General features: G+C 43.9%; 97 protein-coding genes and 8 pseudogenes. 52 read left to right on the top strand and 53 right to left on the bottom strand.

Annotated elements, in window-relative coordinates; translation table 11 throughout:
- Window positions 1-194: 194 nt before the first annotated feature.
- The 11 genes from AB4623_RS01610 to AB4623_RS01560 form a co-directional block, all read right to left on the bottom strand.
- Window positions 195-1,661, bottom strand: a complete 1,467-nt coding sequence (locus AB4623_RS01610; RefSeq protein ID WP_372145628.1) for a lytic polysaccharide monooxygenase — start codon at window positions 1,659-1,661, stop codon at window positions 195-197.
- A 487-nt stretch (window positions 1,662-2,148) separates the two neighbouring features.
- Window positions 2,149-2,508: a DUF6559 family protein gene (locus AB4623_RS01605; protein WP_102320089.1), complete on the bottom strand. Its 360-nt coding sequence runs from the start codon at window positions 2,506-2,508 to the stop codon at window positions 2,149-2,151.
- Between the two features lie 29 nt (window positions 2,509-2,537).
- Window positions 2,538-3,296, bottom strand: coding sequence for a vitamin B12 ABC transporter ATP-binding protein BtuD (gene btuD / locus AB4623_RS01600; RefSeq protein ID WP_102427812.1), 759 nt, complete (start codon window positions 3,294-3,296; stop codon window positions 2,538-2,540).
- Window positions 3,283-4,278, bottom strand: a complete 996-nt coding sequence (gene btuC, locus AB4623_RS01595) for a vitamin B12 ABC transporter permease BtuC (protein ID WP_065112385.1) — start codon at window positions 4,276-4,278, stop codon at window positions 3,283-3,285. The genes btuD and btuC overlap by 14 nt, the downstream gene beginning before the upstream one ends.
- Window positions 4,279-4,411: 133 nt before the next feature.
- Entirely contained in the window at window positions 4,412-5,440 is a 1,029-nt protein-coding gene (locus AB4623_RS01590) for a succinylglutamate desuccinylase (RefSeq protein WP_372145612.1), read from the bottom strand.
- A gap of 278 nt (window positions 5,441-5,718) precedes the next feature.
- Window positions 5,719-7,515, bottom strand: a complete 1,797-nt coding sequence (locus tag AB4623_RS01585) for a M3 family oligoendopeptidase (protein ID WP_017066161.1) — start codon at window positions 7,513-7,515, stop codon at window positions 5,719-5,721.
- A 139-nt stretch (window positions 7,516-7,654) separates the two neighbouring features.
- The gene (gene cobC, locus AB4623_RS01580) at window positions 7,655-8,272 is read right to left on the bottom strand and encodes an alpha-ribazole phosphatase family protein (RefSeq protein ID WP_017059155.1); all 618 of its coding nucleotides are present in this window, start codon (window positions 8,270-8,272) and stop codon (window positions 7,655-7,657) included.
- Between the two features lie 9 nt (window positions 8,273-8,281).
- Window positions 8,282-8,902, bottom strand: a complete 621-nt coding sequence (gene cobU / locus AB4623_RS01575; protein WP_372145610.1) for a bifunctional adenosylcobinamide kinase/adenosylcobinamide-phosphate guanylyltransferase — start codon at window positions 8,900-8,902, stop codon at window positions 8,282-8,284.
- Between the two features lie 9 nt (window positions 8,903-8,911).
- Window positions 8,912-9,718 carry an adenosylcobinamide-GDP ribazoletransferase gene (locus tag AB4623_RS01570; RefSeq protein ID WP_372145608.1) on the bottom strand — a complete coding sequence of 269 codons (807 nt, stop codon included), beginning with the start codon at window positions 9,716-9,718 and terminating at the stop codon, window positions 8,912-8,914.
- Entirely contained in the window at window positions 9,718-10,746 is a 1,029-nt protein-coding gene (gene cobT / locus AB4623_RS01565; RefSeq protein ID WP_372145606.1) for a nicotinate-nucleotide--dimethylbenzimidazole phosphoribosyltransferase, read from the bottom strand. Before cobT ends, AB4623_RS01570 begins: the two co-directional genes overlap by 1 nt.
- Window positions 10,747-10,803: 57 nt before the next feature.
- On the bottom strand, window positions 10,804-11,415 hold the full coding sequence (locus AB4623_RS01560) for a flavin reductase family protein (protein WP_372058460.1): 612 nt from the start codon (window positions 11,413-11,415) through the stop codon (window positions 10,804-10,806).
- A gap of 718 nt (window positions 11,416-12,133) precedes the next feature.
- Here AB4623_RS01560 and AB4623_RS01555 point away from each other — a divergent pair.
- Together AB4623_RS01555 and AB4623_RS01550 are read left to right on the top strand one after the other, a co-directional pair.
- Window positions 12,134-12,829 (top strand): NAD-dependent epimerase/dehydratase family protein, encoded by a 696-nt coding sequence (locus AB4623_RS01555; RefSeq protein ID WP_372145604.1) that lies wholly within the window; start codon window positions 12,134-12,136, stop codon window positions 12,827-12,829.
- 185 nt (window positions 12,830-13,014) lie between these two features.
- Window positions 13,015-14,388, top strand: coding sequence for an L-cystine transporter (locus tag AB4623_RS01550; protein ID WP_372145602.1), 1,374 nt, complete (start codon window positions 13,015-13,017; stop codon window positions 14,386-14,388).
- A gap of 111 nt (window positions 14,389-14,499) precedes the next feature.
- Here AB4623_RS01550 and AB4623_RS01545 read toward each other — a convergent pair whose 3' ends face one another.
- Together AB4623_RS01545 and AB4623_RS01540 are read right to left on the bottom strand one after the other, a co-directional pair.
- Complete coding sequence (locus tag AB4623_RS01545) at window positions 14,500-14,892, bottom strand: heme-binding protein (protein WP_017066157.1); 393 nt, start codon at window positions 14,890-14,892, stop codon at window positions 14,500-14,502.
- 9 nt (window positions 14,893-14,901) lie between these two features.
- Window positions 14,902-15,912, bottom strand: coding sequence for an aldo/keto reductase family oxidoreductase (locus AB4623_RS01540; RefSeq protein WP_372145600.1), 1,011 nt, complete (start codon window positions 15,910-15,912; stop codon window positions 14,902-14,904).
- A 131-nt stretch (window positions 15,913-16,043) separates the two neighbouring features.
- Here AB4623_RS01540 and AB4623_RS01535 point away from each other — a divergent pair, with 131 nt between their 5' ends.
- Both AB4623_RS01535 and AB4623_RS01530 read left to right on the top strand, forming a co-directional pair.
- Complete coding sequence (locus tag AB4623_RS01535) at window positions 16,044-16,928, top strand: LysR family transcriptional regulator (RefSeq protein ID WP_065584229.1); 885 nt, start codon at window positions 16,044-16,046, stop codon at window positions 16,926-16,928.
- Window positions 16,929-17,235: 307 nt separating this feature from the next.
- Complete coding sequence (locus tag AB4623_RS01530; protein ID WP_372145598.1) at window positions 17,236-17,457, top strand: hypothetical protein; 222 nt, start codon at window positions 17,236-17,238, stop codon at window positions 17,455-17,457.
- A 128-nt stretch (window positions 17,458-17,585) separates the two neighbouring features.
- Here the strand turns inward: AB4623_RS01530 and AB4623_RS01525 are convergent, their stop codons facing one another.
- Complete coding sequence (locus AB4623_RS01525) at window positions 17,586-18,107, bottom strand: DUF2058 domain-containing protein (protein ID WP_010441213.1); 522 nt, start codon at window positions 18,105-18,107, stop codon at window positions 17,586-17,588.
- A 415-nt stretch (window positions 18,108-18,522) separates the two neighbouring features.
- Here AB4623_RS01525 and AB4623_RS01520 point away from each other — a divergent pair, with 415 nt between their 5' ends.
- Together AB4623_RS01520 and AB4623_RS01515 are read left to right on the top strand one after the other, a co-directional pair.
- A complete protein-coding gene (locus tag AB4623_RS01520) occupies window positions 18,523-19,857 on the top strand; it encodes a sphingomyelin phosphodiesterase (RefSeq protein WP_372145596.1) in 1,335 nt (444 codons plus the stop codon).
- Between the two features lie 39 nt (window positions 19,858-19,896).
- Complete coding sequence (locus AB4623_RS01515; protein WP_372145626.1) at window positions 19,897-20,847, top strand: chromosome partitioning protein ParA; 951 nt, start codon at window positions 19,897-19,899, stop codon at window positions 20,845-20,847.
- A gap of 4 nt (window positions 20,848-20,851) precedes the next feature.
- Here the strand turns inward: AB4623_RS01515 and AB4623_RS01510 are convergent, their stop codons facing one another.
- Window positions 20,852-21,886 (bottom strand): AraC family transcriptional regulator, encoded by a 1,035-nt coding sequence (locus AB4623_RS01510; RefSeq protein ID WP_372145594.1) that lies wholly within the window; start codon window positions 21,884-21,886, stop codon window positions 20,852-20,854.
- A gap of 169 nt (window positions 21,887-22,055) precedes the next feature.
- Here AB4623_RS01510 and AB4623_RS01505 point away from each other — a divergent pair, with 169 nt between their 5' ends.
- The 7 genes from AB4623_RS01505 to purT all read left to right on the top strand — a co-directional run bounded on the left by AB4623_RS01505 (window position 22,056) and on the right by purT (window position 29,229).
- Window positions 22,056-23,069: a DUF2804 domain-containing protein gene (locus AB4623_RS01505; RefSeq protein ID WP_372145592.1), complete on the top strand. Its 1,014-nt coding sequence runs from the start codon at window positions 22,056-22,058 to the stop codon at window positions 23,067-23,069.
- 87 nt (window positions 23,070-23,156) lie between these two features.
- The gene (locus AB4623_RS01500; RefSeq protein WP_372145590.1) at window positions 23,157-24,005 is read left to right on the top strand and encodes a sterol desaturase family protein; all 849 of its coding nucleotides are present in this window, start codon (window positions 23,157-23,159) and stop codon (window positions 24,003-24,005) included.
- Between the two features lie 206 nt (window positions 24,006-24,211).
- Entirely contained in the window at window positions 24,212-25,636 is a 1,425-nt protein-coding gene (gene sbcB, locus AB4623_RS01495; protein WP_248337798.1) for an exodeoxyribonuclease I, read from the top strand.
- A 25-nt stretch (window positions 25,637-25,661) separates the two neighbouring features.
- Window positions 25,662-26,033, top strand: a complete 372-nt coding sequence (locus AB4623_RS01490) for a CidA/LrgA family protein (RefSeq protein WP_004734867.1) — start codon at window positions 25,662-25,664, stop codon at window positions 26,031-26,033.
- Between the two features lie 2 nt (window positions 26,034-26,035).
- Window positions 26,036-26,713, top strand: coding sequence for an LrgB family protein (locus AB4623_RS01485; protein ID WP_372102221.1), 678 nt, complete (start codon window positions 26,036-26,038; stop codon window positions 26,711-26,713).
- Between the two features lie 286 nt (window positions 26,714-26,999).
- Window positions 27,000-27,887, top strand: coding sequence for a cytidine deaminase (gene cdd / locus AB4623_RS01480; protein WP_372145588.1), 888 nt, complete (start codon window positions 27,000-27,002; stop codon window positions 27,885-27,887).
- A 166-nt stretch (window positions 27,888-28,053) separates the two neighbouring features.
- A complete protein-coding gene (gene purT / locus AB4623_RS01475) occupies window positions 28,054-29,229 on the top strand; it encodes a formate-dependent phosphoribosylglycinamide formyltransferase (RefSeq protein ID WP_372145586.1) in 1,176 nt (391 codons plus the stop codon).
- A 177-nt stretch (window positions 29,230-29,406) separates the two neighbouring features.
- On the opposite strand, the gene AB4623_RS01470 is transcribed toward purT, so the two are convergent.
- On the bottom strand, window positions 29,407-30,060 hold the full coding sequence (locus AB4623_RS01470) for a thiopurine S-methyltransferase (RefSeq protein ID WP_372145584.1): 654 nt from the start codon (window positions 30,058-30,060) through the stop codon (window positions 29,407-29,409).
- A 324-nt stretch (window positions 30,061-30,384) separates the two neighbouring features.
- Between AB4623_RS01470 and AB4623_RS01465 the strand changes: the two genes are divergently transcribed.
- Entirely contained in the window at window positions 30,385-31,161 is a 777-nt protein-coding gene (locus tag AB4623_RS01465) for a RelA/SpoT domain-containing protein (RefSeq protein ID WP_017059130.1), read from the top strand.
- Between the two features lie 193 nt (window positions 31,162-31,354).
- Window positions 31,355-32,349: pseudogene (locus tag AB4623_RS01460) on the top strand (ABC transporter substrate-binding protein).
- A gap of 172 nt (window positions 32,350-32,521) precedes the next feature.
- On the opposite strand, the gene ihfA reads toward AB4623_RS01460, so the two are convergent.
- A complete protein-coding gene (ihfA, locus tag AB4623_RS01455; protein WP_004734853.1) occupies window positions 32,522-32,818 on the bottom strand; it encodes an integration host factor subunit alpha in 297 nt (98 codons plus the stop codon).
- A gap of 449 nt (window positions 32,819-33,267) precedes the next feature.
- Here ihfA and AB4623_RS01450 point away from each other — a divergent pair.
- A pseudogene (locus tag AB4623_RS01450) lies at window positions 33,268-33,405 on the top strand (GTP-binding protein); the annotation flags it as partial.
- A gap of 117 nt (window positions 33,406-33,522) precedes the next feature.
- On the opposite strand, the pseudogene AB4623_RS01445 reads toward AB4623_RS01450, so the two are convergent.
- Window positions 33,523-34,245 (bottom strand): annotated as a pseudogene (locus tag AB4623_RS01445) (DMT family transporter); the annotation flags it as partial.
- Between AB4623_RS01445 and AB4623_RS01440 the strand changes: the two are divergent.
- Window positions 34,236-35,522: pseudogene (locus AB4623_RS01440) on the top strand (PLP-dependent aminotransferase family protein); the annotation flags it as partial. The pseudogenes AB4623_RS01445 and AB4623_RS01440 sit on opposite strands and share 10 nt — an antisense overlap.
- A gap of 282 nt (window positions 35,523-35,804) precedes the next feature.
- Complete coding sequence (gene cqsA, locus AB4623_RS01435; RefSeq protein ID WP_372145582.1) at window positions 35,805-36,986, top strand: alpha-hydroxyketone-type quorum-sensing autoinducer synthase; 1,182 nt, start codon at window positions 35,805-35,807, stop codon at window positions 36,984-36,986.
- Between the two features lie 150 nt (window positions 36,987-37,136).
- On the opposite strand, the gene AB4623_RS01430 is transcribed toward cqsA, so the two are convergent.
- The 3 genes from AB4623_RS01430 to AB4623_RS01420 all read right to left on the bottom strand — a co-directional run bounded on the left by AB4623_RS01430 (window position 37,137) and on the right by AB4623_RS01420 (window position 41,467).
- Window positions 37,137-39,185: a response regulator gene (locus tag AB4623_RS01430; RefSeq protein ID WP_372145580.1), complete on the bottom strand. Its 2,049-nt coding sequence runs from the start codon at window positions 39,183-39,185 to the stop codon at window positions 37,137-37,139.
- Window positions 39,186-39,441: 256 nt separating this feature from the next.
- A complete protein-coding gene (locus AB4623_RS01425) occupies window positions 39,442-40,257 on the bottom strand; it encodes a TauD/TfdA dioxygenase family protein (protein ID WP_372145579.1) in 816 nt (271 codons plus the stop codon).
- Window positions 40,258-40,567: 310 nt separating this feature from the next.
- Window positions 40,568-41,467 carry a Vmh family MBL fold metallo-hydrolase gene (locus AB4623_RS01420; protein WP_372133245.1) on the bottom strand — a complete coding sequence of 300 codons (900 nt, stop codon included), beginning with the start codon at window positions 41,465-41,467 and terminating at the stop codon, window positions 40,568-40,570.
- A gap of 160 nt (window positions 41,468-41,627) precedes the next feature.
- Here AB4623_RS01420 and AB4623_RS01415 point away from each other — a divergent pair, with 160 nt between their 5' ends.
- Window positions 41,628-42,521: a LysR family transcriptional regulator gene (locus AB4623_RS01415; protein WP_017059121.1), complete on the top strand. Its 894-nt coding sequence runs from the start codon at window positions 41,628-41,630 to the stop codon at window positions 42,519-42,521.
- A gap of 145 nt (window positions 42,522-42,666) precedes the next feature.
- Complete coding sequence (locus AB4623_RS01410) at window positions 42,667-43,068, top strand: ACT domain-containing protein (RefSeq protein WP_017069835.1); 402 nt, start codon at window positions 42,667-42,669, stop codon at window positions 43,066-43,068.
- A 106-nt stretch (window positions 43,069-43,174) separates the two neighbouring features.
- Here AB4623_RS01410 and AB4623_RS01405 read toward each other — a convergent pair whose 3' ends face one another.
- Both AB4623_RS01405 and AB4623_RS01400 read right to left on the bottom strand, forming a co-directional pair.
- Window positions 43,175-45,061: a methyl-accepting chemotaxis protein gene (locus AB4623_RS01405; RefSeq protein WP_372145577.1), complete on the bottom strand. Its 1,887-nt coding sequence runs from the start codon at window positions 45,059-45,061 to the stop codon at window positions 43,175-43,177.
- 343 nt (window positions 45,062-45,404) lie between these two features.
- On the bottom strand, window positions 45,405-46,121 hold the full coding sequence (locus AB4623_RS01400) for a DUF1826 domain-containing protein (protein ID WP_102427793.1): 717 nt from the start codon (window positions 46,119-46,121) through the stop codon (window positions 45,405-45,407).
- Between the two features lie 276 nt (window positions 46,122-46,397).
- Between AB4623_RS01400 and AB4623_RS01395 the strand changes: the two genes are divergently transcribed.
- The 6 genes from AB4623_RS01395 to AB4623_RS01370 all read left to right on the top strand — a co-directional run bounded on the left by AB4623_RS01395 (window position 46,398) and on the right by AB4623_RS01370 (window position 51,995).
- Window positions 46,398-46,970, top strand: a complete 573-nt coding sequence (locus AB4623_RS01395; protein WP_229647247.1) for a YceI family protein — start codon at window positions 46,398-46,400, stop codon at window positions 46,968-46,970.
- A 321-nt stretch (window positions 46,971-47,291) separates the two neighbouring features.
- Complete coding sequence (locus AB4623_RS01390; RefSeq protein ID WP_017059114.1) at window positions 47,292-47,987, top strand: VC0807 family protein; 696 nt, start codon at window positions 47,292-47,294, stop codon at window positions 47,985-47,987.
- A 356-nt stretch (window positions 47,988-48,343) separates the two neighbouring features.
- On the top strand, window positions 48,344-48,619 hold the full coding sequence (locus AB4623_RS01385; protein ID WP_065584244.1) for an HU family DNA-binding protein: 276 nt from the start codon (window positions 48,344-48,346) through the stop codon (window positions 48,617-48,619).
- Between the two features lie 25 nt (window positions 48,620-48,644).
- Complete coding sequence (locus AB4623_RS01380; protein WP_372145575.1) at window positions 48,645-48,788, top strand: hypothetical protein; 144 nt, start codon at window positions 48,645-48,647, stop codon at window positions 48,786-48,788.
- Between the two features lie 332 nt (window positions 48,789-49,120).
- On the top strand, window positions 49,121-50,023 hold the full coding sequence (locus AB4623_RS01375; protein ID WP_133151375.1) for a VirK/YbjX family protein: 903 nt from the start codon (window positions 49,121-49,123) through the stop codon (window positions 50,021-50,023).
- A 268-nt stretch (window positions 50,024-50,291) separates the two neighbouring features.
- Complete coding sequence (locus AB4623_RS01370; protein ID WP_102427791.1) at window positions 50,292-51,995, top strand: FAD-dependent oxidoreductase; 1,704 nt, start codon at window positions 50,292-50,294, stop codon at window positions 51,993-51,995.
- A 145-nt stretch (window positions 51,996-52,140) separates the two neighbouring features.
- Here the strand turns inward: AB4623_RS01370 and AB4623_RS01365 are convergent, their stop codons facing one another.
- The 3 genes from AB4623_RS01365 to pnuC form a co-directional block, all read right to left on the bottom strand.
- The gene (locus AB4623_RS01365; protein WP_372145573.1) at window positions 52,141-52,821 is read right to left on the bottom strand and encodes a Crp/Fnr family transcriptional regulator; all 681 of its coding nucleotides are present in this window, start codon (window positions 52,819-52,821) and stop codon (window positions 52,141-52,143) included.
- A 125-nt stretch (window positions 52,822-52,946) separates the two neighbouring features.
- A complete protein-coding gene (locus AB4623_RS01360) occupies window positions 52,947-53,675 on the bottom strand; it encodes a nucleoside phosphorylase (protein ID WP_372145571.1) in 729 nt (242 codons plus the stop codon).
- Window positions 53,676-53,683: 8 nt separating this feature from the next.
- Entirely contained in the window at window positions 53,684-54,418 is a 735-nt protein-coding gene (gene pnuC, locus AB4623_RS01355; RefSeq protein ID WP_372145569.1) for a nicotinamide riboside transporter PnuC, read from the bottom strand.
- 364 nt (window positions 54,419-54,782) lie between these two features.
- Between pnuC and AB4623_RS01350 the strand changes: the two genes are divergently transcribed.
- A complete protein-coding gene (locus tag AB4623_RS01350) occupies window positions 54,783-54,986 on the top strand; it encodes a hypothetical protein (RefSeq protein ID WP_017059106.1) in 204 nt (67 codons plus the stop codon).
- A 42-nt stretch (window positions 54,987-55,028) separates the two neighbouring features.
- Here the strand turns inward: AB4623_RS01350 and AB4623_RS01345 are convergent.
- A pseudogene (locus tag AB4623_RS01345) lies at window positions 55,029-55,157 on the bottom strand (ABC transporter substrate-binding protein); the annotation flags it as partial.
- Window positions 55,158-55,191: 34 nt separating this feature from the next.
- Window positions 55,192-55,641 carry a PaaI family thioesterase gene (locus AB4623_RS01340; protein WP_102320058.1) on the bottom strand — a complete coding sequence of 150 codons (450 nt, stop codon included), beginning with the start codon at window positions 55,639-55,641 and terminating at the stop codon, window positions 55,192-55,194.
- A gap of 34 nt (window positions 55,642-55,675) precedes the next feature.
- On the opposite strand from AB4623_RS01340, the gene AB4623_RS01335 reads away from it, so the two are divergent.
- Window positions 55,676-55,954, top strand: a complete 279-nt coding sequence (locus AB4623_RS01335) for a DUF134 domain-containing protein (RefSeq protein WP_029235478.1) — start codon at window positions 55,676-55,678, stop codon at window positions 55,952-55,954.
- A 63-nt stretch (window positions 55,955-56,017) separates the two neighbouring features.
- Here AB4623_RS01335 and nqrM read toward each other — a convergent pair whose 3' ends face one another.
- Both nqrM and AB4623_RS01325 read right to left on the bottom strand, forming a co-directional pair.
- A complete protein-coding gene (nqrM, locus tag AB4623_RS01330) occupies window positions 56,018-56,215 on the bottom strand; it encodes a (Na+)-NQR maturation NqrM (RefSeq protein WP_017059103.1) in 198 nt (65 codons plus the stop codon).
- Complete coding sequence (locus AB4623_RS01325) at window positions 56,212-56,658, bottom strand: NifB/NifX family molybdenum-iron cluster-binding protein (protein ID WP_017059102.1); 447 nt, start codon at window positions 56,656-56,658, stop codon at window positions 56,212-56,214. The genes nqrM and AB4623_RS01325 overlap by 4 nt, the downstream gene beginning before the upstream one ends.
- A 475-nt stretch (window positions 56,659-57,133) precedes the next feature.
- Between AB4623_RS01325 and AB4623_RS01320 the strand changes: the two genes are divergently transcribed.
- The 11 genes from AB4623_RS01320 to AB4623_RS01270 all read left to right on the top strand — a co-directional run bounded on the left by AB4623_RS01320 (window position 57,134) and on the right by AB4623_RS01270 (window position 69,423).
- Window positions 57,134-57,856 carry a DUF1007 family protein gene (locus AB4623_RS01320; RefSeq protein WP_372145567.1) on the top strand — a complete coding sequence of 241 codons (723 nt, stop codon included), beginning with the start codon at window positions 57,134-57,136 and terminating at the stop codon, window positions 57,854-57,856.
- A 94-nt stretch (window positions 57,857-57,950) separates the two neighbouring features.
- Window positions 57,951-59,048 carry a nickel/cobalt transporter gene (locus tag AB4623_RS01315; protein ID WP_017069651.1) on the top strand — a complete coding sequence of 366 codons (1,098 nt, stop codon included), beginning with the start codon at window positions 57,951-57,953 and terminating at the stop codon, window positions 59,046-59,048.
- A gap of 489 nt (window positions 59,049-59,537) precedes the next feature.
- Complete coding sequence (locus AB4623_RS01310) at window positions 59,538-61,055, top strand: esterase/lipase family protein (RefSeq protein ID WP_372145565.1); 1,518 nt, start codon at window positions 59,538-59,540, stop codon at window positions 61,053-61,055.
- A gap of 12 nt (window positions 61,056-61,067) precedes the next feature.
- Window positions 61,068-63,062, top strand: coding sequence for a choice-of-anchor X domain-containing protein (locus AB4623_RS01305; protein WP_017059098.1), 1,995 nt, complete (start codon window positions 61,068-61,070; stop codon window positions 63,060-63,062).
- Between the two features lie 455 nt (window positions 63,063-63,517).
- Complete coding sequence (locus tag AB4623_RS01300; RefSeq protein WP_065676948.1) at window positions 63,518-64,012, top strand: YcxB family protein; 495 nt, start codon at window positions 63,518-63,520, stop codon at window positions 64,010-64,012.
- A 79-nt stretch (window positions 64,013-64,091) separates the two neighbouring features.
- Window positions 64,092-64,817 (top strand): metallophosphoesterase, encoded by a 726-nt coding sequence (locus tag AB4623_RS01295; RefSeq protein WP_029235480.1) that lies wholly within the window; start codon window positions 64,092-64,094, stop codon window positions 64,815-64,817.
- A gap of 63 nt (window positions 64,818-64,880) precedes the next feature.
- A complete protein-coding gene (locus AB4623_RS01290) occupies window positions 64,881-65,060 on the top strand; it encodes a hypothetical protein (protein ID WP_017059095.1) in 180 nt (59 codons plus the stop codon).
- 200 nt (window positions 65,061-65,260) lie between these two features.
- On the top strand, window positions 65,261-66,169 hold the full coding sequence (locus AB4623_RS01285; RefSeq protein WP_102333226.1) for a LysR family transcriptional regulator: 909 nt from the start codon (window positions 65,261-65,263) through the stop codon (window positions 66,167-66,169).
- 128 nt (window positions 66,170-66,297) lie between these two features.
- Window positions 66,298-67,467 carry an MFS transporter gene (locus AB4623_RS01280; RefSeq protein WP_372145562.1) on the top strand — a complete coding sequence of 390 codons (1,170 nt, stop codon included), beginning with the start codon at window positions 66,298-66,300 and terminating at the stop codon, window positions 67,465-67,467.
- A 249-nt stretch (window positions 67,468-67,716) separates the two neighbouring features.
- Window positions 67,717-68,094: a hypothetical protein gene (locus AB4623_RS01275; RefSeq protein ID WP_231625616.1), complete on the top strand. Its 378-nt coding sequence runs from the start codon at window positions 67,717-67,719 to the stop codon at window positions 68,092-68,094.
- A 186-nt stretch (window positions 68,095-68,280) separates the two neighbouring features.
- Window positions 68,281-69,423, top strand: a complete 1,143-nt coding sequence (locus AB4623_RS01270; protein WP_372145560.1) for a diguanylate cyclase — start codon at window positions 68,281-68,283, stop codon at window positions 69,421-69,423.
- 156 nt (window positions 69,424-69,579) lie between these two features.
- Here the strand turns inward: AB4623_RS01270 and AB4623_RS01265 are convergent, their stop codons facing one another.
- The gene (locus tag AB4623_RS01265) at window positions 69,580-70,326 is read right to left on the bottom strand and encodes a nuclear transport factor 2 family protein (protein ID WP_017059089.1); all 747 of its coding nucleotides are present in this window, start codon (window positions 70,324-70,326) and stop codon (window positions 69,580-69,582) included.
- A gap of 197 nt (window positions 70,327-70,523) precedes the next feature.
- On the bottom strand, window positions 70,524-71,024 hold the full coding sequence (locus tag AB4623_RS01260) for a nuclear transport factor 2 family protein (RefSeq protein ID WP_017059088.1): 501 nt from the start codon (window positions 71,022-71,024) through the stop codon (window positions 70,524-70,526).
- A 164-nt stretch (window positions 71,025-71,188) separates the two neighbouring features.
- Between AB4623_RS01260 and AB4623_RS01255 the strand changes: the two genes are divergently transcribed.
- Entirely contained in the window at window positions 71,189-72,073 is an 885-nt protein-coding gene (locus AB4623_RS01255; protein ID WP_017059087.1) for a LysR family transcriptional regulator, read from the top strand.
- On the opposite strand, the gene AB4623_RS01250 is transcribed toward AB4623_RS01255, so the two are convergent.
- Window positions 72,070-73,092, bottom strand: coding sequence for a DUF2955 domain-containing protein (locus AB4623_RS01250; protein WP_102428605.1), 1,023 nt, complete (start codon window positions 73,090-73,092; stop codon window positions 72,070-72,072). The genes AB4623_RS01255 and AB4623_RS01250 overlap by 4 nt on opposite strands.
- A 12-nt stretch (window positions 73,093-73,104) precedes the next feature.
- Window positions 73,105-74,154 carry an HlyD family secretion protein gene (locus AB4623_RS01245; protein ID WP_102428604.1) on the bottom strand — a complete coding sequence of 350 codons (1,050 nt, stop codon included), beginning with the start codon at window positions 74,152-74,154 and terminating at the stop codon, window positions 73,105-73,107.
- A 406-nt stretch (window positions 74,155-74,560) separates the two neighbouring features.
- On the opposite strand from AB4623_RS01245, the gene AB4623_RS01240 reads away from it, so the two are divergent.
- On the top strand, window positions 74,561-74,803 hold the full coding sequence (locus AB4623_RS01240; protein WP_017059085.1) for a hypothetical protein: 243 nt from the start codon (window positions 74,561-74,563) through the stop codon (window positions 74,801-74,803).
- Window positions 74,804-74,919: 116 nt separating this feature from the next.
- On the opposite strand, the gene AB4623_RS01235 is transcribed toward AB4623_RS01240, so the two are convergent.
- Window positions 74,920-76,731, bottom strand: coding sequence for a PLP-dependent transferase (locus AB4623_RS01235; protein ID WP_372145558.1), 1,812 nt, complete (start codon window positions 76,729-76,731; stop codon window positions 74,920-74,922).
- A 142-nt stretch (window positions 76,732-76,873) separates the two neighbouring features.
- Here AB4623_RS01235 and AB4623_RS01230 point away from each other — a divergent pair, with 142 nt between their 5' ends.
- The gene (locus tag AB4623_RS01230; protein ID WP_017059083.1) at window positions 76,874-77,329 is read left to right on the top strand and encodes an Lrp/AsnC family transcriptional regulator; all 456 of its coding nucleotides are present in this window, start codon (window positions 76,874-76,876) and stop codon (window positions 77,327-77,329) included.
- 11 nt (window positions 77,330-77,340) lie between these two features.
- Here the strand turns inward: AB4623_RS01230 and AB4623_RS01225 are convergent, their stop codons facing one another.
- Window positions 77,341-77,967 (bottom strand): type II secretion system protein, encoded by a 627-nt coding sequence (locus AB4623_RS01225; RefSeq protein WP_372145556.1) that lies wholly within the window; start codon window positions 77,965-77,967, stop codon window positions 77,341-77,343.
- 411 nt (window positions 77,968-78,378) lie between these two features.
- Between AB4623_RS01225 and AB4623_RS01220 the strand changes: the two genes are divergently transcribed.
- The 3 genes from AB4623_RS01220 to AB4623_RS01210 all read left to right on the top strand — a co-directional run bounded on the left by AB4623_RS01220 (window position 78,379) and on the right by AB4623_RS01210 (window position 81,300).
- Window positions 78,379-79,287: a dienelactone hydrolase family protein gene (locus AB4623_RS01220; RefSeq protein WP_017059076.1), complete on the top strand. Its 909-nt coding sequence runs from the start codon at window positions 78,379-78,381 to the stop codon at window positions 79,285-79,287.
- A 331-nt stretch (window positions 79,288-79,618) separates the two neighbouring features.
- Window positions 79,619-80,422: a MetQ/NlpA family ABC transporter substrate-binding protein gene (locus AB4623_RS01215; RefSeq protein WP_017059075.1), complete on the top strand. Its 804-nt coding sequence runs from the start codon at window positions 79,619-79,621 to the stop codon at window positions 80,420-80,422.
- Between the two features lie 197 nt (window positions 80,423-80,619).
- The gene (locus AB4623_RS01210) at window positions 80,620-81,300 is read left to right on the top strand and encodes a haloacid dehalogenase type II (protein WP_372106233.1); all 681 of its coding nucleotides are present in this window, start codon (window positions 80,620-80,622) and stop codon (window positions 81,298-81,300) included.
- A 184-nt stretch (window positions 81,301-81,484) separates the two neighbouring features.
- Here AB4623_RS01210 and AB4623_RS01205 read toward each other — a convergent pair whose 3' ends face one another.
- The 3 genes from AB4623_RS01205 to AB4623_RS01195 form a co-directional block, all read right to left on the bottom strand.
- Window positions 81,485-81,853, bottom strand: coding sequence for a hypothetical protein (locus AB4623_RS01205; protein WP_372145554.1), 369 nt, complete (start codon window positions 81,851-81,853; stop codon window positions 81,485-81,487).
- Window positions 81,854-81,868: 15 nt separating this feature from the next.
- The gene (locus AB4623_RS01200) at window positions 81,869-82,741 is read right to left on the bottom strand and encodes a patatin-like phospholipase family protein (protein ID WP_017070388.1); all 873 of its coding nucleotides are present in this window, start codon (window positions 82,739-82,741) and stop codon (window positions 81,869-81,871) included.
- 83 nt (window positions 82,742-82,824) lie between these two features.
- A complete protein-coding gene (locus AB4623_RS01195; protein WP_017074550.1) occupies window positions 82,825-83,163 on the bottom strand; it encodes a hypothetical protein in 339 nt (112 codons plus the stop codon).
- Window positions 83,164-83,671: 508 nt separating this feature from the next.
- Here AB4623_RS01195 and AB4623_RS01190 point away from each other — a divergent pair.
- Window positions 83,672-85,180, top strand: a complete 1,509-nt coding sequence (locus tag AB4623_RS01190) for a DUF3360 domain-containing protein (RefSeq protein WP_372145552.1) — start codon at window positions 83,672-83,674, stop codon at window positions 85,178-85,180.
- Window positions 85,181-85,276: 96 nt separating this feature from the next.
- On the opposite strand, the gene AB4623_RS01185 is transcribed toward AB4623_RS01190, so the two are convergent.
- The 3 genes from AB4623_RS01185 to AB4623_RS01175 all read right to left on the bottom strand — a co-directional run bounded on the left by AB4623_RS01185 (window position 85,277) and on the right by AB4623_RS01175 (window position 87,415).
- Window positions 85,277-86,419 carry an MFS transporter gene (locus tag AB4623_RS01185; RefSeq protein WP_229647238.1) on the bottom strand — a complete coding sequence of 381 codons (1,143 nt, stop codon included), beginning with the start codon at window positions 86,417-86,419 and terminating at the stop codon, window positions 85,277-85,279.
- Window positions 86,420-86,464: 45 nt separating this feature from the next.
- The gene (locus AB4623_RS01180; RefSeq protein ID WP_065583531.1) at window positions 86,465-87,196 is read right to left on the bottom strand and encodes a GTPase; all 732 of its coding nucleotides are present in this window, start codon (window positions 87,194-87,196) and stop codon (window positions 86,465-86,467) included.
- A 75-nt stretch (window positions 87,197-87,271) separates the two neighbouring features.
- A complete protein-coding gene (locus AB4623_RS01175; protein WP_157938615.1) occupies window positions 87,272-87,415 on the bottom strand; it encodes a hypothetical protein in 144 nt (47 codons plus the stop codon).
- Between the two features lie 607 nt (window positions 87,416-88,022).
- On the opposite strand from AB4623_RS01175, the gene AB4623_RS01170 reads away from it, so the two are divergent.
- Window positions 88,023-88,403, top strand: a complete 381-nt coding sequence (locus AB4623_RS01170; protein WP_171732117.1) for a hypothetical protein — start codon at window positions 88,023-88,025, stop codon at window positions 88,401-88,403.
- A 122-nt stretch (window positions 88,404-88,525) separates the two neighbouring features.
- On the opposite strand, the gene AB4623_RS01165 is transcribed toward AB4623_RS01170, so the two are convergent.
- From AB4623_RS01165 to AB4623_RS01150, 4 genes and pseudogenes are all read right to left on the bottom strand, one after another.
- Window positions 88,526-89,452, bottom strand: coding sequence for a hypothetical protein (locus AB4623_RS01165; RefSeq protein ID WP_229647237.1), 927 nt, complete (start codon window positions 89,450-89,452; stop codon window positions 88,526-88,528).
- Window positions 89,453-89,699: 247 nt separating this feature from the next.
- Window positions 89,700-89,792: pseudogene (locus tag AB4623_RS01160) on the bottom strand (alpha/beta hydrolase); the annotation flags it as partial.
- A gap of 700 nt (window positions 89,793-90,492) precedes the next feature.
- Window positions 90,493-91,902: a hypothetical protein gene (locus AB4623_RS01155; protein ID WP_372145550.1), complete on the bottom strand. Its 1,410-nt coding sequence runs from the start codon at window positions 91,900-91,902 to the stop codon at window positions 90,493-90,495.
- Between the two features lie 419 nt (window positions 91,903-92,321).
- Window positions 92,322-92,648 (bottom strand): annotated as a pseudogene (locus AB4623_RS01150) (alpha/beta fold hydrolase); the annotation flags it as partial.
- 412 nt (window positions 92,649-93,060) lie between these two features.
- Between AB4623_RS01150 and AB4623_RS01145 the strand changes: the two are divergent.
- The 4 genes from AB4623_RS01145 (at window position 93,061) to AB4623_RS01130 (ending at window position 96,904) form a co-directional block, all read left to right on the top strand.
- Window positions 93,061-94,239 carry an SIR2 family protein gene (locus AB4623_RS01145; RefSeq protein ID WP_372145548.1) on the top strand — a complete coding sequence of 393 codons (1,179 nt, stop codon included), beginning with the start codon at window positions 93,061-93,063 and terminating at the stop codon, window positions 94,237-94,239.
- Complete coding sequence (locus tag AB4623_RS01140) at window positions 94,229-96,112, top strand: ATP-binding protein (protein ID WP_372145546.1); 1,884 nt, start codon at window positions 94,229-94,231, stop codon at window positions 96,110-96,112. The genes AB4623_RS01145 and AB4623_RS01140 overlap by 11 nt, the downstream gene beginning before the upstream one ends.
- Window positions 96,113-96,120: 8 nt before the next feature.
- Window positions 96,121-96,324 carry a KTSC domain-containing protein gene (locus tag AB4623_RS01135; protein ID WP_372145544.1) on the top strand — a complete coding sequence of 68 codons (204 nt, stop codon included), beginning with the start codon at window positions 96,121-96,123 and terminating at the stop codon, window positions 96,322-96,324.
- Between the two features lie 70 nt (window positions 96,325-96,394).
- Complete coding sequence (locus AB4623_RS01130; protein ID WP_372145542.1) at window positions 96,395-96,904, top strand: SLATT domain-containing protein; 510 nt, start codon at window positions 96,395-96,397, stop codon at window positions 96,902-96,904.
- Between the two features lie 188 nt (window positions 96,905-97,092).
- On the opposite strand, the gene pheT is transcribed toward AB4623_RS01130, so the two are convergent.
- From pheT to AB4623_RS01095, 7 genes are all read right to left on the bottom strand, one after another.
- Window positions 97,093-99,480, bottom strand: coding sequence for a phenylalanine--tRNA ligase subunit beta (gene pheT / locus AB4623_RS01125; RefSeq protein WP_372145540.1), 2,388 nt, complete (start codon window positions 99,478-99,480; stop codon window positions 97,093-97,095).
- An 18-nt stretch (window positions 99,481-99,498) separates the two neighbouring features.
- Window positions 99,499-100,482, bottom strand: a complete 984-nt coding sequence (gene pheS, locus AB4623_RS01120) for a phenylalanine--tRNA ligase subunit alpha (protein WP_004734764.1) — start codon at window positions 100,480-100,482, stop codon at window positions 99,499-99,501.
- A gap of 218 nt (window positions 100,483-100,700) precedes the next feature.
- Window positions 100,701-101,810: a GGDEF domain-containing protein gene (locus AB4623_RS01115; protein ID WP_372145538.1), complete on the bottom strand. Its 1,110-nt coding sequence runs from the start codon at window positions 101,808-101,810 to the stop codon at window positions 100,701-100,703.
- Between the two features lie 202 nt (window positions 101,811-102,012).
- A complete protein-coding gene (locus tag AB4623_RS01110; RefSeq protein WP_372145536.1) occupies window positions 102,013-103,221 on the bottom strand; it encodes a hypothetical protein in 1,209 nt (402 codons plus the stop codon).
- A 9-nt stretch (window positions 103,222-103,230) separates the two neighbouring features.
- Window positions 103,231-104,037, bottom strand: a complete 807-nt coding sequence (locus AB4623_RS01105) for an outer membrane lipoprotein-sorting protein (RefSeq protein ID WP_017060448.1) — start codon at window positions 104,035-104,037, stop codon at window positions 103,231-103,233.
- 44 nt (window positions 104,038-104,081) lie between these two features.
- On the bottom strand, window positions 104,082-106,547 hold the full coding sequence (locus AB4623_RS01100; protein WP_372145534.1) for an RND family transporter: 2,466 nt from the start codon (window positions 106,545-106,547) through the stop codon (window positions 104,082-104,084).
- Window positions 106,548-106,718: 171 nt separating this feature from the next.
- Window positions 106,719-107,504, bottom strand: coding sequence for a TetR/AcrR family transcriptional regulator (locus tag AB4623_RS01095; RefSeq protein WP_004741595.1), 786 nt, complete (start codon window positions 107,502-107,504; stop codon window positions 106,719-106,721).
- A gap of 545 nt (window positions 107,505-108,049) precedes the next feature.
- Between AB4623_RS01095 and AB4623_RS01090 the strand changes: the two are divergent.
- Window positions 108,050-108,395, top strand: a pseudogene (locus AB4623_RS01090) (hypothetical protein); the annotation flags it as partial.

Genomic DNA, 108,395 nt, shown 5'->3' with positions numbered 1-108,395 from the left:
CTCTTGTTTTCTATATAACTCTCATCTTCTTATAGAGCCGTGCTGAGTGATTAAGACTCCGTTCCTGAATCACTTTTTCTAGGCTGATGACATTCAAAACCGCAAATGCAGACGCTAAAAAAGACACCACACTCGTCAAAAAGTGTGGTGTCTTGGTTATTATTGCAAGGCTAATTAACTAACAATAGTTAAGATTAGTTGGCTGGACGCCAAACGCCCCATTTGTCATTTTCGTAAGTCGCTTTAGGGTTAGTACCACCTTGAACCCACCATTGTGCTTTCCATGACTGGTTCGAGTAAGTCACGACTTCGCCACCAAGGTAAGTCGCTGATGAGTCCCACGTACCTGGATCTGGCGTAGGGTCTGGGTCAGGAGTCGGATCTGGATCCGGCGTTGGATCTGGGTCTGGTGTTACGCCACCGTCATCAGCAATTACTTCAAAAGTGAAAGTTTCAACACTTTCGCTTTCAATCGAGCTAGCCATAAACGATAGAGTTTCGTTTGCAGTGATGCCAGTGGTATCAACTACGATAGAAGCCGTGCCGTTATTTTGAATGCTTACTGAAGAGCCTTGAGTTTGAGTCAATGTCGCCGCTTCACTTGTTGCAATCACAACTTTGTCACCAGCATTCACTACGTTGTCACTCTTCACTAGCTCGTAGATGTCGCCTTTTAATGGTTCAACACCACCGTCGCCACCATCAATCAGCGTTAACTGACCAGAAGCACGGCTATCTTTTGAGTTAAAGAAGTTACGTGAAGGATCGTTTTGGAAGTACATGTAGTGCTGCATTTCAGTGTGCCAATCACCAATGAAGATCGCGCCATCTTTAAACTCTTCGTGCCAGCCGTTAATCTCTGAAGCCAACAAGCGAGCCCAATCGTTAACGTTTGAAGCGTCGATAACGATGTCGAAGCTACGCGCGACTTCACCGTACTTGTTGATGATGTCGTACTTAACCGTATCACCAATTTCTGGCGTACCAAACTGGTCAGAAACAAACAGGTCGCCACGGACTAGATCAGGTTGAGGTGTAGGATCTGGTGGTGGAGTTGCTCCCCCCGTGATAGTGATGTCTGAACAGTTGTAGAAACCTTCACCTGCAGCATCGTCACGTTGCCAACGTACGTATAAGATTGCATCGCCAGAGCGGTCTGAAGGAATCGTTACGTTGATACGGTATTTGCCACCACTTACAGGAACATTCCCAACTTCTTGGAGAAGGTCTAAATCTCCCCACGCTAGGCCTTGGCTCAGGTCGGCGTTTGGTTTGGTTAGGTAGAACTCCCAGAAAGAAGGGTTGTGTGGCGCTGTCGCATTGAATACATATTCAAATGTACCAGTGCTTAACTCGGTGCGAGTCCAACCTGTATGAGGTGCACCCATGCCACGTTTTTGCGAATCATTGGCGTAACATAACGTGCCGTCTGGAATCGCCGCTTTCACTGCATTGATGTTGTTGAAGTCTTGAATGTTTTTCGCATACTCGTTGCGTTGAACGAACGGATATGACCCTGAAATCTCTTTTGCTTGAGCACATGCTGCATTTGGTGGTGTACCCGACCAAACCCCGCCTTGTTCATAGCACGTATTCTGACGTGCACTTGGAAATTCAGACCAGCCATGAGCGTTTGCTACTGATGGTACGCTGGATAGCATAGCCATCCCCACTGCTATTTTTAGAATATTATTATTTGCTGTTTTCACTTTCCCACTCTCTATTATTTTACCCCCATATGAAATATTGATTGGACATTTACTAATCAATATTGCAGTTCGAGGGTTTATAGTTTCTGACTTAAAGAACACGGAAAATATATACGTCATAACTATCAATAAAAGTGGGATTTATTTTGAAAGGAATCAGAATCACACAACTCAAAGAAATGCGTTAGAGATAGATGATATTGGTTCGAATTATCAATTTTTACCGACAAAAATTACGCATTCCCTAAGAAAATAGATCGCTAGGAAGGTATTTTTTCATTGAATTAATTGGAGTGGAACGCTCGCATAAATAATGATATTGAGTGCTTTTTATCATCATTATTATTACGTTGTTGAGACTGCTGTAAAGTCGCTAAGCTATTGAGCGTATACGTTTATAAATGGATAAATCATTAAACGTTAATTTGAACGAGCTAAACTAATAGCGGCTATTCATGCCAAATCGATTCGACATATCATCGTCCATACGACCGCCCTTCCAACCGCCACCGCCCAACAAATTAAGTACATCACGCGCGTTATATTCCTCACCACCGAAGAAGTCATTAGACACATTATTACGCAGCAATTGAATGGCTGGAGCAATTTCAGCAGCAAGGTCTTGTGGATCAGCAAACAATGCTAAGGCAACCAGTTGTTGGCGCTTACTTAATTCACATGAACTCGTTTCTACTTGCCCAATAGAGAAAAAGTCACTGCTTCCGTACGCTTTCACCAACTTTGCAGAAAGTGATTTGATTACTTTCTTGATTCGTCGTCGTTGAATATATCTAAACATATAGATTGCCTTGTATTGATGAGCTTAAGTTAACCAAACAGCAGATAAGTTTGATTGTCGACCGAGATGCTTTTTACTTGCGTGTTAAATACGGATTCTAGCTGTTCAGGCACAAGCACTTGCTCTGCACTGCCAGATGCTTGTAGTACGCCCTTTTCGAGCAGCAGTACTTGGTCGGCATGCCTCAAGGTTCGGTTCAGGTCGTGGTTAGCCATAATAACCGCAATGCCCTTCTCAGCCACTCGTTCAATGAGCTTATACAGCAACGCTTCTTGAGCAATATCCAACGGCGCTGCAGGTTCGTCTAGGATCAGGAGCTTTGCGTAAGGATTGAGCGTCGGCCAAATTTGCAGGCACATTCCCGCCAAACGAACGCGTTGCCATTCACCACCAGACAGTGTCTGAATTGAACGATGAAGTTTGTCTGTGATGTCCAACATCTGGCTTATCTCTTCCAAAGCCGTGTTGATTTCAGTATCAAGGCCATGTGATGAACTTGGCAGTGATAACGCAAGGTATTGGAAGACTTCCAAGTTGAAGGCGGGCCTTGCACTTTGACAAAGATAAGCGCGATGCAATGATAAATCTTGTAGTGATAATACTGACAAGTCTTGTCCGTCGAACTTTATATCACCTTTGTAGCCATCACCAACGCCAGATATCGCTTCTAATAAGGTACTTTTCCCACTGCCATTAGGACCGATGACATGAGTCACCTGCCCTTGCTTGAGCTCAAATGATAGTGGTAATAAACGAGCGCCGACGCTCAGGCTCTTAATTTGAATCATGATTTTTAATTAACATCCAAATGAAGATTGGTGCACCGATACTGGTTGTCATCACACCCAAGGGTAATTCCGCAGAATCGAGTAATGTACGTGCGCAAATATCAGCAAACACCAGTAACGCGGCACCGGCAACGGCAGACAAAGGAAGAAGGTATCGGTTGTCGGTACCAATCGCTAAACGGAGTAAGTGTGGCACAACCAAACCCACAAAGCTGATCACGCCACCTAACGCTACTGCGCAGCCGACTAAAATAGACACAGCGAAGATTAAACGCCAACGTAATCTCGGAACGTTCACGCCTAACTGCGCAGCATGGGTCTCGCCAATCATGAGTTTGTCTAGCTTGCTACCTTGCAGGCACAGCCAGATAATAACGGGGATCATGACTAACGTGAGCGAGTGTTGGTACCAAGTTACACCACCCAAGCTACCCATTAGCCAATACATCAATAAGCGTAAGCTAAGATCATCACTAAAATAGAATGCCCACGTCACCATCGCACCAGAAAGAATACCTAACGCCACGCCCACCAGCAAAAGTTTCGCGGTAGTGAGTCGCATCGTTTTTACCATGCTCACCAGTATCACGGTGAAACAAAGCGAGCCTAAAACGGCGGCAATCATAAATAATTCAGGCGTAGGAGCAAACGGCAAGAAGAACAGCACGATCACCATCGCCAAGCTTGCGCCACCAGAAATGCCGAGCACACCTGGCTCTGCTAATACGTTACCCAATAAGACTTGTAAGCTTGCGCCAGATACAGCTAACCCAGCCCCGATCGCAATAGCCGCCAATAGTCGAGGTAAGCGTAAATCAATCAGTAGTTTTTGTTCTAACGTGGACATGGTGCCCAGAGGGGAAATGAAGAGATCGCCAACCATTAGATAAATCGCACTCAGCGTGACAAGCAGTGCAGCCATCAGATAAATGGCTCGGGTCCATTTTCGCTGTTTTTGGTGAAGAAGTTGTTGGAAATCCATATCAAGCTACTTTGAAATTGTTCGCGTAACCTTACCTGTATCCCTAAATAAACTCAAGGCTCACACCGTAATGTGAACCTTGATATTTCAACCAGTTGAGCGGTTATTTTGCTCGCTTTAACCCGGCTCGGTATTAATCGTACACAAGCTGACCGTGGTCGAATCGTGTTTCAACTTCGCACACCATTAAGGCCGCTCGCTGACCGATAGCAACGTTACGATTTGGAAATACCACCGCTTCGTTTTCATTCTTCGCCATCAATGGCTTATCACCATCATGACCAAACACTTCACCGTGCTTGAACGCCGTAAAGTTTTCAACGGCATCAGAGAACATAAAGTCAAAGTCATCATGCAAACGAACAATGGTTCGGCTTACGCGATAAGTAATGGTTTTCTTTGGTAAATGCTCTGGTTCTATTTCAGCAATCAAATTGCGCATTGCCAAATCGAAAGCAGTTAACTTATCAAGCTGGTTCTCACCAATTCTTGCTACCTGCCCTAGCTCCATTGTCAGTGCTTGCGCTTCAAAGTTTTCAGCACTGTACCAACTGAATGTACTGGTTGGCGCATTTGACAACAACACTGCTTCCACGTGCGCACTGTTAATGAAATCAAACAGCTCTTTACTGCGTACTTCGTGGCGAACTTTAGGGCTCACTGCAAACGAGTAATGCTTAGATAAACGGATTGCACAGTGCAAATCTAGATGCCAACGAGTGGCAGGTTCCGTTTCTTTGTAAAACTCAGTCACCAAGAACTTCAAGTTCTTCGCGATATCCACTTCTCGATTGCTCTCGTACTGCTTTTCATCAAACAGACGATTCATGTTCACATCAAGAAAACGAGTATGCGCGTTAGTGGCTTCTGGGTGAGCTATGATAAACAAGCATCTCGCGTTTACTACTTGGAAACCTGTTTCAATATCCTCAATGAGCTTATCGATCAGCTCCATTGGTGAAGTTTCGTCGCCATGAACACCGGTTGAAAAAATGATGTTCTTGGTTTCAGAATTAAAATCCGCGGGAATCACTTCCAAGACACCGCGTTGATGAAGCTTAATTTGAACACCGTTACTCAGTACGGTCTGTCCTGCAAACACTTCTTGCTCAAGATCTAGGCTGTCAAAAAGAAATGATTGGCGAAAGAGGGTCTTCGTCATGCGCTACTCCTTAATTGCACGGCCGTATGTTAATAAATTGTACATAGAAATTGTGTTGCTAGGATCGCACTTATCAACAGAAACTCCGTTATCACTCACAAATACTACCCATATATTTTTATATTACCTGCTGACTTTACTAACCGACATCTGTTCCAAATAACTTTCTCTATTTAAAGAGACTTTTGGTTGTTTCGGCTTATCTCAGGTTATGCCAGCAAGATAAGAGCCACGTAAGCTAACACAGCTCTTACCTGCTATGAACAGATTGAGATCAATTAATCTTCCTGATCGAGCAATCTTTCAAATTCATCGATTTGAACTTTGACCATGTCGATGCTTTGTTGCCAAAAATCAGCTTGAGTCAGGTCCATTCCTAAGTGCTTTTGAACGACTTCTTCCGCCATCATGCTGCCCGTATCACGAAGCAACGAAACGTAATCGCCGTAGAATTGCTCACCTTTCGCATCGCGCTGAGCGTAAACACCTTTACTGAACAGGTAACCGAACAAGTATGGGTAGTTGTAGAAGCTTACTTGAGAGATGCTGAAATGCAGTTTGCTCGCCCAGAAGTAAGGGTCAGCTTCTGTCATTGCATCGCCATACCACTCTTTCCAAGTCGTTTCCATCAAGTCACACAGCTGCTGAGCCGTTAGCTCGCCTTTTTCACGCTGCTCGTAGAAGGCTTTTTCAAACTCAAAACGAACGGGAATGTTCACCATTAATGCCAAAGAAGAAGAAAGCTCTTCCCACAGCATTTCAAGTTTCTCATTACGTGTTTGTGCTTGTTTTAACAAATGGTCTCGAACGATATTTTCAGCAAAGATCGAAGCGGTTTCTGCCAGCGTCATTGGGTAGCGTGTTTGACACAACGGCATGTCTTTCATCACCCAGTTGTGGAACGCGTGGCCTAACTCGTGTGCCAATGTCATTAAATCTGAGCGGCTACCGCTCCATGTCATGAACACAAGCGGAGTGCGTGTAGCAGCAAACTTGGTGCAGTAAGCGCCTAAACGTTTGTTGGCTGCTGGTGCGGCATCAATCCAACCATTATCAACCATCAAAGCGACAAAATCAGCCATCTCTGGATTTACTTCAGCGAACGCAGTTTTGATCACGTCGATCGCCTCATCAAATGGGTAAACCTTAGATTCAGCGTCACCCAGCGGCGGCATCGCAGCTAAGTGATTCCAAGGCTTCATTTCATCTAGCCCGTGAACTCTTGCCATTAACAAACCTGCTTTCTGACCAACAGCTCGATTAGCTTTCGCTACCGACATCATGGTGTCTAGCGTTTCTGGCACAATGCGGCTGCCGTGTAGGCTTGGATCTAGGAAATGCACATCGCTAATCTTCGAACGCTTTTTGTTTTCAGTCAGTCGCCAACCCGCCAATGCATTTAGAATCGAAGCAAAAGACTCTTGGTGCGTTTTCATCGCACCTTGAACCGCGCGCCATGCTGGTTCTTGTTTGTCGAATTCGCTGCCGTACAACAGGCTCGCGGCTTGTGAAAAGCCTAGGGCTTCCTCTTCACCGTCCAGCTTTAGCGACAGTTTTAAAGATCCGGTTAGGTTATCGTATAAACGACCCCATCCGTCACGACCATCAACCTTCATCGCTGCTAATAACTGCTCTTCAGCAACACTGAGTCGGCTGCTTGATAACTTACGAGAGCTTTCAATCGCAAAGCGCTGCCCTGCTACGTCCGCACTATCATGCTCTAATACTGCATCAATAAATTCTGGTTCTGCGTGAATTAGCGTATCTTCGTAAGGGCTGAACGCTTGAGACATTTCAGAGTTCAGCTTCGCTACACGACCAAGCAATGCTTTCGCTTCTGTGTGTGTCGCGTCGACCGATGCGTGGCAATTAGCGAAGGTGTTGATTGTACTCAGTAACGTGCCTGCCGCTTCTGAAGTCTGAATCGCGTTTTGCATCGCTAGAATGATATGACGCTTTTCAACGTGTAGGTTCAACAGCTCAATGCACTGCTGAATGAGTTCAATGTCCTGTTCGATTTTTGCATCATTAAGATCGCTATAAGCAATGCTTAGATCCCAACTTGGTGTTGTCATGACTAAATTCCTTTCACGTAGGTAGTAATACCAATCAGGTATAGCGGCTGTGAACGCCGCTTTATACTTCTATTTATATTTCTGTTTCTATTTACAGATCTAAAAGATTGTTAATTCTTAAACTGTGTTTTTTGAACACTCAGAGAACAGGTATCCCTATCGATTTAACGCTGATAAAGCTCTGCGCAAACTGAGTGATTTGAATATGCGTTATCGATGCGTTTTCTATCGATAACTTCGAGTACAAACTCGGGTTTTTCCAATCAATATTAAGGCAGTGCGCTAGCAGTATGCGAATCACACCACCATGAGTAACCAACAATATGTTGTCACTTGAATCATTCAAAAGTTGCGACCAAGCTTGAGTTACTCTGTCGTGGAAGCTCTGTAAACTTTCTGCGCCAGTTAATTGATGATTAGCAGGGTCTTTCCAAAAGGTTTCTAACATTCCCCACTTGTCTTCAAGTTCATCAAATGGGACACCATCTACTTCACCGAAGTTCATTTCCTGAAAACCCGATGCAACTGATAAAGGCACAGACATACGCTCTGCAAACAAGCTCGCGAGATCACCACATCGTCTTAGTGGAGAGCTAACCACGCTATCAAAGGTAATGTCTTGTGTAGTTAGTGCCTCACATATCTGTTCTTGAAGATCAGAGTTGACCAGCACATCAGATAAACCATTGAGCGCAGCTTTTCCTTCGACTTTGCCATGTCTTAACAAATAGATGTTTTTGGTTGTTCCATTGACCATGTGTGCGACCTAGCCTTGAATATCAAGCAAGTGATTAGATGGTTTTAAGTGCAGCGGCAATCCGGCAGCAACCAGCGTGACGCGCTCAACGACGCGAGCTAGCGCTTGGTTCATTCGTCCTGCATTGTCCACAAACAAGCGAGACACTTTACCCAGCGGCACCACACCTAAACCGACTTCGTTAGAGACCATGATAATTTGCGCCGGACTTTGCTCGACGCTTTTGACCAATACTTCAACCACGGCTTCAACCTGTTCATTAGTTGCGTCATCACCCAGTTCAAAGATGATGTTGTTCAACCACAAGGTTAGGCAATCAATCAATACCACATCTTCTTTCTCAAAAGACTGCAGTTTTTCGGCTAATTCGACGGGTACTTCATGCTCAATCCACTGCTCGCCACGACGTTGTTGATGGTGCGCGATTCGTTTTCGCATTTCATCATCAAGATATGTCGCTGTCGCAATATAATTGAGGCGTCCATTTGAACATGCTTCAAGCGCACATAATGCTTGTTGCTCTGCAAAACTAGACTTACCAGAACGAGCCCCACCCAATACCAAATGGCTGTTTCGCTGACTTGCTTGATTAATTTGATTAGCTTGAATAGTTTCATTCGTGTTGGTCATAGGAAGCCGTTATAGAAAGCCATTGTAAAATGCAGTAATGAATACAAGGTAAGTCAGCAACTCCATTAACTGTTGAGCCGCACCCAAGCAGTCCCCAGTAAAGCCGCCAATTCGAGCCGTTAACCACGTTTTAAAACCTGTTCTGAACAGATAGGCGACGACAGATAAAACCAAAGCGAATTCAAGACCAAACCACAGGCTAGGCAGCACGCCTACCAGCAACAAGAAGACAAGTTCGCCTTTGGTTTGCTTGTTGGCCAATGGTTTACTTTTACTGGTATCTAAATCACTGACATAAGGCATGTCGTAAATTAGCGATGCAGCAATCGCGCGGCTAAAGGTATAACTGGTCACGATTACCATAAACAGTCTCGTCATGCTTATGAGTTCATTCAACAGCACCCACTTGCCAAGCAGAGCCATAATCAGAGCAGACGCACCATAAGTACCGATTCGACTGTCTTTCATGATGGTCAAACGGCGTTCTAGGGTCATGCCGCCACCAATACCATCCGCCATGTCAGTTAAGCCGTCTTCATGGAAAGCACCGGTCAGCATCAAACTAAAACTCATCATCAAAAAGATGGCAATCGAGCTTGGTAACACAGTATCAAGCAACAGGAACAAACCGCCGCACAAGGCGCCAAGCAACAAGCCGACTGTTGAGAAGTAACGACCAGAACGGTTCATACGCTCTTCTGAATAGGGCGTATTCTTTGGCATTGGCAAACGAGAAAAGAAGCCCATAGCCAACGAAAACAGCTCCCACTGATAAGCAGCGCGATCTTTCAAAGATCTGTTCGGCGTATCACTCATTAAACTGTGACTCCGGCGCTCTCGAAGCTCGCCATGTTGTTATAGAACTCAGCGGCCGCTCGGATGATTGGCATGGCTAGTGCAGCGCCCGTGCCCTCGCCTAGTCTCAAGCCAAGATCAAGCAACGGCTCAGCGTCTAGAAGTTCTAATAGAATTTTGTGTCCTGACTCTTCTGAGCGATGCGCGAAGATCATGTAGTCACGGCAATTCGGTTCAATTAAGGTCGCAACATACGCAGCGACTGACACGATAAAACCATCGACCAGTACAGGAGTTCTGTTTTGATAAGCGCCAAGGAAAGCACCGACCATTTGCACTATTTCGTAACCACCGACTTGAGCTAAAATCGATTTAGGATCGAGTCCTGTGCAGCGTGCAACACCTTGCTCAACCACCTCGACTTTTCGTGATAACTGTTCGTTGTTGATACCAGTGCCTAAGCCTACACACTCTGCAGCAGTTCGGTTTGCTACCGCACTTAAAATCGCTGACGCGCTACTGGTATTGCCGATGCCCATCTCACCAAACATAATGATATTGGTGCCATTCGAAATAGTTCTAGATACAAGCTCTGAACCTAGTTCAATCCCACGTTCGACTGTTTCTAAACTCATTGCAGCTTCGTTGGCAAAGTTATTGGTTCGTGTACCCAAGCGCTGAGAGATCAACATGTCACTGTCTGATTCCACAGGCAACAATATCCCCGTGTCGACTACCGTGATATCGATATTATTCACCGCACAGAAGCAATTGATCGCCGCGCCATCGCTTAAGAAGTTCAACACCATCTGTTGTGTTACCGCGCTTGGAGCAATACTCACGCCTTCGTCAGCAATGCCATGGTCGCCAGCAAAAATGATGATACTTGGCTTATTCAATTCGATGTGTTCAACCGCAGCTTCTTTGCCTTGGCTCTGAATCAAAGCCAGTTGATGTGCGACTTTTTCTAGTAAGCCAAGTGCGCCAAGTGGCTTGGTTTTTTGGTCAATTCGGTGTTGGATGTACTGCGAGTATTGGGTATCTAACATAGTTTTTAAAAACGCTTATTCTGGGTACGTTGATATAGGGCTGCTACTTAGGTACTGCTACTTAGGGCGTGCGACAGAAAACACATTGGAAAGCGTCGCGTATTCACCGCCACCAAGGCGAGACAAAGGGTCCAATGCCAACGCATCAATCTTAAGACGTTCACTCTCTTTATCGATCACGTCTTCGGAAATGTACACGGTTTCGACTTGAGCAAAGATGAGGCTTTGTGGCACCTCTCCAACCTCTTTTACTTCGTATAAGGTGCAGCCAAAAGCGACCGCGCACTCTTTCACTCTCGGTAAAGAGAAGCCTTCAAATTCAACCAACTCGATATTATTCGCGGTTACTTCAGACTCACCATGGTCGAGCGTGGCTGCTGTCGCCGTCATTACTTCTGCAGAACTTGCTGACGCGATATGAATGACCAACTTACCCGTTTCAAGGGCATTACGAGTGGTGTCTTTGATTTCGCCCGATGGCTTTTTCCCGACCGATAGCATCAGTAGCGGCGGATTGCTGGAAACAGGCGTGAAATAAGAGAAAGGCGCTAGGTTGTACTCTTGGTCAGAAGATTCCGTCAATGCCCACGCAATCGGGCGAGGAACAACGGTTTGTGTCATCAGGTGATAAATCTGAGTGGGAGCAAGAGTATCAAGCTTGAGGTTCATAGCACGTCCTTGGTCTATGTGAATTACGACTCAGTTTACGTGTTAAGCAAGGCTGTATCTATGGCTATGTGGCAGAAACCGCAGAGAGTGTTCTTAATTTAAACAGATCACACTGGTTTTTTCTCAGATTGACAGTCAAATTGACGAACCCTAAAACACAAATAATACTGATAATAGATTTATCAATAACTTACATTTTGGCATCGTTTATGCCTTATCTAAATTACTTATTAATCTCTCCATTGATAAGTACCCATACAGTGAATGCCCACAACACTGACGCTACACGAAGAAAGACAATCGATTGAAAGACAAAACAGAACAACGATTTAGGAGGTGTAATGATTCCAAATTCAAGTAAAAGAAAACCAAATAAATCAAGTAAGAAAGCTAGCAAAAAGGTAAGGAAAATCCCACTGTCCTTTACCTAGTAAGAAGCAAGAAAAGTAACAAAGCCCGTCGCCCAGCGGGCTTTGTTATGTTTAACGCCTAACTTAAGTTTCAAACCGCATTTATCTTTCCCACCGCCATTATGTTTCATATCGTACTTATGCTTCAGACCGTACTTATGCGTCGAGCCAAACTAAATCATCTCTTTTTCCATAAACAGGCGACTCCCCACATACTACTGACCACTCGTTTAACAAACTTTTATTCGCTTAAAATTCAAACACTGTCTATATTAAACAAGCACTTGTGGAGTGAAGAAGGGATTAAAATGAGCATTTCTGGAGACAAAACATCGGTCGTGGTGGCTGGTGCAACCGGGTTAATTGGTCATCATGTGATGAAGTTGCTCATCGATGAACCCGCCGCTGATCATATCTATGCCCTATCTCGCCGAGCGTTAGATTCACAGTTTGATTCCAACAAGCTCCACACACTCATTCACAGCGACCTGCAAGTTACCAGTTGGGATGACACGAATGCGACGCCTAATCTTGGCGTTATCTGCTTAGGTACGACTAAGAAAAAGGCAGGATCAAAAGAAGCGCTTCGCAAAATCGATGTGGAACTGGTTAGCCAAGTCGCACAGTCGATGAAGTTTCTTGGGGTTCAACGCGTAGCGGTCGTTTCTAGCTATGGCGCTTCACCAGATTCCTATTCGCACTACCTTCGCTGTAAAGGACAAATGGAACAAAATTTAAAACGTATTGGCTTCAAGCAGCTTTTCATCGCACGCCCTGGGCCTCTGGTGGGTGAGCGTGATGAACCTAGAGCTGATGAAAAACTCCTGCAAAGTGTCTTTCCTCTGCTGTCTCCATTTATGCTTGGTAAGTTCACAAACCTACGCCCTATTCAGTCGGAAGACGTAGCCAAAGCAATGTTGTTCCGGTTATTCGAAAATAATTTCCAAAATATCGAAATTTACTCGTCAAGTGACATGCTCAATTTATTGGCAAAATATCGCTAAAAAGCTCACCTATTCATCACAATGTTGAATATCCACCCATCCTATTGAGTGGATATTACTAATCGTTCTAATAAATTACTTTTCCTTATTTTACGTTTTGTTACAGGTCGCTACTGTAGCTAACAGTATTTGCGCCCATATATCTAAGCGCCCTATCGATTTAAAGAAATTCATAAGGAAAACAAATGTCATTTTCAGCTATCGCTGCCTTAGCGGTATTCACTGGTATCCTCTTTTTTCTCTACGGACAGCAGAAAAAAGAAAACACACTTTCTCGCCTCGTTTTACTCGGTTTAGTATTTGGTAGCGCATTTGGTCTTGGTCTACAGCTGTTATTTGGTGAAGGCAATCCGGTCATCAACGAAACACTAGACTGGGTAAATATTGTTGGCCGTGGTTATGTTGGCCTACTAAAAATGGTGATCATGCCATTAGTCTTGGTTTCAATGATTGCAGCCGTGGTGAAGCTTGAGAAAGGCGGTTCACTGGGCAAGATTTCTGGTATCACTATTTCAGTATTACTGGCAACAACGGCGATCTCTGCGATTGTGGGTATTGCAGTGGCTCAAGCATTCGGTCTTTCGGCTGAAGGCTTAACAGAGGGCGCTCGTGAAACAGCTCGTATTGCAACACTAGAAAGCCGCATGGGAAGTGTTTCAGACCTAACCATTCCACAAATGCTGGTTAGTTTCATTCCGACTAACCCGTTTGCTGATCTAACCGGTGCTCGCTCTACGTCTATCATCGCTGTGGTTATCTTCGGCGTGCTAACAGGTATTGCTGCTCGTAAAGTAATGGCTGAGAAAGAAGAGCTAGAATCACCGATCCGTACTTTCGTTGACGCTGCGCAATCTATCGTTATGCGCTTAGTTAAGATGATCATGGCACTCACGCCATACGGCATCGCTGCGTTAATGGCGAAAGTAGTCGCAACATCGAGTGCTTCAGACATCCTAAGCCTACTCGGTTTCATCGTTGCTTCTTACGTAGCAATCATCCTGATGTTTGTTGTCCACGGTGTGTTGGTTTCTTTTGTTGGTGTAAACCCAAAAGAGTACTTCCAAAAAATCTGGCCGGTCCTAACGTTCGCTTTCACTTCGCGTAGTTCTGCTGCAACGATTCCACTGAACGTTGAAGCTCAAATCACTAAGCTAAATGTGCCACCAGCGATTGCTAACCTGTCTGCCTCTTTCGGTGCGACGATTGGTCAAAACGGTTGTGCGGGTATCTACCCTGCAATGCTAGCAGTCATGGTTGCGCCTACAGTTGGCATCGACCCAATGGACATCAACTTCATTCTGTCTCTGATTGCTATTATCACAGTGAGCTCATTCGGTATTGCTGGCGTAGGTGGCGGTGCAACGTTCGCGGCGCTTATCGTACTTCCAGCTATGGGTCTTCCTGTAACTATCGCAGCACTGCTTATCTCTATCGAGCCACTTATCGATATGGCACGTACGGCGCTTAACGTATCTGGTGCAATGACAGCCGGTACGATCACAAGCCGCCTATTGGGTAAGAAAGACAAGCAACAAAATCTGGAACAAGCGAACGCTTAATGGGTTCGATTGATTCAATCACTTGGGTCTCGTTAAGCAAAAAACCGATGCACATGCATCGGTTTTTTATTATCTGTTACTTCTAACTTCCATTACTTCACGAGCAACAGCTTAGAACACAAGTTGAATGACTTTTTCGGCAAGTGCTTCATCGTCGTCTTCACTTAATCCGCTGACACCAATAGCGCCAATCACCTGCCCATTTAATTCAATGGGAACACCGCCTTTAAAGCCAGTGATCTTTGGGTCAGTCCAGTAACTTAAGTCTTTACCAGTTTCTCTCGCCCAAGCACCTAAGTTACCACTTGGCTGTCTATCTCTTGCAGATGTATAAGCTTTGTTCTGTGCTAACAATCCGGCTTGAACACTCACATTATCCATGCGAATAAACGCCAGTAACTCACCGTGCGTATCACACACGCTCACCGCGATTGCTTGTTGATTACGCTCAGCAATGTCTAGAGCGTTAGACACCAGTTGTTGCGCGATCTTTTGATTCAACATATTCATTCCTTATGGCAGTGCTTGACCACGTGAGTACACGTATAGGTTGTACCACTCTTCACGAGACAGGTTTATCTGAGTCGCGACTGCCGAAGCTTTGATTCGCTCTAGATTTGTGGTGCCAATTACAGGTTGGATACGAGCAGGGTGACGAAGCAAAAATGCCAACACAATCGCTTCACTTTCTACGCCATATTGGTTCGCTAACTGAGCCACGTAGTGCGCTGTCTTTTTCACGTTTTCATGTTCTGAATACAAACCTTGCTCAGCAAATCGGCCTTGTGCCAAACAGCCCCAAGCTTGCAGTTGGATGTTATTCAATTGGCAATGTTCAAGAGTGCCTGCGGCGAAGTCTGATTGATGGTGCCCTTGCGAGTTAATCATCACCCCATCATTCAACCAATCCAATTTGGCTAAGCTCATCTCAACTTGATTCGCGACGATGGGTTGCCCAAGCGCAGATTGCAGGTACTGAATTTGATGGCTGTTCATGTTCGACACACCAAAATAATCGACCTTACCTTGCGCTTTTAAGTTCTCTAACGTTCTTGCTAGCTCATCGAGTTCCATCAAAGGGTCAGGGCGGTGCAATAACAGCACATCAAGCTTTTCAGTATTCAATCGATTGAGAATACCGTCTACCGATTGGCCTACCCAATCAGCCGAGAAATCATAACGACCAACATTGCCCTCGCCTTCAAAACGAATCCCACACTTAGATTGAATGAACATCTGTTCACGCAGATCAGGCGCTTGTTGTAATGCTTGACCAAAGGCTTGCTCAGCTTTGCTGAAGGTATAGATATCCGCATGGTCGAATAAGTTAATGCCCGATTCTAGTGCGGTGCCGATTACGCTTCGTGTTTGAGTAACATCCGCACTCGTCACTGGATTATCATTCCAGCCACCACCTAACCCCATGCAGCCATAGGCAATTTGCCCAACATTCGGTAGATAATTTGATAATGGGATACGTTTTTTGTCATTCGTTTTGTTTGTAGATTCAGTGCTGTTCGTCATATCGATTCTCGCTTAGAAGATTTGCTGACCAGAAATATGCCTCTATCATATTGTTCTTTTTAAAAACAGAATATGCTAGTTACGAAATGATTGTTTGATATGACGAACAATAGATTGGTAGGAACGCGCGAATGAACGAACACAAAAGAATAGAACGACTGATCCTGTTTGTAGAACTTGCTCAGCAACTCAACTTTACCAAGGCAGCCGAAAAGCTCGGTATCTCTAAGAGCTACCTTTCTGAGCAGATCAAACGTTTAGAGAACGATTTACAGTGCCCGCTTTTGGTCAGAACCACGCGCAGTGTTCGTTTAACCCAAGAAGGAGAACGCGCCTTACAGCAAGGCTTAACGATTCGCTCGCAAGTTTTACAGCTTGAACGCAGTGTTTCTGAGCAACACGACATCGTCAAAGGCCTATTACGCCTCACTGCGCCAAAGATGTTTACTGAGGTATATCTATTCGATATCTGCCAACAGTTTAGGCAGCAATACCCTGAGATTCGTTTCGAGATAAACAGTAGCTACACCAACTTTAATCTCAATCAAGATGATATCGATATCGCGTTTCGTGCCACCAATACGCCACCTGACAACATGGTGGCGAAACACTTGATTAGCTATCAACATGATTTAGTCGCGACTCCCGGTTATCTTAACCAATTTGGTCGCCCTACCAATGTGAGTGACTTAAGTGATCATCAATGCTTAGCAACTCTGCACCAAACCGAGTGGCCTTTAAAATCGGTAAATATTGATGTGTCCGGCTGGCTTTCAAGTAATGACAACCACCTGCTTAAGCAACAAGCTATGGCAGGCAGTGGCATCATCCGTATTGCAAGTTACTACGTTGCGAAAGAGATCGAGCTTGGAGAGTTAGAGCGAGTGCTGCCTGATGAATGTCTGCAACAAGGCAACAGTATTTATCTGTTCTATCCGCAAGTTATTTATCCGGCAAAGAAACACCAAGTGTTCGTTAAATTTGTTCAGCATTACTTTGAAAGCTTAAGTCGATAAAATGATGCACAGCTCACTAGGGCTTGTTGGTTTCATCTGGCCAACATATTCGTCGTAGCGAGCTCTACTTCAACCTCTTCGGCTGAATGTGATACCAGTGAAAGTCGACTATATGGCCGATCTACTTTCAAGCCTACTCGTCCTAGTTCTTTTATTTTTTCTTGCTCTTACATTTACATTAATACCTAAACATTCACTCTACGAATCGTTTTTTATTGACTTAAAAATGAAATCATAACGACACACTAATTTGCGTAACTTAGGGTGCAAATAGGCAATCATATTACAGTGCCTATCAGGAGGATGTATGAAACCAAATCGATCTACGGGACTCACTGGACATATAAGACATTGCCCATGTTGTTCTACCGAACTGGTCATCAAAGACCACATTCACGTTTGCCCGCGCAATGAAATTGGCGACTGTTACTTCGATGGCTATGACCAACACGAACAGCGCGCTAATGCTGATTTTATCGATCATGCAAGTGCCAATGATAGCCTTGTTTACGGCATGTCAGAACACTAAGCGTTATTAAAGATTTGTTGAAGTCATTTCGCGCCAAAAAAAATGCAGCGCCAATCGAGTGATTGTTCGCTGCATTCTTAGATCCTGTAAACTTAGCTAACCATTAAAATGGAGCTAGGTAAAACGGATTACCACATTAGATCATCTGGGATCACGAAGTCTTTGTACGGGTCATCTTCGTCTACTTCGTCTGTGCTACCTGCCTGCGTATCAACGATAGATTCTTCGTCGCGCATAGCAATCTTGTTCGCTACTGCTGTTGGAATAACAACATAGCTCTCGCCTTGACGAGCAATACTTAGAATGCCTTTACTTAGTTGCTTTTGAGTCAGCTCTTCTACGTAAAGATATTTAACTAGCGTACCGTCGGTGAAGTTGTATTTGATCTCACCGTTCTTCTGTTCGATCTTGTTCATCTCAATCAGTTGCTTCACTTGAGCTTTAATTTCTTTGCTCAACTGTTGTTCTTTCAACTGTTGGTTTAGCTCTTTGTCTTTCGCTTGCTGCGCCAGTTTAGTTTCTTCAGCTGCCGCTTTTGCTTCACGAGACTGAACGCGAGACTTTTTAGAGCCTTTCTTCGCCTTCTTTAATTTTTTCTCATTTACCAAGCCAGCTTTAAGCATCTGCTCTTGGAGTGTTAACTTTGCCATGACTTTCCCAGTTCAGGATTAAAAACGGCACTATCATACCTGTTTTTGAGGTTTCTGTTTACTGAACAAGAGTAAATTACAGAACAATCGCAAAATTTATGCTGATAGCTCTAAGCTGTGTCCATATTCCCTTCTTGTTGCTCACAACCTCCACTTTACCGCGACACACAGTTTTCACTTAAGCACGCCAATATTGGCTGTTCCACCGACTCGAAAGCATTAACTGACCCTATTATTCGCGCGCGTACCACTTATCATTCCGATAAGACAATATGTTAATTTTCAATGGTTAATCAATTTTATAAAACCTTGGCATATATCTCATATTTGAATAAATGCCATAGAGTTATAACTCCAATGTCATAACTCTTGACTACGTTATTCTAGACATCAATCAATAAGGATAACGTAAACGATGAAAACTCAATGGACTTGGTTAGCTGCACTTGTGGCATCCACATCAATCGCTTCGACCTCTGCCATAGCAGACACTGACGTGTATCTCACCAATAACACCAATCAAGTGATGACCATTCAAGCCAACCACACTGGTACCGACCTGCTTCAACTCGGTGATGAGTGGCAACAGCATGTTGAACAGATTGGTCCTTGGGAGACGAAGAAGCTGATAAGTTTCAACCGCTGGACTGGTGTGAAATCTGGGAAGACCTATGAGTTTGACACTGTGGTATCAAACGCTGTGGGCGAAAGTGTCACGCTCAACCAAACCATGAAGGGACATTGGTATAACTCGACACTGCAACATGGTTTGAGTGCCGCAGACGTCAACCTAACATTGCATGACGATCGTAATATTCATCGCAGCACAACCGATGCGTTCGGGGTCAATGCAGAGCTAGCCCTCAAAGCCGATTCTACAGCGCGCTATGATGATATTTATTACACCATCACCCCTCCAAAAGTGGATGAGCAACCAGAGCCGGATGCCAATACACTCAAGGTCATGACTTACAACATCTGGGCGCTGCCTGCCATCGCTTCACATATTGGTGACCGCTATGACCTACTCCCTCAATATGTAAAGGGCTATGACGTGTTGGCGCTTCAAGAGGTGTTTGCTAACGGCAGAGATGAGTTCTTGCGTGAGCTTGCGAAAGAGTATCCTTATCAAACTAAAATGCTCGATAAAGATGGGATTAACATATACGACGGTGGTGTGATCATTGTCAGCCGCTATCCTATCGTTAATGAAGCGCAGTATGTTTTCCCTGATTGCACGGGCACAGATTGCTTTGCTGATAAAGGTGTTAACTACGCGGAAGTTATCAAGAATGGTCAGGCTTACCATGTTTTCGCTACCCACACGGCATCATTCGATACGGACACCACTCGTGATTACCGACAACGTCAATTCAAGCAGATGCGTGCACTGGCGCAGTCTCTGAATATCCCGGCATCAGAAACTGTGGTTTACAGCGGTGACTTCAACGTGAACAAGCTCAAGTTCCCAAGCGACTATCAACAGATGTTTGCTAACCTGCAGGCTGATGAACCAACATACTCAGGTTACACCGCTTCTACCTTTGACCCACGCATCAACAACTTTGCGGGAGAGCCTATGTCGGGTGGCGAGAACGTTGAGTATCTCGATTATGTGGTAGTGAGCTCAGAGTATGCCGCTAAAGCGCATAACTACAATCGCGTGGATGTCCCAAGATCAACAAGCAGTGAGTTATGGAAGCACTACAACCTTTCAGACCACTTCCCTGTTAGCGCCGTGATCAAGTAACTCGGTGAACCAATAATGCATCGAGTTATATTAATCCTAATGCTCGTCTTAACGGCGAGCATTATTTGCTATTCGTGGTCATCAAAAACGAACGAAACAGCGCTATCTTCTGCTCAACACACAGAACCTAAGCCGCGTGTTTCTACGACAACTAATGCCGATAATTCCACGCCTACTGCAACCGCTAGTTCGGAAAACTCCGCATCGCACAGCAATCAAGCCCAAGCCGGAGCACTGGACGGTAAAATTCTTGCTGAAAACTTGAGTGAGCTTGAAGGCAAGGCTTTGTTCGATGAACTCGATGGGTTCTGGAAGCTTTGCCAACAACGCGATGACTGCGCAGAGCAACTCGCACGATTGAAATCAGAATTGCCGGGCATATGGTTTGAGTTACTGAGCGACTATCCGCAGCTATCGGCTGACTGGCAATTAACACAAAGCACTATCCCACTTGAATCCATAGAGACTCTTGAAGATCGTGTTGCCTTATTCAAGCAATCTGCACAACAAGTATGGGGAGAGTTGGCCCACCAGCTATTCGCTGACCAGTTTGCTCATCTGGATTTTACGCTTGACGCTAACACCCTTGAAAAGAACGAAGCGAGCCAGTTTTTGGCCAACTATCAAGATTTGCTTAGTGAATGGCAAAACAATACGGGCACGTTAAACGCCGAAACACAGCTTCAAAAATATGAACTGGCATTATCTTTGATACCCAGCAGCTATAGCCCTGCTGAAGTAGCATCAGTCAAAGCCGACCTTCAAGATGCCTACTTAGATGAAGCGCAGGCCAGCAACATTGCCGCGCGAGAACAACAAGTCGCACAACAGCAACAAACCGTGATGAGTTATCACGAGCAACTGGATCAGCTCAAAGCGACCTTAGACTCTCAGCGCTCATCAAGTTATGCCACTTGGATTCAACAAGATTGGGACAGTTATTATCAACAGCAAGTCACCGATTTCAGGGAGCAGTTCTTTAGCAAGTAACGCCTTAACTTAAACCATCACGAAACTGAGCGGGCGTTTTATTGAGCCAACCTTTAAACGCCCTTCTGAAATTTGCAGGGTCGCTATAACCGAGCCTTTCACCGATGTCATCAATGCTCATGGTTGTGCCGAGTAATAGCTCTTTGGCCAGCTCCACTCGAACTTCGGTAAGCAATATTTGGTAACTGGATTCATGGGTCACTAGCTCTCGCCTGAGTGTACGAAAGCTACAACCAAACTCATCCGCGAGTTGTTCAATATTCGGGAAACTGCCTGCGGTTTGATAAAAGATCGTTTTGATTTGGTTAGTCAGCAGATGCTCAGAGTCCAGCGTTTCCACTATCGACTGGCAAGACGCAAGATAGCGCTTCAGTGTTGCGGCATCATGAGTCAATAAGGTTTGTGATAAAACCGAGGCATCAAAACGCAGTTCACAATGGTTTTGTTCAAAAATCACCGGGCACTGGAAACGCTCGTCATAAAGCTTGGTGTAATTAGGGCGAGCATAAGGCAAAGCCAAAGTATGAATATCCAACTCATGACCAGTCAGTTCTTTGAACAAAGAGACGATTGAACTCAAGAAATACTCACTGCAGAAAGGTAGGAGATCGCCCACTTCCAAGGTGTTCTCAATCTGAATCACTGCTTGCTCGGAATCTAGAAATAATTTAACCGAGAAAATAGGACCATTCAGGCGCAGATATTTAAAGCCCAACTTGATGGCCTCCCCGACATTTTGACTGGTCGATAGCGCATAACCCAACACACCAAAGTGGCTCAAGCTAGCGTGTTCCCCCAGCCAAAGCCCTAAGCCATCGTGAGGAAAGCTCTGATTCGCCGCGCTAAATAACGCAAGTTTATCAGCGTAAGTCAGCTTTCCATTCGGGTCTCGCCAATCCATGTTCGGCAAACCCACATCATTGAGTAGCCTTTCAATATCGATACCTCGTTGCTCTAACGTATTCAACAGCAGCGCGATATCTAATGTACCCAACTGATGCCGATGTCCGGTCGGCTTATACTCCGCAATAATCTCCAATCGTCTCTCCTTATATCGAGCCCATTCCCATAAACATGACTACTCAGCTTCAACAACACTACTAACAAAATCGTGATTGGTAACGCGCTCTTGTCCGAATATGACCTCCCAATTCTACGCTACTCATCGCACAATGGCTTTAGTTGTTAAATTAATGTGAACCATCGCAATGATAAAAACGAACCCAGCCCCACACAGTTTGATTGATTCTAATGGTCAGCCGATCATTGGACATTTCGATGGCATCCCCAAACACCTAAACATCGAGAGCTTTGACTACCGAAACTCGATGGATGCAAAAGCAAATCTTTGGCAGAAGCACTTCCACTACAAACAATTTCAATTTGTCAGCATCGTCACCGACACGCACATTATTGGTGTCGCTATCGCGGATATTCGCTACTTGGGCTCGGCATTTTGTTATCTGTACGATATTGAAAACAACCATCTAGAAGAGTCATCTTGGTTGAGGCCATTAGGGTTTGATAAACAAGTTACCGCTTCGCCATTTGAAGGCAAGACAAGCATTGCAGGCCAAAGCATTGCTTTCGATATCGAAGGCGGGCAATGGCAAGTTCGATTGAATACCAAACTCATCAAGGCCGATATCGCTTTAGAGCCTAAAGCCGACAGCTTGCCCTTGGCGATGTGCAGCCCAACGGGTTATTCAGGTTGGACTTACACTCAAAAGCACAATGCTTTGCGCATCAGCGGTGAAATCCAAATCAAAGGAGAATCACTCGTTCTCGAACAAGCTCGTGCTGGTTATGACTTTTCAGCGGGTTACATGAGACGTGAAACCAGTTGGCGCTGGGCAAGTATCAACACGCAATCCCATGGCACAGATATTGGCTTAAACCTCGCGGCGGGCGTGAATGAAACCGGAGGCTGCGAGAACGTTTTATGGATCAATGGAACTCGGCACTTACTTAACCCGGTACAGTTTGCGTTTAGTCGCCAAGACACCAATTTACCTTGGCAGATAACATCACAAGATGGACGTATAAACCTGACCTTTACGCCCTTAAATAATCGCAGCGAAAAGCTCAATTTATGGCTGTTAAAAAGTAACTTTCGTCAGTTCATTGGTCACTTTTCTGGCTCGATTGAAGACAACAATGGAGTGACACATCAACTCGATGGTGTTCTTGGCCTAACAGAAGATCACTTTGCTCGCTGGTAGCGAAATTTTGCTAACTGAATTTCAGGCGAGCAAGTCTAAGTAAACTTGATACTAAGAACGCGTATGGCGTCTCAACAAGGATAAAACATGAATATCGACGCATTAATCAATTACCCAGAATGGCTACTGCTGGTATTAGCGCCCTTGTTCGTGGTGTGCATGTTGGCTGAGTATTTTATCGGTCAGAAGCAAGGTCGACTGCCTGATAACTCCAGCTATAAGCTTTCAGAAGTGATGTGTAATTTCACGCTGGCGGGAATGCATCAACTCTCCGATTTGCTCACCGGGTTATTGGTCGTGCAGCTGTATCTCTGGATGTTTGGTTGGCGCTTAATGGACATTGAAATGGGCGTGCTGAGTTTTGTTGTATTGATGGTGTTGCAAGACTTTTGCTATTACTGGTTCCACAGAGTAAGCCATCGTGTTCGCTGGATGTGGGCAGCACACGTGGCACACCACAGTTCAGAAAGCATGAACTTCAGTACGGCTTTCCGTCAAAGCTTAATGTATCCACTTGCTGGGATGTGGCTTTTCTGGATACCGTTGGTCATCATAGGTTTTGCCCCTAAGTGGGTCATCTTTGTGGTGCTTCTCAATCTAGGTTTGCAGTTCTTCGTCCATACACAATGGATACGAAGCTTGGGGCCACTTGAATACATCTTTAATACCCCTTCGCATCATCGAGTACATCACGGCAAAAACCCGCAATACATTGATAAGAACTACGCCGGCGTTCTTATTATCTGGGATAAGTTATTTGGTACATTCGAACCTGAAGTTGAAACTGTACGTTATGGCGTCACCAAACCCGTGAACAGTTTTAATCCGATAGTGGTCACCTTTCAAGAATGGAAGGCCATATTCAAAGATTTGAAGAACCGAGAGTTAACCATGAAGCAGAAAGTCCAGTTGATACTCTCGCCTCCATCGGATTAAACGGACGATAGACAGATTGTATTAACTAAGAAACCGCCTCAATTGGTTTCAAAACCTTCCCCACTGACTCGATTGAATAGTAAAGCACCGTTTTCCGGCAATTTATTTGTGATCTGGGTTGCACGCGTACCGCATACTATCAGATACTGAACAAAACTAACCTTCAGCCACAGTAAACGTTCCGCGCTTGCTGTTCAGGAAATTCAATGAGTTCAGATAATCAGCCAACCTACTTCTTTTTCGATTACGAAACATGGGGCGTTAGCCCAGCAAAAGACCGTCCGAGTCAGTTTGCGGGTGTTCGTACCGACCAAGATTTCAATGTTATTGGAGAGCCTCTGGTTATCTATTGCCAACCTCCCGCTGATTACCTCCCTGCACCTGAAGCTGCACTGATCACCCGTATCACACCACAAAAAGCGGCTTCACAAGGTCTCCCTGAGCCAGAGTTTATCGCTAAGATCCATGCTGAGTTAGCGAAACCTAACACCACAAGCCTTGGCTACAACAGTATTCGATTTGATGATGAAGTAACGCGTTACACCTGTTACCGAAACTTCATCGACCCATATGCGTGGAGCTGGCAGAATGGCAACTCTCGTTGGGATTTATTAGATGTAATGCGCGCTGTTCACGCACTGCGTCCTGAAGGCATTGTTTGGCCAGAGAACGAAGAAGGTTACCCAAGCTTCAAACTGGAACACCTATCTGTGGCAAACGGCATTGAACACGAGAACGCGCACGATGCGATGGCCGATGTTATTGCGACCATCGAGTTAGCGAAGAAGCTGAAAGCTGCGCAACCTAAGATGTTCGATTACCTTTACAACATGCGTCATAAGCGTAAGCTGAATGATCTGGTTGATATCGTAAACATGACACCATTGATGCACGTTTCGGGCATGTTTGGCCGTGACTGCAACTACACAAGCTGGATTGTGCCTATGGCTTGGCACCCAACCAATCAAAATGCGGTTATCGTGGTTGATTTAGCCAAAGATCCAAGCCCACTGTTAGAACTGGACGCTGATGAACTCAGAGACAGACTCTACACCAAACGCAGTGAACTGGGTGAAGACGAGCTACCAGTACCAATCAAATTGGTTCAACTGAACAAGTGCCCTATTCTTGCTCCAGCCAAAACGCTGACGGCTGAAAATGCCGAAACCATCGGTATTGATCGCCAACAATGCTTGAAGAACTTGGCACTGCTGCGCGAACACCCAGAGATCCGCGAAAAACTGATCGGCCTGTACTCACAAGAGCGAGAGTACGAAAAGAGTGATGATGTTGATACACACCTTTATGACGGTTTCTTCTCACCTGCTGATAAAACAGCGATGAACATCATTCGCGAAACTGACCCAAATAACTTGGCAGCTTTAGATATCACCTTCGGTGATGAACGTATTAAACCGTTACTGTTCCGTTACCGTGCGCGTAACTTCCCATGGACGCTCGACGAAGCTGAGCAATTGAAATGGGCGAACCATTGTCGTGAGTTTTATGAGTGCCGTTTAGAAGAGTACATGCTCAACCTTGAAAACCTCGCGCACGAACATGAAAGTGACGAGAAGAAAATGGCTATCTTGAAGGCGGTTTATCAATACGTAGAAAAGTTAGCTAGCTAATTCCATTATCAAGAGACGTAACACTTTGAAAGAAAGATTGATCCAACTGGTTTACTGCTTAATCTCCTTCACCTTAATCATAGGTGCACTTACAGCAGGTAACGCGTTACAGCACTTTTTGGATACCTCAATCCCTGGCAGTATTTTTGGCATGTTGATTCTGTTTGCCGCCATGGTGATTGGTATTGTTCCTTCGCACTGGGTACAACCCGGCGCAAGCTTGATTATCCGCCTAATGATCTTACTGTTTGTTCCGATCAGTGTTGGGTTGATGGATCACTTCGACATGCTCATCGCGAACGCATTGCCAATTATGGCGAGCGCCGTTGGTGGCACATTATTGGTGTTAGTATCCTTATCATGGTTCTTAGACCGCTTGCTTTCGAGAGGTAACTGATCATGTGGATTCTACTCACCATAGTGGTATTCCTATTTGCTCGCTGGGTAAGTCAAAAAGTAAACTCGCCGCTGTGTAACCCCCTGCTTATCAGCATTGGTATCATCATTCCGATGCTCACGTTCTTTAGAGTACCGTTTGAGACTTACTATGCTGACAACACTTGGATTACCTACATGCTGCAGCCTGCGGTTGTTGCACTTGCTTACCCACTTTATGAGCAGCTACCTCAAATCAGAGCCAACTGGCGCATCATTACCTTTGCGTGCACGCTAGGCAGTGTGATGTCGATGACAACAACGGCATTAATAGCAGTGGCTTTTAAAGCGGACTTAACTTTGATTGCGAGTTTATTAGGTAAGTCAGTCACCACACCAATTGCGATGGAAGTATCGAGCCATTTAGGTGGTGAAGCAGCGATTGCGGCAATACTGGTATTGATTGTTGGTCTATTTGGGGCAATTTTTGCTTACCCAATCTACAATCTCATTGGTATTAAGAGCCCGATCGCGCGTGGTTTAACCATGGGTACCGTGTCTCACGCTTTAGGTACTGCGACCTGTGCTGAAAAGAATCAGGAAGATGCTGCATTCAGTTCTTTGGCTCTTGTGCTTTGTGGCGTCATTACCTCAATCATCGCACCGAGTATATTTTCGCTCGTGGTTTGGTTCTACTCTTAACCTAAACGATCACTACGCGATTCAGCCCAACCAGAATGCTGTTTATTACAGTGTCTGTTTGGGCTTTTTATTCGCATTTATTTAGCAATAGCAGTCAAGTCACGGTCTTTTACGAGCAATAAGTGCGATATCAGCTGTATAAATGGCTCTTGTAATCGATTTCAAGTGTGACCTCACTCTAATTATGCAAGCCAATGTAACAACAACAATTCAATAGTGATATTTATCACAGAAAATTCCTGAGCAATGCATAAACTTAAAGCCTAAGGTCAATTAAGGATTCAACATGAACAGTCGTATTACCCTGGCGCTGGAAAGTGCTCCATCATCAATGAAAGCGCTTTTGAGTGACATCGTATTAGCAGACAACTTTGACGCGACATTGTCTCCAGAACAATTTGCTAGCCTACTGCAAGCAAGTGGTCTAGCGGATGACGAACTACGCATTGCGCTACTTCCTTTTGCCGCAGCGTATTCTTACGCTCCGTTATCTGAATTTTATGTTGGTGCAATCGTGCGTGGTTTGTCTGGTACTCTGTATTTTGGTGCAAACCTTGAAATCGCTGGTGCTCAACTTGGTCAAACCGTTCACGCTGAGCAATCTGCAATCAGCCACGCTTGGATGAAAGGCGAACTAGGTATCTCAGATATCACCATCAACTTCAGTCCTTGTGGTCACTGTCGTCAATTCATGAACGAACTGACAACAGCAAAAGAACTTAAAGTTCAGCTTCCACAACGTGATGAAATGTCTCTGCAAGAGTACCTGCCAGACTCGTTCGGCCCTGCTGATTTAGGTGTGACAACGGGTTTAATGACAAAGCTTGATCATAAATACACGACCGAAGAAACAACGCCTATTGTTGTAGAAGCGCTAGCAGCACTAAACCGCAGCCATGCTCCTTACACCAAAAACCTAAGTGGTGTTTCACTACAACTGACGTCGGGTGAGGTTTTCACCGGTGCTTACGCTGAAAACGCAGCGTTCAACCCAAGCTTACCTCCTCTACAAGTGGCGTTGATTCAACTTAAACTGGCTGGCTTCGATTTCGAACAAATTGAAAGTGCTGCTTTGGTTGAAATCGCGGAAGGTAGCATCAGTCACCTGGCGGATACGCAATCTACATTAGAAGCGATTAATCCCGACATTCCAGTGACTTACTTAGCAATCTAAGTACATCTAATTAACAAAATTTTAAATAAGCAGCCCTATTTAACGGGGCTGCTTTTTTATACCTGTAATTAACGCAACAACTTGCGCAAACGTTTGCTTTTATCATTGAAATAAGTATGATCACCCCGTTTTCAATCAATCGTTCAAAAGATCGGAAGGAATTTCTATGTTTGGTACTGCTACTCGTGAAAATGCTACTCGTGTACTTCTATTAGGTTCAGGTGAACTCGGCAAAGAAGTTGCTATCGAGTGCCAACGTTTAGGCTTGGAAGTTATTGCATGTGACCGTTACGCAGACGCACCCGCAATGCAAGTTGCACATCGTAGCCATGTATTAGACATGTTAGACGGCGATGCACTGCAAGCAGTCATTGAACTTGAAAAACCAGATTATGTGGTTCCTGAAATTGAAGCTATTGCCACCAGCAAGTTGGTAGAGCTAGAAGCGCAAGGCTTAAATGTCGTTCCAACTGCGAATGCGACCAAGCTAACGATGAACCGCGAAGGTATCCGTCGTCTAGCGGCAGAAGAGCTAAAGCTGAGCACTTCTCCTTACCGCTTTGCAGACACCTTTGAAGACTTTGCTGCCGCTGTTGAATTCGTGGGCATGCCTTGCGTTGTTAAGCCAGTAATGAGCTCTTCAGGTAAAGGCCAAAGCGTTATCAAAACGGAGGAAGACATTCAAAAGTCTTGGGACTACGCACAAGAAGGCGGTCGTACTGGCGCGGGTCGTGTAATCGTTGAAGGCTTCATCGACTTCGATTACGAAATTACGCTACTTACCGTTCGCGCAGTCGACGGTGTTCACTTCTGTGCGCCTATCGGTCACCGCCAAGAAGACGGTGATTACCGCGAATCATGGCAGCCACAAGTGATGTCAGACAACGCACTTAAAGCCGCGCAATACACGGCTGAACAAGTGGTTAATGCACTAGGTGGCCACGGTATCTTTGGTGTCGAGCTGTTTGTTAAAGGCGATCACGTTATCTTCAACGAAGTATCCCCTCGCCCACACGATACAGGCCTAGTAACATTGATGTCTCAAGACTCATCGGAATTCGCACTGCACGTACGAGCCTTTACGGGTATGCCGATCAAATCCATCACGCAATGCGGCCCTTGTGCATCAGCGGTTATTCTAGGCCAAGGCACTTCAACTAACATTCGTTTTGAAGGTCTTACAGAGGCGCTAGACGCACCACAAACACAAGTTCGCCTGTTTGGTAAGCCTGATATCGATGGTCGCCGTCGTTTAGGTGTGGCGCTTACTCGTCGTAACAGCACTGAGACAGCGATTGAAGATGCAATTGAGAGCGCGTCAAAAGTAAAAGTGATTTACTAGCTGCTAATTACTATTTTCTAGCTAATGACTACTAATTGGTAACGACTAACTCAGATCTGAACCATTACGTTCTCGCATCTGAACAATCACGACTTCAAATCTGAGCAATAAAAAAGACGGGCTATCGAGCCCGTCTTTTTTATTGAAGCGGTCTTTTCGCTAGAGAGCTCACTGCGCTTAAGCGTCTGACTCAATCAAGTACACTTCTTCACTAAATCGAGACAAGCCTTTTTTGGCAATCTTCGGATGTTCATCGTTCGCTATATCTTGATTCAACAATGTAATTTTGTATCCTGCAAACAATTGAGCAATCTCTAACTTAGGTACGCTAAACGGAGGCCCCGCCATCTCGCTTTGATCATAATCCAGAGTCACCAGAAGGATCTTACCGCCCGGTTTCAGCAGTTGTTTTAAGCGCTCTACGTACTGCACTCGCATCTCTTCAGGCAATGCGACTAAAGACGCGCGATCATAAATGGTATCGACAGGTTGGATTGGCGCTGAAAAGTAATCGCCCGTGTAGATGTTCAGTTCATCGAATTGGTAGAGCTCGTGCTGACCGCTAATTTGAGTCACAGTCGGGGTATAAAGGTGCTCTGCAAAAAATGCGCGAACCGCAATCTGGCTTAACTCGACACCTTGAACATCTTCATGCTTTGAAGCTAGCCAAATCAGATCTTCACTTTTGCCACAAAGTGGAACAAACACACTCTTCTCGTAGCTAGGCTCAGTATTTTCCCAAAATTTAATCAGAAGTGGGTTTACATCTTCGAGGTGGAAACCAATTTGGTTGGCTGCCCATTTATTGTGCCAAAATTCAGGATTATTCATCTTTCGTTCATGTTAAACAGTCATAATGCAAGGGTACAGTATAGAGAGGTAAGAGCAACCTTAGCTTGGTTTAAAGTACTAAATTGATTTCGATAAAATCAGAAACTGGCTAAGTTCAAAGTTCTGATAATTGCGGAACTAACGGTTGGATTATTTGTCTATATCTTCACATTTTAAAGCAATATTAAACGTTAGAGTTGGTTTCTGTCTTAGCTAGCCCCATTAAATATGTAGTGAGTTTAGTTAAGCTGTTTTTACTCTTGTGCGTTACTGGTTACCCCTTTTGACTACCCGTTTTTTGTAACCTTGTATTTTGGAGTTTGAATGAGTGTATTTCTCCGTACGACGGCCCTAATGCTTTTGGTATTGAGCCGAGCGCCTGCATTCGCAGCAGCACCTGTTTCAACAAGTTCAACAGATCAAACGCGCACTCCTGCGCAAAACCAAGTATCTTCAAACGTATTCCGTCATAGTTTGAGCGGCCTTTACGGCATCAAAGCCTTCGACTCACGCCCGACTCAGCCTTACACCGACTTCGATATTTTGTACAGCAAAGCGCATCAAGGCCAAGCTGAACTAGAAACTATCTGTAAAAGTACTGCCCTACTCACCAATTCTGAAGCGCTATTTGCTGGCGTTAAATCTCAAGCTCGCGCAGAAGAAAAAATCGCCCTTGAGCTTGATGGTGATGTGACAAAAATTACCGACTTAGCCCGTGCAACTATCATCGCGAACGATGTAGAGAGCTTGGTTGAAGTTTACGAAGCGCTAAGCCGTGAAGCAGACGTTGTTAAGCTGAAAAATAAGTTTAAATCGCCGGCTGACTCTGGTTACCGTGACCTTAACTTGTTGGTTCGTTTGCCTAAAACCAACATCATTGCAGAGGTTCAACTTCACTTAAAAGCGATTGCTGATGTGAAAAGTGGTCCTGAGCACGAGCTGTACGAAATTATCCAAGGTATTGAGCGTCACGCAATTGCAGAACATCGCCCAATCAACGATATCGAAGCGGCACAAATCAATAGCCTACGACGCCAATCTTTAGAGCTTTACCAACAAGCATGGCAACCGTACATTACAACGCACATTAAAGCGGCTTAACACATAGATAGGCTATTCCAATAAACATCACAAGGGCTGCACTCGCAGCCCTTTTTAGTACTTGTTGAGTAGCCTCTCCACTTCCTATCCCAAATAATCAGATCGTTTAAATTTAGATCTCAGTCTCTTTTCTCCGTCGAACATTTCTGTTTCTATAGCGAATAAGCTTCTGACAAGAAAAGGAATTACGTCAATGCAGAATAACAAATCCATGCTTTCCATCGCGCTACTTGCTGCGTTTTCTGTACACGCTAGTGCTGACGAATGCGGAAAGATCACCATTGCAGACATGAACTGGAACTCGGCGAGCCTATTGCTCATGTCGACCAATTCATTTTGAATAACGGCTACGGCTGTGAAGCGGACTTAATCCCCGGTGATAGCGTCCCTACGGGCACGTCAATGATTGAAAAAGGTCAACCTGATGTTGCGCCAGAGCTTTGGACTAATGGCATCAAAGAAGCGTTGGATAAGGGTGTTGCGGATAAGCGTCTACGTTACGCGGGCAAGTCTTTGGTCAACGGCGGTGAAGAAGGTTTCTGGGTACCAAACTACCTTGTTGAACAGTACCCAGAGCTTACAACCATTGAAGGTGTGATTAAAAACGCAAAGCTGTTTGAACACCCAGAAGATGATGAGAAGTTTGCGTTTTATAGCTGCCCTGCGGGTTGGACTTGTCAGATTACCTCCGGTCACCTGTTCGATGCGCTTAAGTTAGAAGATCACAATTTTGAAATGGTTGATTCCGGCTCAGGCGCCGCTTTAGCAGGTACGATAGCGAAAGCTTACGAACGCAAAAAAGCATGGTTTGGATATTACTGGTCGCCTACGCCTGTGCTAGGTAAGTATGAAATGGTGAAGGTTGATTTCGGAAGTGGTACTGACATTGAGGAATTCCGTAACTGTACGACACAACCTGATTGTGAATCTCCTAAAGTGACCATGTATCCACCAGCACCGGTTCACACAATCACCACAGAAGCCTTTGCTAATAACGAACCTCTTGCCTACCAATACTTTGAAAAGCGTGGTTTTACCAATAAACAAATGAGTGAGTTGCTGGCCTGGATGGAAGACAACCAAGCCGACGCCGAAGAAGCCATGTATTACTTTCTAGAAAGCTCACCACAGGTATGGAAGCCTTGGGTGTCTGAAGACATCGCAAGTAAGGTTCAACAAGCCCTTTAGAGTGAAGATTCAAAGTCAGAGGCCTAGCCTCTGTTTTCGCATCTAAAGCAAGTTCTTACCGGACAGTAAATAGATGGAGTTTGAGAAAGGTTACTAAAAATTAAAGAAATGCGTTTAGCTTAAACTCTATGCAGATACAAAAAGACCACGCTAGGCGTGGTCTATTGCTTGGCTACTTCTCGATTTTAATATTTTCGACACGGGCCTTTAGTTTTTGTCCCGGTCTAAAAGTAACAACACGTCGAGCAGAAATTGGAATGTCTTCACCAGTTTTCGGGTTACGACCAGGTCGCTCGTTTTTCTCGCGAAGATCAAAATTACCAAAACCAGACAGTTTTACCTGTTCGCCATTTTCGAGCGCTTTACGAACTTCTTCGAAAAACACTTCCACCGTTTCCTTGGCATCCCGCTTGCTGTATCCGAGTGTCTCAAACAGGTTCTCAGCCAAATCGGCCTTCGTGAGTGCCATAAAACTTTCCTCAAAGCTATGTTAAACATTGCTACCATCGCCAGTAGCGCCAAAGCATTTACCCTATTCAATCAATGAGATAAGGTCATTTACAAGGAAAGTGTATGCCAAGCTTCTGATTTTCGCCAACTTTTTTATCTTAACTATTTAATTATTCTTTCAAATCAGAAAGATAACTCGCTTCAAATTTCACATATATAGCTAAAAACCATCTACTCAACAGTAACGAAATGGAGTTATATTCCATACAAATAACCATTAATAGAATTTAAAACTTTAGCGAACTAAATAATAATTTTTGAGACTTTTCTCCGATACCCAATAAAATCAGCCACTTGATTTGATATGGGACTCAACAAAGGTTACTAAATAAGCGTTATTAAATATAAGATTTGTATCATTTCAGAATTTAATTCGAATTCACTTATAAAGGCCTATGTTCTTTTGAGGTTTTCGGTTACAACTTAACAGAGGATGGCTTGACGGAATCAGAACTCGATGAGTGTATCGAAATCAGAATAGAAATGATCGGTCTAGAAATAGACGATGATCTTGAGAGCCAGTTACTTGCGTGTATGGTTAGTTGATTGCTTAGTAAGTTGGTTATTTAAATAACTTCACTTCTTCGACATAGAATAAGACCTCACAAGTGCGAGGTCTTATTTGTCATTCAAAGCTGCTCATGCAATATCAGCTTTCTTAAATCATTTTTGTTCAGCAAGTGTTTGTGTCGCTTTGGTATTCGTTGTATTCGCAGGTTTCACAATCAAACCAATCCCGACAAGAAACAGTATTGATGCAACAACCTGAGCCACAGACAGCACCTCATCATACATAAAGTAACCGCTAATCAATGCGAAGATAGGCACTAACAAGGTTAACGACGCGGTCGTGCTTAAAGGGTATTGGATTAGCAGCTTATTCCATACCCAATAACCAAATAGCGTGGTTGGGTAAGCTTGAAACAGCACCGCAATCGTCGTGTTCCAATCCCATTGTTCGATGCCCTGCCAGATTATTTGGTCACCGTGTAACATCACGGCAAATGGCACTGGAGCAAACAGCATCCCCCAGACATTGAACGCAAAAGCTTGAGTGGTTTTCGAGGCCTTAACAATCACGCCCATCAAGGTCCAACTGCACGCCGCAATCATAATCAAGATCACGCCATTAACGGTGACATTACCCGTAGCTGCAGATACCAATACCGCCAATGCCCACATAGCTAGCATCGCACCCAATAATTTACGAATAGAAGCACTCTCCTTGAACAACCACACGCCAACCGCCATGCCGATTAATACGTTGGTTGAAAGCAAGACCGATGAAAGCCCAGACGATAAACCAGCAGTGATCGACCATGAAGCCATACCCCAGATACCCACACCGAACACAAAGCCATAACTGACTAAGTAGCGCCAAGCAACAGGCGATCAGCATGTCGACCGTGGTGAGCTGCTACCAAAAACTGGAATCACAAGGTTGGATTCATTCTCGACCGCAAGCGGGATATTTTGTTTCTCCTCATAAACCTGCTCACTCAACCCCAGAGTGGGCACAGTTTGAGAGTAAGGTGTCCAGCGTTAGGCAAACCTCATCGACTCACAACTCAATCAATGGGCCTTTAGGGGTTTCGAGCACCACTAATGATGAGCAGTCGATCGTTGAACTGGAACGAAGTTTTCGTCGCGCTATTAGGCGTATGAGCAACAGGCTTAACCATTACCCAGATACACAAGGTGAGCCGATTTTACGACAGGCATTATCCACTCATTTTGCCAAGCTCGATGTGCACTTTTCACCTGAAGAGATGGTGATTACGGCTGGCTGTATGTCTGCGATTAAGGCCGCACTTGAATCTTGCACTAAAGAAGGCGACACCATCGCTATTAGCTCGCCATGTTTCAACGGTATTCTGGAATTGCTCGGACAAATGTCGCGAAAAATCATCGAGATCCCGTCTCTAGATGATGGTGTCGACTTGCAACAACTGGAAGCGCATTTGAAAAATAAACAAGTCGATGCCGCGATCTTTTGTACCTCTCATATGAACCCTCAAGGGATCAACATGTCAGCCACTCAAAAGCAGAAACTGGCTGAATTAGCGAATCACTATCGAGTGCCGATCATTGAAGATGATGTGTATCTGGAACTGTCCTACTCCTCACACACGCCGCTCCCCGCGAAATACTACGACAAAGGCGGTTTTGTCTTATGGTGTGGATCAGTATCGAAAAGTTTGTCACCGAGTTACCGTTTGGGATGGTGCTTGCCGGGCAGGTTTATCAACGAATACAAGGCTCAGTTCTCAGCTGCGAGCTACAGCGTTGCCCTGCCCACTCAGCTTGCGGTTGCTGACTTTATTGGATCTGGCCAATACGCTAAGCACGTGAGGAGAAGATGCACTCAGATCTTGTCTTTGCGCCAACAATACCTAAGTTATTTGGCTCAGCACCTTCCTCAAGATGTGAAGATAAGTAATCCACTAGGTGGCATGGTGCTTTGGCTGCAAATCCCAAGCTTGAACCAGTCAGCCTTTGCTCAGGGCATTACCGAGAAGAACATTGATATTAGGCTTGGACACCTGTTCAGCACTCTCGACCTTTACAGCAATTGCTTACGCATCAATATTGGGTATTCGTTAGAGGGTGGAGCCAAGCAGCAATTGGATGCCTTAATCGAGCTTATCCATATTCACAGCTAATAGCACGTAGCACGTAGCACGTAGCCTTTCAAAATCCGCTTTTTTAAATGCCTTCGAATGCCGAATTCTAATAGCCTTTTGTCATAAAAAAGAAGGCTATTATTCCTATCTTAATTCGGGTAAAGCCCCGAACCGTAAGGAAACCCACTCGCCTCAAAACCCTTAAATGCTGAGTTTGCAAGCACCCACAAAATTATGCAACTTGGCTAATGACACATCACTTTTTATCGTCAATATACAGCCGTCAGCGCTGGCGTTTTCCTGTATTTGAAGAGAACTATTATGAGTGATAAAACAAAAAACAAACCACTACCTTCCTTTATCGAAGAACGCTTGAACTTCTATATTCAAGACCTGATTACCCAGAACCAAAGCCAGAAGCATTTAGTATTGGGTAAACGCCCCCAGCGTAATTCCGTTGTGATGCAGAGCAATGATTACTTAGCGCTGTCACATAACAAACCGATCCAAGAGGCCCATCAAGCGGCGATTGTCGAACAAGATGACAACGTAGTGATGTCTGCAATTTTCTTACAAGATGAGCAGTCTAAACCTGCGTTTGAAACTGAGCTCGCGAACTATGTCGGAATGGAGAGCTGTTTGCTTTCTCAGTCTGGCTGGGCTGCTAATATTGGGCTATTGCAAACCATCTGCCCACCGGGCACACCTGTGTACATTGACTTCTTTGCACACATGTCGCTATGGGAAGGCATTCGCGCTGCAGGCGCCCTCGCCCACCCGTTTATGCATAACAATATGAATCACCTGCGCAAACAGCTAGAGCGCCACGGCTCCGGCGTTATTGTGGTCGATTCGATTTACAGCACAATCGGCACCATCGCCCCACTACGCGACATCTACGAAATGGCGCAAGAGTTTGATTGTGCGGTCGTCGTTGATGAATCCCATTCACTGGGTACACATGGAGAGAATGGTGCAGGCTTAGTGCAAGCATTGGGGCTCACCAACCAAGTCGACTTCATCACCGTTAGCTTGGCAAAAACCTTTGCTTATCGCGCTGGGGCAATCCTTGGCCCTAAACAACTGTCTAAAACCTTGCCGTTTGTGGCGTACCCTGCGATTTTTAGCTCAACAGTGTTACCACAAGAAGTGGTTCGTTTAGAGAAAACGTTGGAGGTGATCAAAGGTGCGGAAGACAAACGAGAAGCCTTATTCAATCGGGCTAAGTCGCTGACTACGGGGCTAAAGCGAATTGGCTTTAATATCCGCAGTGAGTCTCAAATTGTAGCGCTAGAGTGCGGCAATGAAAGAAACACGGAGCGTGTGCGAGACTTCTTAGAAGAACGTGATGTGTTCGGTGCGGTATTCTGCCGCCCCGCGACGGGCAAGAACAAAAACATCATCCGTTTTTCAGTGAATGCCGATATGACACCAAGAGACATTGACCATGTGCTCACGGTTTGTCACGAAGCGTACCATCACCCCGAGTTAGAGTTCGTGTAACCTTTTTCGAACCATATTTATAACCAACACCAACGGCAGGACTGAATGGATGCTATCATGTCGCGATACAAAAAGAGCCCAGCAATTCGCTGAGCTCTTTCTTGAATCTATGTCTACCCAATGGCCGTGAACTTCAGACTATTACACCCGCTAAATCCAGTGAGCAATTTTATCAAACAGTCGGTTTTTATCGGCAGGTTTAACAATAAAGTCCGACATGCCTGATGATTCCATCTTTTCCAAGGTAACGGGAGAACTGTCACCCGTGTGAGCAATAATCGGCACCGAAGAGTATTCTTTGTCGGCACTGCGAATTCGGCGAGAAGCTTCAACACCGTCCATGATTGGCATTTCAATATCCATTAGGATCAAGTCGATTTCGTCGGTATCAAGCGCATCTAAGGCTTGTTGTCCGTCTTCTTTTTGCACAACATCAAAGCCCTGTTTTTCCAATAACATTGCCGTAAATCGGCGTAGAGATTCATTGTCATCGACCACCATAATCGTACGTTTAGTGGTGGCCTCTAGCGGTTTTACAGCAACCGATGGCATCACGCAGTTGGAGTCAAACAGTAAACGGTCAATGGTCGCTTTAGTATTCAGTAGCCAGACTTGTGTTTCCACCCAAATAGGCTCGAAAGAAATGTTACGTACACGCTTGATAAGATGACGCTCATACAAGTAAATGATTCGCGCCTCAGTAAACGAAAGTAACGATTCAATCCTATCGAGGCAATTGGCTCTTAAATCCAAGCTCTCCATATCAACGAAAATCAAGTCGAACTCAAACTGATATTCCTTATTCTGTAGCGCTGACGCCACATCCAAAATCTGGAGGTCAAAACCCATAAAGCGAGAGATTTCAGTCATTTTATTGGAAGGCACTGTCTGATCACTGATCATCAGCACCGTCTTGAGCTTAGTCAGTTCGCTCTTGATTTCCTCTACCGAATTGGAAGTCAAAGATGGGAAAATCATCGTGAACTGTGTCCATTGATCCACTTCAGACTGGCATTTAATCTCACCACCAAACGAGCGCATGACCTTCTGACAAAATGGCAAACCTAAACCGTAATTACCCGACTGGCCTGTGGTGTAAAAGTCTTGGAAAATACGACGAATGATATCGCTCGAAATACCAGAGCCGTTATCCGTCACCATTATCTGGTTCGTCACTTCATCACTGAACATGGTGACATGAATATGAAAATCTTCAGGGCTACGATGATGGAACGCATTCTTGAACAGATTATACATGACGTATTTCAACAAGGTGTCGCTACCCAAGAACTCAAAGTTACTCTGCACATCCAAGGAGATTGCTGACTTATCAGCAGAGCGCTTGTAATTGAAACTGTCTATCGCATCCTCAACCACCGCTTGCGCTGAATGCTTCTTAAACGTAGATCGAGAGACTCGGTTTTCATCAATTGAAGTCAGTAACAGATCTATCGTTTCGTTACCGGAATGAATGATCTCCATCGCTTCATCGCCCACTTCACGCAACTGAATCACTTCTTCATTGCTTAACGCATATTGCCCTTTTTGATCGCCACTTTTAGGGTTCGGCAATATGGACTGCATGACATCAATAGAGGTAAGTAATCCGCTTAGAGGGTTTCGCATCTCATGGGCAATACCCGCACCAAAAGACTTCGCCAATGACACCTTGTTTTCATGTTCCACCTGATTGCGGAAGTAGAACAAGTTGCCGAATAAGTAGATAAACAAAAAGATTGGCACATGCGTCCAATCCATTGTGAGTTCGAGGTAGAAGCCTTGTGCAATCCAAGCGCACAAGGTAGCAATCCCAATACCGGCAAAGGTTTGTGCAAACATCACTCTCGTCACGTGCACCAATAAAATATGGAGGAAAATAGCCGACATGAATGACATAACCCAAACGTTGGACCAATTATTCATTAGCAGCATGTAGAAGAAGAAACCTGGCAAACAGATAGTTACGGCAACTTGATAATAAGCCGGAAGGTATTTTCGCCATTCAAATGGGACGCGATTGCGAAATATAATGCCAAAGAACAATACCGAGCAAAACAGGCGAAGCGCTAAGTTTTCGTAGGGTTGCGGGAACAAAAACTCCCACACAATGTAGTAAATTGGGAAGCCGACAAAGCCCATCCAACCCACGAGGGTTAAATTCGGTTCTGCGTACTGGTAAACTTTACGAATCGCGTTCATACGAAATACTTTGCTCTCTAAGCCCTGACGTTTATTAATTCTATGATTTGGTTTTTATACTTATATTTTGGCGCCGATTATATTACACATCACGTCCGAGCAGTGAGGTTTCAATCAAATATGTACCAACGCATTTGTTTTTATTATTAAGCGTAGATGAATGATGCACCCTGCTGACGCTTAAATTTAAGTACGAGTGCATGGTTCAGGGATGGGCATGCGCGGTGTTCTTTTGATAACTGTGTTCAGCTTACCGCTATGTCACTGTTACTCGATGCATTTTTCTTGGAGTATCCCCGTAATCTATCACTGCGTAATGTTGCGTTACCCTGTTATCCCAGATCGCCATTGAGCCGTTGTCCCATTTGAAACGAACTTGAAACTCAGGGCGTCTCGCAATTTCAAACAGTTGGCTGAGTAAAACATCACTCTCTTTGCGGTCGAGTTCGTTGATATAACGAGTAAACTGTTCATTGATACAGAGCGTTTCTTTATCCGTTTCAGGATGAACTTGAACAACAGAGTGAACCACTGGCGGATTCTCCTGTGCTGTTTTAATCAAGGATTTGTGCCAATCGAGATCAATGTCTTCTGATTCTATACCTTCAAAGGCCACAAGCGAATGAGTCGCCGACAACCCTCTCAACTTAGCTTTCATATCTTCATGTAGAGATTCAAAAATCGCAGTCATAGAACACCAGATAGTGTCACCACCAATGCTTGGAATGTGTTGAGCATGCAACAGGGAAGCTTTCGACGGCAAGCTGCGCCACGTTAAGTCGGTATGCCAATAACTTTCCTTTGGCGCATTGCCACGGGTTGTTTCAATCACACTCACCTGTGGCGCACTTTCCACGCGAGGGAAGAAAGGATGTGCAGGTTCTAACGTTCCAAAGCGCTGTGCAATCATCAAGTGTTGTTCTGGAGACAAAGTCTGCCCGTCGAGAAAGATCACTTGATGGGCAATAAGTGCCTGATACACCTTATCGAGTTCATCAGCACTGCATGTAGAAAGCTCTAGTTCGTGAATACGAGCGCCGATGTGAGGAGTAATGGGTTCTATTTTCAACATACTTTCGCTTATTGGTGATATTGAGTTGCAGGGCGGATCTGGCTACTAGGCTAATCTGACTACTAACTGTAAAGCGGGTAAATGCTGATTTTCTTTCTCACTTGAAATAGAAAGTCGTCTCTCCGAAACAAAAAAAGAGCTCCTAAGCTGGAGCTCTTTTCGTTTTTTGATACTTCCTGTATCCATAGACAAGTCCAATCTGTAGTACTTTCACTGAAAGCCAGATCATCGATATCTCCAGTTGTGTATCACCAATAAATCTAGCATACAATCTTCAGACTGTTCTGGGACACAACCGAGATAATCAACTCTAGTGCCAAGCCATCTCGCCGCTTAGCACTTTCGCGCCAAGTTCTAAATCGCCTTCCGTAGCCTCAAATTTCGGGTAGGCTTTCTTCATGTAATCACTGATCTCGACCGATGTTGGATTACTTTTGCCCGCCAACGCTTTTTCAATATCAGCCACATAATCCTTCGTGAAGTGAACTGCATTTATTCCTGTTGGCATTTCACCTAAATAGTGACCCGGAATTACAACCTCTGGCTCTAGTGCTTTCATACGCTCCAACGATTGTGACCACTGGCTACGAATCTCTTTCGATGCAGTATCTGCCATCCATACATGCACACCGCTATACACCGACACGCCACCAAACACCGTTTTTTCAGACGGAACCCATAGGTAAGCTTGGTGTGTATTTATCTCTTTCACTTCGATGGTTTCACCTTCGATGCTTAATGTTGTGTCGTTCATCACCATTGGAACAATCACCTTAGAGGGCGCGTTGCCTTCTAATATAGGCCCCCAGTATTCAAGCTTTGCATCTTTGGTGCGTTTGATATGCGCGACAACGGCTTCACTGGCAACGACTTTAACGTTAGGAAATGCCGAAACTATCGGTTCCAAACCAAAGTAGTAATCTGGGTCGCCGCTGCTGATGTAAACCATCGATAATTTTTTGCCTGTAGCTTTGATTTGCTCCACCAAATTTTGTCCGTCTGCGACACTGAATTGTGCGTCAAATAGAATCACTTCTTTCTCACCCGAAACCAATACCGAGCTTGCAGGGAATATCGCGTTCTCACCGGGGTTATAGTGAGTGATGTTCAGATCCACAGCTAAAGCAACACTTGATGCCAGCACGGTTCCTAGGCTTATGGTTCCTAAAAGCATGCTTTTTAATAACAGGTTTTTCGATAACGTATTCATGGCTTTATTCCGATACTTGGAGTTGAACACCTGCCAACTCGTTGAATTTCCAAATATCTTATTTGATTGTTTTTAGATGAAATAGATATCAAATTGACTTTAACTATTGCAGTTTTCGGACATATACTGAGGTCGGTTTAATTCTCTAGGCAATAAAACAATGGATAAACTCGAGGCAATGAATGTCTTTGTCACCATAGTGGAACGTGGCAGTTTGAGCGCAGCGGCAGAGCACCTTGATCTATCACGAACCAAGGTCACTCGTTATTTGGGTGAGTTAGAAACATGGATGGACACACGCTTGCTTCACAGAACAACACGAAGCTTGAGTTTAACCAGCGCAGGTAAAGAAACACTTGAGGTCGCCAGAGAACTTTTGGCACTGGAAACATCCCTAGCTGGGATCAGAAACCAAAACCGAGAGCATTTAAAAGGTCAGCTGCGTATTACTGCGAGCTACTCGATTGTCGATAGCTTCTTGATGGAATCAATTAGTCGCTTCATCGCCAAATGGCCAGAGGTTTCTATCGACATTATCTCGACTGATCAGACCGTCAACCTGGTTGAGTCACGCATCGATTTGGCCATTCGCATAACCAACGAACTGACGCCCAATATTGTCGCGAAGCAGATCGGTGAATGCCGCTCCGTGATTTGCGCATCGCCTCAATATCTAAAAGAGAAAGGCACACCCACAGAAGCCCAAGATCTAGCGCACCACAACTGTTTATCGTTCAGTTACTTTGGCAAAACCGCTTGGACGTTCAATGGCCCCAATGGGCTCGAATCGGTTCCGATTAAAGGGAATATCAGTGCAAACACCTCAGAGGTTCTGCTTTCTGCCACACTCAAAGGCAACGGTATCTGTTTACTGCCCTTCCCTTCAGTGGAAACCTTGATGCGTGATGGTCTATTAGTGCCACTGCTTTCTGAATGGCAACCTAAAACGCTCGGTGTTCATGCTATTTATGGAACGCGTAAACAAGTCACACCGCTGTTAAGAGCCTTTATCGACCATTTATCTGACGAGATGGAACAATCGACAAGTTGGTAGAAGTACGATGCCATCACTAAGGAGGAAAACTTGCCATTAGTAAAACTGATGCAGAATTAAAATCATTAATTTTACTTAACTGTCAGTTGCTTCTATCGTGACTGCATACATCATCAATTAGCTTATTAACGCAGGGAAACTGACTATGACTGCCATTACCGATTTAGACATTTTGTTAAAGTCCATGTCACCAGAACTCATTGAAGGCAACTATGTTTTCTGTACTGTCGACGGAGCGTTAACAGACTATGTTCAGCTCAATCCAATCTCAACTTTTCGTGAGAAAGAAGGTTTAACGCTGGTTCTGGAAGAAGACGTTGCGACCAAAGCTCAGCTAAACTTCGACGGTGTATTTAGCCTTATCACTTTATCGGTACATTCGAGCCTTGAAGCGGTTGGATTAACGGCGGCGTTTGCGACAAAGCTTGGCTCTTACGGCATTAGCGCTAACGTGGTTGCGGGCTACTATCACGACCACATCTTCGTTCAAAAAGACAAAGCAGAAGCTGCAATGAGTGCGCTGAAAGAGTTTTCAGAAGTAGATTAGTAAAGAATTCGATTACTCACAAATACAAAAAAAGCGACGTAATCTACGTCGCTTTGGCTTATTGCTTAACGTGCACTCACTGATCAGGCATCAGTGAGCGAACCAGTTAAGCAAGCTTAAAAGTCGCCACTTTGTCACTTAAGCCAGCGGCTTGGCTCTTAAGTTCGTTCGACTCAGTTAAGCTGTCCTGTGCGCCCACAACTAAGTGGTCGGTAACATCTTTAATGGTCGTCACGTTCTGGGTAATTTCACCCGTCACATGTGTTTGCTCTTCAGCAGCCGTCGCGATTTGAGTCGCCATATCGCTGATCAAAGCAACTGCAGTATTGATCTCTTCAAGCGCATGCGAAGCTCGATCGGCATCTTCTACTGAATGTATTGCCAACTTAGAACTGCTCTCCATCAGCTCAACCGCTTGCGCCGTTGTACGCTGCAGGATATCAATTGTTGATTTGATCTCTTCCGTTGAAGAGTGGGTACGCTGTGAAAGCACACGTACTTCATCCGCTACCACAGCAAATCCACGACCTTGTTCACCAGCACGAGCCGCTTCAATCGCTGCATTCAAAGCAAGTAAGTTGGTTTGCTCTGCAATGCCTTGAATCGTTGCGAGTACAGTCGAGATCTCTTGAGCATGCTTGTTAAGTTCGCTAATCACACTACCCGCTTCATTAACTTCATTGGCTAGGTTATTGATTGAACCTTTGGTATCCACAACCAGAGCGTGACCACTGTTAGTGCTTGTCGCTGAATCTTGCGCCGCTTTTGCTGTTTGCTCGGCATGCGATGCTATCTCTTGCGTGGCGCTCGCCATTTCAGTTACGGCCGTCGCGACCATAGTTATTTCTTGCTGCTGATGATTAAGCTCATCCACCGAACGGTTCGCACGCTGAGCACTTTGCTCTGACTGGCTGTTTAGCTGTTCTGACTGCCCACGGATATGGCCAATCAACTGCTGTAAGCTTCCAACAAAGGTATTGAAGTTATGAGCCAACTCGCCCACTTCATCTTGGTTTTCAACATGAATGCGTTGAGTTAAATCACCACTACCATTCGCGATTTGCGCCAGTGCTTGAGAAACGTGGTTCAACGGGCGGAATAGAATCGTACACAACAGGTTAAACAGTATGGTACATACAATGACGACCAGCAGTGTCACTAAAACTTGACCAATCACTGCATCAAATAACGGTGCAACCAGAGAGTCATGATTAACAACACTCACTGTAATCAGGCTCGTTCCGTCAATAGCACGTGCGTACAGAACATAGTCGCTGCCATTCAGCTCGATAGAAGTGTCTTTACCGCTAGTCAGAGCCTTTTGTACATCGGAGAAATTTAACCCAAGTGAACTGATATTCTTGTTCAGTAACTTAGTGTCATGGTGCGTATAAACCGTGCCTTTGTTGGTCGCGATGAACATGTAACCTTCACCAGGAAGAATCACCTGCTCTAGACTGTTTAAGATGTCTGTAATTTCTACATCAGCACCCAACACAACCTGTTGCCCATGCAGTTGCATTGCTGTTCCTAATGAAACAACGTTCGCCCCAGTTGCTGCAGCAACCGTTGGGTTATCCATGAACACCTTGCTTGGGTTCGCAACCGCATTGGTGTACCACCCCCATAAACGGGGATCATCATTGCCCGGCGGCAGTACTACTCCGTTCGCGTTCTTTTGCGAACCATCAGGAAATGCCAAGAAGACATTATCAAAAGAAGCTGAGTCACGAACCTGTTTTAGATGAGTCACCAAGCTTTCTTGTTTGGACTCTTTCGAAAGAGAAGTAAGCGCACGCTCTTTGGATAAGATCCAATCCGATACATATTGATTGTACGAAGCCGATGCGCCCTCTAAGCGCTGTTCAACTTCAATATCCAACCTTTGCAGTGAAGCACGAAAAGACAATGCCTCGACCAAAATCCCCCCCAGGATAATGGCCATACTGGCTGAAATCGCCAGCTTATTTTTAAGCGAGAGTTTCTTGAACATAGGAAACCTATAATTTGGAAGTAATAAACCGTGGCGAACAAATTGATTGCCAAAGCGGTTTGCAAGCGGGATATATTTTACGCTTTAAAATAAATTAAGAAACCGATGAGGAACTGAAATATTGATATATGTGAGTAAGTGCACGCATCGTAACCCATTGATTTAGAGAATGGTAAACTCTAAATTTTGAATTAATGTGCTAAACATGGTCAGCTGATGAGTGTCTCTGTTTGAGAATAATAACAGCACAGATCGCGCTATACCGTTAGATCATTAGGAAGGTATTTAAATGAGTTGAACGTCTGAATAGAAACAGGTTGCGGACAAAGTAGTCAAAAGTTGATCAACCAAAGTCCAACGTTAACAGCAATCGTGTTTCGTCAGATGAAGTGACTGGTGAACGGTGAACAAGGCCTCTATTCTCATTGCCACTCCAACGCTCCCCTTTTAATAACGCAACATCACCACTGGCCATTTTCTGGATGTCAGATTCGTCGTTGTACAGGCCTGAAACAGAATCAGGCTTTCCGTTAGCCCCTAGCCCTAGCTTAGAACGGTCGACTAAGTCGTTTGGCAACCATTGAGTCGCAACACCATGATAAGTTGTCACCAAGCGGCAAGGCACTTGATCAAAATGGAAACGTGGGCACATCGCTTTATTCAGAACGGCTAAACGCAATCCGACTTCTTCAAGCTCAAACAAACAACAGAACATATCCACCAGCTCTGCCATGTTTTCTAATAGCGCTTTAGAGGCGGTGCCATCGGTAGCAAATTCCAACTTATCGAAAGCATTATCAGGTGACACGCTAACAGACTTACTAAAGTTTGGATTCAAGGCGATAAATTCACTAATTGCCGTCGTTAAGCCTTCATCAAACTGTCGCTGCCATACCGCTATATTAATATCACTTTGGTAGATTTCCGCTAATACCGTTGGCTGCTCAGAAGCACTCAAGCTTGGCTTGTGATTTGCCTTATCCTGAATACTCACAGCTGAACTAATGTTGAGTGGCTGGCTGCTATTGGTAGCCAAAGGCTTGGTTAACACGGCATTCATTACGTCGTCTCCTTGATACATGCTCATCGCTTCCCTTTTACCAACAGAATAATTATTCTTGGCAAGAGTGATTTTGGTTGTGTTATAACATAACTAAAAATAAATACGTCACTTCGTCGATCATGATTCCAGTAATACAGCGACGCTCTTCTTTTCCTGCGGTAATTTTTCGAATGCTGAACTAAGCTTCTCTCAATCACTCTTTCCAAAAAGTCATTTTAAAAACGTACGACTCAAGAACGTAAACCTGTGAATTCATCAATCTGGTGACAACTTATGAAAAAACTAATCTCTACATTCGGCCTCCTATGCACCGTTATCTCCGCTCAATCTTTCGCGGAGTCGGGCTACACATTAGATCCGAAGTTATCGAACATCACATTCGCGACCATTAAAAAGCAGTTTGTTGTCGAGCCCGCATCCATCAAACCTATGTCTGGAGGGCTTACCGAAGAGGGCCAGTTTTCAATAGTATTGGACTTGAAAAGCGTGAGCACCGGAGTCGCTATTCGTGACCAGAGACTGAATGAACTCTACTTTGAATCGATGACTTTTCCTGAAGTGAAGATCTCTGGGAAGGTTGAACCGTCGATGCTATCTGGTGATCCAAAAAGAACAACAGTAGCAGCGGAAGTTACTTTACACGGCGTAACCAAAACGATCGACTTCCCAGTTGTGGTGGTTCCATCCTCAGGGTTTGTCATGGTTAGCTCAGCTTCAACAATCATCGTCAATGGCGCTGATTTTGGGATATCGACAGAGAATCTAAACAAACTTTCAGCGACCGTGGGTGGATTAGCGATTTCCGACCAAATCCCTTTGAGCTTTAACCTACTTTTCGACGAATAATGGGCTTATAACTCTTCCTTTCTGTTCTGCCTCATTTCACATTCATCAATCGTTTAAGAGCGGTGAATGTGAGTGAGAGTACGCGACAACGCAATAAACTGAATTAGGTTTGAATAAACTAAACCAAAATTTCCACTCGATTTCCCCAAGTCGGCCAGATAAACATCCCTCACAAAGTATTAAATTGAGCGTTATATAGGCTCAGAGATGTCGTTGATGTCACATGTCGTTACACAGCATGACGCCTTAAGGCTTTACATCTTGGGCGAGTTAAACAACAATCCCTGAGAATAAATCCATAACATAATGTATTTAGAAATTATGAGTAACACAGAAAACAAAAAATCGAGTCCTCTTTTCGAAGTCGTGTTTAACGTCTTTCTTCCTTCATTCATTTTAATGAAGTTCAGTGGAGATGAGCATCTCGGAACAGGCTTAGCATTACTTGTCGCACTAGCCTTCCCTATTGCTTACGGTGGCATGGAGTTAATCCGCAATAAGAAGTTCAACTTCATCGCTGCGCTCGGCTTTGTAAGCGTGCTATTGACGGGCGGTATTGGTTTCTTCGAGCTAGACACTCGTTGGTTAGCACTAAAAGAAGCATTAATCCCTGGTCTAATTGGTTTGGCGGTTCTTGGCTCAACCTTCACCCGCTACCCGTTTATCCAGAAAGTTATCTTCACACCGGCCCTGTTAAATATCTCTCTTATTGAAGAGCGCCTAAAGCAGTTCGGTAACCAAGCAAAGTTTGATCGTTGTCTAATGACATCCAACTACCTATTCGCGAGTACTTTCGCATTTTCTTCAGCTATGAACTACTTCCTAGCGACTTGGATTGTGACTAGCCCTGCTGGCACCGCTGCCTTTAATGAAGAACTTGGCAAGCTGACACTTTACAGCTACCCAGCAATCGCCATCCCAAGCATGCTGATGATGTTAGGTATTTTCTACTACATTTGGCGTCAAGTTCGCACGATGACATCACTAGAAACAGAACAAATTTTTATTACTAAATAGTTCTGAATTAACAAATCGCTCTGACAGCACAACATGAAGCCCAGCAATTAAGCTGGGCTTCTTTGTTTTTACTCTTTCGTTATCAACGTGATAGATGACAGCTTCGATTTGGATTATGAATCGAACGGGCAACCCTAATGCTCTTTTCTCAAGTAAATTTGGGCAACATGTCTATAAACCAATAATAATCAATGAATTGCATTGATTGAACCGACAGATGCTTTTATAGTCAATTCTGTTGGTTACTTTACAAAGCTCTACCCGCTCACTGACATTATTTCAATTGCTGTTGATAAGATCGCATAAGCTAGGTGCTAAAGGTAGACGCCAGCCGTACTCAATAAGGAATATAGATTATGAACAAATCTCAATTAGTTGAACACATCGCGACTTCTGCAGACATCTCAAAAGACCAAGCAGGCACAGCACTAAATGCGCTAGTTGAAGGTATCTCTACTTCGCTTGCGAACGGTGATGACGTATCGATCCTTGGATTTGGTAGCTTTAAAGTTAACTCTCGAGCTGCTCGCACTGGTCGTAACCCGCGAACCGGAGAAGAGATTCAGATTGCCCCATCAAAGACGCCAGCATTTAAAGCGGGCAAGGCACTAAAAGAGACGTGCAACCTGTAACACAAAAAACACAAGGAAGATTACGATGACGACTAAGGAAAAAGCGAAAACGAGCCGAAGCAAAAAAGCAGGCAAGTCGACTAAAGCGCAAGCCGAAACGCCTAAGACTCGTCAACGCATTGAAGAGATTCTCGAAGAGCGTGAACTGGCTAAACTGTTAGAACTTTAGTTTATATAAGAACTAAAGTTTAGGTTTAAGCAAGGTGATAGTTTGTTATCGTTCTAATGCCACTGCAGATTTGTAGTGGCATTTTTGATTTAGGAGCAAGCGCCTCTAATAAATAACATTGATACCCCTCCCCACTAAAGCGACAAACACATCTGTCCAACATCTGAACGCTAAGTAACTGATTGAGTTACATAGCTATACATATCCATACTTACCCAAATCACCTTTTTCACTATCATCATTTTCTTGTTATTGGTGAGATTATTGGTGAGATTATTGGAAGGGTTCATGACACGACTATGTTCGAGCAATCCTTCTTCTTTGAGGTGATTATGAATGTCGTTCGCATGGGGATTGAAGCAAATACCCATAAAAATAAGGGTAAGTACAAAGCGATAGTTAAGTTTACTATTCGAGCCCTGTTTTATTATTCAGCTACTCGAAAAATGAGTAATAATTTCAACTCTGAAGAGAGAAAGTTATTATTTATCAAGCAACCCAACTTCCTTTCTAAATTTGTGACTCCCTACTTATGTACTGGCTTTAGCAATAAAGAAAAGATCGATATCTTATCCAAACACTACGACTGGTTTGAAAACACCTTCGCAACAGAAGCTAGACACCAAATCTATAACGAAAGGCTCAATCTTTTAAAACTTGAGATAGATGACAACGTTTATCTGGTTAATCTCAGCTTCGAAAGAAACGCGAGAAAAGAAGGTGAACTGACAATTTCATTGACCAACTCTCAACTCGAAAAAATGTATACCATTTCGTTTACTGTTTTCGACAACAACATCTACATCGGCGGTATACAGGGTGGCGCCAATGACAATGGATTTAGCCGCACATTCACCAAAGCTTTTTACGGTTTAAGACCTAAATCCTTCATGGTAGAAACACTACGACTGCTCGCTATTAACTTGGGTATCGACAATATCTATGCGGTAAAAGAGTCTGGTCATGTCTCGAACTCATTACGCTACGGTAAGAAAAACAAAGACATCAGCCTTAAATACGACAGTCTGTGGGAAGAGCACGATGGACAGGTGCATGATAACTATTTCTATCGTCTCCCGACAAACCCGAACAGGAAAGATCTTGAAGCTCTAAAACGTCAAAAGCGTAAGTTGTATCGCGAGCGTTATGCCTGGCTAGATCTGTATGAACAAGATCTGAAGAACGTAATCAGTCAGCACATCCATGATCCTGTTCATTATGCTCATGACAGTTAATTTGGCTAACCTGTACTCGACTCGCTAACGCGTATTACCTTTACTAGCGTGCTTTAGTCTAATCACAGCCCTTGGACCAAACGCTCAATCCCGAGGTGATAGCTTTAAAATAAATATTAGACAATGCTAATTTACATCTTTATAGTATCTAGGTATTTCGAAAACTACTCAATCGCCGGCGACCAGCCAGTACTGATCATTAAGAAGATACAAGCTCTATGCTCGGCAATTTGTATAGTTAAACTTAGAGACAGTAATAGGTAAACGTATGACTAAAATTGTAATCATCGGTGGCGTAGCTGGAGGTGCTTCAGCTGCTGCACGCGCTCGTCGTCTTAGTGAAGAAGCCGAAATCATAATGTTTGAACGAGGACCATTCGTCTCTTTTGCCAACTGTGGATTGCCATACCACATAGGTGGCGATATCGAGGATAGAAGCAAGCTTCTGTTACAAACACCTGAAAGCTTCTTAGCTCGCTTCAACGTTGACGCACGAGTGATGAACGAAGTTACCTCTATTGATCGCACCAATAAAACCGTTACAGTCAAAAATCTTGTTGATGGTAATCACTACAGCGAGAGTTACGACTTCTTATTACTCAGCCCTGGAGCCGGTGCCGTCGTTCCTCCCATCTCAGGAATCGATAACCCCCTCACCCATTCACTACGCAATATTCCAGATATGGATCGCATCATCGAAACAATCCAAATGAATAAACCTGAGCACGCGACAGTTGTTGGCGGTGGCTTTATCGGCTTGGAAATGATGGAAGCGTTTCATCAGCTTGGGATCAAGACTTCGTTGATTGAGATGGCTGACCAAGTAATGACGCCAGTAGACCGGGAAATGGCCGGCTTTGCCCATGCGGAGATTCGTGACAAAGGCATCGACCTAAAACTCGGCGTCGCGCTTGAGTCTGTGAAATATATACCTAACGAACACATCGCAAGTTTTGATTCAGGCGAGAGCGAGAAGCACCAACACATAGAGGGTGAATTAGAATTAACACTTAATAATGGCGAGTCATTAACTACTGATATCTTAATCATGGCTATCGGTGTGCGTCCTGAGACTAAGTTAGCAAAAGAAGCAGGACTTCAAATTGGCGAACTAGGTGGTATCTACACCAATGAAATGATGCAGACTAGCGATCCTAGCATCTACGCTGTGGGTGATGTGGTCGAAGAAAAAGACTTTGTCACAGGTGCACAAACTCTAGTTCCGCTTGCTGGCCCTGCTAACCGTCAAGGTCGTATGGCTGCCGACAACATGCTCGGACGCAATGAAATCTATCAAGGTACACAGGGCACAGCTATCTGTAAGATTTTTGACCTAGCCGTTGCCTCAACAGGGAAAAACGAAAAACAGTTGAAGCGTGAAGGCGTCAACTATGAAAAAGTCTATGTGCATACCGCAAGCCACGCTAGCTACTATCCTGGCGCTGAGATTGTCTCGTTCAAGATGTTATTCGCCCCTAAGACAGGGAAAATACTAGGTGCGCAAGCCGTCGGTAAAGATGGCGTTGATAAACGCATTGATGTTATGGCAGTAGCTCAACGTGCAGGTATGACCGTTGATCAGCTTCAACACCTTGAATTAACCTATGCACCACCTTACGGGAGTGCCAAAGACGTGATTAACCAAGCCGCATTTGTTGCCAACAATATTATTAAAGGTGACGCGACACCTATTCATTTCGATGAGATTGCAACATTAAGCGACAACCAACTCCTACTCGATGTTCGTAACCCTGGCGAACTAGAAAATGGTGGCTTTATTGAAGGCGCAATCAACATTCCTGTCGACCAACTGCGTCACCGCATGGACGAACTATCAAAAGACAAAGAGATTGTAATCTACTGCCAAGTCGGGTTACGTGGTAACGTGGCTTATCGCCAACTCGTCAACAACGGCTTTAAAGCACGCAACTTAATCGGTGGTTATAGAACACTCATGTATGCAAAAGCTTAAGGATTAATACTTAGTCGCCGGTAATGGTGCGCGGACACTTACGGGCTAGTTGCTGAGAGAAAGTCGCTCATAAATAGATGCGAGTAGTTAATAGTAAACATTGAAAAACCGAGCTTGGCATTTAAGTAAGTGCCAAGCTCTTTTATTATTCGTAGGAGTCAATAAAAGCTTGCAGTGCTCGCTGATCGACAATTTCTAACCCTTGGTCTCCTTTTCTGATGAAACCCTTTTCTAATAGGTCTTTAACCGCTCTTCGATACACTCTGCTCGATGTACCAAATCGTTCTGCTTCTTGATTCACTTTATCGAAACCGCCTAACACAGTGTTAGTCTCGCTTTGAACCAATAAATCATACGCAATATTGTAGGTAATTGAGTGTAAAAGACGGTTAGTGTAAATACCCATAGAGTCTTGATAATCTTCCGCCAATGCAGAGGCAAAGAAGAACATCATCCCCGGATTTTCAAGTAGTGCTTCTGCTAATCTCTGAATGCAAATAACATCAACTTGCATGTGTTCATCAGCCACTACGTTCCACTGACAAGGGGTCTGCGTGAAAAACTCCATCTCACCGAAGATATGGTAATCACAATTCACTTCGCCCAATTGAAAGCGTCGCCCATTAGCCGCGGAAATACTCATAGAGACTCTTCCTGCGGGCACTACATAAAGATACTGAAGCTGCTCACCTTGACGTAGGATTTCATCATTTTGATTGAAGTAACGAGAGTTAACTTGGTGTTGGTAGATGAGATCTCTAAATTCAGAGCTTTTTTGTTCTAAGTAGTTTTTAAAGCGTCCGCTTGAGTATGGTGCAATCTTCATACTTACTCTCTCATTGCATTACTGCTGTTTATATTCAAACGATTGTAACCACTTAAACCACAGGAGAGAACCCAATAAAAAAGCGACGGTCTCCCATCGCTTTCGTCTTGCATTTATTCAGGCTCTTATTGAGTAATTAATGCTTCCAGTGCCGCTAATGACGCTAGCCGCTCTCCTTGCATCATTACCTCTGCCTCATCGACATATTGCCCAACGCCCTCCTTTACATCTTGTTCGTACAAGACAACATTGTTCAAGATAGAAGCTACATTAAGCCCTCTCAAGCGTCCAACGGTAAACAACGCGGATGTTTCCATGTCTGCACCTAAAATGCTTTTGCCATTCCAGTACTGACAAAGCGCCTGTTCATCATCGGTATAAAAGCTATCGTGTGAGCGCACTGTTCCTAAATAGTAAGGTGTTGACTGCTGCTGCAAGAACCCATCTAGCTCTTTGAGCAGGGAGAAGCTTGCATAAGCGGGATACGACGGTTTAACGTAAGCCGCAGCCCCCCCCTCATCACGAACCGCGCCCTCTGCAATAATTAGCTCACCAAGCCCGATATGTGACTGCATTGCGCCTGCAGACCCTACTCGGACAATATGAGTCACACCACAAAACTTAAGCTCTTCTACCGCAATGATCATTGAAGGTGCACCAATGCCCGTGCTGCAAACCGATATCGCTTTACCTTGATATTGACCAGTGAAGATTCGATATTCACGGTTTTCAGAGACCAGTTCAGCATGTTCAAGCAAGTTAGCGATTCGATTCGCTCTATCTGGCTCACCACAAACAATAACTAACGGAGCAATTTGCGTTTCATCAACGCAGATATGAGGTTGCTTTGCCATCTTCACTCCTAAGAAGCCGTTGCTTGAGTTAACGATTTATCACTGTTTCGTTTAGCTGTGCGTGCCCACTCACGAGTACCGTTTGCCGCAATAAACATTAAGATTGCGTATTGAACAGACATTGCGTACACACCCTGCGTCGCATAAATACCAACGCTGATAATGTTAATCACAATCCACAGTATCCAGTTTTCAACATACTGACGTGTCATAAGAACTTGAGCAACAATAGATAGAATGGTCATCGTGGCATCCCAGAATGGGAACGCATCCGGTTCAAGCACTGGCTCCGCTAAATCCGCACCAAATAGATTCAAGCTATCTACCGCGATGTTTGCTAGCGCAAAAAAGAATGGGTCGATGTACATAGTTAACAAAGCAATAGAAATCGCACACGCTACGGCCGTTGCTACTAGTTTATTTTGGCTCAACCAACGAACTTCTAGCGTTTCACCTTGCTCATTAGGACGTGTCCATGCGTACCAACCGTAAATGTTGGCACAGAAGAAGAACAATTGAAGAAGTAACAGTCCGTATAACTGAATTTGGAAAAAGATAACCGCGAATAAGTTGACATTCAGCAATCCGAACAGGTAGTTAATGGTTTTTTCTTGGCTTGCAAACCAAATACACAACAAACCAAACACGGTGCCGAATGCTTCAATCCAGCTCATTGCGTAGCCATCCCCTATTGGGATATTGACTAAAGTATTGTTGATATCAAGTAGAGCGAATAGGTCCATAGATGTGTCCTTTATTATTTGTTTTAGTGGCACCTATTTTATTGCGCCTCTCCAAATAAAAAGGAGGACATTTGTCCCCCCTAGAATGCATGCGATCATAAATCAGAATATTAAATCCGGAAAATCAATTTCACGGGAAGATGTCATAGCCCTCCCACAGTCTCGAACTCGAAACTCCAGCAGCAGAACAGCCCCCTTCCAAAAACGAAATTTTAGCTTACTGGCTTAACGCCGATATCGCATTGACGGTTACGTTTGAGAAGCGCATGATTTTATTTCGAGCAGAATCGTTGTCTGGCGTGTTAACCGTGTAATCGCCCCAAAACTCGTTCTGTGCAACGTACTCAATTGTATGGCAGGTCACATGAATAAAGTAATTATGTTAGTAATGGGGCTGCTTTTTACCAGTCGATTGTTTGCCAGTATTGTTCCTCATGTTGGTCAACTTGAGCATGATGCGCCTATTCTCCTTCGCTCGGCATTGATTGTAGGGGTTGCGGCTTACGCGGTTTGGAGTGCATTTAAATACTTCAAAAAGATCAAGGCCTCAGATTCAGATCAACTGTAACGGCGAAAGTCCAAAAGCTTTTGAATAAGCCTCTAATTTCGATTACTGATCTGCGAAATAATCGACCAAGATTTTACGCCACTTTCGTGACTCACGAATCTTCAACAGGGCGCGGTTAATCTCTTCTTCGTACACGTTATTTTCAGTGATTATGAAACCGTAGTTGGACTTTTATAACTGATAAAACAACACCGCTATACCAAGCTTAAGTTTGATAGCTAGAAACTGACATAAACTGACTTTGTGCCGACGAACATAACTTTCCGCACTGAGTAATTTGGCTTTCTAGGAAGTAGATATTACGTCTACTTTTCACCCACTGGGCACGAACTTCCAGTTCTTGACCAATCAAAATCGGATGATGAAAACGAGAGGTTAAACTCACCGTCATCGCCTTGATATCATTCTGAAATAGACAATGCAACATCGCGCTGTCATGCAGTGTAGTGACAATGCCACCTTGCATGATGCCATCGTAGCCCTCAGTTTTATCTGTTGGTACAATCTTGGCTCTGGTTTTATATTTAGCTACTGCCTCATGCTTAGTTAAAGTGTCATGCTCGCCAATAGCTTCAAAACAAATGGCGCTGTCGTTGAAAAAACCTTGGCTGCACACTTGGCAACGCCGATGATTGTGTGGAAAGAAAACCTTCATACTTACCTTTACCCATAGATTGCTAGAGATTGATATGGCTCGACCAAAAAAACATCGCCAGTTGTGTACCCGTACGGCTTACTCTTGTTTTAAGCCCAATGGTGTTCCTATGGACGAGCTTCATAAAGAAGAATTGCTATTGGAAGAGCTCGAAGCCTTGCGCTTGGCTGATCAAGAAGGCCTGAGCCAGCTTGAAGCCGCTGAACAAATGCAGGTGTCTCGCCAAACGTTCGGCAACATTATCAAGCGTGCACGAGCTAAAGTCGCCAAGTGCATCGTCAATGGTCACGCGTTGGTGATTCAAAGTAGTTAATTAACGTGTTAGCCAGAAGTTATTTAACTCAGTGAGCGAGAACTCTGATGCTTACTTCGATACTTAGCTTGATGGCTCAGTAATCTGATACAGCTTTTTGCTTTGCCCTTCACACACATCCTTGCAATTGCATTCACGCTCAATATCTAACTGCGCCAATCCTCCACAGCTGCCTTTGATTGGCTTGCGCGAAAAAATCACGCCTATCGCCATCAATGTAACGACTCCGACAAACCCCAATAGCGTCAACAAAAAGGTCATTGTCGGAACCCTCGAATAGCACCTAGCTGATTAGGCTGTACCATTAGAATCGAAGCTTGTTTTTTGTGCCCGTTTTCGCCGCACGTTTTATTGCCACACCCACTATTTCTCGGCTCGCGACCATAATCGAGATCGGTCACTTCCCGTAGATTGTCGAAATCCAAAGCCCCGATTTCTGCCTTACCTGTCGATGCCAAGACTCGAATATCGTTATTGAACAAGTGCGCCAGCATCTTCTTACCAATATAACGAACCACCACAGATTTCACATCGTAAGAACGGAGAACCGAAATCCATTGCTTCTTTTTATTGCAAGAGGTGTCGGAGTCAATCAAAGGAACAATCTGTTTTATCTGTCGTTGTTCATCGACAATCGCGATCTGTGGGGAACGAGCAAAGTGGTTGCCAACATGAAGGTCGCGACAAGGTACTGCGTATAACATAGTAACTTCCTGTTATTGATGATCAGGAGTTCAGCATACGCCCAATTATTGGCATATGCCAATAACTATCATGTGAAAAATAAGATTTACTGGATCGATAACTAAGATCACAAGCACCCAAACTTACCGTCATATTCAGCCTATCTCAGTTACCTTTCAAATAACCATATATACTAGGGGGTAGTATTTTTACTGGGGGTATTTTTTGCGTTGTTAATGCCTGTTATCAAGAGCCAAGCTCAAACCCATTACAAAAAGGCCTCGCACAACCGAGAGCTTAATCGACTATTCAACGTCACACACTAGTCTGAATAATGTCGAATTAGGGACCAATCAAAGATGTTTATAGGAAAAATAGGTTGGATTGAAAATCAAGAATTGCAGTCGGCTTCAATGTAAACAAGCTTATAATTTGAAGAGAACAACGCATCGGGTTGTTATAATATAACATCACACTAAATTACCATCATTTCTCATGAAACAGCCATTTATTCTAATCGATGTCATCAATCGCCTCTCCACACGCTATGTAAGCCGTTTCTCGACATGCTTTCGCTCTCTCAAGGGCTTGACTGTTGGCCTAGCATTATTGTGTTTTGCGCCAAATCTATATGCCCACCCTCACTCTTGGATAGAGATGAAAACTCATATTGAGGGAGAGAATGGCATGATCACCGGTCTCTCTATGGAGTGGTCTTTTGATGCAATGACCTCGATGTACATGTTGGATGGAGAAGACGTCTCTGCCGATACAGAAACTGAAACATTCAAAAAGCTCGCTGCGTCTGTAATCGAAAACATGATGTACGAGCACTACTTCACGTACTTTTATGATGGTGAAGAGCCCATCAAATATCAGGTGGTTGAGAACGCAAAGTTTGAGCGTGATAAAGCCAAGATGGTTCTAACATTTGACCTACCACTTTCTAAACCTAAGCCTGTGACACGAAACTCGCTTCGCGTATTGATTTTTGACCCTAGTTACTTTGTCGACATGTCGTGGCTATCCAACAGCGACGTGACATTGTCACCTGAACTAGTAAGACAATGCCATTTAGAATTAATCGAGCCTAACCCGACGCCAGAGCAAATGAGTTATGCAATGTCTTTACCTGTCGATGCAGATCCAGATAACACGCTAGGCCAACTGTTTACACAATCGGTTGAGCTTCATTGTGCGGCGGTTCCCGCTTCTTAGTCGCAGTGATTCGTTTCAGCCTTTAAGTCAGCGTCTAGCTGATTAAGCATGGCAACTAATTAACAGAAAGATTTCAGATATAGGTTCTTGTTAAATGAAGAAAAATCAATCCAAAATCAATCACTACCTCATTGGTGCTGGCGCGTTCGTGCTTATTGCTATTGGTGCGTATCAACTGTGGTCCATGTGGCCATCGTTAGTTATCTCTAGCATTCAATGGCAAAGAGAAGTCAATTCAGAACTTGCAGACCTGCTCTATGAAGCTAAATCCAACCCTTGGGGCGCAGGCAGTTACCTTATCGGGTTCAGCTTTATCTATGGCATGCTTCATTCTTTGGGGCCTGGGCACGGCAAAGTTATCGTGTCGACTTACTTAGCGACTCACCCAACCAAAGCCAAGGCGAGTTTAGTGCTTACGGTCGTCTCCGCTTTTTTACAAGCATTGGTCGCAATCTTACTAGTAAGCGTGTTGCTGTGGGGCTTTAGTGCTTCCATGCGAGTAGTGAATGACAAAGCGAATATGTTTGTTTCATTAAGCTTTGCCTTAGTCGCGGTCGTCGGCGCGCTTATATGTTGGAAGGCTTTGAAAAACATCTACACCGCTATGCGTAAGCCTAAGCTGAAAGTGAAAGCCATCACTACACTCGCAACAGACACAGCTGCGACAATTTCAGCGCGTTCGCCAATGGCACTTCGTTCATCAATATCAGCCCCTTCTCCGATAATCGACGCTACTAGCACAATGCAAGCCGCAGCTAACACTCATGCAGATCATTCTCATGCCGACTGTGGGTGCGGCCACCAGCATGTAGCCGACGCAGACGCAATCAACAAAGCCTCAACGCTCCGAGAATATGTTGGAATTATAGTGACGATTGGCGTAAGACCGTGCACCGGAGCCATCATGGTACTGCTTTTCGCAAACATGGTTGGCCTATATTGGATGGGTGTTGTCAGTGCTTTTGCCATGGCGATTGGTACTGCTTTCACAACCTCGACGATTGCTATAATGACACTAACAGGCAAGAACTTGGTAAAACGCTATTTGGCAGCAGGTAACAAGAATAACAGTGCTTCACTAAAAGCCGCAGGTCATTATTTACAGCTATTCGGTGGTGTTTTACTTGTCTTAATTGGCTTGTTGCTAATGAGTGGACAAGACAGCGGTATGTCGCCTGTTTTCACTATGTAGCGAACGATGTAATAACAAACCTCAGTTTATTGCGACCTTTACCATTTTTACTAAAAAACACTAGCCCTTATCTCTCAAATCTGAATTAACAGCCACATAATTTCTACTAACCTAACTTTGCACAGCCAGTTAGGTTAGTAGTCAGCCATTCAGAACAGCGCGCTCTATGTAGTTCTGTAACAAACCTACATCCAACTTTGATTTTCCTATTCTTAGCTACTCTTTCATAAACTAACTTAGATTGTTCTAACAATATTAGAGCACTATCCCCCTCCTTTTGAAAATAAGGACATAACTTCCGCAATCCAGAAACTACGATCGCACTCTTCCTATTTTGAAAAAAAATAGAGCAGCAGTTTTATCAATTGAGTAACAAGCCGAAATTATACCCAATAAATTTCACATCAAACTCCAAGCCTTTACCTTACAACTACAGATAGAGCTTTCTTCAACCAAATTCTTGGATAACCTATACTCAAAGGTAAACAAATGAAACTATACATTCCGAGCGCCACGCTCAGTGTTTTGTTACTTTCTCCGAGTTTCGCGAGTGCCGAAGATATACCTGATTCACACGAATTGCGTAATTTCTCGATGCGTTCACAAAGCTCTGGGATAGCCCCACCGCAAGAAGTACTCGGCGTTTATGTTGTCAATTCTGGTCCTGGTCTGGATACCGGTTGTACCTATGCTTCTGGCGGACCTCTACTTATCTCTTTACCTGTTCCTACGGTTGTCAGCCCCAACGTTTTACAAAGTGACGGGAGAATTGCCCCAAGTAAACTGGGCGATATGCAGCAAAAAGGCGTTCTCGGTTCTAACGCAAGGATTAGCATGCCGGTCTTCGACATAGACTCCAATGCCAACGTCAGTAATATTGCTCCAGAAATAGATGTCGTATCTTTTAACGGAAAATCTTTAGGTACGCTGCAAGGCTCTGATAACCGCTGGACGGATACTAACCTTCAAGTCGATATCAGTGATATCAAGTTCGGCCAAAACAATGAGATTCGCGTCGATATTGATACTGGCAATACGGGAGACAACTGGTGTATGTCTGTCGATTGGGTCTCAATCGAGTTTGATGTTGCCATTCCTGTGATTCTTGCTCATGGCATTGCTGCACAATCAGACACTTGGGATGATGATACGGCTCCAGGCGTGCTTTCTACACTTGATGACTATGGCATTCGTTATACTCGTTTCTCTGCTGACAAAAATGGAACCACAGCGACTAACGCTAATATCTTGAACAACAAAATTCAGGGTTTTCTCGATGAGTTGAAATCCGACAAAGTTCACGTCATTGCACACAGTAAAGGCGGGCTAGATACCCAAAACCTCAAAGCACTTAGCCCTTCCTTTGAGATAACCTCCCTTTCTACTTTCTCCACACCTCACCTTGGTAGCGTCGCAGCAGATTTGTCGGTGATAAAAATGGACCACTACGCCGATATCTACAGTAACGTCAGTACCGATCCAAATAATTACGCTGGCAAGTACATGCAACTCCCAAATATTCCGTTTGCGGGTCCTAAAATGCCTGGTATCCGTGATCTAACAACGGATACAGCATCAAACGCGATCCAAATGCGTACTCGCGGCAATATTGCAAATACATTTTCTATTGGGGCAAATGCCGATCTCAACCAAGACGGTGTTATTGAGAAAGATCCTGATATCGTTGGCCTATTCCCGTGGGGATCGCGTTGGGCAGGCGTTACCGCTTGGCAGGCGCTAAGAAGCTTTAGTTCTGCGGCCTACCTCGATACTCAAACTCAATCGGTCACAATGCCAAGTGTGCATGGACCACAAGCTCATCCAATCACCATAGTCAGTTACCAAGCCATTCAAACAGTACCGCAAGAAAATGATGTTGTTGTGACCTTGGCAAGCGCTAACCCAAGTTATACCAATGCATTGGGTAACGTATTGGCTAACCACTCAACAATGAAAACGGGACAAAACGTTGAACGTTTTCTACAACAAATTATTTCAATGCGCTAAGGAGTGGCCACAATGAAATTCATCAAGCAATTAGTGATGGTGTTCAGTCTTTTCTGTACCTTCATCACACCGGCTATCGCCAGTAATGCAATACCCGTTGGGATGAGTACAAGCACGACACTATCTCAACCAGTGACTAGTAACGATAACGAAGTCACAATGCTATTTACCATCGACAAAGCGGAAGCCCTAAAAGCAGAAATCATCGTGCCGTTGGATGATGCAACCGTATATTTAGTCAAGCCTAACGGGCAAGTCGCAACATCATCCAATGATGTGCAAGCGAACATACTTTCAGGTGACACACAAAGTCCGCCGCTACCGGGCAGCTATTTATTTTTGCCTGAAGTAACTAACCCTGAACCTGGCGAATGGAAGATCGTCGTTGATTTTCCAAACCCAAGTTACAACACAGTAATTATTGCTCAGGTTGCGATCCAATCCCCTATTGCGTTTGGCATGGCGATAGCTGCAAACCAATTTGTGGTCGGTGAACCAGTTCCCGTTTCTGCATTACTGACAAACAAAGGGAATCCAATCACAGGTGCCCAAACCAGCGCAGTGATCATTGATGAAGCTGGAATAAAAACACGCCTGACGCTTAAAGATGAGGGTGTCAATTTCGATGCTATTGCTAAAGATGGTGTCTACAGCAATATTTTCGTTCCACCCGCTGAAGGGGATTATCTAATTGAAGGCATAACGTCTTTTGAAGAATATGGAACAACTATCACTCGCCAGACAAGTAAAAAAATCCACGTACTACCCTCTGACATTGAATTTGTCAGCCTCTCACTCGCTCCACTGTTTTCCTCTGAAGGCTGTGTTATTGCCTTAGAGCAGCGCTTGGAACTTGATGTTAAATCCGCGGGGGATTTTGCCATTCATGGTTACCTCACCGATGGAATTGACGAGCTCAACACAAGCAAACGTCTGCAACTCAAACCTGCGAAGCAAATCGTCACTCTACAGTACTCAACTGAAGATATTTTTGGCGCGTTTGATTCAGCGTCTACTTTGACCTCCAACCCGACGATCATCTACGCAATCACTCAAGATGACATACGAATTTCAGCCCCTCGAATTCAGTTTGAAGAATTTATTGATTTAGCATCTTTTGAGCGTTGCCGCGAACCGATTGAAGTCACGGGGAGTTTAGTCACCACACCGACTATGTCGCAAGATGGAACCTACATTGATTCGCTGAGTTTTGAGTTTCCTATCCATGTTACGCGCAGTGGAACTTACACAGGTTCGGTAAATATCGTTGGTGCAGCCGGAGAGTATTTAGAGCTAGTGAGTTTCCAAGAACCGCTTGAGGCTGGCGAAAACACCATCAAGTTTACCGTTCCTGGTGACACGTTTAAGCAAGCCGATGGTCCTTATGAACTGAACGCACTGCTAATCTACAGTGGCGTTGACTCCTATCGACAAGGAGTGCTCGGTCAAACTCCACCATACCAAGCCTCTGATTTCAGTCCGCCAGTGAATGTGACCCTCCCCTCTAACCTATTCGGTTTGGAAAGAGAAAACTGGCAAGCAACCCCGGCAACACATGTCACGCAACATCGTGTCGGTGGTTACTTAAGAGCGGGGGCTTCAATCCCATACGACTACGAAACACTAGCGAGTTTTGACTTAAGTGAGGTTCGAGGGAAAATTAAACAGGCAACGCTTATTGTTGATTTCGGAGATTCAACTCTTCAATTTCCATTCAACAATGTAACTGCGCATATCGTTAATCAAACTTGGTCTCCAAACACACTGGATTACGACACGTTCTGTGAGTCTTTTACAATATGTGCAGCATGGAGTAATCCACTCACTACATTCAACAACGTAGAAGCCGGTCAAACGCTTAGGTTTACCAACTCTAAACTATTAGAAGCATTAAATGAGAAGAGAGTGTCTGGGTTGAACAAACTAGATATTGCTCTTACCTCTTCTCCCTATGAAAGAAGTTTCTTCATTAACGTTAAGCAGGTGTCATTATTCATCGAGTACTGATCCTAAAACTGAAATAGAATAAGGCCATGCCCAAGGTATCGCTTTGGGCATGGCCTCTCAGAGTGAACGGTGATGAACTTTGCAAGCTTCATATATTTATTCTGTTAGAGCACCCTCAACAGCAGTGATAAAGCACACTAATCACTATAGACTCCATCAACCAACAAAATGAGATCGAAGTTTTATCCAAAAATGCCAGTAGTCCCAACAACCGGGTGACTCCACAGGTCTATCCATCCCATCACCAATTTTTTAGGTGACTTTAAAGATGCCCCTACACTAGTCTGATAGCTAAAGTTAGAATAGACCCGTTAAGTATCATCGATTTACAAAACAGAGCCAAAATATCTAAATAAAAACAGTGAGAAGCGATACAATAATCAAGTTGCAAAATTGCAGCGTGGGACACCTGCCCACTGACAGCCCATTCACAGAGAACCATAAAGTAGCCTCACATGTCTAAAGAACCCGGTTTCACTACAGAATACAAACTCGACAAGACGTTTTTCGCGGAGTGTTATGATCAAACTAGCCTTCCGACTCAATTTCCAAAAGCCTACTTAAAAGGAATACTGTTTCTTATTTTTGGTGTGGTTCTACTGGAATTTGAACTATTACCTAACGGCTATGTTGGCTGGTTCTTTATTGTTTTGAGTGTGATTGAAGCATTCAGTGTGTACTGCAAAAGAACCTGGTGGTTATGGCGACAAAAAATCAGCTCAGGCGCAGGCAGCAAAATTGTCTTTCAAGGTGACGCTAACGGAGTAAGTTACAAAAACCACAAAGCGACCAACACCATCGCGTGGAGTGACATCGACCAACTTGAGCAGACCGATCTTGGTTTTATCCTGCATATCGGTAAACAGCGCCAATATGTGAGTAAATCTTGTTTAAGCAATGAAGCCATTGCCTTCATGATTGAACACCACGCCGCATCAAAAGCGAAATAACACCAATAAATGCCTGCTGATTTAGCAGGCATTTTTCTATCACTTTTAATTCTATGTATCGAATTACCGGACAATAACAATGAATACCGTGTACCAAATCAGTGATTGCCACCTTTCCGATGAATCCAGCTATGAGAACCTGCGCAGAGCACTGGAATACGTCAACAAAGACACGGCATGCAAGACCATCTTTCTGACTGGTGATATTTGTTGTAACCCAAAGTCTGGCGACTACGTTCGATTAGAGGCATTCATTAGGCAACACATTAGCGACCAATCCATTTACGTGATTGCGGGTAATCATGATGACTCTCGCTTAATGCGCACAGAGCTAAAAGGCTCGACGATTTATGTCACCGACAAAGCCACCATCGGTGAACGAGAGTTTGTGTTCCTAGACTCAAGCTTCAAGCCGCTAGACAGCCGCCACCCACTTGGTTCAGGGCGTATTGATAACCGCGGCATGGCTCAGCTAAAACAACAATTGAGAAAGGCCAATGATCCTATCGTGGTTGTTCACCACCCTGTCATTCCAGTCGGTGCAGATTGGATGAAAGCGATCCGCCTAGAGAACGATACTGATGTGATGAAAGTGCTTCGAAAATATCGCGTTCGTGACGTGTTCTGCGGTCATGGCCATGATGAAATAACAGCGACACAGCAAGGCATAACTCAATATATGGCCCCGTCGACAGCCTATGGCTTTGACCACTCGATCAATGAATACAATCGCAGCGAGAAGATAGGATTAAGTCGAATCTCGTTCTGTACTGATTCCATCAACTACCAAGCTGTCTATTTTTGAACCCTATCTTACTGTCTTAAACCTCATAGATTAGCTTTCAAATAAACCAAACTATATAGAGCTATGCCAATAGAAGAGGCTTGCGGCGATTCAATTTATCAATCTGTGATTGAAGCCCACAACCCAACTTCCACAACGGGTCAACGTTCAGTAGAAGAAATTACCTGGTTAGCACTGATGACTGTAAAACAAATGCACGATTTAGTTCGGCGCAATCTCGAAAACGAAGAGCTCGAAAACTAAAAGTTTGAAAAAGAATTATCTAGAAAACAGAAAGCTTGAAAGCTGAATACGTAGGATTATCGCCCCACTCTCACAAGTGACCAGAGCCTTGCAAACGTTATTACCCTAAGGTTTGCTAGCAAGGTCTTTGTGATTGATAATAAAAGCAATATAGGCGCAAGTTAGCGCTTTTTTATCACCTAGGTTTATATTGAGGCTATATGGAAATCAAAGTACTAAAAAGCTTTGTGGCTGTCGCGACACATTGCAGTTTTTCAAAAGCTGCAAAAGAGTTAAATACCGTTCAACCTGCCATTAGCCGCCATATCACAAGCCTTGAACACGAACTTGGAGTGAGCCTATTTTTCCGTACATCTCGCGAAGTCGTCATTAGCGCCGCAGGGCAGCACTTACTTAAAGATGCGATTAGACTCATCGAACAAACGGAACAAGCAAAACAGTCCGCGATTCGAGCTTCTTCTGGTTGTATTGGTACTTTAACTATTGGTTATCTTGGAGGCGCAACTCTGAGCTTTTTGCCTCGTTTAGTTCGACAGTATATTGCTGAAAACCCCAATATTGATGTTGATCTTGTTGAGATGACGGCTTCTGAACAGATCGAAGCTCTGGACAAACGAGAGATCGATATTAGCTTCTCTCGCCCACTGCCGAACCTGCTTGTTGATGATTACACCTCGGTGACGATTTATACAGATAAGCTTGTTGCTGTTTTGCCCGTCACCCACGAGTTGGCTAAATACTCCACCATTCAAATGAAACAACTGCAGCAAGACCCTTTCATCTTATTTGAACGTGAACAAGCGGTAGGATTATTTGACTCCATCATTACTCAATGTGACCTATCTGGATTCTCTCCAAATATAAAAAAACAACCCAACAACATGCAAACCGTGTTAACCCAAGTCTCTTCTGGCTTAGGTGTATCTATCGCACCGCATGCAATTCGTGATTTACGCAGTGAGGGATGTGTATTTGTTAATCTTGAATCTGTGGACGTACAAATGCCATTAGTGATGACACACCATTCGCATACTCTATCCCCTACAGCCAGTGTCTTTGTTGCTGTCGTACAGAGTGAAATTGAGGCGATTCAACAAAACATGGCTTAGAAAGTTATCTATACCATATTCGTATAGAATTTAAATCAAATGGTTATTTTTGTTATTCAATCGCTAACCTTAGACTTAGCTCATCGAAATCATTCATTAAAACGATGAACCAAAGTTAAGGTGTCACCATGTCAAAATTGACTACAGAAGTGTTGAGCACAGGACGTTTATTACTGATGTCGAGCGCAGTCTCGGCAACTGCTGCAAACCTTTATTATAACCAACCCATCTTACCTAAGATCGGCGCAGAGCTAGGGTTAACAAGCGAACAGCTAGGCGCAGTGCCAGCTGCCGGTCAGATTGGTTATGCCGTGGCATTGCTATTCTTATCGCCCTTAGGAGACACGTTACCCCGCAGACGCCTAATAGCGATCTTGTCTGTCATGTTGGTGTTGTCATCTTTTGTCGCGTTTACTGCATCTAGCTTAGTGGCTCTGGTTGTTGCGTGTTTTGCGATTGGTTTGAGTGCCAACATCACTCAGCAGCTGATTCCATTTGCAGCGTCACTAAGTACTCCAGAAACGAAAGGAAAAGTCATTGGCACATTAATGACAGGCCTAACTGTGGGCATCTTGCTTTCGCGTACACTCAGTGGGTTCATCGGTGAGCAGTTTGGGTGGCGCGCGGTATTTATGATGTCAGCAATTATTGCGATGGTCTTTGGTGTGTTGCTGTATGCCTTTTTACCGACGAACACGCCGACAACGAAAATACCTTACCTTAAACTGGTTGCGAGCATGGCCTCGTTAATCAAGCAGCATGCGACACTGCGTACTTCCGCTTTAACTGGCGCGCTTTGGTTTGCTTCGTTCAATGCGCTGTGGGCGACGTTAGCTCTGCATGTCAGTGAATCTCCGTTTAACTACAATGCACAACAGGCAGGAATGTTTGGTGTTATTGCTCTTGCTGGAGTCATTGGAGCAAAAGTTTCAGGGTCACTGGTGAGCAAGTTTGGCTCTCGAAACATGATCAGTATGGCGTTAGTTATTATTACTGCTGGTTTTATTATATCGGGGCTTTTCGCTGACACATTGGCTGGATTGATCGTCGGTATCATTCTCATCGACCTTGGGGTATTTAGCGCTCAAGTATCGAACCAAGTACGCGTATTCTCAATTGACCCACAAGCTCAAAGTCGTATCAACGGAATCTATATGCTTGGCTACTATCTCGGTGGTGCGTTTGGTTCATTTGTGGGAATTCAGGTATTTGAACGTGCGGGTTGGATTGGTGTTGTGGGCTTTAGTATTGCAGTCGTGATATTGAGTTTTATCGTTAACCGTTCAAATAAGCAATAAGTCACCTCGTCTTAATTCTTGAACTTACCAATATGCACAACGGATATTCACTCTGTAATTGATAGCAAATTACCACCCAGTGATTTGCTATCGTTCTAGATCTAATAAGGCAGTAGTAACTCTACTCTCTCAAGTTTTGAATATCATGATTCTCAAACAAGCTTTCCCGCCTAGAGCGCTGTTATGCCTTTGCGAGATGATCTTGGTCTATTCTTATCATTTAGACGACTGAGTTCCGAGGCTTTGAGTATGAATAAACTGTTTTTAATCTTATTAGTTTTTATTTTGTCCGGATGCGGAACAAGTGATAGTGCTTTGATTGAGAGTGGTCACAACACCTCTTACATACAGGGCTTTCATGACGGTAGGCATAGCGGCATGCAAGAAAGCGGCAATAGCTTCGAAAACTACATAAAAGATGGGAAGCGTTTTGAGTCAGACAGTGACTACAAACAAGGCTGGATCGCGGGTGAATCTGAGGGGAAAAAACTACAAGCAGAAGCAACAGCGATCGGTAAAGGTGCCGCTGCTGGTTATCCTCAAAAATCGACAACGACAGATTTAGATGAAGTAGCAAAAGACACCTTAAAAGGCGTCGATACATCGGGTTTAGAGAATCTAAAATAAAAGTATAACAAAGCCAAGGTCGGGCTCTGGAACAACTCGTACATTGCCCAACGCTTACAAATGCACCTGAGCAAAAATTGATCTGCATTAGCATATGGTTTAATAATGATTAACTACTAAACATTCATAATACAAATTGCGCAATACTGAATTGAGGAGTTCATTTTTTACGTTGTTGGTGATTTCATGGATGTTCACACCTTAGCTATATATACCTCTTTGTTAGCAGCCACGGTTGCGAGCGCTATGTTGTTAACGCATAAATATATACTCGCAGGCACCACGTTAGGGGTGAATTATATTGCTTATGCTGCTTTGCTGTTAGGAGCCAGTGTTACCCCACTTTCGTTCGGCGTTACTCAATCTTCAGAATCCATCGTTTTTCTTTCCAATGGTGCATACGCAACGGCTTTTGGTTTACTACTCGTCGGCATAACCGTGTTACGAGGAGCAAGTCGATCTTTTCTCGTAATATCAATCATCATTAGCTCCCTTGGCATTAGCTTCTTCCTTTATAGCGCCCTAATTGCGCCTTCTGTTACTTCTAGGATCGAGGCTCGAAGTATTCTCGTTGTGACGATATGTATCTTAGCCCTCTGTGCAAACTATTCAGGGGAAAAGCACGATAACAGAGAAGCAAAGTGTCTGTTGAATCTGACCCTGTTTATCAACATTCTCTATATGGCAATTAGGGGCGTACTTGCTCATACCAAAGGAACGAATTCGAACTATTCCCTGATATCAGATATTCATAAATTGTCTTTCGTTATCATGACAATCACAATTGTTAGCCTCGCATTTTCAGTGTTTTGGATCTTAACTGATCGTTTGTTGAAGCAGACCTATCGTTCATCGATCACTGATGAACAAACCGGCCTTTATAACCGTAGAGGCCTAGCAGAACTGATACCGAAGCTTGTTCAACCAGGCCGAGAGAGTGACATTTCTGTACTGATTGCCGACCTAGATCACTTCAAAAAAATTAATGATACCTATGGTCATGACAAGGGAGATGATGTGATTAAGCACTTTGGTCAAATTCTTGAAGATACATGCCGCACAAGCGATTTCTGTTTTCGCTATGGTGGAGAAGAGTTTGTTGTCATGTTACCTAGAGCGAATAAAGTTCAAGCAATGCAGATAGCTGAAAGAATAAGAAACCACGCAAAACACAACTCCAATCAAGAGCTCTCTTCTGGCACGTATACTGTCAGCATTGGAGTGACTCAAGCCCTCATAAACGATGACTGGAATTCATTAATTAAAAGAGCGGATAACGCCCTATACGACGCAAAATCTCAAGGGCGCGATTGCATTGTGGAGCGTTAAGCCGAGTTGTAAAACAGTGTAAATATTCTTCCATCACAAAATATGTTGGCTAAGATTCAAGAGGTTAAACACACACAACCAGTAAGGTTAGCAAGGATGCGCTTTTTCGGTTTGTTTTAGCGATAGCATTATTGGCGTAACTCCCTTAAAGCGACTCTAGAACTTCCCGCCATTTACCCATTCTGCTTTTGGTGGCACGGGCTCTTGGTTTACCCATATCTCTTTAATTTGACCTCCCTCAACTCGGAATAGATCAAAACGCGCAACCTCGAGACCATTATCAATAACTCGGCTGTAAGCTGCTACGAAGTTACCTTGACCGACAATCTTGAACACTTGGTCATAGCCACCAATATAGCTATCTAAAGGGCTCACATCTGAGGCTTGATAAACGGCTAGCTCTTCGTGCTGGAGATACTTTGATAGCTTGTCTTTCTGCCCTAGTACCATGACATCACATAAAAAATCACGGATAAGGTTCTTATTCTCCTCTGTTTTATCTAAGTCAGTATGATTGATTGGCCCTTGCAGTCGACCTTCCCCTTCCGTCGGTTGAGCTTCGAAGGCAGAAATCACATCCCAATGTTCAATAATTTTATCGTCATTATCGGTATCGAATAGATCCGTAGTCACCCACTTATATTCGCCATTATTAATATCTTGGAATGCTTGAACAAACACGAATTGGCCATCGACGATTGAACGTATGATCTTTATGTCTCTAACAGGGCAGCGTTTTAAGAACGGTTCGAAGAACTCAACAAAACCATCAATACCGTTGCGAACCCCAGTGCTATGTTGAGTATAACGTTGACCGGTGTACTTCGTTACCGCCTCTAATGCATGACCATCTCGGATACCTTCCATATACAGATTAGTCGCATTCGCTAGCTTATTGCTCATAGATAGTTTCTCCAAACTTAATAGTGCCAAAGTACGTTATTTGGCTCGTACACTGAAACTCAGAACTAGATTGTCTCAGGTGTCCTTTTAACTGTCGGATTGTTGAATAGGCTCTTCGCGTCGCTATTCAAAACCAAGTTAAGCTCGATATACGTCTACAGCATATCGAGCCTTTACAACCTAATTGGTCACTGTGGTTACTGTTTGGCGTGATAAGCTTTAGATACTGCGTAGCTATCCTCAAACCAGTTCCAACTCTTCACTTTGCCATCTTCAACCTGAACTCGAACCGCCCAGCTGAATTTACCCGTGTCTACACCAGATTCATTCGCAATGGCACTCATGCTGCCCATGAATACTGCTTGGTCGCCGTTTACAAAACTATAGTCTGTTGACCAGCTTGTGACTTTCAAACCTGCGCCAAATAGAGGAAAGAAAGTGTTGAGCACTTTTTCTTTTGACTCCCAGTTACCGATCCAAGGGATGTCGGCGTCACCTTCGTTGTGCCAGACAAAATCATCGGCCATTAATGACTCGAGTTTTGCCATATCACCTGAGCCTGCCGCCCATAAGAATGCTTGAGCCGTTTCTAGTGTCTTTGCTGAATCGACTGCTTTTGTTTCATCTGCAAGGGCTGGAGTGAATTGAAAGAAAGCCAGAAGACTCGCTAGACCGATAAGTAGATTTTTCTTTAACATTTTCTTTCTCCTGATTGTCAATTTTGAAGCTCAATGCGTGGGAGATTAAAAGTGCCATCAGTGCATGCTTTGAACTTCAGTTCTGTTTGTTGCCTTGTTGAGATAACTATAGCTGTGCTAAATTTTTGGTAAACTCACTAATTGAACACGTTGGATATGCGCAAATGCACAACATAAGATGGGATGACCTGCAATATGTTCTAACAGTGGCGAATGAAGGATCCCTGTCGGCCGCGGCAAGAGCACTTGGTGTAAACCACAGCACCGTTTTACGTCGTATTGACACCTTTGAGTATCGTCACAAATTACGAATTTTCCATAAACTTCCTACCGGATACAAACTAACGGTTGAAGGGCAAAAGCTTCTGGAGTCAGCTCTCGCTATCGAATCCACAGTAAGAGAATTGGAGCACAAGGTTTTTGGACAGGAATTGAAGCTAGAAGGTACGCTAAGAATAACGACGACCGATGCGTTATCTCGCCTCATTCTGGGTACTCATTTGGCTGCTTTTCATCGGCTTTATCCAAAAATTCAGTTAGAACTCAGCCTCACATCTCGTCAATTGGATATTTCACACCTAGATGCAGATATCGCGATTCGCCCGGCAAATGAGTTGCCAGCCCATTTAGTTGGGACCAAGTTAAGTAAAATTGCCTTTGGTGTTTACGGATCGCCAGAATATATAAATGGCCTTAAGAGTAAGCACCCCTTAAAGTCTGCATCTTGGTTAATGATGCATAGAGGCAGTGCTTCGCTACAGGTTTCTGAACTGATTTCGGAAGACAAAATTGTCATGAAAGCCGACTCTTTTGAGCCCCTGATCATCGCGGCTGAAAATCAGATGGGGTTAGCCTACTTACCCTGCTTTTTAGGTAACAGTAAGGGAACTCTGCAAAGAGTAGATATGGAAGTGATGCACCAAAATACAGACCTATGGATGATGACTCATAAAGATTTAGAAGATTCAGCCAAAGTAAAAGCATTTTTTAATTTTATGAAAGGCGCAATCAAATCAGACCATAATCGGTTGGCCGGATTTGATTATTAGCGAACGAGTGCCGGCTCTTCACCATTAGGCTTACGAACAAAATGACACAAAGCCCACAGCACAAACAAAGTCACAGTCAGCTCCCAAGCGCGTAGGAAGGTACTTTCCAACCCTAAATTGCTACTGGTCATGTACAACTGAATCGGCAGCATAGTCGCCAATAACGCATCGGCATGAACGTCTCTGGCTGAACCTTTCGCTTTGGCCATTGATGCGGTGATCATAAAGGCAAATAAACCCAACACTATGGTGTAGTAACCGAATGTAGACTGATGCCCTGCCATCAACAAGGTGAACACCGCGGCTACTGCACAGCCGCCTACTTGAGTTTGAAAACGGCGGTCAACCACGTCGATAAAGCTTTTGTGTGTGGTTTGGGTTGCAGCAGCAATCACTGGCACCATGCAGAACGTTGCAGAGATGATGTCGACAATCATCAAGAATGCCAAACCAAGACCAATCAACGCGAGTGAAATTGCTCTGTTCTCAAATGTGACAGGCTGTTCTTTAAATACAGGAGGCTTGCTTCCTTGCTCAACAGGGAACAGAGCCACCATGGTTTTTGCTACTACCATGGTAATCAACATGGATAACAAAATTTCATGAATACGCATCGGCATATCCATGGTGGTGTGCTGAGCAAACACGACAATCAAAATCCAGTTGAAAGTTGGCATCAACATTTGACCTTTCTTTGCCGGTGTAGTAGCTCGACGACGCATAAAATCGAAGAAGAACAGGCTAATGGTCCACACCACAAACGGATGCTGTGAAAATACCTCAGTCACCACCAGCGCTGTACTTGCAGCCAATAAAGTGGGTGACAAAGTACGGATCAGGCCAAGCCAAGAGTAATCTTTATTCTTGGTCATGATGATGGTTGGATACAACGCCAGATAAACGGGAGAGTCTAGGTTTAGTAGCTTTCCCAACACCATACAAATCGTCACAGTAAGTGCGACACGCAGCGCTTCATTACGTTGAGACTGACCCTGTGCAGTGTTTTCGAATGTCCACATAGTCATCTCCTATTAATAGATGTAGCGAAATGTTGAAACCAAGTGAATCCAAGCCGAGCCAATAACGTGCATTATTGGGTTACCGCTTTCAACAATCACACTCGCTCGTGAACCTGAGATCATCGAAGGATCCAGTTCGTTAACTGTAATGCGGGTACGTACTTTCTGTTGCTCACGGATCCAACGCGTATCATTAGTCACGCTAGACAGCTTGCCATTGGCATTATTGGTGTCGTAAATCGCACGCTCTTGGCTACTCACTTCACCCGTAAAGACTTTGCCCGGTAGCGCATCAAAAGAGACCAAGACTTCGCGGCCATTAGTAAGCTTATCAATGCCTTTCTCATTGAAGTCTGCACTGATCCACGCATGAGCTTCGTCCACCAGCAGCAATGATGAAGTGCCTTGAGTGATATAACTGCCCGATTGCAATTGTAAGTTGGTCACGACACCTTCCGTTTGCGCGACGACTTGAGTGTGGCCTAAATCCAGTTCCGCACTGGCAAGTTTTGCTTCTGCTAATTCAATGGCCGCTGTGCGGTCTTGGGTCGATAACTCAACCTCAATGCGTTTCACTTCCGCGTTCGCAGCTTCAACCGCACTACTCGCAACTTGTGTATTGGTGATTGCATCATCAAGATCTTGTTCAGTCGCAAGCCCTTTGTTACGCAGTTTTTGGTTACGTGCGAGTTTCTGTTTCGCGTTGTGATATTCGAATTCTCGTTGGCTTTGTGTTTGTTTCGCTGCTGCTAATTGCTGCCATTTCGCTGAGTCAGAATCACGCGCTTGATGCAGTTCGGCTTGCGCTTGTGCCACTTTCAATTGGTAGCTACTGGCATCGATAGCAAATAATGGTTGACCTTTTTCAACCAACTCGCCATTACTAACCATGACGTCGGTAATTACGCCGGACACTTCTGGCGCAATGGTCGCGACGTTACGATACAAAGTCGCTTGAGTGGTAAAAGGGGAAACATTATCTGAGGTGACTAAAAAAGCGGAGAACAATGCTGCCGCTGAAAAAACAGTGTAAATCGCGTATCTATAAAAGTTTTCGTTCATGCTTGTACCTAGTTTTCATTCGTTATAAAGCGCCGCGCTCACGGCTTATTCGATTCTCTTTTCTACGAAAACTAGGTTATAACCATTCACAAATGGAAAACAGAGCCAATAAAAGAAGTGAGGATTCCACATTTGGAAAGGTTGATGATTTGTACCGATTTCGCTCAATGGTTGAACGAAAAGGTCAGATAAGGGTGTATTGAAACGTTCGCATTCAGTTCCTCCCCTTTCCTTCCCAGCGTTCAATAAGAGATTGAAGAAGTAAGACCACCCGACTTCATTCCATTGGATTGCTTAATTTTCGCTAGCTTCTTATGGTTAAAATGCCTATTGTACAAACCATAAAATTATAAAGACTCGCGGCCTTTGCCACAGAGACTCTCCATTTAAAGCGAAAAGACTTACTATGAATTTTGATATCAATGCACTGAAACACCACCAACTGGTCGAAGATGGTCAATTAGAAGGGTATTACATTCATCAGCCTGTGCAAGGCAGTCAACCAGATGACAAAGCCGTTTTAGAAGAGCGCCAAGCGCTGGAAAGCCAAGGATATAAGGTGGTTCAGGTTAAAGCGAAAGGCGGAACAACTACGTTTGCCGAGGCTATGCAAGAACTTGCGAAGAAGACAGGCCACCAGCCTAAATAGTAAGTGACTTGGTAAACCAATATGATCATCGAGAAAGCACCCTACCGACTATTGAGTCAGCTGGGTGCTTTTTTATTGACGGCCTTTAACTGACTAATCTTGTTAACTGACCTAAGTTACTGACTCAGCTGACTGAACTTCGGCAAGCTTTTCACAAACTTCTGGTGTACATCCATATAAGTTTGCATATAGATTTCATCGATATTGTCACCACTCGGGAAGCTGGATGAGAAATCTACGTGGTTGCGGTCAATCGACAATTTAGCCGCCTCGACAATATGAGCAATGAACATTCGAGGATCTTCCAAGCCGATAGAGATACGCATTGTCGTCGGTTTGATACCGGCTTCATTGAGCGCTTCATCGCTGAGTTCTGAGTGCGTAGTCAGTGCTGGACACAGCGCCACTGTATTGGTTTGCCCTAAACTTACTTGCATGCCGATAGCGGGCTCAAGCATGTCGAAGAACTGTTTGAAGCCATCTCGATTGATTGGCGCACGGTCGCCATTGCCTTCCATATCGATAGTGAAAAGCGCCGCTGGTAGCCCCAAGTACATGTTGTTCTGGCAGTGTTCATAGTTATCACTATCTGGCAAAGCAGGACACGACACATTGATGTCTGGGTGAGCATCAAAGATCTTCGCGAGAGTCAGTGTATTAATCGTTTTTTGCACCACTCGCATCTCATACGTTTTCATACCATTGAGCACTTCAAACGCTTTATCTGCATCTAGGAATGCACCCTTAATGTAGTACACATTCCAAAACAGCGTTTCGTTCCATCGGATTTTGGCCTCATCACCGTTGGGCTTGGTGAAAGTGACCTCCTCTCCTTTTGGCACAAACATAGTCTCATTGCGACCAATCACAACCCCAGCAGTTGTGGTGCCAGAACCCGCCAGTTCTTTGGTGTAGGAGTGAATCACATAATCTGGTCTTTCAGCCACATCGTCGCGTTTTAGTACTGGATGCAGCAATGGCGTGCCTACTGTTGAGTCAACAATCACATCCCAACCACGAACGTGACCAGCTTTGCTGATACTAGCAACATCCAACACGTATCCATGCGGGTTACACGGTGACTCTAGGTAAACGTAGATTTTCTTACCCGCAGCGATGCGATCTGCGTATTTATGAGCAACCTCATCAAGGCGCGTCGCAAACTCATCATCGGAGTAACCATCCACCCACTCCACCGCGACATTTAGGTTAGACGGTTTCCCAAACCAATCTTCCAACAACTGGTAAGAACCGCCATAGATATTACGTGAAGCCAAGACTATGTCTTCATGTCCAAGTAAATGGCTCAACAATCCATCAATGGCCGCCATACCCGAATTAAAGTTCCATGCGAGGTATTCGTTGGCTCTAGAGCCTGCCTCGATATCAACCATATGGTTAGCCAGTGAAATCGATGTAGGGTTAAGCAGTCGAGAATATATATCGTGCAACGGCTCTTTACCGTTAAACGCATCTTCAATCCATTCTGTACACGCAAACAAATAGGTCGCGGTACGTGTAATCACAGGGCTTGCAGAAAATATAGCAGCGACATTATCGAAAATTGGATACGCACCTTTAGACGCAAAATTACCATTATTGGTGGCAATAGACTGGTAAGTGGCGCGCATTGGGTTTTGCAGATTATCGAGGATCTTAGCGATCTGGAATGACAAAAAACGTTTGGCGTTAAACCAAGCGATTCGGTCACTTTTATCGAGCTCTGAAAGTCCATCAACCGTCAATGCCCAAAGATCGTGTGTCTTGGTATTGGCTTGGTACAGTGTCGTCGCCAGTTCAATCAGCGTGATGCCGTAATCGCTATTTGGGTCGATACCAAAATGCTTTGCTTGCTCAACGGCAAGAGCTTCTGCTTGTTCGTGTTTGGTGGTTTTACGCAGCGGGCTAAGTTGAGTTGAAGTATTCATAATTCCTAAGTCATTCCATGCTTGTTGTTCCTTCTTTAATTTTAGTTTTGGGCAGATGTTAAAAATTGCTATTTGCGAAGTAAGACATACACTTTGAGCAATAATATTGCCAAACTAAATTCAATATTGATGGATTATGCCAATGGACGAGATCGACAAGAAAATACTGGCTGAACTGCAAAACAACGCTCGGCTGTCTAATCAAGAGTTGGCCGATCGAGTAGCACTGTCGCCCTCTCCTTGCTTACGCCGAGTTCGAGCATTAGAGAAACAAGGGATAATTCGTGGTTACCACGCCAGTGTCGACCAAGAAGCGTGTGGCCTGCCAGTCAATGTGTTTGTGTTGGTGAAACTTGAAAAGCCGACAGAAGAGAACATGCGAGACTTTGAGCAGCACATTGAAGTGATTGACGAGGTGTTAGAGTGTTTTCTGATGACGGGCAATCACGACTACCTATTGCATGTAGTCAGTGAATCGCTAAAAAGCTACGAGCAGTTCATCCGTAAACAACTAACTCGCCTGCCTAATATTGCTTCTATTGAATCCAGCTTCGCCTTCGGTCAGGTAAAAACTAAGACCAAATTGCCAGTGAGGTAATTAGAAACGACTTAATTTGTCTGTGCTGAAGGCATTGGATAATCATCTCCAATCATACAGATAAGAGCGCCACCAAAAGCTTTTTCGTAACGTATTTTTCCTGTCGCATCTGAGCTTTCTATACTCGAACTGCCGTCCAAAATCTTATTAATTTCTTGTGCGACTTTTGTTGGTACCAACCAGATACAAGCTGCAACAGAGCAAGTGGATGATGACGATTCGCAACCTGTCTCGGAGCTTCCTCTTATCCAAAGACTATCCTTTTCCTTAAGCAGTAATTGCGTTGCTATGTAATCTGGGTGATCGATGTACTGATCACCACCTATCCATGTATCGCCATAAGGTAGATATGGTCCTCGCCATGTTGATAAGCCCGGATTTTCAATTAAGTGATTGATGTTTAAGTAGCCGAAGTTCGTGTCGGTATCGGAAGTAATAGGAGGCAGAGAGCCATTGTCATGAGAATATTGCTCCGCTGCATCCAAGACAGTATTCAGTTGCCCGATCAAAAATGTTGCCTCATCGACACGGGAAATACGATTACCGATCTGGTTGTAGATAAAAAATGCGGCAATGAGCATGAGTAAACTAAACGATGCAAGTTTCCATTTTTCTATCTGACGCAAAAGTCTTAACATCTATTTTTTATCTCTCATCAAAACGGTTCTAATAACGCTATGGCTTCCCTTATAAGGAAAGATTATACCAGAGTAAAATCAAGCGTTTTGCATTGAAACTTACTTGTCCATGTCTGCGGAAAATAAGCCTAGCTCTAATGTGCCCAACTTCGATTTAGAGCCTCCCTAAAAACAAACAATCATCACACCCGACTTCACTGACTTAACCCTCAAATCAACCTTGTATTGAATTGCTCCGTAAAACAAACCAAAGCGATGGAAATCGATTCGAAGTGATCGTTTTATCGGACTGTCATCTAATTTTTGTACTTTGATATAACAAATAGCTCAAAAGTTATTGAGTGATCGTTCAATTATATCAAATTTTCCACTATAGTTGATTGGTCAAACAACTCACAACAAGGAAAAGTTATGAATCCAAATACCGAATCTCAATCAACGCCGACTCGATCTATCCCTCAAGAAGCATTTGATTGGTACGACGAATATGCACACGGCCTGATTGATCGCAGAGAGTTTATGGCTCGTCTATCTGGGCTAGCTGTACTTGGCTTAACCATGACGACGCTAACTTCTGCACTGATTCCTAATTATGCGCAGGCAGAGCAAGTCTCTTTCAATGACCCTTCCATCAAAGCAACCTACGAGAAGTTTCCTTCACCTAAAGGACACGGCGAAGGCTATGGTTACTTGGTTGTACCCAAAGAGTTAGAGGGCAATGCGCCTGTTGTATTGGTCATTCATGAAAATAGAGGCCTCAATCCATACATAAAGGATGTGGCAAGACGACTCGCAGCGGCGGGGTTTATTGCGTTTGCACCTGATGCACTCTATTCGCTTGGCGGGTATCCAGGTAATGATGATGAAGGTCGAACGATGCAGAAGTCGCTATCAAAAGAGAAAATCGAAGAAGACTTTATCGCAGCGGCAAACTTCTTGAAGTCCCATGAAAAAAGTAACGGTAAGCTAGGCGCAGTCGGTTTCTGCTTCGGTGGCTATATCGTGAATATGTTGGCCGCTGTCATGCCAGAGCAACTCGATGCAGGCGTTCCATTTTATGGTACTCCTGCCGCACCAGATTTAAGAAAAAATGTAAAAGGCCCCTTGCTCATCCAATTTGCGGGAATCGATAAACGCGTGAATGCGACTTGGCCAGATTATGAAGCCGAACTCAAAGAGAACGAAGCAGACTATACAGCTTACATCTATGACGGCGTGAACCATGGCTTCCATAACGATTCAACTGGCCGCTATGCTGAAGAAGAAGCAGAGTTAGCTTGGAAACGTACACTTGAGTTCTTTAACCAAAAGCTTTCTTAATAGTTAGCTTTACTGAACCCGTTTTCTTTAGATTCCGAGTGACTGCCCTATTCCCTACAAAACCCAAAAGGCCTCGCACTCGCGAGGCCTTTGTTGGTCGGTAATCAGTTCCTCCCTTTTCCCATTACCAACAATAGGTTTGAGATGTAAACCAAGGGGGTTAGAAGGGGATTGTCGGTCGAGTCTCACGTACAGAAGCCTCGTTGATTCACTGACTTAACCGCTCATCAATGTAACTTCGCTTCAAACAAACCTATTGACCCGATCGCGCAAATAGATAATATAGATAGCTAGACGTCTACATGTCTTTTATTTATTAAATGGAGTTATCATGAACAGCTACAAAAAAATCACAGCATCCCTGTTGGCATTAGCTTTCGTATTCGGTGTAACAGGATGTGGAAAAAAAGACGAGGCTGTCATCAAGATTGGGGCGACAGTTGGCCCACATGCACAAGTTGTACAAGCTGTTGCCAAAGAAGCAGCAAAGCAAGGGATAAACATTGAACTCGTCGAGTTCTCAGACTATATCACCCCTAACGCAGCATTAGATGATGGAAGTATCCAACTGAACAGTTACCAGCATCAGCCATTCCTCGATAACTTTAATGCCAATCACGATAGCCAGTTAGTTTCTATCGGACGTTCAATTTTGATGCGTATGGGCGTTTACTCGAACAAGTACACTTCGCTTGATTCTATTCCCGAAAACGCTCGAATCGCGATTCCAAACGATCCAACGAATGGCGGGCGTGGACTATTACTGCTTGAAGATGCAGGGCTGATCTCATTAAAAGACAACGCTGGTTTCAACGCGTCTTTAAACGATATTGTTAGCAACCCGAAGAACATTCGATTTGTTGAAGTGGATGCCGCGCAGCTACCCCGCTCTCTTGACGATGTAGATGCTGCTGCAATCACCATGAACTATGTAATGTCGGCTGGACTCGACCCTAAGAAACAAGGCATTTACTTAGAGAAAAAAGACGCACCTTTAGCAGTGATGGTTGTTGCGGCGCGAGAAGAAGACAAAAATAATGAAACGTATAAAAAGATTATCTCAATTTACCACTCACAAGAGATCAATGACTTTTTAGACAGCACTTTCAAAGGCACCATCGAAGCCGCAAATTAAGCTAAATCGTTTCAGATTTGGCGTTGCATGATACTCATAAAGCAACGCCAGATTTGAGTTGGCGGGTTGTCGTTGACGCATTCCAGCTTCTTTTCAAATTAGAGAGCAAAGCTTTAGTTACTTGAATGGAGGTTGAAAACCATATCGTCAGAGCAGATTATGTAAGCATAAAATTCAATTAAATCTGGGGGCTTTGCATGAAAAAAGAAGTGATACTTTTTGATATAAACGAAACGGTTTTAAATTTGGAGTCATTACAGCCTAAATTTAAAGCGGTGTTTGGAAAGGAGGATGCATTATCACTTTGGTTTTCAAAGCTTTTACACTCTTCAACGGTTTGCATCGCAACAAACGTAAAATCTACTTTTTCTGAATTAGCGAATGCAGCGCTCAACGCTATTGCACAACGGTACAAGTGTGATTTAACGCCGGAAAGCAAAGGTGCCTTGTTAACTTCTTTTGCCAATCTACCACCGCACACAGATATCAAAGCGTCTTTGCTCAAATTGCGCGCGAACGGGTTTAAAACCGTCGCTTTTTCCAACTCATCCCTCGATCTCATCACTTCTCAAATCAAGAACTCAGGCTTAGAAGATTATTTCGACACCGTCATTTCCGTTGAAGAAACAGGCAGTTTCAAACCCAATTCAGATGTGTATAACTTTGCAGCCGAAACTTTAAAAGAGCCTGTCGAAAACCTTCGTCTTGTCGCTACTCATGATTGGGACACTCATGGTGCGCTATCCGCTGGCTTACAAGCAGCCTATATAGACCGAACAGGAGTTGAGTATCATTCCTTGTATTTGAAACCGGAGATTAGCTCAAGGACGATGAATGGTGTGGTGGAACAAATAATTAAGCACAATTTAGACAAGTAAAATCTCAAGAGACTTTTCTACTCCTGATTCGATACAACCACCCTGTAGTGGTCAACAAATTCCGGACACTGACTTAACCGCTTTGATCAACCTTGTGTTGAACTGCTCTGGTTATAGAGACGCTGTCGGTTACCTAAAAACTGCAGTTACCTAGCAACAAATATAAGCTAGCAACAAATATAAGCTAGAAACTACTGTAAGAATGAGGAACGCGTTTTTCTTCATCCCAGCCTAATAGCTCAATATTGATCAATGACTTGCGCTTCTCATTACACAGTGAAGCGATATTGATGATAGGCAGTTGGCTACGAAACTGCGCTGTAAGGATGACCTTTTTACTTTCGTTAAGGCTGCTTCTGCATTGCGACAAAATCGCTTCAGTATCTAGTTGGTGTGCGTCCTCGATAATTTGGATATCAGCATTCTCTTGATAGCAATCTATCAACCAAGATACAGCAGGCTCTTCTATGCTGGTGAGCACGATGACATCTTTTGTTGTGACCAATTCTTTGAGTTCAGATAGTTTGAGTTCAGTTTCCATAGTTACCCTCATTCAGCAGCAAATACATTAAAGTCGATTGCCCAGTTTAGCCTGTGCTAAGTGGTAGCCTCTGTCGATCATCTCTTGTGAGCGATCAAACTCTAGGGTGCCACAAGCATTGCGTGGGATCTCAAGCGTGATATCGGCGGGGTAAGCGGCCAACTTTTGGCGAGCAATGGTCGATTGCATCGCATCAAATGCTTGGTTGGCAATATCGTAAAAAGCAAAGTTGAAGCTCATTTTGCTTTTTACACTGCTACCGAGGTTATCGATAAAATGCACAACCTTCTCATGCAGGTTGCTCTCTTTTGTTGGCAGGGAAACCGGTATCACTTCCTGTTTAACCATTTCAGGTTCACCACCTAAATTCACAGCCAGTGTAAAGTCTGTATTATCACCAAAGGTAGGCGCAATCGGTACGGGATTAAGAACGCCGCCATCAATCAGCACTTCTCCATTGATAACGTGAGGGGTCAAGAACAGTGGCAAAGAGATAGAGGCGCGAATGGCATCAAACAGAGAACCTGATTGCAGCCAAACCTCTTTTTCATCGGCGACGTTAGCGGCAACTGCGGTATAAGGGATGGGCAGATCTTCAATTGAAATCTCGCCGATCAGTCCACGCAGAGTGTCGATGATCTTGTCCCCTTTGAACATACCACTCGACTGCCATGAAAAGTCCAACAACATCGCCATATCACCTTGATCGATACTGGTGACCCACTCTTCAAATTCATCCAACTTGCCCGCAGCGTAGACACCACCGATAAGTGCGCCAATTGAACAGCCAGAAATGGATTTTATCTGATAGCCATGCTCAATTAACCAGCGGATGACTCCAACGTGAACCAAGCCTCTTGCGCCACCACTGCCAAGTACCAATGAGATCGTTTTTGCCATCATATTAATCCTTTAGTTTTAAATTCTAGGTGGGCTAACTCGCCGATTTACCAATTCGCCGATCTCAACTCACTGAATCACTCTCAGTTCATTCGGGTAATGAAGGTTTGCTCGTCATCCACAAAAGCCACATAGTCGCCGTGATAGATAAACACCCGACCACGCCCTTCCACTATACACGCAAGCTGTGGGTTCAAGTCTTCTTCAAGATTTTCACTTTGATACGTGCCGGTGTCGGTAATCACACCGCGGAGTTTAGGCAAAAACCCATAGCTGCGCTTGGCTTGATCAATCAGGCTCAACTCACTGGTGGTAGAGAAGTAAGCTGGGATAGGACCAGCATCTTCGATAAACATCGGTTTCAGTTCTTCAAAAGCTGTAATCACCAGCCAGTCGATGCCGTTTACGTGATGGATAAACATTGTTTATAAATACCTAGTTTCTCGATAGTTCTGATGCGGAGATTCTAACACTATCAGGGGCTAAACGTAGGAGAAATTGAGCTACTAGAGGCAATCCCTACCCCTGCTTATTACCCAATATATCCAACATAAAACTGGACCAGATGTCACTATCAAATCACACCACAACGCAACCAAGCATGCAGCCAAACGTAAGTCGTTGGACTTTTTTCTGGGTCTTTAGAGTCGAACCATTTGTTGTTGAAAGTGGCTTTGTTATTCCTGAAATTAAGAGCCTACCAATAAACAGACACATACTATCTACAGGGTCTAATACTAGTCGTCCGACTCTACGACTAATGTCTAACCGACTGAGTCTATTTGTTTTTTTGGGTTTGGTATAAGGTACTAACAACTAAATGTTAATGAATGTTTAATTATAAGTTGACGCATTGTTTACACTTCATGCCGTGAGTCAACAACGTTTGTTGGAATAACACACCTCAGAGTGTGAACGAAAGGAATCAAAATGAGCACTACTTTAGAGTCCGCACATATACAAACAGAGAAGCCTCAAGCCAATGAGGATGAACTCACCTATGAACAACAACATAAACCAAGATCGGAATTTGATTCCCGAGAACAGTATCTAGAACACGAATTGCAAATCATGTCGCCTAAGCGCTGGCGTCCAAATTTGCCGTTTAAAGATTATCGATTTGAGATAGAAGACACCATCCCAGCGATGGCGGCGACCATTGGTAAAGTGGTTATGGTGGGCGCTATTGCAGCCACCTTTGCTGGGGCTCTCGGATTAAATGAAGACTTCATTCTAGAAAACGTTCGTTATGAACTCCTCATCGCCTCAGTTTTCATCATCCTTTTCTCTGGCTTCTTACTACCAACGGCTAACCTCGCAGGGACCCACGGCCCACTTATCCCTTTGATTCCGATTGTGGTTGCAGCAGGTGGACACCCGATGGCGTTTGGCCTGTTGATTGGCGCTTTTGGCCTCATCTTAGCCATCAGTAAAGGTGGCAGCATGTTGGCCAACCTCACCAGTAAAGGCGTGTGTGGCGGCTTATTGCTCTACCTCGGCTTTGTTGGAACCGCCTCTAAAGTGAAAAAGCTTTTCGCTTGGGCTGAAGGAATCGGTATGAGCCACATCGCGTTTGTGGTGATCTTTTGCACCATTATCTTGTACGCGCTACTGGAACACTTCCGCAAACGTTGGTTAGCAGTACCTCTTAGCTGCTTGTTGGGTGGTACGATTGCATTTGCCATGGGCGCCCCATTTGCTTTCCACACTGAGCCAGGCTTGCCCAACATGAACCCTATGTATTGGTGGGGAGAAAATACAGGTTGGATGCTAGGCCTACCGACGATTGAACACTTCATGGTGGTATTGCCGTTTGCGATTCTAGCCGTAGCGATGTGGTCACCGGATTTCTTAGGGCATCAAGTATTCCAAAAGATCAGCTACCCAGAACGTACCGAAAAAGTACACATGAACATCGACGACACCATGACCACGGCATCAATTCGTCAAACGTTCGGTTCTCTGCTTGGCGGTACTAACTTTACGTCTTCATGGGGGACTTATATCGTACCGGCTGCGATTGCTAAACGCCCTATTCCTGCCGGCGCGCTGCTCACAGCTCTGTTCTGTATCATCGCCGCAGTTTGGGGTTACCCGATGGATTTAGCTATCTGGCAACCTGTACTGTGTGTGGCGCTGATTGTTGGGGTATTTGTTCCATTGCTAGAAGCTGGAATGGAAATGACGCGTGAAGGAAAAACCACACAGTCGGCAGCGATTGTTGTATTTTCTTCAGCGCTCGTTAACCCAGCATTTGGTTGGGCTCTCACCATGCTGTTGGATAACTTAGGCTTAGTCGGTTGTAAAGAACGTAGTAGTGAACTGAGTAAAATGAGCCGCTGGGTGTTGCCTGGCACTATGTTTATTGTGCTAAGTGGCGTAATGGCGTTGGTTGGCCTTCTACCGGGGATTCCAGCGATTATCCCGAGCTTTCGCTAGGCTCGATTAATATTGAGTTTCAGTCGGACCACAAAAAGGCCTCGCAATCGCGAGGCCTTGTTTTATCTATCAAACCAGTGAGATAAATGAGTGTCGCTATTGTTTCTGTAGCTTATCGAATCCATTAATTCGCAGATGAAGCTGCGTTCCCATAGTCAACGAAACCAACAGACTAATCAAAGCAATCACTGCTCCAGAAACAAACACCCATTGATAACCAGACATCCAGATGATTCCCAACAGAAATGGTAGGAACACCGCTGCAATATGGTTGATGGTGAATGACAAACTCGCCGTTGAAGCCACTTCATCTTCCCGAATTGTCTTTTTAAAGTAGGTGTTCAAAGCGATCGCAAAACTAAAAATGATACTGTCGACAACATACAACCCCGCTGCCGCATAATGATCATCCACAAATGCGTAAGATAGGAACACCAACACTAACGCGGCATACTCAATGATCAAAGCTAGCCTCTCTCCGACTCGGTCGATAAATCTCCCAACATAAGGTAGAGCAAGAGTTGCTGCTAAGCTGGATACCATAAATAAAGCGGCCATCATCGCAATCGTATAGTGGAACTTGGTCACCATCAGTAAGCCAGCAAATGCCACAAAGATCTGTCTTCTTGCTCCACTCAAAAAGGTAAGAATGTAATAGGTCGTGTATTCACGTCGGACAATGAGTTTAGTGTGTTGTTTAACCTCTGTATGAGTATTTTTAAACGTGACCAAGTACACCGCTAGCCAGAAACATATTGCTCCACAAGTAAAGAAAATAGCCTTATCTGAAACGTCAAAAAGATAGCTCGCGACCATAATGCATAGAAAAGTCACCATCGAGAAGAAAGAGGCAGCAGATCGAATTTTCCCCATTGATTCACTGAAGTTCTTAGTCGCTAACAACTGTGTTGAGAGTGATTTGTTCACCGCTTCTAAATAATGGAAACCAATAGACATGATCGTCGTGCTGAAATAGAAGCCATAAATCGAAGGCAAATACCCCGTCACGGCAACGCCTAGCCCTAATATTGCAACCGACAGTACAGCGACTCTTTGTTCTGAAGCGATGAACAACAGAAACAAAACGGTAAATGAGAGCAAGCCTGGGATTTCCCTGACACTCTGCAATACACCCACATCAGCCCCGGTCATACCAACAGTGTCGACAGCGAAGTTATTCATCACGACTCGCCATCCAGTATTCGCTATCACTGACGCGATAGCGATGATAACCAACATCGCGAATGAGCTCCGCGATGTTAAAAGCCTAAGCCAGAGAGTCATTTAAACCGCCGATTCTAAAAGAAAATCATGAATATGATCGCGCATGAATAAAGCCATCGAAGAGAGGTCTTCCCATGTTTCTTTATTCGTGTGGGTAATGCACTCAACAAAAACTTTGCTTAAGTGTGGCTCAGCATGTAACCAACGACTGACATATTTCCCGGTGTAACACACATGCTGCATTTCATCTTCTAAGATTTTTTGAATCGTTGGACGCATTTGTTTCATGTAATCATCGTCAGACTCATCGATGATCGCCAAATGCAGTAACAGTAAACGCCATGAACGTATTTCAATAGAGTGAACCCTAAACAGGAATGTCTTAAGCTCATCGTCAAAGTTCATGACTTTATCTAACTCATATTGAACTTCATGTTCATGCGTTTCTGTCTCGTACCCAGTAAAAGGGATAAGGCTGGCAAACAACGTAGAATGATTCATCTCATCGTTATAATGACGCAACATAAGCGGCCTTAATTCATCATCTGCATACCGCTCTGCGATCATTCGTAACCTTGCCGCACCTTTAGCCTCATCGATTGCATTGTGTAAAAGGTAGTAAGCCATCATCTTTTTATTTTGAAAAATAGTTCGAGCCAAACCATTCATCATCTCAGAAGTGAAAGACAAATCAGATACTAAATATTTCTCAATGCAATCCTTGTATTCTTTTGAAAGACTCACACCTTGGGTGTCAAATAAACTATAGAGACTGTTTTGTATATTATTCATAAACCATTCCTTTCCTCAGCACACATCTTCAATAAGACACTCTCTCGAGTGCCTTATTAAGAGGGAGCAAGCTAATTAGCGAGACTCTTTTTTGTGGTGTTCTGACGGGGCTGGATTCGGTTCAAAAGCAGCATTTGAGCGTACCAGTCTTGGAGGTTGGCTAGAGATATCTTGCTTCTTAAGTTTTAACGATAAAGCCGCTATTAGTTTTCCGTTCATATTCAGATCCTCAAAAATAATGGTATGTTCTGAGCTTGGTAACGATATGCAACTAAGACAAAGAACACAGAGACAATACAACTCGTTAACAAATTGTTACACGATCATTTTTAGAATGTTATTTTTTGGGATTGATAAGTATTCAGGGAGCTTTTACTTCTTTGATAAATTCATTGGAGATTATTATTTGTCGCTGACGATGATGTACAAATCAGGTCTGTGCCAGTTGGATTGAATAATAAGTAAAACAAAGTCACAGACTTGTCGCAGTTAATGAAATTCCGTGGAACGGTTCAATTAAACCCAAACCTCCCCCCTCTAGCTCCCCCTCAAATGGAGTTCACCGATCTCATTAGATATACGTCCGAGGGGGAGAACATTCTTTGGCGCTGCACATGTAGCGATCTGTATTCAGTTCCTCCCCTTTCCCGCTACCAACAAGAAATTGGAGATGTAAACCAAGGGGAGGTTAGGAGGGGATTATAGGTCAAGTCTCATATGCATCTGATTCACAAGCAATAACGCAACTTGTTACAATACCCATAATTAAAAGATGGTCTTATTTCGCTATACTCCGCGCCTAATTCCAGAAACAGACCTAATACCAATGAATATCTTTAAAGCCTTAGCTCTTTCTATAACGCTATTTTTAGTTGGCTGTGCATCTGGTTCAGCAATATTAGTCGGTGAAGCCAGAGACCCAATTACACCTCAAGAGGTTACGCTTTATCTTGAAGCGCCTGAGAACTATGAAAAAATAGCTTTGGTTGATGCATCTAGTGATGCAGGTGTAACGAAACAAGGCTCTATCGACTATGCAATCGAAGAGTTAAAAAATCAGGCGGCTAAATTAGGAGCTAATGGGGTCTTACTTCAAGCGACAGGAAGCAACAACTCTGTAGTTTTGGGAGGTGTTGGCACAGACTACCAGTACTTAATCCCTGTTTCAGAACAGACGGTGAATGGAATAGCGATCTACACAGAGTAGTTAATATTGTCCAAGTCAGTTGCTTCGACAGTTCAAACAAAAAGGCCTCGCACACGCAAGGCCTTGTTTTATCTGCGTTCCAACGAACGATCACCGAAGCAATTTACGCTGGTAAAACCACATCAACTCGAGAGCCATTCATCCAATACTTTGATGAATTTAGGATTAATGAGATAACCGATAGAAGCATGGGGATTGCTTTTTCCGTTGCGAATATTGAGGTTATAAACTGGGTGAATATCTTTCATTCCACCGGGTATCAGATCCAACTTGAGCATATCTTTAAAGTCATTTCTAATTTTGCTGTCATGAGAGATAAAATCATCTTCTGCCGAAATGTTTATCCATTGCTGAATGTTTAACGGGTACTTCTTCTCATCTTTCAAGCGGCTCCCTTTTAGCCTATCTTTTACGTTTTCATCGCCTAACGGGGACCCGAGCGTCAGCAATAAGTTGACCTTCTTGTCTGCACCATAGTCGTGTCTATACTCTCCGTAATGAGACAACTTCCACAGCACGTCATAACTGATCATCGACCCAAGGCTGTGCGCTACAATCATCACATCATCCTGATTATCAAGCGCTTCCTTCAGTTCAACCATTAGCCTATGCCTAACATCACTGCCAAAATAGGTATCTTCATTCCAATAGTGCGCCATGTCCGGCGCGACCTTAGTTATGAATGTCTCGGCCACACCCAGCTTTCCAAATAGCGATGAAAAAGTATCTGCTAACGCCTCTTTCAGAAAACCAATTTTAGATACCTTGTTATACGTTGTTTTATTGAACTGGCTTGTCTTGTACTTTTTGAGTTCAGACAACGCTTGCTGACGACTTGCAGGGTCTTCCGTTGGTTTGTCTAACAATGTATTTGATAGCTCACCGTAATAGACAAACCGTTTATCGACATCTTTAAAAGCTTGTAACGAACTTGAGTCTCCACAACCTCGCTGCAAGCCATGTTCTATAGCCTCGTACCAAAGTGCTTGAAGGTGAGCTTTATCGGGCTTTTGAGCGCGACCATGAATGAATATTATTTTCTTAGCCATAGCAGGACGTCCTAAACACATAGTTAAAGTGATTATCAGTAGAAAGCACCACTAGATTCGGTCAGCCCTTGCTAATAACAGTGCTGCTAATTACGTATCTAGGAGTGGTTGATAGAGCATTTATATAACTATGAGGCCGTCTTTTAAGGACCATAAACGAGTGAAAGACGCGGGTATGACTCGCAAATTGAAATGAATGTAGCTAGCAAAAGCTCCAACTAACAAAAAGCCCCGCAATCGCGAGGCCTTGGTTTTGCCAAAGCCTGCTGTCTAAGCTCCAACCGTGAATGAAGATCAGCGCCGTTTCCCCGCTACCACTTTTTCCATACGCAATTAGTTCAGCACCTTTGCGTTTGAGAGAGCCCGACAAATAGCACTAACGAAATAACTTCATGACTTACTTTTCTAATCTAAAATTGTCGTCGGATTTCAGTTGTTACATAAATAACCTCGACAAGTCACCAAAGCCCGATGAGTTAGTAAGATAAATTATTGCAAACATAGAACCTGGATTAGATAGCGTTCGTCGGCACTATCATTATTCATAAAGTTATTTATTTTCAATACTTTGTTTTAATTTATGTATGACAACCATCGCAATTCCACGTGTAGGTTATAACTTGTTAATCCAAGTCATTCATGAATGATATTCTGTCTCAATATGAAGAGCTAAGATTAGATGTCTCTTCTACGGTTTCAGTTACAATTGCCCTAAACGAGTGAAACGACCAGCGAGGTCAAGTATTGTCTTTTGCTTTTTTGTTGAGGTGGTCTAGCTTTTTAGCTGGGCCGTTTTCGTATTAGGGCTTGCTGAGTAGAATATGGGTGTAGTTGCTTATCGATAGCATAACGCAAGGCCTGAACCCGCATTTCATTTTCTAACAATGCAATTAAAGAGGACTTAGGTGAAAGTGTATGCTTGCTAAACTCAGAACGTTTTCTACCTGAAGTTAAAAGTATTGCTGAAGACTTGGGTGTCAATGTAGAGCAATAAATAATAAGGGCCTCAAAGGCCCTTACTTGTACTCATACATCTAACGCTAAATGGCGTTACACAATTTTAGAGCCGTATTTACATCTGTAAAGTTTACTAATTCACTCATTAAGGTTTCTCGTTTATCCAATAGCTCATTAGACAGCTCAACTAGCTCAGATAGGTTACTAGTGTCTATTGTACTTTTTGGAATCTCAGGTAATAGTGCTGTTTCTGGGAAGAGTGCATCCAACCTTTGGGTTTGTTTCTGGTTGAGCATCTGCTGTGATATAGCACCCTGAATGATACTTAGCGATTTATTAAAATCAGGTGCCGAAGAAACGAAGCTACTATTAAATTTAAGTTCCGCTTCTTTAGTGGCCAAAATTATTTGATCGGGCATAGATTCAACAAGTGACATGCTCCTCGTTATTTCTTTTCTAATTTCCGAAGAATTTTTCTTTAGCCCTAAGAAGTTATTTATGTGTTGTTCTATCTCTTCTTTTGTTAGTAAGGTGGTTGGCTTTGTGTTTCTTGCACTTTCGATAGTACTAAGGGGGATAAGGTTGATTTTTCTTATACTCTCATAAACCTCTCTTTTCATTCCTACGAGTTGGTTGTAATCAACGCTACTGTTAAGCACTCTAGGACTGGTGTTTACGATACACTGCATTCTCTGAGCTCCCTGTAAGTAAAGGTTTGAACGTTGACCCGGTTGGGTATATGACTTTGCCCCCATAGCAGTAGCCAAAGTTAGAGCAGAACCTATAAGTGCATCCTGATGCCAATCAAAAGCAACGGCGGTTACACCAGTTAATCCAGCTAGTAGGCCGAGTGCATCCAAACCTGTACCAAGTAGATATGCGTCTGAAGATAGTTCAATATATTTCTCTCTATAAAAATCAGCAAAAGAATATGCTTTACATAGATCGTTATGTTCGAGTTCTTGGGTGATAGGCTTAACTGAGTTTACTTGTTCGTATGAAGTTTTAGCAGTCTCTAAGCTCCGTTTAGCTGCGATAAATTTCTCATTGGCTTCAGTGTATTTCTTCCCTGCGGATTGTAATTCGAGTTCTGCATTAGCTAGATTTTCTTTTATTTGTTTTAACTTTGTATCTCGTTTTTCGGCATCTGTAATTTCAGCTACTTCATTGAAGGAGTGATTTAGTTTCAAGCTATTCTCGGATACTAACTTTATCTCCATGGATGCGTATTCCAACTTTAAACTAGCTTCCTCTAAAGCGACCTTAGCATTTTTGAAACTAGTGTGGGCTAGTAAAAGTTTCTCATCTTTATGAGAGGTTGTAATACACCTTTTACCGTTAAATCTACTAGTTATTTTAGTTGGGTCGTATTGGCCATCTTTCCCTATATTATTGACTTGTTTCCAAGCGTCACTTTCAAGTGCTGGAGGACGGGTTGTACCGCAAGCTGTAAGGCCTAATGCTATTAGTGATAGAGTTATTTTTCTGTTCATAAGTTGATACCTAGCCTTTGTTTGTACCAATAACAGATAGCTGATAAAGACCAAAACTCAAGTTCTATTCCTTAATAGCTTGCTTGGATTAACAATTTATAAACTGCAAATGGGAACTAACACCTAACAGAGTCAGGTCTTGCCTTTTGCTTCTTTATTGACAGTCGTAAGTCATAACGTATTTATGTCCAAAATCCTCCATCTTAGGCATTGCGGTAAGTGGTGCTTGATTGATTTTGAGATACTAGAAGTTATCTGAAGGCAGGGCTGTAGAGCACTTACGTTAACTAACTTTTGTGCAACAATGAGTTAGTATCCGTTTCTTGGTCTAACAAGAAAGGCTTCGCAATACGAGGCCTTTCTTTTCCATTTATCAAAAGAGATTAGTCGCGAAGCACTGCGCCGAATCTCTCTGAAGTTACTTCTTTGATGTCTTCAGCGAACGCAACCATGGTGTACTCTTCGCGGTTAAACGACGAGTTACCGTGCCCTGCTAAGTCCATGGTGATCACTTGGTACTGCTTTGAAAACTCGCTCACTTGGTTTTGCCACAGCCTGCTGTCTAAGCTCCAACCGTGAATGAAGATCAGCGTCGTATCCCCACTCCCACTTTTGCCATACGCAATTTGCTCACCATCGTGAGATATCGCGATACCATACTTAACCGTTGAATCATGAGCCATGGCATTCATGCTACCAAGCGCCGTGAATACCAAGAGTGTGATGTTTAGAATTAAACTTTTCATAGTGTCTCTCTACTTACTTTAGAGGGAACACAGAAAGCGCCCTCTCAATCAATATAGCCACTATAAAGTGTGAAGCTTTAGACGGGTAAAAAGGTTGTAAAATAGAAGAAAACCTGGCCAGGTGACGCAGCTAATCAGTACGCCAAACTCAACTAACCTATGGAGGAAATAGATTCTAAGACACAAAACTTACAGATTTGTTGACCTAAATTTGAGGGGGATTTAAATCCTGTTTAAAGATTTTTTGAAAGTTCCCAACCGCTAATAAATATGACATAAGTCTCAATACAACATCGTGCATTTGATTTGGATTAATGTTATCTCAAAATGTTCGAATTACTTCTCACTAACAAACATTCAATCTGGTAGATTTGCATTAAATCACACATCAACTTTAACCAAGGCTGGACTAGTGGAAAACTATCATGATCCTGTAAGGCATTTGACGTACCTTCGGCAATCTCTTTCCCAAAATAATGAATCTATAGGTTTTTTTCTATCAGCAGGGTGCCCTTTATCTGTAAAAATGCCCGAAAATGACTGGCCACTCATCCCGGACGTGAGAACACTAACAGCTTTCGTGACTGACCAGTTAAAAGACGATGACAAGTACAAATCACTTTTAATCGAACTTGGTAAAGCTGAAAAGAATAACGAAAACATTGAAGATATATTGAGTTTCTTGAGAAGCCTCATTCTCGTATCTAAAGGTGGTATTGTTAGAGGTCTAAAAGAAAGTGATTTACAAGACTTAGAAAAAAAAATCTGTTCTGAAATAGTAAAAAAATTAGATGTTAGTTTACCTAATCCGAACACTCCTTATCATGACCTATGTACATGGATTGGATCAATAGATAGAAAGTCACCGATTGAACTATTTACTACTAATTACGACTTACTTTTAGAAGAAGCATTAGAAGATGAAGAAATCCCATATTTTGATGGCTTTGTAGGTTCTAAAAAGTCATTTTTTGATTTGAAGGCAGTAGAAGATAATTTAATACCAGCACATTGGTCGAGATTGTGGAAAATCCATGGTTCTATTAACTGGTATCAAACTGAAAAATCTGGAAAAAAGAGTGTATTTAGATCATCAGAAATTAAATATGATGAATCTCATTTAATTTACCCTTCTCACTTGAAATATGAAGAAAGTAGAAAAATGCCTTACTTGGCTCTTATAGATCAATTAAGTAGATTTGTAAGAAAAAAATCTTCGTTATTAATTTTGTCGGGGTACTCATTTAATGATGGTCATCTTAACGATACAATTGTTAACGCATTAAAAGCAAACCCTACAGGTATGGTATTGGGGCTATTGCATGACAATTACAACGATGATGAAGGAAAAGAACGATATCCTGAAGCATATCGTTTAGCTAAAAAAAGGCATAATTTAAACATTTGGACTTTTGATAAAGCAATTATAGGAACAAATATTGGTAACTGGAAATGTCATGTTGACAGTACAGATACTGATATAAACTCATTCATCACTAAATGTGGTGATAATAATGTAATTAAACTTGGTGATTTTTCTGTTTTAACTAAGTTCCTTAGAAATATCATAGGTTCTATCGATGAGGAATAATAAATCTAATAAAGAAACTTACCTGGGTGAGGTTCAAGATGTTAATGGAACCAATGTAAGTATTTCTCTATCAAAAGATTCATTAACCGGATTCATCTATATCGATGGACAAGGTTATCGAGTAGGACAAATTGGTAGTTTCGTTAGGATTTCCATTGGGTTTAACGACCTATTTGGCATTGTTAGTCAAGTTGGCGCAAGTGCAGCTCCTTTAACCCGAAATGATTCTGATAGTAATGGAAACCAATGGATGTCGATTCAGCTGATTGGAGAAGGCCCCAAAAATGGTATATTTCAACGGGGACTATCACAATACCCAACAGTCGGCGATGAAGTACATTTAGTTTCTGAGAAAGAGTTAAATAATATATATGGTCAACCTCATAAACCATACTTTGTAAAGCTAGGTCATATATCTAATGCAGAATCAATTCCAGCTCTTGTAGATGTAAATAAATTAGTGACAAGGCATTCTGCTGTAGTCGGAACCACGGGATCTGGAAAATCGACTACCGTAGCGAGTATTATAAACGCATTATCAAACATTGATAGATACCCATCCTCTAGGATCATTATGTTAGATCTTCATGGAGAATATGGTCAAGCGTTACAAGATAGGTCTAATATATATAAAATCACTCCTGACAAAAACTCAAAGTTTATAGAGAAAGATTTTTACATACCATACTGGGCGCTAAGTTTTGATGAGCTTTGCAGTATAAGTTTTGGTGAGTTCAATAACGAAAAAGATAAAAATGTCGTAATGGAGAGGATTCAGAAGTATAAAGTTGAATCCATTAAAAGGAACCCAAGAAGTGGTGCCTCTTTAGATTCACTAAGTGTGGATTCACCCATTCCATTTAGTATCCATGAGTTATGGCATGAATTATTCATAGAGACATTTGGAACATATTATAAAGACAAGGGCGGAAAACCGAAAGACAATTTGGCATATGAGCTAGACAATAATGGTAACGAATTGAAAGGGAATCCAATGAAAGGAATTCCTCCTGTGTTTAAAAATGTGGTAACGACAGCAGGTGAGGACAAAATATTCAATATACCTGGTGGTTTAAATATAGGAAAGCAACTACTACTATTAGGTACTAAGCTAAGAATTCCAAGATATGATTTCATTTTTAAACCCGGTTGTTGGTTTCCTGATTCTCACGGGAATATTAGTGGCGACCTAGATGCTCTATTAAAAGATTGGCTAGGTGGTGATCGTCCAGTATCAATATTAGACTTATCAGGTGTACCTGCTGATATATTACAAACTACTATAGGGGCGTTATTGAGATTATTATATGAAGCATTATTTTGGGCACGAAACTTGTCACAAGGTGGAAGAAATCGACCGCTATTGATAGTAATGGAAGAAGCTCACATATACCTGAATGATACATTGGATGGGGCTGCATCAAAAATAGTGCAAAGAATAGTTAAAGAAGGGAGAAAGTACGGGATTGGTGCAATGATTGTTAGTCAAAGGCCTTCCGAAATAAACCCAACGATATTGTCACAATGTGGAACTTTTTTTGCTCTAAGACTCACAAACTCTTCAGATAGAGCTCATATATCATCAGCTCTATCTGATAGCTTGGACGGTTTAACTAACATGCTCCCTATTCTCAGAACAGGTGAAGCGATAATTCTTGGTGAATCTGTAAAACTGCCAATGCGAACATCTATTACTGCACCCCCAGAAAATAGAAGACCAGATAGTCAAGATCCTGTGATTTATGATGAATTGCCGTCAGAGAATTCATTAAACCCTGGTGGCTGGGGCATTAAACTCGAGTCACAGCCACATTATGACGAACTTGTCGAAACTTGGCGAGCTCAAAACCCAAAAATTGGTAAGATAAAATAGGTATAATTATGGAAATGTTTTCTGTCAGCTCTAGCAACATTGACTCTATTGGTTATGAAGATGAAACACTACAAATACAATTTCTAAACGGGTCTACATATCAGTACTTTGATGTTCCTGAACATATATACACTGGACTTATTGAAGCAGACTCCGCGGGTAAATTCCTTGCTGCAAATGTAAAAGGGACATACCGATACTCAAGAGTTTAGATATATTAAATGAGGCCACTGAGTGGCCTTATTACACTTAAAATTATTACTACTATAGAGCTTTAAAATAATGCCTGATAATGAAGTATCACCACCTAGCTTAACTATTGATGACAAATTAAATCCGTTAATTGATGATTGGAGTGTTAGGTTGAAAAACGCGCAGATTGGGCATTATAAATGTTCTGAAAGGTTATATTTATTAGCCAATGTAACAGGGTTTCTATTAATATTGACAACAACCTTGGTTACCGCGTTATTATTCTTTGACACAAATGGACCAAATGAAGATAAATGGCAGTTATTGCTTTTTATCTTGAGTGTAACATCTGCTGCGTTAGCTAGTATTGTTTCATTTGTTAGATTCGCGGAAAGAGCGGAGCTACACCGTTCTGCTGCAAGCCGTTACGGTAAGCTAAGAAGGCAGCTGGAATTTTTAAATACATATAGAAACACGCAACAAGACTCTCAAGTCAAAGAGAAATTAAAATTACTTCGCATTGAGTGGGAATATGTCTCTTCAGACGCACCACTTACGCCAAAATCGGCTATCCCAACAGAACACCATGATAAAAAATAGGATATATACACGATTCGCAAAGTCAAAAATTAACAAGTAGATAATCTAATAAAAGTAGATGCAGACTTTACTCATACCTAGTTAATCAAATCCATGTTTTCCAATACAATTTGAAGTTATCCCTTTCCAACAAAAAACAAAAAGGCCTCGCAATGCGAGGCCTTTGGTTTTCTATCTATCAGAAGAGATTAGTCGCGAAGTGCTGCGCCGAATTTCTCTGAGATTGAAGCTACGATAGCATCTACTGAACCAGCGATGTCTGCATCTTCAAGTGTGCGCTCTACAGACTGTAGGCTAAGTGCGATTGCTAGGCTCTTCTTACCTTCTTCAACGCCTTGACCAACGTATACGTCGAACAGTTTAGCGCCTGTTAGGAATTCACCACCAGCAGCGATACACGCTTCTACGATGTCGCCAGAAGCAACTGCTTCATCAACAACAACGGCGATATCACGACGGTTTGCAGGGAACTTAGATACTGCTACTGCTTCTGGAAGCACGCGAGTGTTGATAGCTGCCCATTCGATTTCGAATACGATAGTACGGCCGTTAAGACCAAACTTACGCTCTAGTTCTGGGTGAACAGTACCAATGATACCCACTTCTTTGCCGTCTACTACGATAGCCGCAGTTTGACCTGGGTGAAGTGCTGGGTGCTTAGCTGCTTTGAAGCTGTATGCGATTTCGTTTGCAGAAAGCTCAAGAACTGCTTCTAGGTCACCTTTAAGATCGAAGAAATCTACAGTGTTAGTTGCAATGTCCCAGTGCTCTTCGCCACGAGTACCAGAGATAACGCCCGCAAGCATCATTTCTTGGCGCATGCCGTTTTCAGCCGTTGCTTCAGGGATGAAACGTAGGCCTGATTCGAATAGACGAACGCGAGACTGTTGACGCTTCTGGTTGTGAACAACTGTGTTTAGTAGACCTTGGATTAGGCCAAGACGCATTGCTGACATGTCCGCAGAGATTGGGAATGGCAGGATTAGCGGCTCAACACCAGGTACAACAAGTTTTTGCTGTTCTGGTTCTACGAAGCTGTATGTGATTGCTTCGTGGTAGCCACGGTCTACAAGAAGGTCACGAACGCGCTTAAGCGGTTGGTCAGCTTCTTTGTGGTCATTCATTTTAAGTGCCGCTTTAGGCGCTTGGTTTGGAATGTTATCGTAACCGTAGATACGACCTACTTCTTCAATTAGGTCTTGCTCGATTGCGATATCAAAACGCCAAGATGGAGACGTTGCCGTCCAACCAGCATCAGTCGTTTCAACTTCACAACCTAGGCGAGTAAGAATTTCCACTACGTCTGTAGATGGGATTTCGTGACCTAGTAGGCTGTCTAGCTTAGCGCGACGTAGAGCTACTACGTTTGCTTTAGGAAGATCAGATTCAGATTCGCTGCCGTTTACTGGCGCAACTTCACCGCCGCAGATTTCAACTAGAAGCTGTGTAGCACGCTCCATTGCTGCTGCTTGTAGTGTTGAATCAACACCACGTTCGAAACGTAGAGAAGAATCAGTGTGAAGGCCGTAAGCACGCGCGCGACCACGGATGTGATCCGGTGCGAAGAATGCTGCTTCAAGAAGTACGTCTGTTGTTTCAGTAGTAACACCTGAATCTTGACCGCCAAAGATGCCAGCGATTGCTAGTGCTTTGTTGTGGTCAGCGATAACAAGCGTGTTGCTGTTTAGTTCAGCTTCGTTGCCATCTAGAAGTGTTAGCTTTTCGCCCTGCTCTGCTAGACGAACCACGATACCGCCTTCGATCTTAGCTAGATCAAATGCGTGCATTGGTTGGCCTTGCTCTAGCATCACGTAGTTTGTGATGTCTACAACTGGGTCGATTGAACGGATACCACAACGGCGCAGTTTTTCTTGCATCCAGATTGGAGATTCCGCTTTCACGTTTACGTTCTTAACCACACGGCCAAGGTAACGTGGACAAGCATCAGTTGCTTTGATTTCAACAGATACTGTGTCTTCAATGCTTGTTGCAACAGCTTCAACTGTTGGCTCTGTAACGTCTGCGCGGTTTAGTACGCCAACTTCACGAGCAAGGCCACGGATGCTGAAGCAGTCTGCGCGGTTTGCTGTTAAGTCTACATCGATAGTTACGTCGTTAAGCTCAAGAAGCTCACGTACGTCCATACCTAGCGTTGTGCCTTCTGGCAGCTCAAGGATGCCGTCAGACTCTACGTCGATACCTAGCTCAGAGAAAGAACAAAGCATGCCGTGCGATGGAACGCCACGTAGTTTTGCTTTCTTGATTTTGAAGTCACCAGGAAGTACTGCGCCAACTGTTGCTACTGCTACAGTTAGGCCAAGACGACAGTTAGATGCACCACATACGATGTCTAAAAGCTCTTCTTCGCCGATATCAATTTTTGTAACTTGTAGTTTGTCTGCGTCTGGGTGCTGACCGCACTCAACCACTTTACCTACTTTAACGCCGGTGAATTCACCAGCAACAGGTTCTACATCGTCAACTTCCAAACCAGCCATAGTGATTTGGTGAGCTAGCTCTTCGCTGTTAATTGCAGGTTTAACCCACTCGCGTAGCCAAGATTCACTGAATTTCATAGTTTTGACTGCCCCGGATTACTTGAATTGTTTAAGGAAACGAAGGTCGTTCTCGAAGAACGCACGAAGGTCATTTACGCCGTAACGAAGCATCGTTAGACGCTCTACACCCATACCGAATGCAAAACCAGAGTATTTCTCAGGGTCGATGCCAACAGAGCGAAGTACGTTAGGGTGAACCATGCCACAGCCTAGAACTTCTAGCCATTTGCCATCTTTACGTTTCACGTCAACTTCAGCTGAAGGCTCTGTGAACGGGAAGAATGAAGGACGGAAACGCACTTCAACTTCTTCTTCAAAGAAGTTACAAAGGAAATCGTTAAGAATGCCTTTAAGTTGTGCGAAGTTTACGTTCTCATCAACTAACATACCTTCCACTTGGTGGAACATTGGCGTGTGAGTTTGATCGTAGTCGTTACGGTAAACACGACCCGGAGCAATGAAGCGGAATGGCGGTTTGCCGTTTTCCATCGTACGGATTTGAACACCAGAAGTGTGCGTACGTAGCATTAGATCAGGGTTGAAGAAGAAAGTATCGTGATCAGTACGAGCTGGGTGATCGTCTGCGATGTTTAGTGCATCAAAGTTGTGGAATGCATCTTCGATCTCAGGGCCAGACTCAGTGCTAAAGCCAAGCTCACCAAAGAACTGTTCGATACGCTCAACAGTGCGAGTAACTGGGTGAAGACCACCGTTCTCAATGCGACGACCTGGTAGGCTCACATCGATAGTTTCTTCAGCTAGTTTCGCTTCAAGCTCTGCACGTTGTAGTGCGTCTTTGCGAGCTGCGATCGCTTGTTGAACAGCACCTTTCGCTTTGTTGATCTCTTGACCAGCAGTGCGACGCTCTTCAGGTGGAAGTTTACCTAGGCTTTGTAGTTGAAGAGTTAGTTCACCCTTCTTACCTAAATACTGAACTCGCACTTCATCAAGTGCGACTAACGAATCTGCTGTATCAATAGCAGTCGTTGCATTAGCAATGATCTCTTCTAGATGTTGCATCATTTCCTCATCTACCAGTTGGTAGTGTCCGTATCGGATGATTAGTTTTTTTAGATAGCTACACATAGTAATCAAACACGCAACCAATGCCAAATTGAATCGCTAAAAGAACAAGTTATTGCCTAAAAACACGGCAAATTTAACAGGATATTAATGAGGAATAAGAAGAAGTGGAACAATTACTGGTTCCACTTCTTAATTTGGAAATGACCTGAAGGCTAGATCTGAATAGAACAAACGCTGTTCTTCCCTGCGTTTTTTGCTAAATAGACGGACTCATCCGCCGCTTTAATCAATTCGTTCATGGTTTCGAATTCTTGGGTTATTTCAGCGACACCGACACTAATACTGCCAATCCAAACTTGATGACTGGTTTCAACCTCTAATTCAGACACTTTCTGTCGAGCGGTTTCCGCGATGTACATCCCACCTTTAAGGTCGGTGTTTGGGCAAATAACCAAGAACTCATCGCCACCTAACCGGCAAACAATATCATCATTACGGAACGTGTTTTTCAGTTCACGCGAGAGGGTTTGTAGCACCAAGTCGCCTGCATCATGGCCGCTGGTGTCATTAATGCGCTTGAAGTGGTCAGCATCAATCATAATACACACTAAAGGCATGCCCAGTTCTTTGGAGTCTTGCCAATGCAGCGCTAACTGTTTAAAAGCACTACGACGGTTATGCAAATTAGTAAGAGAGTCGGTTAATGACAGTTCTTCAAGTCTCTTATTCGCTCGTTTTAATTCTGCCGTACGTTCCTCAACTTTATCTTCGAGTAACTGGTTGAAGCGTAACAACTGTTTGTTTCGTTCAGAGACTTGTTCAAACAGGCCGTTAAGCGCAGCCAACAGCGGGACAGTCGCAGAATCTTGCTGCTTTTCTTCCGCTTCAAAGGCTTGCAGAGGTGTCGCGCCCTCTTCTATCGCGGTCATTTGTCGCGCCATGTTTTGGTCGATGCCGAGGATGTGGTAAGCAAGCCAGTGGATCAATAAATCAAGTAACTGCCGTGCTGACGACTGATCTTCTTCCATGATGAAAGCTTGCATACTGTAGATATCTTGCATAAATACACGATGCACTTTGATATGCTCTTCAATGTGTCGCTCATACACACCGCAATCTCTCATCACAGATTCTTCTTCTTTAAAGTGAAATTCGGCATAGCATGTGAGATCGAGTAAAGCGACGTTTATGTCGTCGATAGAGATAGTGTTCTCTGACAACAGATTTCCGTAGTGGTTGATAATACCAACAAGATATTGATGCTGTTCATCTACAACACCAATGCCTGTTTCAAAGTTTTTATCCCAATTAAATGAATTCATAAATCCCTTAAGGCCGATACCACCAGCACGATTTACATGCATATTCGGAGGTTATAGATACTGAAAAAATATAACCATTTTACCTGTAGGTTTATTCGATTGTTTGATCCACTTTATAAAAAGACGACTTTGAACATTCTAAATATGGCTCATCTTAAATTTGAGACGTCCCCCCCAACAGGAACGCCCCACGAAGCTAACACTAGAAATAATATTCCAACGCCATCTCAACAAAGTCATCCTTGCGTGCGAAGAACAACAAGTCCTCTGGGGTTTCGTTCTCAAACAACCAAGCATTCAGTCGCCACTTGAGATTGTTGTTAATACGGCTCGATGCCTCTAGCTTGGCACTGTAGACATCACTGTTATCTAAGTCTTGAGTGATACCAGTAAGCACTTCGGTGCCGTCTTCATCGTTCAAAGCGAAACGGGCGCCAAGGAACACATCATTTTGGCCGATGGTTTGGGCATTGTTGCCTCGGCTGTCATACAGGTATTCAGCGATGAAGCCGATGTCCCAGTACGATTCAAGCGCCCCTACCCAAGTGTATTCAAAGCCTGTCGCCACGCCGGTATGGTTGTTGTAGCTGTCGCGATAAATGCTTTCCAGCTTCCATAACCAGTCACCGATAATGCCTTGAACATCCAATCCGAAGTGTTGCATTTGGGCGTAGTATGGCTTGAGTTGATTGCCTTCCACACGGTAATAAGGGTCGCGGTTTGTGCCGCCTAAGTAGCTTAAACCGACATCCCAATCACCGTACATTTGGCTGTAACGCAATGCCACATCAACGTGTTTTTCTTCTCGTGAAGATTCGTAAAGCGCATCGTCCGATACTGGCACGGTTGGCCTTAATCGACCGTCTTCGCCTGCGAAGGTACGCTCACGAAAATACGGCAGTAACATGGCGTCTATGGTGCCCCACTCTTTTATCGAGGTGAAGTGCACCATAGGCTGACCTAACTTGGATTCGCCATCGACCGATTCAATGGCATCGGTCTGGTTTACCACATCCACTAAATGCGCCGATTCGGTTACGCCCCAAAATACCTTTCCAACACCCGCTCGCAGTTCGTAATCATCCCAATAGGTTAAATACAAGGCTTCGCGAATATCACCATGAGTTCGTTCATCGTCTTCACTGTCTAGGCGATAAAACGGGGTGAAGGTAATGCTGCCGTTGCCCTCTTGTTGCTCCCAGTAAAACTCTGGCTGCAACACCAGTGAGCTTTGTCCTTTGTCTTGCCCTTGTAAGCCGTCGCTAAAGAACTGCCTATGTTCAAGGTTAACCTGCCCTGCGATATCAGGACTAAAGCCTGCCGCCACACAAGGCAACGACACCTGCATAAGCCCGACGGTCGCCGCCAAGGTTAAGGATAATTGGGTTCCTGTTGCCACAATCCTTTTCATATTCCTGCCTTATTTCGCACGTTTTAGTGTGTTCTTTTGGAAATCCTTGTCTTTAAGACCGGTCTGGAACACTAAATCTGTCGTGGTTAATACGGTGCTTTTGCCTGTTTGATGGTTTTGCATCGCCATGGTGTGTGCGCGCCAGTATTGGTTTAGGTACTGTTTGTAATCTTGGAACGATAGAGTTTTAAGCAGTGCGCCTTTGCGGTCGTAAAACTCGACTTTCATTGGGCGGTAGTGCTGTTGGTCTAGCCATACCTTTTGCATGGTGTAGCCTGAGTTTTTATCGGTCGGTACTTGCTCTAAAACAAAGGTGTCTACGCCTTCCAGTTTCGCGTCTTCAATGTAGTTGAAGGTGTACTTTTCAAGTTCAAACGAGCTTAAGTCCTCATACGCAAATTCACTGCCCATAAACGGGCCAGATTTGTTGCGTGAAGAGATGCGTTTTACACGCTTGAGTGCAGGAAGATACAACCACTGGTCATCGGATTTGGTGATGTGCGAATGGTTTAGGAAAGCCGTGCCTTTTACGTCGCGTGGTTCATCAAAAATGGTTAAGCCTTTGTCGCCATCGTCATCGACTTCCAAAGATTTCAATCGCATCAGACGTGTACTGCTTTCGCCCTGTTTGTTGCGAAGTAGCATTTCCATGGTTGCGACAGAATCGCCCCACCCGACATCGACCGCTTTACGTTGCTCGGCAATTTCTAAGCCTTTCGCAGGGTCTGCTAACGCTGGGAAAGCGGCGAATGTGCTCAGTGCCAACGAGCTAACAGTAAGTAATGTAGTAGCGAATGTTTGTTTAACGCTTTTCATAAATATCTCCTTGAGTCAGCCCACCGCAGCAGGCCGACGTTTCCTTATTTGGTCGAAGTAGTCAGTTCGGCTGTCGATCTAGGCTGCGACTTGGTATCTGGCTTTGATTCGTGCTGAGTTTTAGCTGAATAGTGGGTCTGTTTGTCGAAGATCATCAGTAAGCTTGGTAGCAAGATGAAATCGACCACCAGCGCAATGAAAATCACAATCGCGCTGAGTAAGCCCATGTCGGAGTTGAGTCTGAAGCTCGACATCGCCAGTACAGAGAAACCGGCCACTAGCACAACAGTGGTGATCCACAAAGCGCGACCTACGGTGTGGAAAGCGTATCGAACCGCTTCTTCTGCTGATTTCCCTTCGATTCTTGCGCGCTGGTATTTACTCAAGAAGTGCACCGCATCATCAACCACGATACCCAACGTGAGCGTGACCACGACTGACAAACCTAGGTTGATTTCACCTGAGATAAGCGCCCATAAACCAAAGCCAATGATCGCAGGCGCAATGTTGGGCACTAGGCTGATCATGCCTAAGCGAACCGAGCGCAATGCAAAGATCATCAAGCCAGAGATAAGCACTAGGGTGATAGGCAAAGTTGATAGCATGCTCGCCATGTTGGTTTCGCCAATATGAGCAAACATCAGTGACGGGCTCGAAGCCACCACTTCATATTGCGGTGCATTGGCTGCAAACCATGAGTAAATGCGCTCTTCGAGTTCGACTAGCTCAACGCTGCCAAGGTTATCGACGGTGAGTACCATTTTGATCGATGATTTATCGACGTTGATCTGGTTGTTCAAGTCCAAGCCGTACGGCAGAGACATTTCGTAAAGCAGCAGATATTGCGCGGCAAGTTCACGGTTCAGCGGTAGCTTGTAGTAGCTGTCGTCGTCGGCATGCATATTCTTGTTCAAACGCATGTAAACATCAGAAAGCGTGGCGACATGGTCGGTTTCTGGTTGAACACGTAGCCACTCAGTAAAGTCACCAATCGCTTGCAAGAACACAGGATCAGCAATCGCTTGAGACTCGTTAGTTTTCACTGCGATACTGAGGGTTGTCATGCCGCTTACGGTCTCTTCCATGAAGTCGGCCGCTTGTCTGAATTCACTTGAGGTATCGAAATACTTCACCGATTCATCGTTGACTTTGTTGAGCGGAATTAACGCGGCAGCGCCAACAATCACTAGCGTAGAAATCGGCAGCAGTGCTTTACGGTTAGTTACGACAAAATCGCCCAGCTTATCCATGAAGGTGACTTTGTCTGCCGCCTTAGGGTTGGCAGGTAGACGTTTGACTGGCAGCAGTTTTAGCAACGCTGGCAACATAGTCACAGACAAGAAGCACGCAATAAGTACACCCAGTGCCGATAAGTTACCGAAATCACGCAGCACTGGTGAGTCCGACATGTTCATCATCAGGAAACCAATCGCAGTGGTCACCGAGGTGATCAGAATCGGCATCGCATTGAGCTTGATGCTGTATTGAATGGCTTGTGCTTTCTCCATACCGCGCTGCATCGCTTGTCTCATGGTCACAATCACGTGAACACAATCAGCCACCGCCAAAGTTAAAACCAAGGTTGGCACATTCACGGTTGCGGTACTCAAGAACATCCCTGCCCAACCAGACAATCCCATGGTGGCAACAATCGAAGAGATGATCACAATGAGCGTCGCCACCACACTAAAGAACGAGCGCAGCATAAAGGTCAGGAACACCAGTACCACCAACAGCATTAAGGGAACGAGCGTTGAGCTGTCTCGTTGAGCCGAAGTCATAAATGCGTTGTTCATGGCTATGATGCCCGCTTTATGGAACTCGACGTTGGGATACTGAGCTTGGTACTTACCGATCATGGCATTGATCGCCGCAATCACCTCTTGCACTTCCGCGGTTTTGTCCACTTCTGGCAGCTGCACGGTTACGTTAACAATCGTCACATCGCCAGAGGCCGACACCAAGGCATTCTTAAGCAACGGTTCGTTAAGGGCGATCTGTTTTACTTTGGCGATGCGCTCTGGTGTGTGCTCGTACTCTTCATACAGCAAGTCTTCTACCAAAAGATCATCTTCAATGGCTTCGGTGTGCTGATAATTAGCTAGGGAATCGACACGGCTTGAATACGGGATCTGCCACGTATCGACCGTGAGGTTTTGAATCAGGGTGAGAGTTTCAGGGGTGAAGACATTGCCATCTTCAGGTGCGACAACAATCGCAAGGTTGTCGGTTTTTGCAAAGGTGGTTTGGATTTCATCGAACGCCATCAACTGCTTGTTGGTGCCTTCGAAGAAGATGTTGTAGTCCCCTCTAAAATAGAGGTTCTTAGCCCCTAATGCAGAGAGAATGATGATTGAAAACACCACCAGCAGAACGATAAACGAACGCTTGGTCGGTATTGAGTGCCAACTGTTATTTAGATCGGCGTTTGCGCTATCGGCATTAGGGTTATTTCGGTTTTGCTGATCGAACGTGGGCTTCTGGCTGTCATGTTTCATCACAGTCTCCATTTGTGACGATTCGTCATATATGTGTCATAAAAAGCCAGCCGAAGCTGACAAAAGACACAATGCTTAGTCAAATACTCAAGAAAACAGCAACCACAGTCGGTTAATCTCAAGTTTATGACGAATCGTCAAAAATGGTTATTAATAAACCCACATGTGTGGGCTTAATGGAAGCTATCGACCTACAGACTCTAAGTAAGCGATCTCTTCACTGAACAGCTCTTGTTCTACACGACGCCAAGTTTTGCGGTAATCCCAATCGCTAGAAAGGGGCTGCCAATTGAGGCCGTCTAAAATCATGTTCGCGTTGTGTAATACTGAATACGGGTCTTGTAACCGCTTAATACAATGACTGTTTGATGCATTCTGTGACAAGGCATTTGAACCAAATGCGATTGACCAGTTAGCAAAAACGATGGCATCTGAGCCAACGCCAGAAGAGAACTTTAGGTCACCCGCTTCTACCGCTTGGTTAACCATAGAGTCGCATTGTTCAATCACCAACTCTTCCAGTTCATTCATCTCGGCGACGCGTGCACTAGACGCTTTCTCTAGTACCCACGGGCTTTTAGCCATGATCGCACAGGTTGATAGTACCGGTTCCATGCGAGCATAGATTCGGTAAGCAACGTGCAATGCGACGATCTTTTCACGTGTGTTGCCTTCAAACTCTCCAGAGCGAGCAAACATCATTGCTTCTGTCTTGAGAGAGTGAATACATAACGCTAAAACGACGTCTTCTTTGCTGCAAAAGTGATTGTATATCGTACCTTTAGAATAAGAGCTCGCTGCCGTTAGCTTGTCCATCGTGAGGTTTCCGAACCCTTGTTCTCGAACCAGATCTTTTGCTAACAACATCAACTCTACTTCTCGGTCTGCAATAGACTGCTGCTTTTTAGACAACACGCCTTTGCAACCAAAGATACCTTGTTTATCGCCTTTACAACCAAAGCCAAACATAATTTTTTAGTCCGTATATGAGCTTAGCCGTTATCTAAGCTTCGCCAGTATTTAAAACACTCCTATCCAATATATTAACACGAATAGTAAATTCATGTAGTTAACCATTTTGTGACGCTTCGTCATTTCTGACTTATCGTCATAATAGCGCAAGTATTGATCATATCAAGGGGTTTTATAAATTAAATACATTTTGTGAATGGAAAGAGAATAAATGGGATATAGCTAAGAAAATCATCAATAGTTGACCTAAAGAGAAGACTTTAAAAGAAGACCTGTATTGTGACCAACAGAATGTGGACGCGAATTGGGCATTCTTAACCTAACAAAGAATGTCGGCACTTTAAGCTGCTATGCGTATTCATGCCCAATGATTCCTAGCTTAAACCACAAGAATGAATGACTGTAGGCTTACTTTATGGGGCAGACGTCTCCTTATGGTCAATATTTGGCTTACTAATGCCGTTTTCTGTTAAGTTGCTATAAATTCGGTAAGGGGTGACTTACAATAGTGACAACGACTTACCTTTTTTGAGAACACGATATTGAGCGCCAAATATTCTTATTTAGCTTGGCAAGTGAATACTTCTAGCCCTGCAGAAAAGCTGGTTTTATTGATGCTTGCAGACGGTGCTGACGAATTCGGCTACACCAATGTGTGCCTACAAACAGCAGGTCAACTTTGTGCTCTCTCTACGTTTGGTTTAGCCGACTGTCTTAAGTGTTTAGTCGACCAAGGTTTTCTCGATAAGGTAAAAGTAGATTATCGGGATAAAAAAGAGATTCACGTTTTCAAAATGCTCATTGAGCAAGAGCAAACTGCGGCGCACGTTGAGGTTCAACCGACCAATAGTATTCCGGTCTACTCTACGGCACCTGCACCTGCACCTG

The organism is Vibrio sp. 10N.222.52.C12 (assembly GCF_041474215.1).
Taxonomy (GTDB): domain Bacteria; phylum Pseudomonadota; class Gammaproteobacteria; order Enterobacterales; family Vibrionaceae; genus Vibrio; species Vibrio crassostreae_C.
Note: the sequence above shows the minus strand (reverse complement) of the source record. Positions and strands in the feature narration are given on the sequence as shown.

Bases quoted from the DNA above. Each gene is read 5' to 3' on its own strand.
- AB4623_RS01485 (WP_372102221.1), top strand. From the start codon at position 26,036: ATGTGGATTCTACTCACCATAGTGGTATTCCTATTTGCTCGCTGGGTA.
- AB4623_RS01320 (WP_372145567.1), top strand. From the start codon at position 57,134: ATGAAACAGCCATTTATTCTAATCGATGTCATCAATCGCCTCTCCACA.
- AB4623_RS01165 (WP_229647237.1), bottom strand. From the start codon at position 89,452: ATGGCTAAGAAAATAATATTCATTCATGGTCGCGCTCAAAAGCCCGAT.
- AB4623_RS01530 (WP_372145598.1), top strand. From the start codon at position 17,236: ATGAAACCAAATCGATCTACGGGACTCACTGGACATATAAGACATTGC.
- AB4623_RS01225 (WP_372145556.1), bottom strand. From the start codon at position 77,967: ATGTTAAGACTTTTGCGTCAGATAGAAAAATGGAAACTTGCATCGTTT.
- AB4623_RS01365 (WP_372145573.1), bottom strand. From the start codon at position 52,821: ATGAAGATTGCACCATACTCAAGCGGACGCTTTAAAAACTACTTAGAA.
- AB4623_RS01245 (WP_102428604.1), bottom strand. From the start codon at position 74,154: ATGAACGAAAACTTTTATAGATACGCGATTTACACTGTTTTTTCAGCG.
- AB4623_RS01295 (WP_029235480.1), top strand. From the start codon at position 64,092: ATGAATACCGTGTACCAAATCAGTGATTGCCACCTTTCCGATGAATCC.
- AB4623_RS01305 (WP_017059098.1), top strand. From the start codon at position 61,068: ATGAAATTCATCAAGCAATTAGTGATGGTGTTCAGTCTTTTCTGTACC.
- btuD (WP_102427812.1), bottom strand. From the start codon at position 3,296: ATGATTCAAATTAAGAGCCTGAGCGTCGGCGCTCGTTTATTACCACTA.
- AB4623_RS01375 (WP_133151375.1), top strand. From the start codon at position 49,121: ATGAATGTCGTTCGCATGGGGATTGAAGCAAATACCCATAAAAATAAG.
- AB4623_RS01545 (WP_017066157.1), bottom strand. From the start codon at position 14,892: ATGTTGAATCAAAAGATCGCGCAACAACTGGTGTCTAACGCTCTAGAC.
- btuC (WP_065112385.1), bottom strand. From the start codon at position 4,278: ATGGATTTCCAACAACTTCTTCACCAAAAACAGCGAAAATGGACCCGA.
- AB4623_RS01415 (WP_017059121.1), top strand. From the start codon at position 41,628: ATGGATAAACTCGAGGCAATGAATGTCTTTGTCACCATAGTGGAACGT.
- AB4623_RS01275 (WP_231625616.1), top strand. From the start codon at position 67,717: ATGAATAAACTGTTTTTAATCTTATTAGTTTTTATTTTGTCCGGATGC.
- AB4623_RS01100 (WP_372145534.1), bottom strand. From the start codon at position 106,547: ATGGAGACTGTGATGAAACATGACAGCCAGAAGCCCACGTTCGATCAG.
- AB4623_RS01325 (WP_017059102.1), bottom strand. From the start codon at position 56,658: ATGTTATACGCAGTACCTTGTCGCGACCTTCATGTTGGCAACCACTTT.
- AB4623_RS01370 (WP_102427791.1), top strand. From the start codon at position 50,292: ATGACTAAAATTGTAATCATCGGTGGCGTAGCTGGAGGTGCTTCAGCT.
- AB4623_RS01550 (WP_372145602.1), top strand. From the start codon at position 13,015: ATGTCATTTTCAGCTATCGCTGCCTTAGCGGTATTCACTGGTATCCTC.
- AB4623_RS01610 (WP_372145628.1), bottom strand. From the start codon at position 1,661: ATGCTATCCAGCGTACCATCAGTAGCAAACGCTCATGGCTGGTCTGAA.
- AB4623_RS01140 (WP_372145546.1), top strand. From the start codon at position 94,229: ATGAGGAATAATAAATCTAATAAAGAAACTTACCTGGGTGAGGTTCAA.
- AB4623_RS01255 (WP_017059087.1), top strand. From the start codon at position 71,189: ATGCACAACATAAGATGGGATGACCTGCAATATGTTCTAACAGTGGCG.
- pheT (WP_372145540.1), bottom strand. From the start codon at position 99,480: ATGAAATTCAGTGAATCTTGGCTACGCGAGTGGGTTAAACCTGCAATT.
- AB4623_RS01525 (WP_010441213.1), bottom strand. From the start codon at position 18,107: ATGGCAAAGTTAACACTCCAAGAGCAGATGCTTAAAGCTGGCTTGGTA.
- AB4623_RS01155 (WP_372145550.1), bottom strand. From the start codon at position 91,902: ATGAACAGAAAAATAACTCTATCACTAATAGCATTAGGCCTTACAGCT.
- AB4623_RS01215 (WP_017059075.1), top strand. From the start codon at position 79,619: ATGAACAGCTACAAAAAAATCACAGCATCCCTGTTGGCATTAGCTTTC.
- AB4623_RS01105 (WP_017060448.1), bottom strand. From the start codon at position 104,037: ATGAAAAGCGTTAAACAAACATTCGCTACTACATTACTTACTGTTAGC.
- AB4623_RS01315 (WP_017069651.1), top strand. From the start codon at position 57,951: ATGAAGAAAAATCAATCCAAAATCAATCACTACCTCATTGGTGCTGGC.
- AB4623_RS01515 (WP_372145626.1), top strand. From the start codon at position 19,897: ATGCTCGTCTTAACGGCGAGCATTATTTGCTATTCGTGGTCATCAAAA.
- cobC (WP_017059155.1), bottom strand. From the start codon at position 8,272: ATGGTCAATGGAACAACCAAAAACATCTATTTGTTAAGACATGGCAAA.
- AB4623_RS01360 (WP_372145571.1), bottom strand. From the start codon at position 53,675: ATGGCAAAGCAACCTCATATCTGCGTTGATGAAACGCAAATTGCTCCG.
- ihfA (WP_004734853.1), bottom strand. From the start codon at position 32,818: ATGGCACTCACGAAGGCCGATTTGGCTGAGAACCTGTTTGAGACACTC.
- AB4623_RS01170 (WP_171732117.1), top strand. From the start codon at position 88,023: ATGAATATCTTTAAAGCCTTAGCTCTTTCTATAACGCTATTTTTAGTT.
- AB4623_RS01585 (WP_017066161.1), bottom strand. From the start codon at position 7,515: ATGACAACACCAAGTTGGGATCTAAGCATTGCTTATAGCGATCTTAAT.
- AB4623_RS01095 (WP_004741595.1), bottom strand. From the start codon at position 107,504: ATGTTTGGCTTTGGTTGTAAAGGCGATAAACAAGGTATCTTTGGTTGC.
- pheS (WP_004734764.1), bottom strand. From the start codon at position 100,482: ATGCAACATCTAGAAGAGATCATTGCTAATGCAACGACTGCTATTGAT.
- AB4623_RS01410 (WP_017069835.1), top strand. From the start codon at position 42,667: ATGACTGCCATTACCGATTTAGACATTTTGTTAAAGTCCATGTCACCA.
- AB4623_RS01185 (WP_229647238.1), bottom strand. From the start codon at position 86,419: ATGTTGGTTATCATCGCTATCGCGTCAGTGATAGCGAATACTGGATGG.
- AB4623_RS01605 (WP_102320089.1), bottom strand. From the start codon at position 2,508: ATGTTTAGATATATTCAACGACGACGAATCAAGAAAGTAATCAAATCA.
- AB4623_RS01210 (WP_372106233.1), top strand. From the start codon at position 80,620: ATGAAAAAAGAAGTGATACTTTTTGATATAAACGAAACGGTTTTAAAT.
- AB4623_RS01405 (WP_372145577.1), bottom strand. From the start codon at position 45,061: ATGTTCAAGAAACTCTCGCTTAAAAATAAGCTGGCGATTTCAGCCAGT.
- AB4623_RS01280 (WP_372145562.1), top strand. From the start codon at position 66,298: ATGTCAAAATTGACTACAGAAGTGTTGAGCACAGGACGTTTATTACTG.
- AB4623_RS01520 (WP_372145596.1), top strand. From the start codon at position 18,523: ATGAAAACTCAATGGACTTGGTTAGCTGCACTTGTGGCATCCACATCA.
- AB4623_RS01235 (WP_372145558.1), bottom strand. From the start codon at position 76,731: ATGAATACTTCAACTCAACTTAGCCCGCTGCGTAAAACCACCAAACAC.
- nqrM (WP_017059103.1), bottom strand. From the start codon at position 56,215: ATGACCTTTTTGTTGACGCTATTGGGGTTTGTCGGAGTCGTTACATTG.
- AB4623_RS01340 (WP_102320058.1), bottom strand. From the start codon at position 55,641: ATGAAGGTTTTCTTTCCACACAATCATCGGCGTTGCCAAGTGTGCAGC.
- AB4623_RS01400 (WP_102427793.1), bottom strand. From the start codon at position 46,121: ATGAATGCCGTGTTAACCAAGCCTTTGGCTACCAATAGCAGCCAGCCA.
- AB4623_RS01135 (WP_372145544.1), top strand. From the start codon at position 96,121: ATGGAAATGTTTTCTGTCAGCTCTAGCAACATTGACTCTATTGGTTAT.
- AB4623_RS01130 (WP_372145542.1), top strand. From the start codon at position 96,395: ATGCCTGATAATGAAGTATCACCACCTAGCTTAACTATTGATGACAAA.
- AB4623_RS01190 (WP_372145552.1), top strand. From the start codon at position 83,672: ATGAGCACTACTTTAGAGTCCGCACATATACAAACAGAGAAGCCTCAA.
- AB4623_RS01535 (WP_065584229.1), top strand. From the start codon at position 16,044: ATGAACGAACACAAAAGAATAGAACGACTGATCCTGTTTGTAGAACTT.
- AB4623_RS01380 (WP_372145575.1), top strand. From the start codon at position 48,645: ATGACGACTAAGGAAAAAGCGAAAACGAGCCGAAGCAAAAAAGCAGGC.
- pnuC (WP_372145569.1), bottom strand. From the start codon at position 54,418: ATGGACCTATTCGCTCTACTTGATATCAACAATACTTTAGTCAATATC.
- AB4623_RS01465 (WP_017059130.1), top strand. From the start codon at position 30,385: ATGAGTGTATTTCTCCGTACGACGGCCCTAATGCTTTTGGTATTGAGC.
- purT (WP_372145586.1), top strand. From the start codon at position 28,054: ATGTTTGGTACTGCTACTCGTGAAAATGCTACTCGTGTACTTCTATTA.
- AB4623_RS01175 (WP_157938615.1), bottom strand. From the start codon at position 87,415: ATGAACGGAAAACTAATAGCGGCTTTATCGTTAAAACTTAAGAAGCAA.
- AB4623_RS01590 (WP_372145612.1), bottom strand. From the start codon at position 5,440: ATGACGAAGACCCTCTTTCGCCAATCATTTCTTTTTGACAGCCTAGAT.
- AB4623_RS01420 (WP_372133245.1), bottom strand. From the start codon at position 41,467: ATGAATACGTTATCGAAAAACCTGTTATTAAAAAGCATGCTTTTAGGA.
- sbcB (WP_248337798.1), top strand. From the start codon at position 24,212: ATGAGTTCAGATAATCAGCCAACCTACTTCTTTTTCGATTACGAAACA.
- cobT (WP_372145606.1), bottom strand. From the start codon at position 10,746: ATGTTAGATACCCAATACTCGCAGTACATCCAACACCGAATTGACCAA.
- AB4623_RS01350 (WP_017059106.1), top strand. From the start codon at position 54,783: ATGAATAAAGTAATTATGTTAGTAATGGGGCTGCTTTTTACCAGTCGA.
- AB4623_RS01250 (WP_102428605.1), bottom strand. From the start codon at position 73,092: ATGTGGACATTCGAAAACACTGCACAGGGTCAGTCTCAACGTAATGAA.
- cqsA (WP_372145582.1), top strand. From the start codon at position 35,805: ATGAGTGATAAAACAAAAAACAAACCACTACCTTCCTTTATCGAAGAA.
- AB4623_RS01425 (WP_372145579.1), bottom strand. From the start codon at position 40,257: ATGTTGAAAATAGAACCCATTACTCCTCACATCGGCGCTCGTATTCAC.
- AB4623_RS01200 (WP_017070388.1), bottom strand. From the start codon at position 82,741: ATGGCAAAAACGATCTCATTGGTACTTGGCAGTGGTGGCGCAAGAGGC.
- AB4623_RS01260 (WP_017059088.1), bottom strand. From the start codon at position 71,024: ATGTTAAAGAAAAATCTACTTATCGGTCTAGCGAGTCTTCTGGCTTTC.
- AB4623_RS01205 (WP_372145554.1), bottom strand. From the start codon at position 81,853: ATGAGGGTAACTATGGAAACTGAACTCAAACTATCTGAACTCAAAGAA.
- AB4623_RS01220 (WP_017059076.1), top strand. From the start codon at position 78,379: ATGAATCCAAATACCGAATCTCAATCAACGCCGACTCGATCTATCCCT.
- AB4623_RS01285 (WP_102333226.1), top strand. From the start codon at position 65,261: ATGGAAATCAAAGTACTAAAAAGCTTTGTGGCTGTCGCGACACATTGC.
- AB4623_RS01540 (WP_372145600.1), bottom strand. From the start codon at position 15,912: ATGACGAACAGCACTGAATCTACAAACAAAACGAATGACAAAAAACGT.
- cdd (WP_372145588.1), top strand. From the start codon at position 27,000: ATGAACAGTCGTATTACCCTGGCGCTGGAAAGTGCTCCATCATCAATG.
- AB4623_RS01395 (WP_229647247.1), top strand. From the start codon at position 46,398: ATGAAAAAACTAATCTCTACATTCGGCCTCCTATGCACCGTTATCTCC.
- AB4623_RS01265 (WP_017059089.1), bottom strand. From the start codon at position 70,326: ATGAGCAATAAGCTAGCGAATGCGACTAATCTGTATATGGAAGGTATC.
- AB4623_RS01560 (WP_372058460.1), bottom strand. From the start codon at position 11,415: ATGAACCTCAAGCTTGATACTCTTGCTCCCACTCAGATTTATCACCTG.
- AB4623_RS01290 (WP_017059095.1), top strand. From the start codon at position 64,881: ATGCCAATAGAAGAGGCTTGCGGCGATTCAATTTATCAATCTGTGATT.
- AB4623_RS01390 (WP_017059114.1), top strand. From the start codon at position 47,292: ATGAGTAACACAGAAAACAAAAAATCGAGTCCTCTTTTCGAAGTCGTG.
- AB4623_RS01570 (WP_372145608.1), bottom strand. From the start codon at position 9,718: ATGAGTGATACGCCGAACAGATCTTTGAAAGATCGCGCTGCTTATCAG.
- cobU (WP_372145610.1), bottom strand. From the start codon at position 8,902: ATGACCAACACGAATGAAACTATTCAAGCTAATCAAATTAATCAAGCA.
- AB4623_RS01180 (WP_065583531.1), bottom strand. From the start codon at position 87,196: ATGAATAATATACAAAACAGTCTCTATAGTTTATTTGACACCCAAGGT.
- AB4623_RS01115 (WP_372145538.1), bottom strand. From the start codon at position 101,810: ATGAATTCATTTAATTGGGATAAAAACTTTGAAACAGGCATTGGTGTT.
- AB4623_RS01430 (WP_372145580.1), bottom strand. From the start codon at position 39,185: ATGAACGCGATTCGTAAAGTTTACCAGTACGCAGAACCGAATTTAACC.
- AB4623_RS01230 (WP_017059083.1), top strand. From the start codon at position 76,874: ATGGACGAGATCGACAAGAAAATACTGGCTGAACTGCAAAACAACGCT.
- AB4623_RS01310 (WP_372145565.1), top strand. From the start codon at position 59,538: ATGAAACTATACATTCCGAGCGCCACGCTCAGTGTTTTGTTACTTTCT.
- AB4623_RS01505 (WP_372145592.1), top strand. From the start codon at position 22,056: ATGATAAAAACGAACCCAGCCCCACACAGTTTGATTGATTCTAATGGT.
- AB4623_RS01195 (WP_017074550.1), bottom strand. From the start codon at position 83,163: ATGTTTATCCATCACGTAAACGGCATCGACTGGCTGGTGATTACAGCT.
- AB4623_RS01470 (WP_372145584.1), bottom strand. From the start codon at position 30,060: ATGAATAATCCTGAATTTTGGCACAATAAATGGGCAGCCAACCAAATT.
- AB4623_RS01385 (WP_065584244.1), top strand. From the start codon at position 48,344: ATGAACAAATCTCAATTAGTTGAACACATCGCGACTTCTGCAGACATC.
- AB4623_RS01110 (WP_372145536.1), bottom strand. From the start codon at position 103,221: ATGAAAAGGATTGTGGCAACAGGAACCCAATTATCCTTAACCTTGGCG.
- AB4623_RS01270 (WP_372145560.1), top strand. From the start codon at position 68,281: ATGGATGTTCACACCTTAGCTATATATACCTCTTTGTTAGCAGCCACG.
- AB4623_RS01555 (WP_372145604.1), top strand. From the start codon at position 12,134: ATGAGCATTTCTGGAGACAAAACATCGGTCGTGGTGGCTGGTGCAACC.
- AB4623_RS01335 (WP_029235478.1), top strand. From the start codon at position 55,676: ATGGCTCGACCAAAAAAACATCGCCAGTTGTGTACCCGTACGGCTTAC.
- AB4623_RS01240 (WP_017059085.1), top strand. From the start codon at position 74,561: ATGAATTTTGATATCAATGCACTGAAACACCACCAACTGGTCGAAGAT.
- AB4623_RS01500 (WP_372145590.1), top strand. From the start codon at position 23,157: ATGAATATCGACGCATTAATCAATTACCCAGAATGGCTACTGCTGGTA.
- AB4623_RS01300 (WP_065676948.1), top strand. From the start codon at position 63,518: ATGTCTAAAGAACCCGGTTTCACTACAGAATACAAACTCGACAAGACG.